The organism is Pseudidiomarina sp. CB1, from assembly GCF_024752025.1.
GTDB lineage: Bacteria > Pseudomonadota > Gammaproteobacteria > Enterobacterales > Alteromonadaceae > Pseudidiomarina.
This window is the reverse complement of sequence record NZ_JANTPU010000001.1, coordinates 173015-288357: the sequence shown is the minus strand read 5'-3', so window position 1 is coordinate 288357 and position 115343 is coordinate 173015. Positions and strand designations below refer to the sequence as shown.

At 49.5% G+C, this 115343-nt stretch carries 96 protein-coding genes, 1 other RNA gene and 1 pseudogene (2 of these 98 running past the window's edge); 44 read left to right on the top strand and 54 right to left on the bottom strand.

What is annotated here, in order from left to right; genetic code table 11:
• The 3 genes in view from sdhA to sdhC are tightly spaced (each overlapping or abutting the next) and all read right to left on the bottom strand, a layout consistent with a single transcriptional unit that may run on beyond the window.
• Positions 1–1552, bottom strand: partial view of a succinate dehydrogenase flavoprotein subunit gene (gene sdhA, locus NV375_RS01295; RefSeq protein WP_258806630.1) — the 5' portion only. It extends 215 nt beyond the left edge of the window; only the first 1552 of its 1767 coding nucleotides appear in the window; its start codon is at positions 1550–1552; the stop codon falls past the left edge of the window.
• Positions 1553–1909 (bottom strand): succinate dehydrogenase, hydrophobic membrane anchor protein, encoded by a 357-nt coding sequence (gene sdhD / locus NV375_RS01290; protein ID WP_126769829.1) that lies wholly within the window; start codon positions 1907–1909, stop codon positions 1553–1555.
• Positions 1903–2277 carry a succinate dehydrogenase, cytochrome b556 subunit gene (sdhC, locus tag NV375_RS01285; protein WP_126769827.1) on the bottom strand — a complete coding sequence of 125 codons (375 nt, stop codon included), beginning with the start codon at positions 2275–2277 and terminating at the stop codon, positions 1903–1905. Before sdhC ends, sdhD begins: the two co-directional genes overlap by 7 nt.
• Before the next feature lie 478 nt (positions 2278–2755).
• Between sdhC and NV375_RS01280 the strand changes: the two genes are divergently transcribed.
• From NV375_RS01280 to NV375_RS01265, 4 genes are all read left to right on the top strand, one after another.
• Complete coding sequence (locus NV375_RS01280; RefSeq protein WP_126769825.1) at positions 2756–4036, top strand: citrate synthase; 1281 nt, start codon at positions 2756–2758, stop codon at positions 4034–4036.
• Between the two features lie 315 nt (positions 4037–4351).
• Complete coding sequence (locus NV375_RS01275) at positions 4352–5467, top strand: efflux RND transporter periplasmic adaptor subunit (RefSeq protein ID WP_258806629.1); 1116 nt, start codon at positions 4352–4354, stop codon at positions 5465–5467.
• Entirely contained in the window at positions 5464–8721 is a 3258-nt protein-coding gene (locus NV375_RS01270; RefSeq protein ID WP_258806628.1) for an efflux RND transporter permease subunit, read from the top strand. The genes NV375_RS01275 and NV375_RS01270 overlap by 4 nt, the downstream gene beginning before the upstream one ends.
• Entirely contained in the window at positions 8718–11780 is a 3063-nt protein-coding gene (locus tag NV375_RS01265; RefSeq protein ID WP_258806627.1) for an efflux RND transporter permease subunit, read from the top strand. The genes NV375_RS01270 and NV375_RS01265 overlap by 4 nt, the downstream gene beginning before the upstream one ends.
• Here NV375_RS01265 and kdsB read toward each other — a convergent pair.
• Genes kdsB through NV375_RS01240 form a run of 5 tightly spaced genes read right to left on the bottom strand, consistent with a single transcriptional unit; the run spans position 11769 to position 17812 of the window.
• The gene (kdsB, locus tag NV375_RS01260) at positions 11769–12521 is read right to left on the bottom strand and encodes a 3-deoxy-manno-octulosonate cytidylyltransferase (RefSeq protein WP_258806626.1); all 753 of its coding nucleotides are present in this window, start codon (positions 12519–12521) and stop codon (positions 11769–11771) included. The two genes, NV375_RS01265 and kdsB, sit on opposite strands and share 12 nt — an antisense overlap.
• Positions 12518–12715, bottom strand: coding sequence for a Trm112 family protein (locus NV375_RS01255; RefSeq protein ID WP_258806625.1), 198 nt, complete (start codon positions 12713–12715; stop codon positions 12518–12520). Before NV375_RS01255 ends, kdsB begins: the two co-directional genes overlap by 4 nt.
• Positions 12705–13715 carry a tetraacyldisaccharide 4'-kinase gene (lpxK, locus tag NV375_RS01250; protein WP_258806624.1) on the bottom strand — a complete coding sequence of 337 codons (1011 nt, stop codon included), beginning with the start codon at positions 13713–13715 and terminating at the stop codon, positions 12705–12707. Before lpxK ends, NV375_RS01255 begins: the two co-directional genes overlap by 11 nt.
• Complete coding sequence (gene msbA, locus NV375_RS01245; RefSeq protein ID WP_126769811.1) at positions 13715–15466, bottom strand: lipid A export permease/ATP-binding protein MsbA; 1752 nt, start codon at positions 15464–15466, stop codon at positions 13715–13717. Before msbA ends, lpxK begins: the two co-directional genes overlap by 1 nt.
• Positions 15467–15517: 51 nt before the next feature.
• Entirely contained in the window at positions 15518–17812 is a 2295-nt protein-coding gene (locus NV375_RS01240) for a DNA internalization-related competence protein ComEC/Rec2 (protein ID WP_258806623.1), read from the bottom strand.
• A 70-nt stretch (positions 17813–17882) separates the two neighbouring features.
• On the opposite strand from NV375_RS01240, the gene NV375_RS01235 reads away from it, so the two are divergent.
• Positions 17883–18404: a DUF2062 domain-containing protein gene (locus NV375_RS01235; RefSeq protein WP_258806622.1), complete on the top strand. Its 522-nt coding sequence runs from the start codon at positions 17883–17885 to the stop codon at positions 18402–18404.
• Here NV375_RS01235 and NV375_RS01230 read toward each other — a convergent pair.
• Genes NV375_RS01230 through NV375_RS01220 form a run of 3 tightly spaced genes read right to left on the bottom strand, consistent with a single transcriptional unit; the run spans position 18391 to position 21548 of the window.
• A complete protein-coding gene (locus NV375_RS01230) occupies positions 18391–19617 on the bottom strand; it encodes a lipoprotein-releasing ABC transporter permease subunit (protein WP_258806621.1) in 1227 nt (408 codons plus the stop codon). The genes NV375_RS01235 and NV375_RS01230 overlap by 14 nt on opposite strands.
• Positions 19617–20309 carry a lipoprotein-releasing ABC transporter ATP-binding protein LolD gene (lolD, locus tag NV375_RS01225; protein ID WP_258806620.1) on the bottom strand — a complete coding sequence of 231 codons (693 nt, stop codon included), beginning with the start codon at positions 20307–20309 and terminating at the stop codon, positions 19617–19619. Before lolD ends, NV375_RS01230 begins: the two co-directional genes overlap by 1 nt.
• A gap of 6 nt (positions 20310–20315) precedes the next feature.
• Complete coding sequence (locus NV375_RS01220) at positions 20316–21548, bottom strand: lipoprotein-releasing ABC transporter permease subunit (RefSeq protein WP_258806619.1); 1233 nt, start codon at positions 21546–21548, stop codon at positions 20316–20318.
• Between the two features lie 117 nt (positions 21549–21665).
• Here NV375_RS01220 and mfd point away from each other — a divergent pair, with 117 nt between their 5' ends.
• From mfd to NV375_RS01185, 7 genes are all read left to right on the top strand, one after another.
• Positions 21666–25145: a transcription-repair coupling factor gene (gene mfd / locus NV375_RS01215; RefSeq protein WP_258806618.1), complete on the top strand. Its 3480-nt coding sequence runs from the start codon at positions 21666–21668 to the stop codon at positions 25143–25145.
• Entirely contained in the window at positions 25138–26244 is a 1107-nt protein-coding gene (locus NV375_RS01210; protein WP_258806617.1) for a peptidoglycan binding protein CsiV, read from the top strand. The genes mfd and NV375_RS01210 overlap by 8 nt, the downstream gene beginning before the upstream one ends.
• 2 nt (positions 26245–26246) lie before the next feature.
• Entirely contained in the window at positions 26247–26741 is a 495-nt protein-coding gene (locus NV375_RS01205; RefSeq protein WP_258806616.1) for a MarR family winged helix-turn-helix transcriptional regulator, read from the top strand.
• Entirely contained in the window at positions 26710–28491 is a 1782-nt protein-coding gene (locus NV375_RS01200) for an ExeM/NucH family extracellular endonuclease (RefSeq protein WP_258806615.1), read from the top strand. The genes NV375_RS01205 and NV375_RS01200 overlap by 32 nt, the downstream gene beginning before the upstream one ends.
• Positions 28492–28572: 81 nt before the next feature.
• The gene (locus NV375_RS01195; RefSeq protein WP_258806614.1) at positions 28573–29118 is read left to right on the top strand and encodes an RNA polymerase sigma factor; all 546 of its coding nucleotides are present in this window, start codon (positions 28573–28575) and stop codon (positions 29116–29118) included.
• On the top strand, positions 29115–29525 hold the full coding sequence (locus tag NV375_RS01190) for a hypothetical protein (RefSeq protein ID WP_258806613.1): 411 nt from the start codon (positions 29115–29117) through the stop codon (positions 29523–29525). Before NV375_RS01195 ends, NV375_RS01190 begins: the two co-directional genes overlap by 4 nt.
• The gene (locus NV375_RS01185) at positions 29522–30349 is read left to right on the top strand and encodes a PDZ domain-containing protein (RefSeq protein WP_258806612.1); all 828 of its coding nucleotides are present in this window, start codon (positions 29522–29524) and stop codon (positions 30347–30349) included. Before NV375_RS01190 ends, NV375_RS01185 begins: the two co-directional genes overlap by 4 nt.
• 23 nt (positions 30350–30372) lie before the next feature.
• On the opposite strand, the gene NV375_RS01180 is transcribed toward NV375_RS01185, so the two are convergent.
• Positions 30373–30825: an Hsp20 family protein gene (locus NV375_RS01180; protein WP_258806611.1), complete on the bottom strand. Its 453-nt coding sequence runs from the start codon at positions 30823–30825 to the stop codon at positions 30373–30375.
• A gap of 196 nt (positions 30826–31021) precedes the next feature.
• Between NV375_RS01180 and NV375_RS01175 the strand changes: the two genes are divergently transcribed.
• Complete coding sequence (locus NV375_RS01175) at positions 31022–32407, top strand: alkaline phosphatase (RefSeq protein ID WP_258806610.1); 1386 nt, start codon at positions 31022–31024, stop codon at positions 32405–32407.
• 24 nt (positions 32408–32431) lie between these two features.
• Here the strand turns inward: NV375_RS01175 and asnB are convergent, their stop codons facing one another.
• The 4 genes from asnB to NV375_RS01155 form a co-directional block, all read right to left on the bottom strand.
• Positions 32432–34447: an asparagine synthase (glutamine-hydrolyzing) gene (gene asnB, locus NV375_RS01170; RefSeq protein ID WP_258806609.1), complete on the bottom strand. Its 2016-nt coding sequence runs from the start codon at positions 34445–34447 to the stop codon at positions 32432–32434.
• A 24-nt stretch (positions 34448–34471) separates the two neighbouring features.
• Entirely contained in the window at positions 34472–35536 is a 1065-nt protein-coding gene (locus tag NV375_RS01165) for an aspartate carbamoyltransferase (RefSeq protein ID WP_126769782.1), read from the bottom strand.
• Between the two features lie 125 nt (positions 35537–35661).
• Positions 35662–37101: a sodium:solute symporter family protein gene (locus NV375_RS01160; protein WP_258240538.1), complete on the bottom strand. Its 1440-nt coding sequence runs from the start codon at positions 37099–37101 to the stop codon at positions 35662–35664.
• The gene (locus NV375_RS01155) at positions 37098–37583 is read right to left on the bottom strand and encodes a hypothetical protein (RefSeq protein WP_258806608.1); all 486 of its coding nucleotides are present in this window, start codon (positions 37581–37583) and stop codon (positions 37098–37100) included. Before NV375_RS01155 ends, NV375_RS01160 begins: the two co-directional genes overlap by 4 nt.
• 129 nt (positions 37584–37712) lie before the next feature.
• Here NV375_RS01155 and folK point away from each other — a divergent pair, with 129 nt between their 5' ends.
• The 3 genes from folK to NV375_RS01140 all read left to right on the top strand — a co-directional run bounded on the left by folK (position 37713) and on the right by NV375_RS01140 (position 42158).
• The gene (folK, locus tag NV375_RS01150) at positions 37713–38135 is read left to right on the top strand and encodes a 2-amino-4-hydroxy-6-hydroxymethyldihydropteridine diphosphokinase (RefSeq protein ID WP_258806607.1); all 423 of its coding nucleotides are present in this window, start codon (positions 37713–37715) and stop codon (positions 38133–38135) included.
• Positions 38132–38845, top strand: a complete 714-nt coding sequence (locus tag NV375_RS01145) for an SDR family NAD(P)-dependent oxidoreductase (RefSeq protein WP_258806606.1) — start codon at positions 38132–38134, stop codon at positions 38843–38845. The genes folK and NV375_RS01145 overlap by 4 nt, the downstream gene beginning before the upstream one ends.
• Before the next feature lie 82 nt (positions 38846–38927).
• Positions 38928–42158 (top strand): S41 family peptidase, encoded by a 3231-nt coding sequence (locus NV375_RS01140; protein ID WP_258806605.1) that lies wholly within the window; start codon positions 38928–38930, stop codon positions 42156–42158.
• Between the two features lie 77 nt (positions 42159–42235).
• Here the strand turns inward: NV375_RS01140 and acnA are convergent, their stop codons facing one another.
• Complete coding sequence (acnA, locus tag NV375_RS01135; RefSeq protein WP_258806604.1) at positions 42236–44917, bottom strand: aconitate hydratase AcnA; 2682 nt, start codon at positions 44915–44917, stop codon at positions 42236–42238.
• A 231-nt stretch (positions 44918–45148) separates the two neighbouring features.
• Between acnA and NV375_RS01130 the strand changes: the two genes are divergently transcribed.
• Entirely contained in the window at positions 45149–46042 is an 894-nt protein-coding gene (locus NV375_RS01130; RefSeq protein ID WP_258806603.1) for a sensor domain-containing diguanylate cyclase, read from the top strand.
• A 70-nt stretch (positions 46043–46112) separates the two neighbouring features.
• Positions 46113–46979, top strand: coding sequence for an acyl-CoA thioesterase II (gene tesB, locus NV375_RS01125; protein ID WP_258240544.1), 867 nt, complete (start codon positions 46113–46115; stop codon positions 46977–46979).
• A gap of 111 nt (positions 46980–47090) precedes the next feature.
• Here the strand turns inward: tesB and NV375_RS01120 are convergent, their stop codons facing one another.
• Entirely contained in the window at positions 47091–48335 is a 1245-nt protein-coding gene (locus tag NV375_RS01120; RefSeq protein ID WP_258806602.1) for a NupC/NupG family nucleoside CNT transporter, read from the bottom strand.
• Between the two features lie 28 nt (positions 48336–48363).
• Positions 48364–48996, bottom strand: coding sequence for a uridine kinase (udk, locus tag NV375_RS01115; RefSeq protein WP_258240546.1), 633 nt, complete (start codon positions 48994–48996; stop codon positions 48364–48366).
• Positions 48997–49173: 177 nt separating this feature from the next.
• Between udk and NV375_RS01110 the strand changes: the two genes are divergently transcribed.
• The 4 genes from NV375_RS01110 (at position 49174) to NV375_RS01095 (ending at position 55696) form a co-directional block, all read left to right on the top strand.
• Complete coding sequence (locus NV375_RS01110) at positions 49174–51957, top strand: pitrilysin family protein (RefSeq protein WP_258806601.1); 2784 nt, start codon at positions 49174–49176, stop codon at positions 51955–51957.
• A 142-nt stretch (positions 51958–52099) separates the two neighbouring features.
• A complete protein-coding gene (locus NV375_RS01105; RefSeq protein ID WP_309137181.1) occupies positions 52100–53224 on the top strand; it encodes an S-(hydroxymethyl)glutathione dehydrogenase/class III alcohol dehydrogenase in 1125 nt (374 codons plus the stop codon).
• 25 nt (positions 53225–53249) lie between these two features.
• On the top strand, positions 53250–54092 hold the full coding sequence (gene fghA / locus NV375_RS01100; RefSeq protein WP_258806600.1) for an S-formylglutathione hydrolase: 843 nt from the start codon (positions 53250–53252) through the stop codon (positions 54090–54092).
• Positions 54093–54178: 86 nt separating this feature from the next.
• On the top strand, positions 54179–55696 hold the full coding sequence (locus tag NV375_RS01095; RefSeq protein ID WP_258806599.1) for a bifunctional diguanylate cyclase/phosphodiesterase: 1518 nt from the start codon (positions 54179–54181) through the stop codon (positions 55694–55696).
• Here the strand turns inward: NV375_RS01095 and NV375_RS01090 are convergent.
• A complete protein-coding gene (locus NV375_RS01090; RefSeq protein WP_258806598.1) occupies positions 55671–56582 on the bottom strand; it encodes a sensor domain-containing diguanylate cyclase in 912 nt (303 codons plus the stop codon). The genes NV375_RS01095 and NV375_RS01090 overlap by 26 nt on opposite strands.
• A gap of 55 nt (positions 56583–56637) precedes the next feature.
• Here NV375_RS01090 and NV375_RS01085 point away from each other — a divergent pair, with 55 nt between their 5' ends.
• Complete coding sequence (locus NV375_RS01085) at positions 56638–59532, top strand: ligand-binding sensor domain-containing diguanylate cyclase (protein WP_258806597.1); 2895 nt, start codon at positions 56638–56640, stop codon at positions 59530–59532.
• On the opposite strand, the gene NV375_RS01080 is transcribed toward NV375_RS01085, so the two are convergent.
• Entirely contained in the window at positions 59529–60062 is a 534-nt protein-coding gene (locus NV375_RS01080) for a histidine phosphatase family protein (RefSeq protein WP_258806596.1), read from the bottom strand. The two genes, NV375_RS01085 and NV375_RS01080, sit on opposite strands and share 4 nt — an antisense overlap.
• A gap of 112 nt (positions 60063–60174) precedes the next feature.
• Here NV375_RS01080 and NV375_RS01075 point away from each other — a divergent pair, with 112 nt between their 5' ends.
• From NV375_RS01075 to NV375_RS01055, 5 genes are read left to right on the top strand one after another with little or no spacing between them, the layout of a single operon-like run.
• Entirely contained in the window at positions 60175–60423 is a 249-nt protein-coding gene (locus NV375_RS01075) for a hypothetical protein (protein WP_258806595.1), read from the top strand.
• Between the two features lie 18 nt (positions 60424–60441).
• Positions 60442–61137: an ABC transporter ATP-binding protein gene (locus tag NV375_RS01070; RefSeq protein WP_258806594.1), complete on the top strand. Its 696-nt coding sequence runs from the start codon at positions 60442–60444 to the stop codon at positions 61135–61137.
• A complete protein-coding gene (locus NV375_RS01065; RefSeq protein WP_258806593.1) occupies positions 61131–63503 on the top strand; it encodes an ABC transporter permease in 2373 nt (790 codons plus the stop codon). The genes NV375_RS01070 and NV375_RS01065 overlap by 7 nt, the downstream gene beginning before the upstream one ends.
• A gap of 13 nt (positions 63504–63516) precedes the next feature.
• Positions 63517–64701 carry an efflux RND transporter periplasmic adaptor subunit gene (locus NV375_RS01060; protein ID WP_258806592.1) on the top strand — a complete coding sequence of 395 codons (1185 nt, stop codon included), beginning with the start codon at positions 63517–63519 and terminating at the stop codon, positions 64699–64701.
• Positions 64698–65156, top strand: coding sequence for an EVE domain-containing protein (locus NV375_RS01055; protein ID WP_258806591.1), 459 nt, complete (start codon positions 64698–64700; stop codon positions 65154–65156). The genes NV375_RS01060 and NV375_RS01055 overlap by 4 nt, the downstream gene beginning before the upstream one ends.
• A gap of 20 nt (positions 65157–65176) precedes the next feature.
• Here NV375_RS01055 and NV375_RS01050 read toward each other — a convergent pair whose 3' ends face one another.
• The 3 genes from NV375_RS01050 to NV375_RS01040 all read right to left on the bottom strand — a co-directional run bounded on the left by NV375_RS01050 (position 65177) and on the right by NV375_RS01040 (position 66481).
• Positions 65177–65575, bottom strand: coding sequence for a thiol-disulfide oxidoreductase DCC family protein (locus tag NV375_RS01050; RefSeq protein ID WP_258806590.1), 399 nt, complete (start codon positions 65573–65575; stop codon positions 65177–65179).
• A 61-nt stretch (positions 65576–65636) separates the two neighbouring features.
• Positions 65637–65765 (bottom strand): DUF3149 domain-containing protein, encoded by a 129-nt coding sequence (locus NV375_RS01045; protein WP_258240557.1) that lies wholly within the window; start codon positions 65763–65765, stop codon positions 65637–65639.
• 11 nt (positions 65766–65776) lie between these two features.
• Positions 65777–66481 (bottom strand): OmpW family protein, encoded by a 705-nt coding sequence (locus tag NV375_RS01040; RefSeq protein ID WP_258806589.1) that lies wholly within the window; start codon positions 66479–66481, stop codon positions 65777–65779.
• A 117-nt stretch (positions 66482–66598) separates the two neighbouring features.
• Here NV375_RS01040 and NV375_RS01035 point away from each other — a divergent pair, with 117 nt between their 5' ends.
• Positions 66599–67501: a cation diffusion facilitator family transporter gene (locus NV375_RS01035; RefSeq protein WP_258806588.1), complete on the top strand. Its 903-nt coding sequence runs from the start codon at positions 66599–66601 to the stop codon at positions 67499–67501.
• Here NV375_RS01035 and NV375_RS01030 read toward each other — a convergent pair.
• A complete protein-coding gene (locus NV375_RS01030; protein WP_258806587.1) occupies positions 67498–68940 on the bottom strand; it encodes an amidohydrolase family protein in 1443 nt (480 codons plus the stop codon). The genes NV375_RS01035 and NV375_RS01030 overlap by 4 nt on opposite strands.
• A gap of 115 nt (positions 68941–69055) precedes the next feature.
• Positions 69056–69205 carry a hypothetical protein gene (locus NV375_RS01025; RefSeq protein WP_157980841.1) on the bottom strand — a complete coding sequence of 50 codons (150 nt, stop codon included), beginning with the start codon at positions 69203–69205 and terminating at the stop codon, positions 69056–69058.
• Between the two features lie 110 nt (positions 69206–69315).
• On the opposite strand from NV375_RS01025, the gene NV375_RS01020 reads away from it, so the two are divergent.
• Both NV375_RS01020 and NV375_RS01015 read left to right on the top strand, forming a co-directional pair.
• Entirely contained in the window at positions 69316–70224 is a 909-nt protein-coding gene (locus NV375_RS01020; protein ID WP_258806586.1) for a LysR family transcriptional regulator, read from the top strand.
• Positions 70225–70320: 96 nt separating this feature from the next.
• On the top strand, positions 70321–71250 hold the full coding sequence (locus NV375_RS01015) for a RimK family alpha-L-glutamate ligase (protein WP_258806585.1): 930 nt from the start codon (positions 70321–70323) through the stop codon (positions 71248–71250).
• Between the two features lie 36 nt (positions 71251–71286).
• On the opposite strand, the gene NV375_RS01010 is transcribed toward NV375_RS01015, so the two are convergent.
• Positions 71287–72180: a pepsin/retropepsin-like aspartic protease family protein gene (locus NV375_RS01010; protein ID WP_258806584.1), complete on the bottom strand. Its 894-nt coding sequence runs from the start codon at positions 72178–72180 to the stop codon at positions 71287–71289.
• Between the two features lie 190 nt (positions 72181–72370).
• On the opposite strand from NV375_RS01010, the gene NV375_RS01005 reads away from it, so the two are divergent.
• Positions 72371–72673, top strand: coding sequence for a YebG family protein (locus NV375_RS01005; RefSeq protein ID WP_258806583.1), 303 nt, complete (start codon positions 72371–72373; stop codon positions 72671–72673).
• Here NV375_RS01005 and NV375_RS01000 read toward each other — a convergent pair.
• Entirely contained in the window at positions 72670–73248 is a 579-nt protein-coding gene (locus tag NV375_RS01000) for a hypothetical protein (RefSeq protein WP_258806582.1), read from the bottom strand. The two genes, NV375_RS01005 and NV375_RS01000, sit on opposite strands and share 4 nt — an antisense overlap.
• 553 nt (positions 73249–73801) lie before the next feature.
• Here NV375_RS01000 and NV375_RS00995 point away from each other — a divergent pair.
• Together NV375_RS00995 and NV375_RS00990 are read left to right on the top strand one after the other, a co-directional pair.
• Entirely contained in the window at positions 73802–75049 is a 1248-nt protein-coding gene (locus NV375_RS00995; protein WP_258806581.1) for a type II toxin-antitoxin system RelB/DinJ family antitoxin, read from the top strand.
• 182 nt (positions 75050–75231) lie between these two features.
• The gene (locus NV375_RS00990) at positions 75232–75882 is read left to right on the top strand and encodes a hypothetical protein (protein WP_258806580.1); all 651 of its coding nucleotides are present in this window, start codon (positions 75232–75234) and stop codon (positions 75880–75882) included.
• Here the strand turns inward: NV375_RS00990 and NV375_RS00985 are convergent.
• Complete coding sequence (locus NV375_RS00985) at positions 75873–77105, bottom strand: hypothetical protein (protein ID WP_258806579.1); 1233 nt, start codon at positions 77103–77105, stop codon at positions 75873–75875. The genes NV375_RS00990 and NV375_RS00985 overlap by 10 nt on opposite strands.
• Before the next feature lie 495 nt (positions 77106–77600).
• On the opposite strand from NV375_RS00985, the gene NV375_RS00980 reads away from it, so the two are divergent.
• Positions 77601–77876: a helix-turn-helix transcriptional regulator gene (locus tag NV375_RS00980; protein WP_258806578.1), complete on the top strand. Its 276-nt coding sequence runs from the start codon at positions 77601–77603 to the stop codon at positions 77874–77876.
• Positions 77877–78378: 502 nt separating this feature from the next.
• Here NV375_RS00980 and NV375_RS00975 read toward each other — a convergent pair.
• The 11 genes from NV375_RS00975 to rimI form a co-directional block, all read right to left on the bottom strand.
• Positions 78379–79398 carry an AAA family ATPase gene (locus tag NV375_RS00975; protein ID WP_258806577.1) on the bottom strand — a complete coding sequence of 340 codons (1020 nt, stop codon included), beginning with the start codon at positions 79396–79398 and terminating at the stop codon, positions 78379–78381.
• Positions 79391–79633, bottom strand: a complete 243-nt coding sequence (locus tag NV375_RS00970) for a helix-turn-helix domain-containing protein (protein ID WP_258806576.1) — start codon at positions 79631–79633, stop codon at positions 79391–79393. The genes NV375_RS00975 and NV375_RS00970 overlap by 8 nt, the downstream gene beginning before the upstream one ends.
• 119 nt (positions 79634–79752) lie before the next feature.
• Positions 79753–79977 (bottom strand): AlpA family transcriptional regulator, encoded by a 225-nt coding sequence (locus tag NV375_RS00965; protein ID WP_258806575.1) that lies wholly within the window; start codon positions 79975–79977, stop codon positions 79753–79755.
• A 160-nt stretch (positions 79978–80137) separates the two neighbouring features.
• A complete protein-coding gene (locus tag NV375_RS00960) occupies positions 80138–80872 on the bottom strand; it encodes a hypothetical protein (RefSeq protein WP_258806574.1) in 735 nt (244 codons plus the stop codon).
• Positions 80865–82094: a phage integrase central domain-containing protein gene (locus tag NV375_RS00955; protein ID WP_258806573.1), complete on the bottom strand. Its 1230-nt coding sequence runs from the start codon at positions 82092–82094 to the stop codon at positions 80865–80867. Before NV375_RS00955 ends, NV375_RS00960 begins: the two co-directional genes overlap by 8 nt.
• A 190-nt stretch (positions 82095–82284) precedes the next feature.
• Positions 82285–82644, bottom strand: a transfer-messenger RNA (tmRNA) gene (gene ssrA / locus NV375_RS00950).
• Between the two features lie 89 nt (positions 82645–82733).
• Positions 82734–83387 (bottom strand): isoprenoid biosynthesis glyoxalase ElbB, encoded by a 654-nt coding sequence (gene elbB / locus NV375_RS00945; protein WP_258806572.1) that lies wholly within the window; start codon positions 83385–83387, stop codon positions 82734–82736.
• A gap of 59 nt (positions 83388–83446) precedes the next feature.
• Positions 83447–83857, bottom strand: coding sequence for a VOC family protein (locus NV375_RS00940; protein WP_258806571.1), 411 nt, complete (start codon positions 83855–83857; stop codon positions 83447–83449).
• A complete protein-coding gene (locus NV375_RS00935) occupies positions 83841–84653 on the bottom strand; it encodes a DUF817 domain-containing protein (RefSeq protein WP_258806570.1) in 813 nt (270 codons plus the stop codon). Before NV375_RS00935 ends, NV375_RS00940 begins: the two co-directional genes overlap by 17 nt.
• Before the next feature lie 3 nt (positions 84654–84656).
• A complete protein-coding gene (locus NV375_RS00930) occupies positions 84657–85757 on the bottom strand; it encodes an NADH:flavin oxidoreductase (RefSeq protein WP_258806569.1) in 1101 nt (366 codons plus the stop codon).
• Positions 85758–85818: 61 nt separating this feature from the next.
• Entirely contained in the window at positions 85819–86934 is a 1116-nt protein-coding gene (gene rimI / locus NV375_RS00925; protein WP_258806568.1) for a ribosomal protein S18-alanine N-acetyltransferase, read from the bottom strand.
• 105 nt (positions 86935–87039) lie between these two features.
• Here rimI and purM point away from each other — a divergent pair, with 105 nt between their 5' ends.
• Together purM and purN are read left to right on the top strand one after the other, a co-directional pair.
• Positions 87040–88098: a phosphoribosylformylglycinamidine cyclo-ligase gene (gene purM / locus NV375_RS00920; protein ID WP_258806567.1), complete on the top strand. Its 1059-nt coding sequence runs from the start codon at positions 87040–87042 to the stop codon at positions 88096–88098.
• Positions 88095–88733, top strand: coding sequence for a phosphoribosylglycinamide formyltransferase (gene purN, locus NV375_RS00915; RefSeq protein WP_258806566.1), 639 nt, complete (start codon positions 88095–88097; stop codon positions 88731–88733). The genes purM and purN overlap by 4 nt, the downstream gene beginning before the upstream one ends.
• On the opposite strand, the gene NV375_RS00910 is transcribed toward purN, so the two are convergent.
• Positions 88730–89443 carry a DUF3108 domain-containing protein gene (locus NV375_RS00910; RefSeq protein ID WP_258806565.1) on the bottom strand — a complete coding sequence of 238 codons (714 nt, stop codon included), beginning with the start codon at positions 89441–89443 and terminating at the stop codon, positions 88730–88732. The genes purN and NV375_RS00910 overlap by 4 nt on opposite strands.
• A gap of 181 nt (positions 89444–89624) precedes the next feature.
• Here NV375_RS00910 and fadE point away from each other — a divergent pair, with 181 nt between their 5' ends.
• Positions 89625–92093: an acyl-CoA dehydrogenase FadE gene (gene fadE / locus NV375_RS00905; RefSeq protein WP_258806564.1), complete on the top strand. Its 2469-nt coding sequence runs from the start codon at positions 89625–89627 to the stop codon at positions 92091–92093.
• A 73-nt stretch (positions 92094–92166) separates the two neighbouring features.
• Here fadE and NV375_RS00900 read toward each other — a convergent pair whose 3' ends face one another.
• A complete protein-coding gene (locus tag NV375_RS00900; RefSeq protein WP_258806563.1) occupies positions 92167–92796 on the bottom strand; it encodes a peroxiredoxin in 630 nt (209 codons plus the stop codon).
• 291 nt (positions 92797–93087) lie between these two features.
• Positions 93088–93723, bottom strand: a pseudogene (locus NV375_RS00895) (MBL fold metallo-hydrolase); the annotation flags it as partial.
• A 166-nt stretch (positions 93724–93889) separates the two neighbouring features.
• Between NV375_RS00895 and NV375_RS00890 the strand changes: the two are divergent.
• Both NV375_RS00890 and NV375_RS00885 read left to right on the top strand, forming a co-directional pair.
• Positions 93890–94642 (top strand): sulfite exporter TauE/SafE family protein, encoded by a 753-nt coding sequence (locus NV375_RS00890; RefSeq protein WP_258806561.1) that lies wholly within the window; start codon positions 93890–93892, stop codon positions 94640–94642.
• Between the two features lie 96 nt (positions 94643–94738).
• A complete protein-coding gene (locus NV375_RS00885; protein WP_258806560.1) occupies positions 94739–96304 on the top strand; it encodes an AbgT family transporter in 1566 nt (521 codons plus the stop codon).
• Between the two features lie 202 nt (positions 96305–96506).
• Here NV375_RS00885 and NV375_RS00880 read toward each other — a convergent pair whose 3' ends face one another.
• The 3 genes from NV375_RS00880 to NV375_RS00870 are packed head-to-tail and all read right to left on the bottom strand — an operon-like array spanning position 96507 to position 100400.
• Positions 96507–97712, bottom strand: a complete 1206-nt coding sequence (locus NV375_RS00880; RefSeq protein WP_258806559.1) for a multidrug effflux MFS transporter — start codon at positions 97710–97712, stop codon at positions 96507–96509.
• Positions 97709–99460, bottom strand: coding sequence for a bifunctional UDP-sugar hydrolase/5'-nucleotidase (locus tag NV375_RS00875; protein ID WP_258806558.1), 1752 nt, complete (start codon positions 99458–99460; stop codon positions 97709–97711). The genes NV375_RS00880 and NV375_RS00875 overlap by 4 nt, the downstream gene beginning before the upstream one ends.
• 7 nt (positions 99461–99467) lie before the next feature.
• Positions 99468–100400 (bottom strand): isopenicillin N synthase family oxygenase, encoded by a 933-nt coding sequence (locus tag NV375_RS00870; RefSeq protein ID WP_258806557.1) that lies wholly within the window; start codon positions 100398–100400, stop codon positions 99468–99470.
• A gap of 171 nt (positions 100401–100571) precedes the next feature.
• On the opposite strand from NV375_RS00870, the gene NV375_RS00865 reads away from it, so the two are divergent.
• Together NV375_RS00865 and argE are read left to right on the top strand one after the other, a co-directional pair.
• On the top strand, positions 100572–101159 hold the full coding sequence (locus NV375_RS00865; RefSeq protein ID WP_258806556.1) for a hypothetical protein: 588 nt from the start codon (positions 100572–100574) through the stop codon (positions 101157–101159).
• A gap of 50 nt (positions 101160–101209) precedes the next feature.
• The gene (argE, locus tag NV375_RS00860) at positions 101210–102382 is read left to right on the top strand and encodes an acetylornithine deacetylase (RefSeq protein WP_405035386.1); all 1173 of its coding nucleotides are present in this window, start codon (positions 101210–101212) and stop codon (positions 102380–102382) included.
• Here argE and rnhB read toward each other — a convergent pair.
• On the bottom strand, positions 102351–102920 hold the full coding sequence (gene rnhB, locus NV375_RS00855) for a ribonuclease HII (protein WP_258806554.1): 570 nt from the start codon (positions 102918–102920) through the stop codon (positions 102351–102353). The genes argE and rnhB overlap by 32 nt on opposite strands.
• Before the next feature lie 90 nt (positions 102921–103010).
• On the opposite strand from rnhB, the gene NV375_RS00850 reads away from it, so the two are divergent.
• Together NV375_RS00850 and NV375_RS00845 are read left to right on the top strand one after the other, a co-directional pair.
• Positions 103011–104549, top strand: a complete 1539-nt coding sequence (locus NV375_RS00850; RefSeq protein WP_258806553.1) for an AbgT family transporter — start codon at positions 103011–103013, stop codon at positions 104547–104549.
• 3 nt (positions 104550–104552) lie between these two features.
• Complete coding sequence (locus NV375_RS00845) at positions 104553–105338, top strand: SDR family oxidoreductase (protein WP_258806552.1); 786 nt, start codon at positions 104553–104555, stop codon at positions 105336–105338.
• A 42-nt stretch (positions 105339–105380) separates the two neighbouring features.
• Here NV375_RS00845 and NV375_RS00840 read toward each other — a convergent pair whose 3' ends face one another.
• The 7 genes from NV375_RS00840 to NV375_RS00810 form a co-directional block, all read right to left on the bottom strand.
• Positions 105381–107000, bottom strand: a complete 1620-nt coding sequence (locus NV375_RS00840) for a dihydrolipoyllysine-residue acetyltransferase (protein ID WP_258806551.1) — start codon at positions 106998–107000, stop codon at positions 105381–105383.
• Positions 107001–107012: 12 nt separating this feature from the next.
• On the bottom strand, positions 107013–107990 hold the full coding sequence (locus tag NV375_RS00835) for an alpha-ketoacid dehydrogenase subunit beta (protein WP_258240582.1): 978 nt from the start codon (positions 107988–107990) through the stop codon (positions 107013–107015).
• Complete coding sequence (locus tag NV375_RS00830; protein ID WP_258806550.1) at positions 107990–109189, bottom strand: thiamine pyrophosphate-dependent dehydrogenase E1 component subunit alpha; 1200 nt, start codon at positions 109187–109189, stop codon at positions 107990–107992. Before NV375_RS00830 ends, NV375_RS00835 begins: the two co-directional genes overlap by 1 nt.
• An 86-nt stretch (positions 109190–109275) precedes the next feature.
• Positions 109276–110334: a succinylglutamate desuccinylase gene (astE, locus tag NV375_RS00825; protein ID WP_309491677.1), complete on the bottom strand. Its 1059-nt coding sequence runs from the start codon at positions 110332–110334 to the stop codon at positions 109276–109278.
• A complete protein-coding gene (locus tag NV375_RS00820; RefSeq protein ID WP_126769679.1) occupies positions 110315–111061 on the bottom strand; it encodes a DUF599 domain-containing protein in 747 nt (248 codons plus the stop codon). Before NV375_RS00820 ends, astE begins: the two co-directional genes overlap by 20 nt.
• A gap of 101 nt (positions 111062–111162) precedes the next feature.
• Positions 111163–114351: an efflux RND transporter permease subunit gene (locus tag NV375_RS00815; RefSeq protein WP_258806549.1), complete on the bottom strand. Its 3189-nt coding sequence runs from the start codon at positions 114349–114351 to the stop codon at positions 111163–111165.
• An 11-nt stretch (positions 114352–114362) separates the two neighbouring features.
• Positions 114363–115343 carry the 3' portion of an efflux RND transporter periplasmic adaptor subunit gene (locus NV375_RS00810; RefSeq protein ID WP_258806548.1) on the bottom strand. 258 nt of this gene lie beyond the right edge of the window, so 981 of the gene's 1239 nt are visible here — the last part of the coding sequence; the start codon falls outside the window, past its right edge; its stop codon occupies positions 114363–114365.

The following is a 115343-nucleotide window of genomic DNA, read 5'->3' as shown; positions in this document are numbered from 1 at the left end:
TATCAAGTTCTAAGCACTCGATACGCTGGGTGTTGAACTCAGCACTGGTGTCATCAAGACGCGCGTTCTTCAAGCGCTCACGGATTTCTTTAAGCTCCGCCAAGCCTTCTTTCATCGCTTCGCCTTCACGGAAGACCGAGAAGTTCAACTGCATACACTTCTGCAAGTCTTTCTTAATTTGTACTGGGTCTTCACCGTCTTTATTGCTTTCCCAACGGTTAACGCGCGCTAAAGCTGCGTCGATGTCGCTTTGACTTGCTTCACGTGCTTCGGTATTGGCTGCCAAAGCATCGCCCAAGTGCAAGCCTGTCGCACGACCGAACACCACCAAATCAAGTAGTGAGTTACCGCCCAAGCGGTTCGCACCGTGCACAGATACACAAGCGATTTCACCACAAGCGAACAAGCCTTGAATCGGCGACGTTTTACCGTCGGCATCGATTTGTAATGCTTGGCCGTTCACGTCAGTTGGGATACCGCCCATCATGTAGTGACAAGTTGGGATAACTGGAATTGGCTCTTCCGCTGGATCAACGTGAGCGAAGGTTTTCGCCAAGTCACACACGCCTGGCAAGCGACTCTCGAGAACTTCACGCCCCAAGTGATCAAGCTTCAGTTTCAAGTGTGGACCTAAAGGACCATCACAGCCGCGGCCTTCGCGGATTTCAGTCATCATTGAGCGTGCAACAACGTCACGCGATGCTAAGTCTTTGGCATTCGGTGCGTAGCGCTCCATAAAGCGCTCACCGTCTTTGTTCAACAGATAACCACCTTCACCACGGCAACCCTCGGTTACCAAGGTACCTGCACCGGCAATACCGGTTGGGTGGAACTGCCACATTTCCATATCTTGCACCGGAACCCCTGCACGCAACGCCATGCCAACGCCGTCACCAGTGTTGATGTGAGCGTTGGTAGTTGAGGCGTAGATACGGCCTGCACCACCCGTTGCAAGCACTACGGCTTTGGCTTTTACGTAGAAGATTTCACCGGTTTCGATGTTCAGGGTCGTTACACCAACCACTGCACCGTCTTGGTTCTTCACAAGGTCAAGCGCGTACCACTCCGAGAATACGGTGGTCTTGTTCTTGACGTTTTGCTGGTACAACAAGTGCAACAATGCGTGGCCTGTACGGTCCGCTGCTGCAGCTGTACGCGCGGCTTGTTCGCCACCAAATGATTTCGACTGACCACCGAATGGACGCTGATAAACTTTACCGTTCTCAAAACGTGAGAATGGCAAGCCCATGTTTTCCAGTTCCAAAATCGCTTCTGGACCGGTTTTGCACATGTACTCGATAGCGTCTTGGTCACCGATGTAGTCCGAACCTTTCACGGTATCGAACATGTGCCATTCCCAGTTATCTTCGTGCGCGTTACCCAATGCAACGGTGATACCACCTTGCGCAGATACGGTGTGCGAACGCGTTGGGAAAACTTTCGACATCAGTGCACAGGTCATGCCTGACTGAGAAATTTGTAGTGCTGCGCGCATACCTGCGCCGCCGGCACCAATGACTACTGCATCAAATTCAAGAGTTTGTACGCTCACTTACACACCCTCCACAGGCCACACTACGAGTAGGCCAGCCAGCCAGTACACGATAAGTGCAACACTTACAACGAATTGAATGAAAGCTCGTAAGCCAGAATTTTTGACGTAATCAGTCAATACCTGCCAGATACCAATCCAGCCGTGGATAAGAACTGAGGTTAACGCCAACATAGTGAAGATCTTCATACCTAAGTTTGCGAACAAGTTTGTCCACACGGCATAGTTCACAGTTTCTGCTGAAACCAAGAAGCTCACCATGAAGATGGCGTACAAAGCCATGATGATGGCTGATGCGCGTAGCAGGATAAAGTCATGGGTTCCGCTACGGCCAAATGTTGAAGCTACTTTTACCATAACCACACCCCTGCTAAAGCTGAAAGTACGATAGCGAGTACAAATACGATGTACGCACTGATACGGCCAGAGTTGAGCTCTTCAAAGTAGCCCATATCCATAAACATATGGCGTACGCCAGCCAGCAAGTGATAACCAAGTGCAGTTAAAATACCCCAGGCGATAAACTTAGCAATGAAGCTGGTGAACAGGTCGTGCACCATTGCAAAGCCCTCGGCTGATTGCAGTGAAGTTGCCAATGCCCACACCAATAAACCAATCGAGATCAACATGATCACGCCAGAAACACGGTGCAAGATGGAACTAAGTCCCGCAGCGGGGAGACTAATAGTTGTAAGGTCTAAATTTACAGGTCTTTGTTTTTTCACGATTGTTGTGCCTTTCAGAAAAGCATTGTTAACATGCTCGGAACTTCAAACATCCTCGCCCTGTTACTTGTTAGGATTACTGTAAAGTATACGGTAAGAGGACCCTGTGAGATCGCCGCCAAAGTATATAAGCCATAGCAATGAATTACAATTCTCTAGCGCCGACTTTCCAAGAAAAACGTGATTTTTTTCGCTTTAGATCAACAGACAAGAAATCAGCTCTTGTCGCAACCCTACCTTAGTCGTATACACAGAAGTTACGATCCAACGTATAACCGTTTCGAGTGAATTGACGAAAGCGCGCAACTTTGTCATCCAAATGCCATACTGATGCGTAACAATGACACTTTTACTTGACGCTGATCGGGGTTTTGCCCAGAACTAAACAGCCGTTTGAATTGACAATGGCGGTTAAGATCAAGTAAATTCTAGCGCTCTTTTTTAGTGATGAAGCAGATTAAAACAAGGAGATTTCCTTATGGCTGATCGTAAAGCCACCCTGCAGATTGACGGCCAATCCATTGAATTACCAGTGTTATCTGGTACAGCCGGCTATGATGTAGTTGACGTGCGTACTCTTGGAAAACACGGGTTCTTCACTTTCGACCCAGGCTTTCTAGCAACGGGTTCATGTGAATCAAAGATCACCTACATTGATGGTGAAAACGGCATCCTTCTGCACCGCGGATATCCGATTGATCAGCTCGCTACGCAAGCGGATTATCTCGAAGTATGTTACATGCTGCTCCACGGTGAAGCTCCTACAGCTGAGCAATATGATAATTTTAAAGCCACGATCACCAAGCACACTATGGTGCATCAAGGTTTACACAATTTCTTTAATGGTTTCCGTCGTGACGCGCATCCAATGGCGATGCTCTGTGCGGTTACCGGTGCCCTCTCTTCTTTTTATCATGATGATCTTGATATCCATGATGAAAAACAACGTTTACGTAGTGCGTACCGCTTAATTGCGAAAATGCCTACCATTGCTGCCATGGCTTATAAATTTAGCATTGGTCAGCCATTTGTTTATCCACAAAACGATCTGTCGTACTCAGAAAACTTCTTAAATATGATGTTCTCTGTTCCGGCTGAAGATTACAAAGTGAACCCTATCATCGCCAAAGCGATGGACCGTATTTTCACGTTGCACGCTGATCATGAGCAGAATGCTTCAACGTCTACGGTTCGTTTGGCAGGTTCATCGGGCGCGAACCCATATGCGTGTATTGCAGCGGGTGTTGCATCACTTTGGGGACCTGCCCATGGCGGCGCGAACGAAGCTTGTTTGCGCATGTTGAAAGAAATCGGCTCGGTCGACAACATTCCTAAGTACATCGAAAAAGCGAAAGACAAGAACGACCCGTTCCGTCTGATGGGGTTTGGTCACCGTGTTTACAAAAACTTTGACCCGCGTGCGACTGTTATGCGTGAAAGTGCACACGAAGTACTCAAAGAGTTGAACATTGACGATCCGTTGCTTGACGTGGCGATGGAACTTGAACGCATTGCGTTAGAAGACCCGTACTTCGTTGAGAAGAAACTGTATCCGAACGTCGATTTCTATTCAGGTATCATTCTGAAAGCCATTGGCATTCCGACCAACATGTTTACCGTGATCTTTGCTTTATCACGTACCGTTGGCTGGATTTCACACTGGCATGAAATGATGGGTGAAGCGAACCAGAAAATCGGTCGTCCACGTCAGCTTTACACTGGTGAGGCGAAACGTGACTTCACACCTATTAAGCGTTAACACTAGCGCCGAATTAGCGAAATTCGCTAAGGTTTAGTAAAAAGCACGCCACGGCGTGCTTTTTTTTGTGCCTATTTTCTCTTCGACCTAAATGAATCGCGAACAAAACGATCCTCTGCAAGCCAATAAAATCGATAACTCTAGGGTTTTACTAGGAATTATTTACTAGTTGGCACGCAACCTGCATAAACCTTACCAAAGAAACAAACGTCTTAACTTGCATTCGTTGCGTTGGCAGGTTTGACCCGTACTAGAAGTACGGGCTACCAACATCGAACAACGAACAGCAAATAGCGAACAACGGGGGTAATTCACATGAGTTTTATTGCAGGCAGTAGCCTCAAACACAAAGCAAGCTTTGCCGGCTTGACTGCTTTAATTCTGACTTCAAGTCTGTTGCTAAACGGTTGCGGTCAGGCCGGCGCCTCAAATCAAACAAAAGCGGAAGAACAGGTGGTGGTACGCATCCCTGTTGCCACCGAAGTGGTCGAACGCCAAGCCATCACTTCGAGTTTCCGCACCACTGCAACCCTTGAGGCTCGTGAAGAGACCGACATCATCAGCAAGGCTAATGGCATTGTTGAAGAAATTCTTGTTGAAGAAGGCGATTGGGTTGAAAAAGGTCAGCTGCTCGCAAACCTACGCGATGATGAATACCGTATTCAGGTAGCGCAAGCCAAGGCTGAGCTGAACAGCATCCAGCAAGAACTGAAGCGCGTAAAAGACATGGCCGAGCGTGACATGATAAGTGCCGATGCTTATGACAAACTCCGCTTTCAAGCAGATACTCTACAAGCACGCTACGATATGGCAGCACTCAATTTGGCAGAAACTGAAATTCGTGCGCCTATTTCGGGTTTCATCGCCGCACGTTATGCGAAGACCGGCAACATGATAAGCCAATATCAACCGCAAAAGTTGTTTCATATCGTCGCACTAGATGAGCTGCAAGGTAATGTATACCTGCCAGAGCGCGAACTGCAATTCATCGAAGTTGGCCAAACTGCAGAACTACAAGTCAGTGCGATGCCCGGCAAAACCTTAATGGCTAAGGTTGACCGCATCAGTCCTGTGGTCGACACCCAGTCTGGAACATTCAAAGTTGTTTTGAGTGTTGCCAATCCTGACAGCGCGCTAAAAGCGGGTATGTTTGCCCATGTAAAATTACATTATGCGACGCACAATGACGCTGTAACTGTCCCCCGCTATGCAGTGCAAAGCCTTGACGGCAAACACAGTGTCTTTACCGTTGATGCCGAAGGCGTTGCGCACAAAGTTGACGTAGTGGTTGGCTTTGAAGACGAAACCCATGTTGAGATTCTCGACGGTATAGAAGCTGGTGAGCAGTTGGTCGTTAGTGGTCAAGCCAATCTTAAAGATGCCGCCTTGGTAGAAGTTATCGATACTATCAAGAGCGAGCAACAATCATGAGTCTAGCCAAATTAGCAGTACGGCGACCGGTCACGGTCGCCATGTTTACCCTCGCAGTATTGCTGTTTGGCATGGTCTCGTTAGGCCGGATTCCAGTCACTTTGCTGCCTGATCTTTCTTACCCAACACTTACCGTGCGCACCGACTACCCCGGCGGTGCTCCTGGTGAAGTAGAACAGTTAGTAAGCAAGCCCATTGAAGAAGCCCTCGGCACCGTAAAAGGCGTGCGCCGAATAGAGTCAATCTCGCGTGCAGGGCAAAGTGATGTGCTGCTCGAGTTTGCCTGGGGCAGTAACATGGACATGGCCAGTCTTGATGTCCGCGAGAAAATGGACCTAGTGCCGTTGCCTTTGGATCTCGAAAAACCAACGCTACTGCGCTTTAATCCCGCGGAAGAGCCTATTTTCCGTTTAGCATTAGGTTATGCGGATATCAGCGACCCTAACGTTGATGAACTCAAGCGCTTACGTACCTTTGCCGAGGAAGAACTAAAACGCCATCTTGAAGCCGTTGAAGGTGTTGCTTCTGTTCGCCTTGGTGGCGGCCTCGAAGACGAAATTCAAGTGCTCGTCAATGAGCAGCAGGCTACCCAACTGCAAATTCCAATGAGCCTGATTATGCAACGGCTCAAGGAAGAAAATATTAATTTGTCAGGTGGTCGCTTAGAAGCGCAGCGCGCAGAATACTTGGTTCGCACGCTAAACCAATTTGAAGATTTAGATGACATCCGCAGCATTTACATTGCAACCCGCAACGACCGCCCTATTCTCTTGCGCGACATTGCAGATGTTAGCAAGAGCTATAAAGAGCGAGACTCGATTAGCCGCATTGCAGGTCGCGAAGCTGTCGAAGTTTCACTGTATAAAGAAGGCGACGCCAATACCGTTCAAGTTTCGAAAGCCATTCAAAGCCACTTAGCCTATTTACAAGAACGCGACGTGGTGCCGAACCAGTACCAAGTTACGCCTATTTCTGACCAAGCTGTATTCATCCAAGCGGCCATTGCAGAAGTGCGTGACGCGGCGATTTTTGGTGGTTTGTTAGCCATGGTGATTATCTACTTGTTCTTGCAGCGACTATGGCCGACGGTCATTATTTCGATGGCAATTCCGGTATCGATTATTGCGACCTTCAACCTCATGCATGGCTATCACATTTCGCTAAATATGATGTCACTGGGCGGTATCGCTTTAGCTGTAGGCATGCTCGTTGATAACGCCATTGTGGTGCTCGAAAATATCGCTCGCCATAATGAAGAAACCGACGTTGCCACCGCCGCCGAAAAAGGCACCAGTGAAGTAACCGGCGCCATCATCGCCTCGACGCTAACGACCATGGCCGTATTCTTCCCGTTGGTGTTCGTCGAAGGCCTTGCTGGCCAACTCTTTGCTGACCAAGCATTGACCGTAACCTTCTCGTTGTTAGCCTCATTATTGGTCGCACTTACCCTTATTCCAATGTTATCGGCCAAGCAAAAGAGTGCTGATGCAGCAATTACCGCAAAACAGCACTTTGCCCCCGCGCAGCAGCGCCAAGGCTGGCGTTTTTGGGTTATGACGCCATTATTCTTGGTGTTCCGCTGGCTGCCATTAGCTATTGCAACAGTGCTCGTCGCACTATGGCGTGGCCTTGCAAAGTTGCTGGGTGTGGCCGTACGGCCCATGCTGCGCAGCTTCGATTGGAGCTATCAACATCTGGCTGCGGCATACCAAAAGCTACTTGCTAAAGCACTTGCCAATGCCAAAGCCACGCTGGCGGTGATTGTGTTGGTCGCTGCCAGCTGTTATGCACTACTTCCGCAGTTGCCGGTAAGCCTCTTACCCAGCATGGCACAAGGCGAGTTCTACGTTGAAATCGAATTACAACCCGGTACGACCATCGACGAAACCGACGCTGTTTTGACCAAACTCGCTCAGCACCTCGAAGGCAACACTGAGCTTGCGCAAAGTGTTGAGAAAGCCTACAGCATTGCTGGTACAGGTAGCTTGCTCAACGCCTCGCCAGGACAAAACGGTAACCAGTGGGGTCGTTTTAACGTCGTCATGAAGGATGCCAGTGATGTTTTCGCCGAAGAGCGCGTGCAAAACTACTTGCGTGACTACGTACAACGTATCCCTGGCGTCAGTGTCAAACTCGGTCGTCCAGAGCTGTTTAGTTTTAGTAGCCCAATGGCCATTGAGATTACTGGCTATGATATTGAACTATTGCAGCAAGCTGCTGACACCGTTGCCGCTGCTTTGGCTGAAGATAATCGCTTCACGGATATCCGTACCAATATGTCGGACGGTCAACCGGAAATCGCGATCTTCTTCGACCATGCGCGTTTGGCTCAATACGGCCTAACGAGTGCCACAGTTTCGGAATTGCTAGCGACAAAGATTGGTGGTCGTGTGGCAACCCAGTTCAGCCTCGAAGATCGCAAAATTGATATCTTGGTGCGCAGCCAAGAACAAGACCGTGACTCGTTACGCGACTTGCAACTCATGGTGATTAATCCAGGTGCAGCACGCGAAATTCCATTACAGGCGGTAGCTGACATTCAGCAAATCATGGGACCAAGCGAAATCACTCGCTTGGATCAAGAACGTACTGCTATTGTGAACGCGAATCTTGCCTTTGGCGACTTGGGAGCAGCCGTGCAAGCTGCCGAAAAGGTCCTCGCCGAAACGCAACTTCCGCTCACTGTTGAAGCTCGCATCGCTGGTCAAAACGAAGAAATGCAACAGTCATTTAAGTCACTGCAAATGGCTTTAATGCTGGCTGTGTTCTTGGTTTATTTGATTATGGCGTCGCAGTTTGAGTCATTACTGCATCCGTTTTTCATACTCTTCAGTGTGCCTCTAGCCGGCGCGGGTTCAGTATTAGGCTTGTATTTGCTGAATACCGAGCTGAGTGTGATTGTTTTCATTGGTCTCATCATGCTTGCGGGCATTGTGGTCAATAATGCGATTGTTTTGGTGGATCGTATCAACCAGCTACGAGAACAAGGCGCTAGTCGTTACGATGCCGTATCTCAAGCAGCGCAGCAGCGCTTGCGGCCCATTCTTATGACCATGTTTACCACGGTGCTCGGCCTGCTGCCATTAGCGTTGGGGCTTGGTGAAGGTGCCGAGATCCGCGCCCCAATGGCGATTAGTGTTATTGCCGGACTGCTCTTTTCTACGCTACTGACCTTACTCTTTATTCCATGCTTGTATTTGTTAGTGGATCGCAAGAATGTCAAGGCCGTGTCAGCAGAGGAGGCGCAATCATGACCGCAGCAGAAATCGGTGCGAGCTTGGCACGGCTTGCACTGCGCCGCCCAGTCACTATTTGTATGTTGTTCTTGTCGATGTTGCTGCTAGGTGCGATTAGTTCACGCTTGTTGCCGCTGGAAAAGTTTCCGGGTATCGAAATCCCAGAAATGGTGGTTACCGTGCCCTACCCTAACTCGACACCTGCAGAGGTTGAGCGGCTGATAACTCGGCCGCTCGAAGAAGCATTGGCAACCATTACCAACATCAAGCGCATGCGATCGTTCTCAACAGGCGACAATGCCCAAGTGGTATTGCAGTTCGAATGGGGCGAGGACGTCAATGCCAAGAGCATTGAAGCGCGGGAAAAAGTTGATGGTATAAAACACTTACTACCGGATGACGTTGAGCGCATTCAAGTCATGCAATTTAATACTGAAGATATGCCGGTATTTCAATTGCGGATTTCGAGTCAGCGCGATCTCAACAATGCTTATGACCTGTTAGACCGCAGCCTGCGCCGCCCGATTGAGCGCGTTGAAGGCGTGTCGCAAGTGACCCTCTATGGCGTCGAAAAGCAACAAATTGTGATTCGTTTAAACCAAGCGCGATTGCTCCAACATCGCCTATCGGCAGCTGATATTGCCTCGCGCTTGCGAGCGGCTAACTTTTCGCTCACTGCGGGTTACATCGAGAATGACGACGAGCGTATTTTAGTCAATCCAGTCGGTGAGTTTCAGTCGGAATATGAAATTCGTCAGTTTCCCATCACAGCCCAGTTGAAGCTGGGCGACGTTGCGACAGTGCAGCGCGAAATGCCACGCAAGACCGACGGTCGCCACCTCGACCAGGTCTATGCAATTGGCATGGACGTTTTTAAAGAGTCGTCACAGAATTTGGTGGATGTATCGGACCGCGTCCGCGCGGTGGTCGAAGAAATTCGTAACGATCCACAATTCAACGGCATTAACTTGTTCGTGATGGATGATACTGCAAAAAGCGTCAAAACTTCGTTACATGACTTGTTAATTGCAGGCCTCATCGGTGCTGGTTTATCGTTTATTGTCTTATTCTTATTCTTGCGCAACATTGTCACCACGTTGGTTGTCGTTCTCTCGGTGCCGATTGCCATCTGTATCGCTTTAGGCGGTATGTACTTTCTTGGTTACTCGCTCAACGTGCTGTCACTCATGGGCTTGATGCTGGCAATAGGTATGCTGGTTGATAACGCCGTCGTTATCACCGAAAGCATTCAATACGAAGTCGAGCAAGGCCTTAAAGCTGAGCAAGCAACACTGCAAGGTGTTGGCAATGTATCGCTGGCGGTACTGGCGGGCACCTTGACCACAGCAATAGTCTTCTTGCCCAATATTTTTGGTAAGAAAATCGACATTACGATTTTCTTAGAACACACGGCGATAGCGATTTGTTTATCACTATTAGCATCGTTACTAATCGCACAAACCCTGATCCCATTATTGGCGAGCAAACTGACCAAAGTGATGGGTAGTAAAAAGCCGCAACAACGGCCTTCGCGTTATCGCAAGGCACTGCAATGGAGCTGGCGTCATCCGCGTTGGACTGGCTTGTTTGCGGTCCTCATTCTCGCCAGTATTGTGATTCCACTCGGTGCGGTTTCTGGTGACCAACAAGATGAGGGCTTTAACGATCGTTTATTCCTCAACTATAATCTGCACCAACAATACAGCTTAGCCGAAGTTGAAGCTGAGGTCGCGCGTATGGAGGAGTTTCTTTACGCCAACCAAGACGACTTCTACATTGATGCGGTTTATAGCTATTACACGCCAAACTACGCGATTTCTACTTTATTGATGAAACCTGATCGACCGGTAAAAATGAGCGAATTGATGGCCAAAATGCGCGAGCAATTTCCCAAAATGCTGCGCAGCGAACCGCAGTTTGGCTGGGGTGGCGGCGGTGAAGGTGTTCGCATTACCTTGAACGGCCAGTCTACCGAGGTACTGCAAGACTTAAGCGCACGCTTTATTCCGTTATTAGCCTCGATCGAGGGGCTTAACGATTTACGCAGTGAAACGGACGCAGGTCAATTCGAATACCTCGTTACTATCGATCGTGAACGTGCCCACAATCTGGGACTAAGTTCGGGAGCGGTCGCCCAACAGATCGCTACCGCCTTGCGCGGTAACCGTCTCCGCTCGTTCCGTGGCGACCCTAATGGCGAGGTACCCTTACGTATCGCCTTTGACAAAGATCTTGAAACCTCGCTTGAAGCTTTGCAAAACTTACCCATTAGCCAGGTCGATGGGCGTACGGTTCCGTTAGCTGCGGTTGCTGATTTTCGCATTGAACCGCGGTTAGGCGCCATACGCCGTCTCGATCGCCGCACTTCACTCGCGATTCAGGCCAACCTCAACAGTGATGAGTTAACCCTTGACCAAGCGCGGGAACAAATTACCACACTGCTCGATAAAGTTAGTCTCCCCGATGGCTACACATGGTCACTTGACGGTAGTTTTCAGCGTCAACAAGAAGCTGAGAACGTCATGCTCACCAACACCTTGTTAGCCGTCGTCATGATTTATATCGTTATGGCTGCACTATTTGAGTCGGTATTGTTGCCAACCTCGGTGATCACGTCACTGTTATTCTCGATTGTCGGCGTATTCTGGGCGCTGATGTTGACCGGTCAGAGCATGGACATCATGGCCATGATTGGCATCCTGATCTTGATGGGGATCGTGGTGAACAACGGCATTGTGCTCGTCGACCGTATTAATCAGTTGCTGGCAGCCGGACATACGTTAGAAGAAGCGGTTATTGAAGGAAGTGTCAGTCGCCTAAGACCGATTTTGATGACTGTCGCCACCACCGTATTGGGTTTGGTACCTCTCGCTTTCGGTACCACGCAAATCGGTGGTGATGGTCCGCCGTATGCGCCGATGGCAATTGCCATTATCGGCGGCCTGCTGCTATCGACCATCACTAGCCTATTTCTGGTACCTTACGTGTACGCACGATTGCTGTGGTGGCGCGAGCGCTGGCACGCACTCAAAGCGCGTGCCGTAAACACCGTCGATGGGGTCAAGTTACTCAAGTAATTGCTGATTTGCCCGATCTAAGTCGGCTGGCGTATCAATGCCAGCCGGCGGATTGGCAATAGCCTCGGCCACATGAATACGTTCGCCGTACCACAACACCCGTAATTGCTCCAAGGATTCAATGGTTTCTAATGGACTTGGGTCCCATTCCACGTAACGCCAAACAAATCCCGCGCGATACGCATAAATGCCAATATGACGCATATATGCGGCCTGGTCACCCAACCTGTCATGGTTTAACGCGTCGCGTTCATAAGGAATCGGGGCACGTGAAAAGTACAATGCATATCCATTCGCATCGGTAACCACTTTCACTGCGTTCGGGTTCTTTACTTCTTCTAAATTGGTAATTGGAACCGCTAACGTCGCCATCTGCGCAGCACGCTGGTTCATTAGGTTATCGGCCACTTGGCGAATGATCTCGGGCGGTATAAACGGCTCATCACCTTGCACATTAACCACCACTTGATCATCGGCAATGGCTAAATAATCAATCACCTCGGCAATGCGTTCAGTCCCAGACTGGTGATGGCTAGCTGTGAGCATTGCTCGTCCGCCAAAGGCTTCTACGGCGTCGACAATGCGTTGATCGTCAGTGGCAACAATCACTTCGGCGGCGCCAGCTGCAGCCGACCGTTCATAGACCCTTTGGATCATGGATTTATTGCCAATCATCGCCAACGGCTTACCCGGCAAGCGGGTTGAGGCATAACGTGCTGGAATAATTACAGTAAAACTCATTTGGGCAGTTGCTCCAAGTCAGCAGCGCTTAACTCACGCGCTTCACTACGCAGTAAATAAGGAATGTCATCACGAACAGGGTAAGCAAGACGATCGCCACGGCAGATAAGCTCTGACGTCGCGGCGTTCCACACCAAACGCCCCTTGCACAAAGGGCATGCCAAGAGCGCTAGCGTGCGTTCATCAAGAGCCATGCTTAAACCTCTTTAGTTCCGTGTCGATTCGTTGCCAAAAGACCTCGTCGAGCTGTGCAGCTATCGGTAAATAATAGCCATTTTCGGGGGCCAACGAGCGCCATTTCATCGCGTCTTTTTCCGTCATCAAAATGACCTCGTAGTTTTGCAATTGCTCAGCATCCTGACGCTGAAAAGCATAATGGTCTGGGTACGCCTTACAGTCAAATGCGCGCGGTTCCAGCGCTTTGACTGTCGCAAAAAAACGTTGTGGATGACCGATGCCGGCAAGCGCAACGGTGCGTCCTATCGGTAATTTGTCACAAGGGCTATCGTCACGCACGTGGCGCCAACCGTGGCTTTGCAACTGCATGGTAAAACACTGCGCTGCAGGTGGTATTTGCTGCGCTACAAACGCGTTGAGTTCGCCATTGACAACCACGGCATCAACGCTTGCTAAGCGTTTAGCGTTTTCGCGCAAAGGTCCAATCGGTAAACACCAGCCATTACCAAGTCCGCGTTCACCATCCACCACAGCGATTTCGAACTGGCGTGGCAAACGATAATGTTGCAAGCCATCGTCGCTAATAATCACCGTAGTTGTTGGCGCATGGGCCAGGACGTGCTCAGCTGCGGCCATCCGATTCGGCGCTACAACCACTGGCACCTGTGCTCGGCGCGCTAATAATAGAGGTTCGTCGCCGCAGGCCCGAGCTGAGGTGGTGGCAGTAACCATTAGCGGAAACGGACCTTTTCCGCCGTACCCGCGTGACACGATGGCAGGATGTTCGCCCTGCGCTTGTAAATGCTCAACCAGCGCTAACGTCATTGGCGTCTTGCCCGTACCACCTACACTAATATTACCAACTACAATCACCGGTACCGGCAGCGGCTTCGGTGGATTTGCCAGCGCCACACTACGCCGCCAGCGACTCACGAGCACAAATAACGCATGCAGCGGCAGTAATAACCAAAGCCACCAACGAACCTGCGGGCGATACCAAGCGTCACTTAGCGACATCAGCCAAGCTCACCGCTAAATTGCAAGCTATAGAGCTGATAGTAAGCCCCCTCCTGCTCCAGCAGTTCTTGATGGCTCCCGCGCTCGACCACGCCGCCATCTTCTAGTACTAAAATTTCGTCGGCTTTTTCAATCGTCGACAGGCGATGGGCAATAACAATCGAGGTACGGTCTTTCTGTAAATTCTGCAGCGCAGTTTGAATGTGACGTTCAGACTCAGTGTCTAAGGCTGACGTTGCTTCATCAAGAATTAAAATCGGCGCGTCGCGTAATAAAGCACGCGCAATCGCAATACGTTGCCGCTGTCCACCAGAAAGCATAACGCCATTTTCACCGACCATCGTATCTAAGCCGTTGGGCAGGTTATCAGTAAATTCAGTCACATAAGCCAGTTCAGCAACTTCGCGTAAACGCTCGGCCGACACTTCACCACGCGCACCATAGGCGATGTTGTTCGCGATACTGTCATTGAACAAGGTTACATGTTGCGAGACCAATGCGAACTGCCGCCGCAATGACTTAAGCTTGTAGTCGTAAATGTCCACGCCATCGAGCTTAATCACGCCATCTTGCGGCGTATAAAAGCGCGCCAGCAAATTCGAAATGGTCGATTTACCGCTTCCCGAACGGCCAACCAATGCCAACGTTTTACCAGGTGCGACATGAAAACTAACATCGTTCAAAGCTGGTGAGTCGGTATCATCGTAACTAAAAGTCACATGCTCAAAGCGAATGTCGCCCTGCGCCCGATCAAGCTGCTTTTTACCGGAATCATTCTCTGCTTTTTCATCCAGAATACTAAAGATACTTTGCGCCGCCGCAATCCCGCGCTGAAAATCACTATTCACCGTCGTCAGTTGCTTTAATGGTCGCAACAGCATAATCATCGCTGTCAACATGGTGGTAAACGCACCGGCGGTAAGCTGTTCAAGCATTTCTGGATAACTTGCTAACACCAACACCATCGACAAACTGAACGAAGCTATCAGCTGAATCACCGAGGTACTCAAGGTTTGCGCGTTGATCAGCTTCATGTGTTGATTACGAGTGAAATCGGTCACTTTTTCAAAGCGTTTTGATTCGCGCTTCTGGCCCTCATACATCACCACGACTTTGTGGCCATTCAACATCTGTTCAGCGGTAGTCGTCACGTCACCCATCGCATTTTGGATTCGATTCGACACCTTGCGGAAACGTTTGGAGACAACGGAGACAATTTTTGCAATCAACGGTCCAATCAGCAGGAATACCAGTGACAAAAGCCAACTGTGGTAAAACATCAACGCCAGCAAACCGATAACGTAAGCGCCTTCACGAATAAGTACGATGACCGCGCGGCTGCTTGCCTCTGCTACCTGCTGTGTGGTGTAGGTTAATTTGGAAAGTAAGTCCCCGGTCGAATGCCGATCATGAAAAGCGACGGGCAGCTTTACTAAGTGATCAAACAACTGTTGACGCAACGACGTAACAACGCGGAAGCCCACCCAATTAAGAAAATAGGTCGAAATAAAATTAAACAATCCGCGCAAAATAAAAATGACGGGCACAAAAATAGCACCGTAGAGCAGTATTTTAGGGTCGCTTTCAGTCAAGCCGTCATCGATCAACGTCTGAATTTGTGAGAGAAAAAACGTGTCGACCGCAGCGTAGCCGATCATGCCAAAAATCGAAAAGAAGAACGCCGCTCGATAGGGTTTGATGTAACCCAGCAGGCGGCGGAAGGTTTTTTGTTTTACTGTCTCTGCACTCATGCAATTGCTTCTAGTGATAAATCGTTCGGTCATTCTAACCGTTTTCTGCTGTTACTGGCTAGTTTCCACATCAAACCAATAACCTAAAGCAGCCGAGAGTGGTTGCTCGAGTGACCAGTGCACGCCATCACTGTGCACCGTTATCTGCCCGCCATGAGCGGTATCAATAACCGGAATTCTTAGTGCTTGATAGGTGGCCATTACTTCGCGGTGTGGATGCCCGTAGGCTGAGTTGCGGCCCCGACTTAACAGCGCTGCACCGGGCTTTACGTGGCGCACAAAATAACTTTCTGACGAGCTTTTACTACCATGGTGAGGTATCACCAATAGATCAGCTTGCACCGGCGCAAGTTCGGCCAGCAGCTTTCGTTCACTATGCTTTTCAATATCGCCGGTCACCAGTACTTTTACTTGCCCCAGCCGTAACACGATGACGCACGAATCATTATTACTATGATTACCTCGTTGCGCCGCGTGGCGCGGATGCAACACACGCCATGTCACCCCTCGCCAGATACCACCTTGCCCAGCTAAACAGGGTGCGCCGTGCCGCCCACCATACCAGCGAACCGCGGCGTACTGTTCGGACAGTATCTTGTAACCACCTTCGTGATCACGGTCAGTGTGGGTAATAAAACCAAGTTCAGGTCGTAATCGGCGCTCTTGTAAAAACGGCACAATGACGCGTTCCGCCATCGAACCAAAACCATCCCAACTTGCCCCAGTGTCAATAAGCATGGCATACCCCTGGCGTTCAACAACCAATGCGCTACCCTGTTCAACATCCAATACATGAAGCTGAAATGCCGAATTCGGTGGTAATGCTTGGACAACTAAATAAGTCAACGTCAGCACAGCAACGCCAAGCAGGCGCCAGCGCCAGAGCATCGGAACGATAATCACCGTGACGCCAACCACCAACCACGGCCATGGCGGCAACTGCACGGCGGCAAGCCACTGCCAAGGCTGCTCTGCCAGTTGATTTAAAAAGGGCCATAGTTTGCTTAATGGCCAGATCGCCAGTTGCAGCCACCACTGTCCCCATGCCAGTTGGTTTGCGGTAGCACAAACGAGTCCGATCAGGCCGACTGGCAATACCCACAAGCTAACCAATGGCACCACGACTAAATTGGTGAGCGCAGCGGCACTGGCCACGCCACCAAAAGCGGCAGCCATTACCGGCACAAATAGCAAGGTCATTAGCCACTCAAACCGCCACAATGCTTTTAATTTTGCCGCTCGCCCACGGTAATGAAGCCAGCGCCAATTCATAAAAAAGATACTAGCGACTGCACCTACCGATAACCAAAATCCCATGCTTAAAGGTGCTAGCGGTTGCAGCAAAATAACAACGATAACGGCCCGCAATACGACACGAAACGAACTAACACGACAGGCATAAGCCTTGTGCCACCAAATCACCAACAGCATTAACAAAGCTCTTAACGTGGCTATGGCAAAGCCTGCGAGCCATGCGTATAGCAACGCCACTGGTAATGCGAACCACGGTGTGAGCTGCCATAAATTCATCTGCTCGCGTTGCCTACGTGTTCGCGGCCAACGCATTAAAACGTGCCACGCTAGGGCAAAAACAAAACCGGTAACCAGTGATAGATGCATACCGGAAATTGCTAATAGATGTGCCAACCCAGTACGTTGCACGACTTGCCATTCATCGGCACTTAATGCGAAGCGCTCGCCAACCAATAGCGCGAGTAGCACCCCTGCCTGCGGCACATTGGTAAGCGCACGCTGGAGCCGCGCCACGATGCGTTGCCTTGTACTGCTCGTTGGCACGAGTTGACTACCACTGCGGATCGTACCGAGCGCTTGAATACCCTGCCCCAATAAATGGCGGTGGTAGCGCATACCGCCTTCATTGCGGGTGCCCTGCGGTGGCTTCAACCGCACGACCATGCGCCATCGCTCCCCAGCTTTTGGTAGACGTTGTGCGCCGTTGGCGTGAGGGTCATACCAGTGCAGACGGACGCGCTTTGGTCGCGGTAGCGAGAGTTCATTGGGCGCTTCGTTAACGATGGCAGTAATCCGCCAAGCGTTAGTTTGCCTAGCAGTGATGGTATCGATATCGAGTGTTAACGCGATCTCTCCGTGAAACCAATCGTTAGCAACATGCTGTTGGGTAACGAAATAAGCATTGCCAGCGCCCCATAGAATACCGCACAATACGCACCCTAAAAAAATGCTCTGAAGGCGTGTACAATAACCGAGCACGAAACAAATGCTGGCCAGCACTGCAATCAGTGTCAGCAGAGCCAGACTCGCCGTCTGGTGAAAGCAGAAGCTTAAGGCGTAACCGCCAAGAAATGCGCACAACCACCGATCCATGGATGTTGTACCTTATTTTTTTGAGTGAAACCGTGTTAGGTAAAACAGTAAAGTAACGAGCCAGCGAATTATGCCGAGAAAGTTTTTTCAGCGCATCATGCCGAATCATGACGCCATTAAAAGCAGTCGTAGCTTAAAAATCTTCGGCAGATTACTGCACGATGCAAACCTTTGGCATTTGAACCGCCGTTCTGCCTCAGGTGCTTTTGCTATTGGTTTATTCTGTGCGTTTATTCCAGTGCCCTTTCAAATGGTGCTGGCTGCGGCATTAGCCATCCCGTTTCGCGTTAACCTACCGTTGTCCGTAGCTTTAGTTTGGGTATCTAACCCCATCACGATGCCGCCGTTATTCTATTTCTGTTATCTGGTGGGTACATGGATTATTGGCGCGCCATCACAACCGTTCCACTTTGAGTTGTCGTGGCAATGGCTTGGTGACAGCATTAGTACGCTCGGCCCAGCCTTCTTACTTGGTTGTCTCGTGTTGGGTACCCTCGCGAGTATTGTCGGCTATTTTGTGATTCGCTTACTCTGGCGGCAATCGGTAGTCAGCGCTTGGCGTGCTCGCGCCCACCGCTTTAAGCGGAAATAGCGGCAACCACCTCAACCCGTGAAGCTTGCCAAGCGGGATAAAGCGTTGCGACGAGACTCATCAAAAACGCTACTGCTGCCACCAACACCACGTCCGACAGCTGAATCAGCACCGGAATACTATCCACAAAATAGACATCGCTAGCGAGGATCGAGCTGCCACTCATTGCTTCCAGTAATTGCAAAAAGCTTGGTAGCCCCAAACTAAGTGCAACACCAGCGAGCGCACCCAAGACAACACCAACTGCGCCGTTTTGTAGTCCTTGCAACATAAAAACCTTCACCAAACCGCCTCGGCGCAGCCCCATAGTGCGCAGGATGCCAATATGACGACGCTTTTCTTGCACTGTCATGACTAAGGTTGAGACGATATTGAAGCAAGCTACGGCCAAGACCAATACCAGCACTAAGAACATCACCATCCTCACCATTTGAATGTCACGGTACAAGTGACCTTGCGCTCGCATCCAATGATCCAAATAAACATAGTCACGCAGTTGATAACCAATCTCGTTGGCAATGCGTTCAGCAGCAAAGAGATCGGTAACCTCGAGCTCGATGCCCGTATAGCCGTCATCTAAGCCAATTAAATTACGCGCTGTTGCGAGATTAACGTACGCCATTTGGTGGTCGACTTGGCCGCCAAAACGGAATATCCCGACCACCTTTAGGCTCACCCGTTTAGGCGCTTGAAAGCCACGTTCAGCAGCGACCACCAAACGCACCGAATCGCCCTTGTCCACGCCAAGCTGCGTGGCTAAGCCTCTACCGAGCACCACGGTATTGTCACTTGCCAACTGTTGCCATGCCGTAGTTGACATATAGTCGGCAATTGCTTGTGACTGGCGTGGATCAATGCCGTTCACTTGCACGCCAATAAACTCTCGACCTTGTTGTACCAATGCTTGCGTTTTAATGCTGGCACGTGCCGCTTTAACTTCGGGGTGCTGATGCGCCAGATCGAGGATCATTTCTGGGTACTGGAGCGCGCCTTCAACGGCACGAAACTCCACATGTGGCACGAGTTTCAAAAAACGCTCCTCAAGCACTTGGCCGAAGCCGTTCATCACACTCAAGCCGACAATGAACACCATACAACCCAAAGCAATACCAAAAGTTGACGAGGCGGAGATAAACGAAAGAAACCGACTACGCTCTCGCCCACGTCGAAAACGACGCGCCAACAACCAAGCCAGTCGCCATTGCGCTAGCATCACTTGGTTACCTTATTCGGTTGTAACTGACCTTGCTGAAGGCTAACTTGTCGCGGCAGGCTCGCCGCCAATGCTTGGTCGTGCGTGACGATGACAAAGCAGGTTTGCATTTCAGCATTAAGATCCAGCATTAATTGCATCACCTGTTGTGCGCTTTCATCGTCGAGGTTACCGGTTGGCTCATCAGCCAGAATCAGTGCTGGCTTATTCGCTAAAGCTCGAGCGATCGCAACCCGCTGTCGTTCACCACCGGATAGTTCCGCAGGTCGGTGAGAGCCGCGCTCGGCCAGCCCGACCCGAGCTAACAAATCCGCCGCCCGCTCACGCGCTTGTTGCGCCGACGTGCCTTGTATCAACATGGGCATGGCAACATTCTCAAGAGCCGTAAATTCCGGCAACAAATGATGAAATTGATAAATAAACCCAAGCTGTTGATTGCGCCAATCCGCCAACGCCCGTGGCGACCATTTGGCGATGTTTTGACCGCGAAAGAAAATCTGGCCACTCGTCGGCTGATCAAGCCCCCCCATACAGTGCAGTAAGGTACTTTTGCCTGAACCTGAGCTGCCAACAATCGCCAACAGTTCGCCGTCATGCAGCGCTAGATTGACGTCTTGTAGTACCTGCAGGTCATGATTGCCGTCCCAGTAACTCTTGCTTACATGCTCACAGCGGAGTAGTTCCTGTGTCATTATTCCTCACTCATATCGCAATGCTTGTGCGGGCAATAAACGGCTTGCTTGCCAAGCTGGAAACAAGGTTGCCAAAAAAGTTAAGGTGAGCGCTGCCAGTACAGTTGAGGTAACTTGCATCGCGTCCACAATCACGGGTAAACCCGTTGGCCCAGCAAAACTTAAATCGACACCTAAGGTCTGCAGTAACGGGTTCATATTTAATGCCAACACCAGCCCTAGTAGTAAGCCAATAAAGCTTCCCACAACACCAGTCACGAGGCCTTGCAACACCACCATCCGCCGCACACGATAAGGGGCAAGTCCCATCGTCTGTAATACTGCGATATCGGCACGCTTATCCTGTACCACCATCATCAGCGACGAAATGATATTAAATGCCGCAACAGCAATGATGAGACCAAGCATCAGATTAACCATGCGCTTTTCCATGCTGACTGCGTCGAACAAATGTCCGTAACTCTCGCGCCAACTTTTTAACGTAAATCCATCAGCTAATGCCGGTTCAAGTTGCGCGACTGCGTCAAGTGCCTGAAAGGGATCGGCAAAGTAATAGCGTAACCCAGAAACTTGCTCAGGCGCCATCCGCAAAATGCGTGCGAGATCGGCACCATGCATGACTAAAAGGTGCTTATCGGCTTCGGACTGCATACGTACAATCGCAGCAACCGTCACTAAGCGTTGCGCCGGCAACAAACCTAGCGGCGTATAAATACCGCCTCCGGCAGCGATTAAACGAAGTTGTTGGCCCGGCCACGCATTGAGTTGTTGCGCTAGGGCATACCCCAATACCACATTAAACTCACCTTCGTTGAGTGCAAGTTCACCGGCACTTAGATGGGCTTGCAATGGTTCTAGTTGTACTTCGGCGCCCTTAGCTGCAGGAAAAATGCCCTGCACTTGTACCGCTTGTAATTGTTGCTGACCTTGCAATACTCCGGCCGTCGTCACTTCGGGCACCAAGGCTCGCTGACCATTGGCTGGAGGGAGCGAATCAGCAAGCTCGCGCCAATCATCGAGGCCGTCATCGGCCTGAATTTCTAATTGCGGTACCACCGTCAGTATGCGCTGTTTAAGCTCGCCCTCAAAACCATTCATGACCGAACCGACAATGATCAAGGCGGCGACACCCACCACAATCCCAATTAAAGAGACGCGTTGAATAAAGCGTGTAAAGCCCTGCCCATGTTGAGCACGGCTATAGCGCAGGCCTAAAAATAGCGTTAACGGCTGGTACATGTGTTCTCTAATTGATAATGGAGGTCGCGCTGCAAGCATAAAGAAATCTGCGCACTGATCCAAGTCAGAGTTTCAGGTATACTTTCAGCCACTTGAGATGTAACCAAAGCAGGACCTATGAGCAAGGCATCGATCCTAACGCCACCTAAACCACCATCGGCACAAACAGACATTACTTGGCAAGGACTTGCGGGCAGTAGCGTGGCCTATGCCCTTGCCGAGCTCATCGATCAACACGACAAGCCTGTGTTGATTGTAACACCTGATGCGCCGCAGGCTCATCGCCTAGAGCATGAGATTGAATACCTCAGCAATAAAGGCGAGCAGGTGATGGTTTTTCCGGATTGGGAAACGCTACCCTACGATAGCTTTTCGCCGCATCAAGATATTATCTCGGAGCGTTTAAGCGTGTTGGCACAGTTGCCTACCATGCAAACCGGCGCACTTATTGTCTCGTTAAATACATTAATCCAGCGTATTGCGCCGGTCGATTATGTCAGCGGTCAAGCTCTTCAGCTCAGTAAAGGTCAGCAACTCGACGGCTATCGGCTGCGCCAACGACTTGAACGCGCTGGCTACCGCCATGTGAATCAAGTTATGGAGCACGGTGAGTTTTGTGCGCGCGGATCGTTACTCGACTTATTCCCGATGGGCAGCACTACCCCATTTCGGATTGATTTCTTCGACGACGAAGTCGATTCCATCCGCACCTTTGACCCTGATACTCAGCTGTCAGCCGATGAAGTCGATGCGATTGACTTGCTCCCTGCGCACGAGTTTCCGACCACGCCAACCGCAATCGAAGGATTTCGCGCTCGCTATCGAGAACTGTTTGACGCCTCGAACGAGCGTGACTCTGTTTACTATCAAGTCTCTCAAGGGCAGTTACCCGGCGGCGTAGAGTATTATTTACCGCTCTTTTTTGAAACAACCGCCACCCTTTTTGACTATTTGCCCGAAGACGTACTCCTCGTTACTTTCGGTGATCTGCAAGGCAGCCTTGATCAACTTTGGCATGACATTGAACAACGTTATGAACAGCGGCGTTACGACCGCTTACGCCCGCTCTTACCGCCACAGCAAGTATTTATGGCAGTGGACCAGCTGCACGGCCAATTCAAACAGTTGCCACGCATTCGTGCCTTCGTCCCCGATGATAAACCACAACCGGGCTTACAAAAATTTGTCACGCAAAACATTGGCGAGGTCGCGCTAAACCACCAACTTAAAGACCCATTAAAAGCTTTACGTAAGAAACTCAACGAGCTATTCAAAGCCGACTATCGCGTCGTGTTTGCCGCTGAATCTGCTGGCCGGCGCGAGTCCTTGCGTGATCTACTGGCACCGTTGCAACTTGAACTTGCTGAGTTACGACATCTACGTGACATGCAAAGTCATGTTGGCCGCACAGCGATTACCGTTGCCCCGCTGGTGAATTCCTTTGTTCTGGATGACGCAAAACTGGCGGTGATTACCGAAACTGAGCTCCTTGGTAACCGTATTGCACAACGCCGACGTCGTGACCAAAAGGCAACCGTCACCAGCGAACAAATGGTTCGCAACTTAGCCGAGTTACGTGTCGGGCAACCGTTGGTGCATATTGATCATGGCGTCGGCCGTTACCAAGGCTTAGAAACGATTGAAGCCGGCGGCATGACCACCGAATTTGTCACCATCTCTTATGCCAACGACAGCAAATTGTACGTCCCAGTAGCTTCGCTGCATGTGTTGCAACGTTATAGTGGTGGCGAAGAAGCCCATGCTCCGCTGCATAAACTGGGCAATGACACGTGGGAGCGCGCGAAACGTAAAGCCGCCGAAAAAATTCGTGACGTTGCGGCAGAACTGCTCGATGTTTACGCACAACGCGAAGCTAAGCCGGGCTATCAGTACCAGTTGGAGCAAAGCGAGTACCAGCGTTTCGCCAACAGCTTTCCGTTCGAAGAAACCGATGATCAGCAGCAGGCTATTGCCGCAGTTCTTGATGATATGCAGTCCACACGGGCGATGGACCGCTTGGTCTGTGGCGATGTCGGTTTCGGTAAAACGGAAGTCGCCATGCGCGCTGCTTTTGTTGCGGTAAATGACAATAAACAAGTGGCTGTATTAGTGCCAACTACCCTGCTCGCACAACAACATTATGAAAACTTCAAAGACCGCTTTGCGGATTGGCCTGTACGTATTGAAGTGCTGTCACGATTCAAAACAGCGAAACAAACACAAACCATTCTTGAAGACATCGCAGCAGGTAAGGTTGATATCGTTATTGGCACCCATAAACTGTTGCAAGGCAGCATTAAGTTCCACGATCTCGGCCTGTTGATTGTCGATGAAGAACATCGATTTGGGGTTCGCCAAAAAGAGGCGATTAAGCGCCTACGTGCCGATGTTGATATCTTAACCCTCACCGCTACGCCGATTCCGCGCACGCTAAACATGGCGATGAATGGCGTGCGTGACTTGTCCATTATTGCGACCCCGCCAGCGAAGCGTTTAGCGGTAAAGACCTTTGTGCGTGAATACGACGCACCAACGATTCGGGAAGCAATTCTGCGTGAAATTTTGCGTGGCGGACAAGTCTACTTTTTACACAACAACGTCGAAACCATTGAAAAAACCGCGCGCGATTTAACTGAATTGGTACCTGAAGCACGCATCACTATCGCTCACGGGCAAATGCGTGAACGTGAACTTGAGCGCATCATGTCGGACTTTTACCATCAGCGCTTTAATGTTTTGGTCTGTACCACTATCGTCGAGACTGGCATTGATGTACCGACCGCCAACACCATCATTATGGATCGGGCCGACCATCTTGGCTTGGCGCAAATGCACCAGTTACGTGGCCGCGTTGGACGCTCGCACCATCAAGCCTACGCCTATTTGCTGACACCGCACCCGAAACGCATGACCAAAGATGCGTTAAAACGTCTTGAGGCGATAGCTCAACTCGAAGACCTTGGTGCCGGCTTTATGTTAGCCACCCATGATCTCGAAATTCGTGGCGCCGGTGAACTCCTCGGTGACGAGCAAAGCGGGCAAATTGAAACCATTGGTTTCACGCTGTACATGGACATGCTGGAACAAGCGGTTACGGCACTGCAACAAGGCAAGGAACCCGCTCTCGATACCCTGTTAAAAACCCAAAGCGAAGTCGACTTGCGCGTGCCGGCACTCCTACCAGAAAGTTACATTGGTGACGTCACCCTGCGCCTAAGCATGTACAAGCGTATTGCCAGTGCCACAACCGGAGAAGAACTGCGCACGCTGCAAGTAGAAATGATCGACCGCTTCGGGCTGCTGCCTGATGCCGCAAAGAACCTTGTGCGCATCACTGAGTTGCGGAATCGCGCTGGTCAACTGGGCATCCGCAAAATTGATGGCGGACCGCAAGGGATCAGTCTCGAATTTGCCGAAGACACCAAGGTTAATCCCGGCTATTTGATTGAACTTATTCAAACTTATCCGCAGGATTATAAACTGGAAGGGCCAACCCGTTTACGCATTCTTGCCAAAATCAGCGATACTCAAGAGCGCATGAAACTGGTAGAGTCTGTGGTTAATGAGTTAGCCGAAAAAAGTGACAAAAATGCATAAAGTAGGTACATCTCAACTATTACAACGGTGCATTGCAGCTTTAGTGTTGGCCGTGACGGTGCCAAGTGTTGCCGCATCGGTAACCTTGCCAAATCAATCTAAAGATAAATGGCGATGGTTCGAGATAGAAGTACTGGTATTTAAACATAGCCCGACCGAAACCGTTGCCGAGCAGTTTCCATGGCAAGGGCCGAGCTCGTTCACTGATGCCGCTTATAACCCACTGGTGGACTATTACGTCCCAGAAATCACCGGTGCCTTAGCTGGCCTGCCGCGTTGTGCGCCACCGTCGCTCGATGAATCATTTTCTACCGCTGCGCTTTGGTGTGTGCAGCCTGCTGAACTTGATCCGTTATTACCGCAGAACTGGCAACGCCGTGAGCGTATGCTGGCATCGCTATCGCGAGCGCCTGCGCAAGTCATCGATGGTCTCGGTGGCGACGTAACTAAGGCAAAGCTGCCTTATATTGCGCCCGCCGAACAGTTCGAACTCGCTGAGATGCGCCAACAAATCACACGCCGCGGTGTTGGCACACCGCTACTGCATATGAGCTGGTATCAACCCGTTTTTGGCTTAGAGGACGGATTTAAGGTGCGTTTGTTTGGCGGGCAAAACTATGGTGGGCGATTCGCTCCATCGGGCTACTTGTATAGCAACGACAACAACGAGCTAACGCCGAATGAATTGGAGCAGCGCCTGGAACTTCTGCTAGCACAACAACAAGATACGCAATTACAGTTTAGTGCACGCAGCGAGGACCAACCGTTGGCACCACCGCCATTTTTAATGCGCGAAGCGGATGCCCCTGCAGTCTGGGAGCTTGACGGTACCTTGCACGTGTACCTTGTAGGAAACTACCTGCACATTGCGAGCGATTTAGAACTACGTGAACCTCATACCGTCAATTGGCAGCCCGCCGCCCTCGCCGCACAGGCTGAGCGAGCGCTACAACCACGTCATGACGGCGAGTTTTTACGCAGCTTCAAACTTGAGCAGTTACGCCGCGTGATCAGTCACGAAACCCATTATTTTGATCATCCGAAACTAGGCATTGCTGTACAAATACGCCGCACGGATCTGTCCGCTAGACGCTATTAGTTATGGAAAAATACGAAGAACTTTTATTGGCATTGCGCAAGGTTATCCGCGCCACCGACCTTTATTCAAAACAGTTGAATAAACTCACCGGATTAACTGCGCCGCAGCTGCTCATCTTACGTGAAGTCGCCGCAGCCCCTAATGGTATTACTGCCAGTGCTGTCGCGCAGAACATTACGCTAAGCCCAGCCACGGTAAGTAATGTCATTGATCGCTTGGAGCATCGTGAACTTATTCATCGCGAGCGGAGTACGCAAGATCGCCGTCGCGTCGTATTGTCGTTGACGCCTCGAGGTGCAGAACGACTTAACGCTGCTCCCAAACCCTTACAAGAAGACTTTATTCGTAAGTTCCAGGCGCTGGACGACTGGGAACAATCACAACTGCTCTCGTCGATGCAGCGCATTGCCGCAATGATGGACGCTGAACGGCTTGATGCCGCCGATGTACTCGAAGTAGGAACCTATGCACAACAACACTTTCAGCAAAACAATTAAACTGCTTGTCGCTACGGCTCTTGGTCTTAGCCTTGGGGCCTGTTCTAGCTCACCAAATGCCGATTGGCAAACAGCTGCCAGCGACTGCGCTACAGCTGAGCACACCATCGCCGCCGTCCAAGGCGAGCAAATGCAGTCGCCGATGATCGGCCAATTAGTGAGTATAAGTGGTGTTGTGACCGCAAGTTGGCAAGCGGAGGACGAGCTGGGCGGTTTCTTCCTCCAAGATGATTCGGCTGGCATCTTTGTCAATTCAGTGACACCGGTAGCTATGGGTGATCGCATTGCCGTAGAGGGTGTCGTCGCCGAGCAACAGCAGCTCACCCAATTAACCGATGTGCTAAAAATCACGACCTGCGGTACTGGTGAAATTCCTGCAGCCAAAGAATTGCGTTTACCGGTCGCCAAGCTCGCTGACTTTGAGGCCCTCGAAGGTCAGTTGGTACATCTGCCACAGGAACTTGTCGTTAATGGTACTTACCTGCTTGGTCGGCATGGCAGTTTTGATGTCGCGCCAGAACGTCTGTATACCCCAACCCAGATCGTGACACCAGGTACTGCGGCACAGCAATTAGCCGCAAGCTACGAACTCAAACGCTTAGTTGTTGATGACAATAAGGCGCCGCAACCAGCACAAGTTAACTACCCTGCCCCAGCATTAAGTGCAGAGAACACGCTACGGACAGGCGATACCGTGCTGCCGATGCGCGGTATTTTGAGCGAGTACAACGGTCGCTATCGCCTGCAACCGACTTCTGCAATCACTTTTCAACAAGGTAATCCTCGACCAGAAGCGCCCGCGCGAGTAGACGATGACCGCGTGATTCGGATCGCCACGTTTAATGTGCTGAATTACTTCAATGGTAATGGCCCAAGTCAACAATTCCCGACCGACCGTGGAGCCGAGACACGCGCAGATTTTCTGCGCCAAGAAGCCAAAATAATTGCCGCTCTGATTGCCATTGACGCCGATATCATCGGCTTAATGGAACTAGAAAACGACGGTTACCAAAATCACAGCGCGGTGGTGCGGTTAGTCAATCGCTTGCGGACAACGACGAACCACGACTGGCGTTTTATTCAAGCAGCCGACGATACTTTTGGTGGCGCCTCGATTACCAACGGTTTGATTTATCGTGGTGACCGCGTAACAGCCGTCGGCGGGCCGCTAACGGTGACAACCGGGCCGTTCAGTAACCGCAGTCGCTACCCTTTGATTCAGCGTTTTCAACCGTCATACAGTGCCGAAAACTTCGCTGTTGCAGTTAATCACTTCAAATCCAAAGGCTCGTGTCCGCGCGATGACGCTGACCCCAACGCGAATCAAGGCGACGGACAAGCCTGTTGGAACGCGGCGCGCACAGAGTCAGCGCGTTTGTTAGTTGATTTTATGTCCGCTGAGTCGACGCTCGCACAAACGCCTGCGCAAGTACTACTTGGTGACTTTAACGCTTATGCCCAAGAAGATCCGTTACAGATTTTTGCCGAAGCGGGTTATCACAACCGTATCGAGCATTTCGAACCACAAGGTTATTCCTATGTTTATGATGCACAAGCCGGCAGTTTAGATCATATTTTGGTTTCCGATGCGCTGCATGGTCGCGTCTTGCAACAGCAACATTGGCTGGTCAATGCCGATGAACCCACCGCGTTAGGCTACGACAACTTTGCTCAGCAACCCAATTGGTATGCGCCGTCGCCCTACCGCTCTTCTGATCACGACCCGGTGATTATCGACCTACAGTTCTAAGCCGCTCGAAAACAACAAAAGCTTGTCACATCTCTACGTCCTGTTGCATCTTATGAATGAACAAGTTGCAACAGGAACGTTATGACAGGACAAGGGTTCGGACAACAAGTCGCAAAGGACGTCATTGACGGAGCTCAACGTGGCCGTCGTGATAGCCAACGGCTGCTTTTTGAGACCTTTCAGCCGGCAGTGCAGCGACTACTTGTTGGGATGTGTCGCGATCAAGAGTTAGCCCGCGATCTTACCCAAGATGTCTTTTTAACTGCGTTCCAGAAAATTACTCAATTGCGTGACCCTAAAGCTCTCGGCGGTTGGCTAAAACAGCTCACTGTGAACACGGCGCTATCGCACTTTCGCAAACCCCAGTATGCAGTTAGCGAAGCCGCTGAACATCATGAACTTGATGCGCAAGACTGGCTAAGTCAAAGCGATTGGTTGACCCAACTCGACAACATTGAACAGTTGCTGGCACACCTTGAGGATCATGAGTACCAACTCATTTGGTTGTACCTCGTTGAAGGCTATCAACATGAAGAATTGGCAGATATGTTTGCGACCACTGCGGTGGTGATTCGCCAACGCTACCATCGAGCATTAAAGAAGTTAAAAGAGAGGAGTCAGGTATGAAGCAGCACCCGGCCAAACGTAAGCTCAGCGCAACCGAGCAATTACTCGAACAACGGCTACAAGCAACGGCAAAACCAGAACATGCTGTAGAGTGGCGTGAATTGAGCGCGAAGTTAGGTCCCGCTCAGCAAACCGCACACAAGCCAAGTCGGCTATTTTGGCTAACTCCTGCAGTTGCGGTTGCCGCCGCAGTAGCATGGCTGGTGGTGATTCAACCGCAAACGACTCAGCAGCCACAACCCAACACCAGTCCGATGTTGTTAGCGGGTAATTACAGCCTTGATACCTTGGATCAGCAATTACAGCGCGCCTATTTAGAGGATGCTGATGCCAGCGAGATAGATGCACTGTGGCAACGCCGTGCGGTTTTGACCGCCGTTTCAACGGCAGAGGAGACTTCGTCATGAGATTTGTTTTCAGCTTACTAACTTTAAGTCTTGCATTCGCCAACGCCGGTGGTGCCGATGCACAAGAACATAAAGCTCGTGAACATGCACGAGCTGCAGCCGTGGCAGCCGCGAAGGCACACGGTAAAGATCCTGTTGTGAGTATGGAGGAGCCCGCTCGCAGTTACTTCGACTGGGGTGCAGTCATTCATCCGAATGGCGAAGTTATGTCCGTTCGTGACGGCTCTGTCGCCGCAAGCATGGGCGTTCGCACCGGTGATCGATTATTGCAAATTGATCAGCAGAAGTTCTCTGGACAGGCCCTTGGCGACATCATCGCCTATCTTGAAGGGCTCGAACACGGGAGCGAATTGATTGTGATCGTTGCGCGCGACGAAAATACAAAAACACTTGTAGGAAAAGTCGCTGCCACGGTTATTCCAGGTTGGCGACTTGAAGTTGATGTTGCTAATGAACAAGTTGATATTGCCGACAGTAATGCGTGCGGCCGCATTAGCGTATTCGCAACGCCACCGCAAACCCGCGACCTCTATCCGGCTTATTTTTCGGAGATAGATGGAGAAAACGCGCCACCTCGCCGCTCGATCATCAAACTCTCACCGGGCAAGCACATGATTGAATTGCATGAACTGATTTCTGATCCATGGGTACGACGTAAAAAAGGGATACAACAAGCGAAGGCAATCGAAATTGATATTAAAGCAGACACCACCTACTACTTAGCGGCCAAGTTTGTGCGCGAAAAACGTCTTAGCACCTTTAATGAAGAATATTGGCAACCGGTGGTTTGGCGCGAAATTGAACAAGCATGTGAGGGCGACTGAGTCGCCCTCCGTTGCAGTCAAGCTTACTTGCCGTTTTCGAGTAAGTTGAGTGACGTGCCAATTTCGATTTTCTTCGGTTTCATGGCTTCTGGAATGATTTTTTCCAAACCAATCGTCAATAAACCGTTTTCCATCTTCGCACCTTTCACTTCAACGTGATCAGCAAGGTTAAATTTGCGCTCAAAGCTGCGGAAGCCAATTCCTTTGTGCAGGTACTGACGTTCCTCGGTATCTTCGTCCTTACGACCTTGGATTTTTAAGATACCATTTTCAACTTCAATGCTGAGTTCGTCATCGGTAAAGCCAGCGACTGCAAGTGTAATTGCGTAGCGGTTGTCGCCGATAACTTCAATATTGTACGGAGGATAACCGCCAGCTGCGTTACCGTCAGCGCGCATCGCTGAGTCCAATAAACGTGCCATACGGTCAAAACCAATACTGCTGCGATAAAGTGGTGATAAATCAATAGTAGCCATAATCATTCTCCTAAGAAGCAATGTTTAGTTAGTGCCGCGACTCTCTCAGAGACATCGCGTACAACTTATAAATAGGAGCAAATCAACGCGATTCAAGAGTTCACCTGAAAATTTTTTTGCTTCGCCGCAGCGTCATACGAATGTCATTTGCGCTGTGCTACTATGCTTGGGTTTAAATTTGCCCATGGAGTTTTACATGTTGCGTCGTACACTTTTGGTGAGCGCTATGGCAGTCGCCGTAACCGCTTGCTCACAAACCCCAGCGCCGTCCACTAATGCAACCTTAGCCACTGCTGAGAGCAAAGTTGCTGGGGCTGGTTCCGCACCTAATATTATTTTTCTGATTGGCGACGGTACCGGCTTTGAGTTCATTTCAGCCTACCGTTACGCCCACAGTGAAATTGGCCAGCCGCTCATCGAGACACCTTTCGATGACATGCTGGTAGGCGCCGCAACGACCTACCCTGACGATGATACGTGGGTCACTGACTCCGCCGCTAGCGCTACCGCCTTGGCGACCGGTGTTAAGAGCTACAACGGGGCGATCGGGGTCGATAGCCAGCAGCATCCGCAGCAAACGCTGATGGAAAAAGCGCGTGAGCATGGTTGGCTCACTGGTGCGGTTTCGACCTCACAAGTGACCCATGCCACCCCGGCATCGTTTTTTACGCACCACCCTTCACGGAGCATGTACAACGCCATTGCCGACTCCTTTGCCAGTACTAAATTTGGCGCGCAAGACGAATTATGGAGCTTCGATGTTCTGCTTGGCGGTGGTATGAGCTACTTCAAACGTGACGATAAGGACTGGCTACCCGAGCTTCGCGCCCAAGGCATGACCATTGTTGATGATTATCAAGCGCTGGAAGCGACTGAGCAATTACCGGTATTAGGTCTATTCGCACCCGTAGCATTGCCTTATACGGTTGATGACCAGCCGCGCTTGGCCCAGTTAACACGCAATGCATTACGCTTACTCACGGCAAAGCAGGACAAGTCTGGTCAACCTTTTGCGCTGATGATCGAGGGTTCAAAAATTGATTGGTGCGGGCACGCCAACGATATCGCCTGTGCCGTTCATGAAGTTGGCGATTTTGCCGCGGCATTACAAGTCGCTAAGGATTATCAAGCGCAGCATCCAAACACACTCATTGTGGTCACAGCTGACCACTCTACCGGTGGTTTGACCCTTGGCCAAGGCGGCGAATACGCATGGTACTCTGAACGCGTGATGGCCATCGAGAATTCATTAGAAGTACTGGTCGGCGGCCTACTCGAGCGTTCACGGGATGAATGGCGTGATTACCTTGCGCCACGTCTCAATTTAGCGCTTACCGAGCAACAGTGGCAACAGCTCTTAGCGACAGAAATGAGTGGCAGCGGAGACCGCAAAGACCATGAGAAACGCATCCATCAAGCTTTGGTGGCACTCATTAGCGAAGTTACGCGAACCGGCTGGACCACCAGTGGCCACACCGCGGTGGATGTGCCGATTATGGCGTCAGGTCCCTATGCCGAACAGTTACGCGGCTACAAAGACAATACAGATATCGCGAAAGTATTGCTGCAAATCGTGCGCTAAGCACGATCTGCAGCTTGCTTGCTATTATGCGTGCCAACCGAGTTCTTTGGCACGCTGTGCGGCCATTTCAGGCACGTCCGTTTTAACAAAGTGATGATGTAGAATTTGCACACCGAGCATGTGATTAATCACGGCGTCAAGTTGCACTTTCTCATCAATGCTGACTTCATCGGATTCATGCTTGGCAAAGGTACGCTCTACCTCAGCAAAATCTAACAACCCTGCCTCTTCGACCGCTTCTTTCGACAAGAACTGTTCAGCTAACTTCAGCACCGCTTGCCACTTCTTCGGATCGGTATGCGCTGGTGGCGCCATAAAAGCGAATTTCTCACGCTTATAGAGCGTTTCGGGCAATAAGCCTTTCATCGCCTCTCGCAACACATACTTTTCTTTATTCCCCTTAATGCGCAGGTGCGGCGGCACAGTGAAAGCATATTCCGCCAAGTGATGATCGAGAAAAGCTGGACGTGCTTCCATTGAGTTCGCCATGTCGACCCGGTCACCACCCCACGTTAAGATCTGACCTTCTAACATGGTCTTAATCCATACATACTGCGCGCGATCGAGCGGATGACGCCCTTTCAACATGCTGGCATCAAGCGTGTCAGCAATAGCTTTACCCGGATCATAGTCTTCGACTTCACCGCGTCGTTGCTCCGCAATCAAAGGTAACGCTACGTTGGCACAAGACAACCACGGTTGCACGCAGCTCGGTGTGAAGCCCATTTTCGCGTTAAACGCGGGGCTGACAAATTCTTCGCGAGCGAGCATTGCGCCCTTAAATAGTTTGTTGTTTTTCTCGAGTAATTCTTGCCACGCCGCACGTTCACTATCCGGTAAGTGATCAAGCCCGTGTAAGAACATGTCCTTACGAAAAGCCGGATAGCCAGCAAATAATTCGTCCGAACCCTCACCGGTTAGAACCACCTTATAGTTCACTTGGTTGACCTGCTGGCTCATCAAGTACTTGGCCACACCCAAGGTGTTGTATATCGTTCGCTCAGTGTGCCAAATGGTCTTCACGAAGTGATCATACAAATCATCAGCGTTAAGACGCATGATGTGGTGATCAGCTCCCGTAGCTTCAGCCATTTCTTGGGCGATGGGTGTTTCGTCATAGTCGTCGGAATCAAAACCAATCGTGAAGGCTTTCACCGAGGTCTGAGTTGCCGCTGCAGAAAGCCCTAAAATCGCACATGAATCGATCCCGCCAGAGAGGTAGCAACCCACTGGTACATCGGCTGTTAGACGGTGTTGTACGGCTTCTAATAAGTGTTTACGGACACCATCAATATAGGGCTGTTCGTCGACATCATCACCCGGATACTCGCTTTCTTGCGGAAAGTTTACATCCCAATATTTATGTTCTGACAATTCGAGCTTGCCGTTGCGACGTTGAACCTTGACGACGTGACCAGGTGGCACTTGGCGAATACCTTCGAAGGCCGTTGAGCCTGGCACCATCACTTGAATCAATTGGTGATACAAACCCTCAGAAGAAAATTCTCGCTTCACTGACGGATGCGCAAACAGCACTTTTAGCTCAGAACCGAACACCACACCTTCGTCGGTTTCCGTGTAATACAAGGGCTTAATACCGAAACGATCGCGCACCAAGTACATGCTATCGTCTTGTTTGTCGTACAAGCCGAAAGCGAACTCGCCACGTAGATGCTTTAACGTTTCATCCAACCCTTCACGTTGAAAAAGATGCATCACGATCTCGGAGTCGCTTTTGGTCCGAAACCGCGCGCCCTGCGCGGTCAAGTCCGCGCGAATACGTTTAAAGTCGTAAAATTCACCGTTATGTGCCAACAGCAAGTTGCCATCGGTAGAAACGAACGGCTGCCGCGCACGCTCCTCATTCAAGTCAATAATCGACAACCGTGCATGACTAAAGCCAACCCCCGTATCGTCCATAATCTGATAGCCAAAACCATCGGGGCCGCGGTGGTGCATAATTGCGGCCATATTCACAAGCGTTTGCGCGACGGGCGTTTGCTCCGCACGCAGATTAAAAATTCCTGCAATACCACACATGTTTGCTTAATCCTCGCTTTGTTATTACACCACATCAATCACGCGTTCAGCGCGCTCGACCATACAGGTTAAGAGAGCCATCCGCAGAAACACCGCCCCACGCGCTTGGCTGAAATACCAATTGTGGGAGGTGTGATCGAGATCCGTTGAGAGTTCATCGCCGCGCGCCAACGGATGCAGAATAATCGCATCTTGTTTTAGCGGTGACTTGGCGGTTAAATGAAACGCACTGCCATAAGTATTAAACGTGTCACCCTCCCAAGAAATAGCGTTGATATACACCACATCAAGCTCAGGTAAGACGCTATCGAGATCGGTCACGGTACGGATAGTAATACCACGGCTTTCTAATTCTTCCCGCTGACCTTGGCCAAACAATTCGCCAGTACTCGCTTCGTCATGAATAATAACCAGTTCATCCACCGCATGTGGAAACACCGACAAACACTTAAGAAAGCTACGTACTGTGCGCATTTTGTTGGGTACACCAATAACGCCAATTTTAATCTTGTCGTTCTCTTCTGGGTTAATCAGTGTGGGTCGCCATTTGAAAATCGCGTACATGTCGGACAGCGCTTGCGTTGGATGTTCATCGACACCATTACCGGCATTGATGATTGGAATACGCAGCGCATCCATCATCTCGAACAACGAGCTTTCGTGGTTATCTCGCAGTACGACACAGTCACCATAATTGTTAAACATTTCAGCGACATCGGCCAAACACTCGCCCTTAGCAATACCGGTGGTCGAGCGATCCGTAATTGACATGATGTCACCACCAAGTCGATGCCATGCACTTTCAAAACTCAGTCGTGTCCGCGTGCTTGGCTCATAGAACGCACTAATTAAAATTTTATTTTGTAACGGCGAACTAAAACGCTTGGGATTACTTTCAATCTTAGCGGCCAAGCGAAATAGCTGCTTCATAGTGTCTTGGTCAAACTGATCACCCGACACAATATGTTGATTGGCCAGTTTTACCAGAAAATCACCGTCTTCTTGAATCGTCCGTAACAATGCCTTGGGATGAGCGTCCCCATAGACATCCGGACGTTCACGCTCAAACGAGACGTCATTCACGTTCATAGTGGATTACCATAATTGTTTAGAAAGGAAATCTTTTAACCACAGCCCCAATAAAATGAGCGGTGCGCAGGCAGTCAGCGCAAGGCAAACCCATACCAAGGTACTAAATGCAGTAAGACCCATGATCATGAGGTTGGCTCCTCTTTTTCATTCAACTGCTGCCAATCAAAGCGCGCTTGACTGGTAAGTAAGCCAAACCCGCATAGTGCCGCCGATACAATGCACGAAAGTAGTGCTGCGACGTAAAAGCCGATAGTAAAGTAGCCGACAAGGCCACTTAAGGTGCCCAGCGCCATGGCTGCAGCAGCATACGTCCCAGTCAATTTACGTTGGTACAGACCAAGGACAACAGGGAAAATCGTACTCGCCACAAAAGCGCCAGCGAAGTTCAACAAAGCCCCTAAGGTGGCAATTTGAGGCAAACAGAACAGCCACGTGACAATGCCTAATCCTAAAATACTGTAACGATTAAAGCGTAATAAATGTTGGTCACTCGCTTGCGGCTTAAGGTACTTGTGATAAATATCCCGTGTAACCAAGTCAGACGTCGCGGCAAGTAATGAATCAAGACTAGACGCTAATGCCGAAAATACCACTATGAATACCACTACGGCGCCAATTTTACCCAGTACCTCAGCAGCAACCATTGGCCCGACCATGTCTGCACTTGGTGGAAAAATACCAAGTTGTGGTGCCGCCAACGCAATAAAGCCAGTCACAATTGGAATGGGCAGCCACAATAAACCACCTAACAAATAAGCTTTAAAGGCAACCTTTCCCTTGAAAGCAAGTGCCCGTGACCACCAGACATTGGAGTGAAAAATCTCTCCCAAGCCAAAAAATATGTTGTTGAATAAAAACATAATTGCCGCTGGGAACAAGAGATCGAGTAATTGCGGGTGATTGCTTTTCACTTCTTGGTGAATCGACTCCAAACTCACCGTGTCAATCAAGAACCAAGCGATCAACACCACCCCAACGATAATAATCAATGCTTGAATGAAGTCCGTTGCAATAACCGCGCGTAAGCCGCCAAAAAGTGTGTAACCGACACAAATCAGCAAAATAGCACTCATGCCGATGTGATAGTCCAAACCACTAAGCGCTTCGAGTAAGATACCGCCAGCCATACCAAGTGAGACCAACCAACCAAATGCATAAACGACCGAAATAATAATAAACACCCACCACGCAGCACGACCGTAACGTAAGCGGATAAAGTCTCCCGAAGTATAGCCATTGGGCATTAAGCGTTTAATCCGTGCGGCCAATGGCGCAAAGAGAATCAGCCCGAGTGCGGCAAAGGAATAGCCGACCATGCCCCAGACGCCGAACTGGTAAGTTAATTGTGGCGCAACCAAGGTGGTGTTGCTGGTGACCCACGTCGCCATAGCCGTCGCAGCAGCCAGCGCGAAACCAACGTTACGTCCAGCCAAAGCAAAATCTTCGTGGGTTTTATTGGCACGGCCCAAATACCAACCAAATGCGATCCAGGCGATACCAAATAGCACCACGAGTGTGAGTCCCAAGGAACTCGACAGCGCGAAGCCACTTACTTCGTTCATGCCACCTCCTGTCGTCGCGTGCGCACGTGCAAGGTGATAAGCGTTACCACCAATACGCTAAACAGCAAGAAACCGATAAAAAACAGGCTGTATGCTTGCCACTGCGAATAGTGCTCCACTCGCAATTGCACGACATTGCTACTCACCCCTGCAACGGATTTGAGGCGAAAATAGTATTCACCATCGCTGAAGCCAGTAAGGGTCATTTCAGTAAAATCACCGAACCAATCAAACTCAGCTGTTACAGATGAAAAGTCGGCGCTTGCGCTTTGTTGCAACACCATTTTGGTTTGCGGGGCTTGATCGATTGCGACCACGAAATAGCCTTCACGGCTGCGTTCAGTTGATAATGTCAATTGATAGTCGATGTTTTGCTGCGTCTCGGCAGCGGTAGATGCTTGTTGCGCAGCAGCAGGTCGCGCCAACAGCGTGATGAGTAACAACAGAGCGATGTGAATACTTAAGCCGTCGAGTTTCGGCACGTTTCCTTCCTGTAGCTCTTTGTTTCTAGGCTAGCAAGCTGTGAAAAGCATTGCAACTGGAGGGATCTCTCTTTCGAGTTGCTGCGTATCAGGTTATGCTAGAGCAGACAACGACAAGGCAGTTTGGTTATGACGCAACGCTATTTATGCAGTATGGGCGCAAACATCGCTCCTGAGAAAAATTTCAGCCTCGCAAAAGAACAGCTTAAAGACTTAGGCCGCACGTACTTTTCTGCGGCTCGTTATACACAACCCGTTGCCATCGAAACCGAGCATGAGTTTTTAAATGCGTTGTTTATTATCGAGAGCACTCTCACAGCGCAGCAATTAAAAGCTAAATTTAATGCCATCGAGGAAGCACTTGGACGCGATCGCTCTGACCCACGCAGTAGCGAAAAAGACCGCCCAATGGATATCGACATACTTGCCGAGATGACTGCCGAGATCACGTCGGCGACGCTCGATAAGGCGTGGCTGCAAGTGCCGAGTTATTTAGCCAATCTGGCTGAAGAGTTAAAAGTTACCTTACACAACGAGGAGCTCATTGCATGAGCCAGCAACCTGTCGCCTTCATTACCGGTGCTGGACGCCGGTTTGGTTTTGCGCTCGCCAAGTCACTGCTTGCGGAAGGCTATCGCGTATTCGCTCATTACAATTCCTCGCGCGACGGCGTTGCCGAATTAGAAGAGCTCGGCGCTGTTGGTGTGCAAGCCGACCTCACCTCCCATGACGCCATTACGGCGCTCATTGCCGCCGTCCAGGCACAAACTCAGCGTATTGACTTGTTGGTAAACAACGCTTCCTGTTTCTTCAACAACCAAACGGTTGATAGCGACCCGACTGCGTTAGCTGCAGTATTCGAAGTGCACGTGCAGGCGCCCTACTTGCTTATTAACGGCCTACAACCACAGTTAAAGCAGGCGGATAACGCAGTCGTGATTAATATTACCGACATCTACACCGATAGCCCGTCGACCGACTACATTGCTTATTGCGCCGCCAAAGCCGGACTGGCCAACCTCACTCTCAGCTTTGCCAAAGCACTGGCGCCAGAAGTCCGCGTAAACGGTATTCAACCTGGACCGATTCTGTTCCTGCCAGAACATGACAGTGCACATCGCCAAAAAGTATTGGCCGAAACACCGCTTAACCTAGAAGGCGGACTTGAGCCCATGCTGCAAGCGGTGCGCTTTCTTCGTGACAACCCTTTTGTTACCGGTGAATTTATAAAGGTCGATGGTGGTCGGGCGCTGATGATTTAATTTACGATGCTGCGTCTTGTGCTAAATTGTGGAGTGACTTGCAGTTAAACTCACCCGATTCTTTTGCAAGAAGGGCATACGAATGAAAACCAATAAACTCGTCTGGGTTGCAGTAGCGGCATTGAGCGTCAGCGTCAATGCGAGCGAATCCACCGAAACACGACTCCTTGAACAACCAGATGTTTCCGCCAACCACATCGCCTTCGTACATGGTGGTGACATTTGGCTAGCGAATCACGATGGCAGCCAGCCCCGACAACTCACCAGCCACCCAGCGAGCGAGACTAAACCGCTTTTCTCGCCAGACGGCCAATGGCTTGCGTTCTCAGCCGACTATCACGGCAATGACGATGTCTATGTGATGTCAATTCATGGCGGTGCAGCTCAGCGCCTTACTTACCACCCTAGTCACGATGTCGTAACAGACTGGTCAGCCGCAGGCGACCGCGTCTATTTCACCTCGAATCGCGCGGTGCTGAATACCCGTAGTAGCCAACTGTTTAGTGTCGCAGTAGCGGGTGGTTATCCAGAAAAATACATGGAAGCTGTGGTCGCCGAAGGTAAGTTTGCCAACGATGGTGAAACCCTCGCCTACCGGCCAAACCGCTTACCCAACAACCAAACGGCAGGTTGGCGCTTGCATCGCGGCGGTTCCACGCCGCCCGTATGGCTGCTCAATAAAGATGACGATGAATTTAGCCAGCTACCACGTGCCAATGCCAGCCACCATCATCCATTTTGGTTGGCCGACGACCTTTATCTGATCTCCGATCGTGATGATGTTGCCGCCAATTTGTACCGCTACAACGCTGGCGAATTAGAGCAACTGACCCAGTTTACCGAATGGGACATCACCAGTGCCAATGGCCACGGTGACACCATTGTGTTCTCTGCTGGTGGTTACCTGTACCGTTGGCAAGTCGCTAATAACGAACCGCAACGCCTACAAATAAAACTTGCTGCACCTGCCCCTCAACTCGAACCTGATTGGCAAGATGCAAGCCAAATGATCACTGATTTTGACTTATCTAAGACCGGCAAACGCGTCGCCTTGACGGCTCGCGGTGACATCTTCTCGGTCGCTGTTGAACATGGGCCTACGCGCAACCTGAGTAGTACCGATGGGCAACGTGAATATACCGGGTTATGGCACCCTGATGGCGATCGTATTGCCTTCGTCCAAGACGACGGTAAGCAAGCTGTCGTCATCGCACCGCAAGATGGTATTGGTGAACAACAGCGTTTTGCGCTGCCCGGCTCAAGCTACTACAGCCTTTTGGCTTGGTCACCCGACGGCCAGCGTTTAGCCTTGAGCGACAATCATATCAACCTTTACCTGCTCGATACCGCATCGGGTGAAATCAGCAAAGTCCACTCTGGCGAACGGCGCTGGGACCAACAAGTTTCCTTTGCTCCGGAGGGTAGCTACCTTGCGTTTAATGCCTTAAACGCTCAAGGCTTCAGTAAAATCTATTTGTACAACACTGAAACCGAAGCAAAGCAAGCGCTAACAGAGGGGATGAGCTTTGCCAGCAACCCTGTCTTTAGCAACGACTACTTATTCTTCACCGCGTCAGTCAACGCTGGCCCAGCAATTAGCTGGCTCGATTTGTCTGCGCAAGAACGCCCCGTGCGAATGGGGATTTATGCATTGAGTTTACGCAATGATGTGCCATCACCGGTAGCCCCGCGTTTAAGCGATGAGAGTGCGGCCAGTGATGACAGCAATGACGACGAAGCAAAAGATAAGCCCGCGTTTAGCATCGATACCGAAGGCCTAACCTCACGTATCAGTGCCCTGCCAGTGGGTGAGCAGTTTTATCAGCAACTCGCGGTGGCCGAAGACGGTAGCTTGTTCTATTTGCGGCAACCCCAAGACGGTATCAAAACACCAAGTAACGGCCCAAATCAGATGAGCCTTATGCGTTATGACTTCGCTGCGCGCGAGGCTGCGCAAGTGAGCGATAAAATTGCCAGCTACGATCTCAGTGCCGATGGCAAACAGCTATTAACCTTCAGTGCACCGAGCACTTTGGCCGTCGGACCCGCAGCAGCCAAGTTCGAAGGTAAGCCCATAGCCTTAAATCAAGTGAAAAGCTTTATCGATCCGCAACGCGAATGGCAGCAAATAGTTGACGATGTATGGCGTATGCAAAAAGAGTACTTCTACGCGGAAAATATGCATGGCATCGATTGGCAAGCTATTTATGACAAATATGCTGCGCTACTCCCACACGTCAAACGTCGCGCTGACCTCAACACGGTTTTGGTTGGCATGATTAGTGAGCTGCAAGTCGGCCACAACAATGTCGGCGGCGGCGATGTATTCCGAGGCGAAAGCGATAATGTTGGTTTGCTTGGCGCCGACTTCAATATTGTTGATGGCCGCTACCAAATTGCCACGCTGTACCAAGGCGATCGCTGGAGTCCTGATTTACAGGCACCGCTCGCCGTGCCTGGAATCGACGTCGCAGAAGGTGATTTCATCTTGGCCATCAACGGTCAACAAATTAAAGCCGATAAGTCGCTTTTCGCTCATTTTGTTGGCACCGCCGGACAAGCAGTTACCTTAACCGTGGCAGATTCAGCCGCTGGCGCTAACGCACGTGAAGTGACCGTTACGCCGACCGCAAACGAGGGCGAACTGCGGTTATGGCATTGGATTCAGCAAAACCAGCGCTACGTTGATGAGCAAAGCGACGGGCAAATTGCCTACGTGTACTTACCTAACACGACGGATGCTGGTTACTACTTCTTTAACCGTATGTTCTTCCCGCAAGCCAATAAACCCGCACTACTCATTGACGAGCGCCGTAACGGTGGCGGGCAAGCGGCCAATTACATTACCGAACTGTTAGCACGGCCGCATTTGTCAGGTTGGTATGAACGTGACGCAGCAGTGTGGACCACACCTGGAGCAGCGATTCACGGCCCCAAAACGATGCTCATCGACCAGGATGCCGGCTCGGGCGGTGACTTTTTACCGTGGTCTTTCTCGTATTTGAACCTCGGTACCACCGTCGGTACCCGCACTTGGGGCGGCTTAATTGGTATTAGTGCCAATCCAAGCCTCATTGATGGCGGTTTTCATACCGTGCCATACTTCCGTTTCTTCACGCCTGAAGGCGAATGGGCTGTCGAAAATGAGGGTGTAGCGCCAGATATCGAAGTTATCCTTAACCCCTTGGCGGTAAATGAAGGCCGTGATCCACAGCTCGAACGTGGCGTTGCTGAGACCTTAGAGAAACTGCGTAAAAACCCTCCGCGGGATTACCGCGAGCCGCCTGCCCTCCCCACTGCGTTAGGGGGTTAATCAACCGCAGCTGATGTTAAACCACAAACAAAAACGCCAGGCAATGCCTGGCGTTTTTTATCACGTGCGTAAAGCGTTTACGCGGCCAACATCTGGCGTAACACGTAATGCAAAATACCACCGTTTTTGTAGTACTGCAGTTCGTTGTTCGTATCGATGCGGCACTTCACGTTAAAGGTTACTTCGGAACCATCGTCCTTCTTAGCGGTAACCTTCAGCATTTGACCGGGCTTGAGGTTTTCGTTAATACCTTCAATCGAAATTTGCTCATGGCCGGTCAAGCCGTGGGCTTTCACACCCTGATCGTCTTCAAACTGCAACGGTAAAACACCCATACCAACGAGATTGGAACGGTGAATACGTTCAAAGCTCTCAGCAATGACCGCTTTCACGCCGAGCAAGATAGTACCTTTAGCTGCCCAGTCGCGGCTTGAGCCAGTGCCATACTCTTTACCCGCCAACACTACCAAAGGTGTGTTGTCTTTTTGGTACTTCATGGCGGCGTCGTAAATAGGCATTTGCTCGCCCGACGGTACGTGTACAGTGAAGCCACCTTCCACATCATCCAGCATCTGGTTTTTAATGCGAATATTGGCAAAGGTACCGCGCATCATCACTTCATGGTTACCACGACGCGAACCGTAAGAGTTAAAGTCTTTCACCTCTACCCCATTCGCTTGCAAGTATTTCCCTGCTGGCGAGTCGTGCTTAATTGAGCCGGCAGGTGAAATATGGTCCGTGGTAATTGAATCAGCAAACAATGCCAATACGCGCGCATCTTTGATGTCGCTCATCGGTGGCAACGGCTGATCAATTTCAGTAAAGTACGGCGGATTCTTCACGTAGGTTGAATCATCGCTCCAGTTGTACGTGTTCCCTTCGCCAATTGGAATACTGCGCCACTCTTCGTCGCCATCGAACACTTCAGCGTATTCGTTGCGGAACATTTGCCCATCAACAAAGCTCACCGCATCGGCGATTTCCTTGCTGCTCGGCCAAATATCTTTCAAGTAGACGGGGTTACCGTCTTGATCTTCACCAAGCGGTTCTTTACTCAAGTCAATGCGTGTCGTACCTGCCAGCGCATACGCCACAACCAACGGTGGTGACGCTAACCAGTTAGCCTGTACTTCAGGGTGTACACGACCTTCAAAGTTACGGTTACCTGACAACACCGATGATACGGTTAGGTCGCCTTCTTTAATTGCGGCACTGATTTCATCAGGTAAAGGCCCTGAGTTACCAATACAGGTCGTACAACCATAACCCACCAAGTTGAAACCAAGCTTATCAAGGTATTGCGTGAAACCCGCTTTCGCAAGGTAGTCGGTGACCACTTTGGAGCCTGGCGCCAGTGAAGACTTGACCCAAGGCTTACGGTCTAAACCTTTCTCAACAGCTTTTTTGGCAACTAAGCCCGCTGCCATCAGCACACTTGGATTAGAGGTGTTGGTGCACGAAGTAATCGCGGCAATCACCACGTCACCATGGGCGAGCTCATAATCCTTACCCGGCACCTGGACTTTCTTGTCTTTTTCGTTGGCTTTGCCATCTTGCTCAAGAATCAGGTCAAAGTTTGAGCCGAGCTGCGGCATTGCTACACGATCTTGTGGGCGTTTAGGTCCCGCAAGAGAAGCTTCTACCGTGCTCAAATCAAGCTCTAATGAATCGGTGAAGACCGGCTCTTTGCCAGTTTCACGCCACATACCTTGGGCTTTGCTATAGGCTTCGACCAGATCGATGGTGTCTTGATCACGTCCAGAGAGCTCTAGATAACGAAGGGTCTCTTGATCTACTGGGAAGAAACCACAGGTTGCGCCATACTCCGGCGCCATGTTGGCAATAGTTGCACGGTCAGCTAACGGCAAGTTATCTAAACCAGGACCGTAAAATTCAACGAATTTACCTACAACACCTTGTTTGCGCAGCATTTGCGTAACGGTCAAGACCAGGTCAGTGGCGGTAACGCCTTCAGGCAGTTTACCCGTCATACGGAAGCCGACCACTTCTGGAATCAACATTGAAATCGGCTGGCCAAGCATCGCCGCTTCAGCTTCAATACCACCAACACCCCAGCCGAGAACGCCAAGACCGTTAATCATGGTGGTGTGCGAATCCGTACCGACGAGGGTATCTGGCATGACAAACGTTTTACCGTCTTGCTCTTTGGTCCATGCGACTTTGGCCAGATATTCTAAGTTAACCTGGTGGCATATACCGGTTCCCGGCGGCACAACGCGAAAGTTTTTAAATGCACTTTGGCCCCAACGCAAGAATTGATAACGTTCAAAGTTACGTTCCATTTCAATACGAACGTTTTCTTTAAACGCTTCAGGCGAAGCGAATTTATCTACCATAACGGAGTGGTCAATGACCAAATCGACGGCAGATAATGGATTAATTTGCTCAGGATCCTGCCCAGCTTTACCTACTGCATCACGCATTGCGGCTAAGTCTACAATCGCCGGAACACCCGTAAAGTCTTGCATTAACACTCGTGCAGGACGGTATTGAATTTCTTTATCGGATTTCCGTTCACTCAACCACTGAGCAATAGCTTCAATATCGCTTTCTTTGACGGTGTCGCCATCCTCATTGCGCAACATGTTTTCGAGCAGAACTTTCATGGATGTCGGTAGTTTGTCGACATCACCTATCGCCGCTAGTTTCTCCGCGGCCTTTGGCAAACTATGATAGTGATAAGTTTTACCATTCACTTCTAACGTACTTAGGGTCTTCAGGCTGTCGTGGCTCGACATAGCTCTCTCCTTCTCCACGAACGATAGATTCCTTAAGCTTAGCTATAAATTGCCAGCTAAGCCATAAATGATAGCTATGTTCACTATGGGATCTTCACTGACAAAGATCAACTCACTAAGCTGCTGAAACACTTCCTAAATCATTTGTTGCTCAGCTTTTCAACAGATCGATTTTATGTTGGCCGTGATAGTGCTATAAAACTAAGTAATGAATCCACATAGGTAAACAGCGTGCCGCATCCCAAGTTGCCAATGTTCGAAGCCCTTGGACACTACATGGACTTACTCATGGACGCCATTTGCGTGGTCAACACCAACAATGAATTCGTCTATATTAGTGCCGGTGGTGAGCGCGTATTTGGCTATCCTCCACAAGAGATGATAGGCCGCTGTATGTTTGACTTCATCCACCCGGACGACCAAGCAAAAACCTTAAAGGTTGTAAACGAGATCGTCGCCGGTGAAGCGAAGATTCATTTTGAGAACCGCTATATCCGTAAGAACGGCGATGTCGCTCATATCGTTTGGTCAGCACGCTATTCACCCGATGACGATATTCGTATTGCCGTTGCGCGTGACGTGACAGCACATCGACAAGCCGAAAATCAGCGCGAAGAGCTACTAGAACAACTACAGCATAGTGCTCATCACGATTCGCTGACCGGCTTGCCCAATCGTAACTATTTTTATCGCCAGGCCGAATTACTGTTAGCCAGCAATAGCCCATTGGCCGTAGCGTACATCGATCTTAATCACTTCAAAGACGTCAACGACCGCTTCGGTCATGCTATTGGCGACGAAATACTGCGTTCCGCGGCGCGGCGATTAAAAGGTCAGATTCGCAATAACGATACAATCGCGCGGATCGGTGGTGACGAATTCGTCGCCTTGTTCGCCGACGTGGGTGATCAACAAACTGCAAAAGCTATTGTACAAAAGCTACATGATGCACTAAAAATTCCCATTCAAATGGATCATCTATCATTTGGCATTACCGCCAGTGTTGGCTGTGTGATCTCACGTGCACCTCACCCGCCACTCGAAACGCTGCTGCAGCAAGCGGACACCGTAATGTACAAAGCAAAACATCACCCGACGACCATCTCATTGATTACCCTGCTTTAAACATTACGCTATTGTCGCTAGGATTCGGCAGTTTATAATGGCCTTACTAAGCCACTCTTAAGGAAGAAAAATGAGTCAGGTATTGCAGGATTTATTAGACTTATTACGATTAGAAACCATCGAACAGGGGATCTACCGTGGGCAAAGCCAAGATTTAGGTTTCGGCGCAGTCTTTGGCGGTCAGGTGATTGGCCAAGCCCTTTCCGCGGCTAAAGAAACGTTGCCAGAGGATCGCAAGGTACATTCCCTACATTCCTATTTTTTACGCCCGGGCGATGCACAGAAGCCTATCGTTTATGACGTTGAAAACGTTCGTGATGGTAAGAGCTTTTCGACCCGACGCGTCAAAGCTGTGCAATATGGTAAGCCCATCTTTTACATGACTGCGTCATTTCAAATCGATGAACCGGGCTTTGAACATCAGGACACCATGCCAGAAGTTCCAGGACCTGAAGGGTTGGTGTCCGATATCGATATTTATCGCGAACATGCAGAACTCATTCCAGAACGTATACGCAATAAGTTTATCTCAGAGAAACCGATCGAAATGCGGTTTGTGACGGCGAACAACCCGTTCAAACCTAAAATTGATGCGCCAAAGCGCTACGTTTGGATCAAAGCCAATGGCGAGATGCCGAATGACCCACGCATTCACAAGTATCTACTGGCCTATGCGTCGGACTTTAACTTTCTGCCAACGGCATTGCAGCCGCATGGTGCGAGCTTTGCGCAGCCAGATATGCAAATGGCTACGATCGACCATTCAATGTGGTTTCATAAGGATTTTCGCATGGATGACTGGATGTTGTATGCGATTGATAGTCCGGTCGCCTGCGGCGCGCGCGGTTTAGTCAGAGGCCAGTTCTTTACGCGGGATGGGGTCTTAGTAGCATCAACCGCCCAAGAAGGCGTCATGCGTAAACACAAAAAGCGTTAATTTGTTCGTCGCCCGTGGTTCTACCACGGGCTTAGCTAAACGTTTTGACCATTTTTGTTGAATTCGACAGTCCCCGTGGTAGAACCACGGGCTACCCAAACAAACCACGAATTACGAGATGGTGAAGAAGAAGCCAGCGATGGCTGCGCTCATCATGTTAGCCAAAGTAGCTGCCAATAACGCTCGCAAACCTAAACGCGCAATATCATGACGTCGACTCGGCGCCATACCGCCAAGTCCCCCAAGTAGGATTGCAATCGACGAAAAATTCGCGAAGCCGCACAATACAAAGGTGATAATAACTTCACTGTGCTCACTAAGCTGCTCGCGGTAATTGACAAAATCGAGGTAAGCGACGAACTCGTTAATAACCAGCTTCTGACCAATAAAACTGCCGGCGAGTTGGGCTTCATCCCAGCTTACGCCAAGTACATACGCGATAGGCTGAAAAACATAGCCAAAGAGCTCTTGTAGTGAAAGGTCCGGATGACCAAACCAGCCGCCAACCCAACCGAAGATGCCATTGATAAGCGCAATTAACGCAACAAACGCAATGAGCATAGCACCAACGTTAATCGCCAGTTGCACACCGCTCGAGGCGCCCGCAGCGGCAGCGTCGATAACGTTGACTGCACGGTCTTCCACTTGGACATCACCGGCTTTTTGCGTGTTATTGCTCTCAATGATGTTTTCGATATCTTCGCGCGGTTTATCTAGCTCTGGCATGAGGATTTTAGCCATCATCAAGCCCGCTGGTGCTGCCATGAAGCTAGCGGCGATAAGGTATTTCAGTTCGACACCCACACCTGCGTATCCGGCAAGCACAGAACCCGATACCGAGCACATGCCGCCGACCATAACTGCAAACAGCTCAGAACGAGTCATGCTGGAAATAAACGGACGTACCATCATCGGTGCTTCGGTTTGCCCAACAAAAATATTAGCTGCTGCCGACATCGATTCAGGTCGGCTACTACCGATGATTTTTTGCAAGCCACCGCCCAGAATACGAATGATCCACTTCATGATGCCTAAATAGTAGAGCACGGAGATCAACGACGAGAAAAAGACAATAACGCTTAAGACTTGAATGGCAAAAACGAAACCAAAATCAGCCGAGGCCAAACCACCGAACATGAAATCGATGCCAGCACTGGTGAACGATATGATTTTTGAAACGCCTGAAGCAACCGCGTACAAGACGTCTTGACCAAAGGGCACGTACAAAACAAAGGCGGCAAGTAAAACTTGAATGGCAAAGGCGCCACCCACGGTGCGCCAGCGAATACTTTTGCGGTTGGTCGAAAACACTATGGCAATGGCAAACAAAATGGCGATGCCGAGGAAACTATTCATATAATAGACCGTTTATTTTAGTTAGTTCTTACTCCGCCAATAATTGACGGATTTTCGATTTTATAAGGTCGATGGCAATCTCATTTTGACCGCCGCGGGTCACCACCAAATCAGCAAACTGTTTCGATGGCAAAATAAACTCGAAGAACGCAGGACGCACGGTCTCCTCGTACTGCTCGGCGACCGACTGGATCGTACGACCTCGTTCCTCAACATCTCGGATCATACGGCGTAACAAACAGACATCTAGTGGCGTATCCATAAACACCGAGATGTCGAACAACTTACGCAAATGTGGGTCATGGAGCAACAAAATCCCTTCAACCATGATGACTTTGCCAGGCTGCACTTTGATGGTTTCTTCGGTGCGGGTGTGCGTTTTGTAGTTGTACTGCGGCATCGCTATGGAATTACCAGCACTTAATTGCTGAAGATGCTGCACCAAAAGTTCATGCTCAAATGCCGACGGATGATCATAGTTGGTTAACTGTCGCTGCTCAAAAGTTAAATGACTCTGATCACGGTAGTAGGCATCTTCATTCAAAATGGCAATACCGTTACCGCCTAGCTCGGCCACCAGCTCTTGGTAAACCGTCGAAGCGAATAAACTTTTACCTGACGCCGAAGCCCCAGCAATGGCTATGATCGTTGTTTTTCCCACACTCAAAATCTTCGTTTGCCCGACAACAACGCGCAATTATCCTTGATCCATTAACTAATTGGAAGCGTTGTCGATGTTTGACTGATCTTGTTACATTTTTTCACAGCTTACAAGATTACAACAAAGTCGCCCTCCTTTATGATGGCAAAGTTAATTAAAACAAAACGGAAGAAAACCATGCGATTATCGAAAACCCTAACAGCTATGGCTGTTGCCTCTGTTTTGCTTGGTGGTTGCCAAGCCACGGCACAGCAATCAGCCGCAAATGATCCTGTCGTGGTACAGCAGAACTTACCTGAAGTCGACATTAGCTATGAGAGCTTCACGCTGGACAATGGCTTACGCGTTGTTGTCCATGAAGACCGTAAAGCGCCTATCGTTGCAGTCAATGTTTGGTATGGCGTTGGCTCGAAAGACGAACCTGAAGGTAAATCAGGCTTTGCACACTTGTTTGAGCACTTGATGTTCAACGGTACCGAAAACTACGATGATGAGTATTTTGGCCCGTTTGAACGCGCTGGTGCGACCGACATGAACGGTACCACCAACAGTGACCGCACGAACTACTTCCAAAACGTTCCGACCCCAGCCCTTGATATGGCACTGTGGATGGAATCTGACCGTATGGGCCATCTACTTGGCGCCATCACCCAAGAGAAACTCGACGAACAACGCGGTGTTGTTCAGAACGAAAAACGTCAAGGCGAAGCTCAACCCTACGGCCGCGTATTCGGTTATTTAGCAGAGCAAACTTTCCCTGAAGGCCACCCGTACTCATGGTCAGTCATCGGTTCGATGGAAGACTTGAATGCAGCATCATTAGATGACGTACATCAGTGGTTTAATGATTACTACGGTACCGCTAACGCCGTCGTTGTGCTTGCAGGCGACATCGATGTCGAAACTGCCAAGGCCAAAATGAATAAGTACTTTGGCCACATCGACGCAGGTAAGCCATTGAAGAAGATGAAAAGCTGGGTAGCTAAACGCGAGGGAACTAAGCGAGCTACAATGGAAGATAATGTTCCTGCAGCGCGTTTGTACAAGCTTTGGAACACAGCTGAAATGGGCACCGCGGACTCAGAATACTTGAGCATGTTGGTCGATATTCTCGCAAGCGGTAAGAACTCACGTTTGTATCAGCGTCTCGTTTACGATGAGCAAATTGCGAGCATGGTTTCCGGGTTCCAGTATGAACGTCAATTGGCCGGTCAATTTTTCGTCATTGCCGATGCTAAGCCAGGCGTTGACATGGATCGCATTGAAGCCATCATCGATGAAGAACTTGCGAAAATCATCGCTGAAGGTCCAACTGCCGAAGAACTTGCGCGTACCAAGTTCAGCAACGCTGCTGGCTTTGTTCGCGGCGCTGAGCGTATTGGCGGCTTCGGGGGTAAATCAGACATTCTTGCGGCCGGTACCGTTTATCACGACGACCCTGGCTTCTACAAAACCTCGTGGGATATTATCGAAAAAGCCACCCCTGCCGATGTACAAGCAGCTGCAGAGCGTTGGTTAAGCGATGGTGCTTTTGTTTTGAATGTTGTACCACAACCTAAATACACCACGGCTGAGCCGCAAGCTGACCGCTCGCAATTGCCTGAAGTCGGTGAATTACCGCAGCTTGACCTGCCGGAACTCACCACCTTCACCTTATCAAATGGCCTTGAAGTTGCGTTAGCTGAGCGTCACGACGTACCTACGGTGCAAATGCGCCTCATCATTGACAGCGGTTACGCTTCGGACTTTGGTGCTAAAGTTGGTACTGCGAGTTACACCATGAGCATGTTGCGGGAAGGCACCACCTCGCGTGACAGTCTTGAGCTAAGCAAAGAACTCGAGTCACTTGGTACCAATTTGTACGCTAGTGCGAGCCTTGATAACTCGACCGTCAGTATGGATAGCTTGGTATCTAATCTTGAACCAAGCCTTGAAATCATGGCTGACGTACTGATGAATCCAGCTTTCTCAGAAGAAGAAATTGAGCGCAAACGCGGCTTGTGGTTGGAAAACATCAAGAAAGAAAAGGCCCAGCCTACAGCGATGGCCTATCGAGTACTACCGAAACTGGTGTTTGGTGACAATCACGCCTACAGCGTACCGCTTACGGGTTCAGGTACCGAGGCATCGATTGCGTCACTCAACCGTGATGACTTGGTTGCTCACGCCAACACGTGGTTACGCCCAGACATTTCGCGTCTCGTGATTGTTGGTGCAACCACTGAAGCCGAGATCAAACCATTGCTCGAAGCTTATTTGGGCGAATGGCAAGCGCCTGCAGCCAATGCGCCAGCGAAGCAATTTACTGACGTCCAGCCGCAACAAGAAGCGCGGGTGTTCTTGATTGACCAACCAGGCACTCCGCAGTCAACCATTATTGCTGGCCACTTAGCTCCGCAAGATGGCGTGGACAACGAGATTGCGATTGATGTAATGAACACGATCTTAGGTGGTAGCTTCACCAGTCGTTTGAACATGAACCTGCGTGAAGACAAAGGTTGGTCGTACGGTGCGCGTTCAAGCTGGTTCGCTGCAGACGAAGCCGGAATGATCCTTGCTTCTGCGCCGGTGCAAACCGATAAAACCAAAGAGTCGATTCAGGAGATCTTGAAGGAATTTAATGGTTACATGGGTGATGAACCCGCAACTACAGACGAGTTAGAGAAAGTCATCGCTAACAAGACTGCCAAATTGCCGGGTGCCTATGAAACCAAGTCTTCATTGCTCAGCTCTATTGTTGATACCTTGGAAAAAGGTAAAGGCATGGAATGGCTCGAAAGCTACGGTTCACGAGTGCGTTCATTGGAGCTTGATACGGTGCAGCAAACCGCTGACGACGTATTGCGCCCAGATGCGCTGACGTGGGTCATCATTGGCGATTTAAGTCAAATTGAAGATGACGTACGCGCACTGAACCTTGGTACTGTTACCAAGTTAGATAGCAACGGTAACGAAATCTAAGGTTGTCACTCTATCTTCGGATAGCTTTTAAGCCGCTCTCGTAGAGCGGCTTTTTTTTTGTCTACGACTATGGTCGTTTTGGCCTTTGTCGCCGTAGCATGTACCATGTTGGGTATTCGCATCTCTAGTAAAGGACGTAACCATGGAAATAATTAAAACACGCGCGGCGGTTGCTTGGGCGCCGGGCGAACCATTGTCAATTGAAGAAGTCGATTTGATGCCACCGCAGAAAGGCGAAGTCTTGGTGCGCATCGTCGCTAGTGGCGTCTGTCATACCGATGCTTACACTTTGTCTGGAGCTGACCCTGAAGGTATTTTTCCAGCTATTTTAGGGCACGAAGGTGGCGGTATTGTCGAAGCCGTTGGCGAAGGTGTCACCTCCGTCGAGGTTGGCGATCATGTGATCCCTCTCTACACCCCTGAGTGCGGCGAGTGTAAATTCTGTACGTCTGGAAAAACCAACTTGTGCCAAGCCATTCGCAGCACACAGGGACAAGGATTGATGCCAGACGGTACCACCCGTTTTTCCAAAGATGGCAAGCCTATTTATCACTATATGGGCACCTCAACTTTTGCCGAGCATACCGTCGTACCTGAAATAGCTCTCGCAAAGATCAGTAAAGACGCACCACTTGAAGAGGTTTGTCTACTGGGTTGCGGCGTCACAACTGGCATGGGAGCTGTAAAGAATACCGCCAAAGTTCAAGCGGGCGACACCGTCGCGGTTTTTGGCCTCGGTGGTATCGGCTTATCGGTTATTATTGGTGCCGTGATGGCCAAAGCCAGTCGTATTATTGCGATTGATATCAACGAAAGTAAATTCGATATTGCTCGGCAACTTGGCGCAACTGATTGCGTCAATCCGAACGATTATGACAAGCCGATTCAAGAAGTCATCGTTGACATGACCGACGGCGGCGTCGACTTTTCGTTTGAGTGTATCGGCAACGTTAAAGTCATGCGTTCAGCACTAGAGTGCTGCCATAAGGGCTGGGGAGAATCGGTCATCATCGGTGTCGCCGGAGCCGGCGAAGAAATAGCCACACGACCTTTTCAACTTGTCACTGGACGGGTTTGGCGCGGCAGTGCTTTCGGCGGCGTTAAAGGTCGTACACAACTGCCGGACTACGTGCAACGCTACCTGAATGGCGAATTTGAATTAAGCACGTTCATTACCCACACCATGGGGCTTAATGACATCAACAAAGCTTTTGAACTGATGCACGAAGGCAAATCTATTCGCTCAGTCATCCATTTCGACAAATAACGTCGAACAACTAACGAGAGCCGCAATGACAGACTTAAAATTAGTGTCGAGTGTGCGTTGTTTTGAGGGCGAACAGCGCCGTTATGAACATCAAGCTCGTACGCTAGATTGCACCATGCAATTTAGCGTCTACTTGCCACCACAAGCACTTAGTAGTGAGCACGTCCCGGCCGTATTATGGTTGTCGGGATTAACCTGTACCGATGAGAACTTTAGTGCCAAAGCCGGCGCGCAACGCGTTGCCGCCGAGCTCGGGTTAGCGCTTATTATCCCGGATACGAGTCCACGCGGCGACCAAGTTGCCGATGACGATGCCTATGACTTCGGCAAAGGTGCTGGCTTTTACGTTAACGCTACCGAGCAACCATGGGCGAAGCACTACCAAATGTACGATTACATCAGCAAAGAGCTGATTGAATTGGTGCATAGGGAGTTACCGCTTAACGGCCGTTTAAGTATCAGTGGTCACTCCATGGGTGGGCACGGTGCATTAATCATGGCATTACGTGAAACAGAACGTTTTGAGAGCGTTTCAGCGTTTGCGCCGATTGCTCATCCAAGCGCTTGCCCTTGGGGGCTTAAAGCCTTTACCGGGTACTTAGGCGAGGATCGAGCAACGTGGCAAGAATACGATGCCGTGACCCTTATGCGGCAAGGCCATCAATGCCCACCACTGCTCGTTGATCAAGGCAGCAACGATAACTTTTTAGCCGAACAGCTCAACTTTTCGCTACTTGAAGAAACCGTGAAATCACTCGATAGCCCCGGTCATTTACGCCTGCAAAAAGGCTACGACCACAGCTATTATTTCATTGCTAGTTTTATTGAAGAGCATTTGCGTTTCCATCACTCTTATCTAACTCGTTAAAAACTTGTAAAATACGTACTCCTTGCTAAGCTTTAGGTAGCGCGACTGATACTATTGTGCGCTTAAAGTTAAGGAGTACGCGCTTTATGTCACCCAATCGGGCAGCTGGCCTTATTGCAGCGGCTTATTTGATTCTTGGCCTCGTGTGGATTCGTTATTCTGACCAGTTTTTACTGGCGTTTGCGGCTGACTCGAATTTGCTCACCGAATTGCAGACATTCAAGGGCTGGGCATACGTTATCGTCACTGCCGTTATGCTGTTTTTTCTGGCGAAATACGCTCTTGATCGCGAACGCAACCTGTCTGAACGCGACCCCCTCACGCGACTGCTTAACCGCCACATGTTCAATCGTGAACTGCACAGTGAGCTCGCGTTCTGCGCTGAGCACGAACAGAATCTGACCTTAGTCGTGCTTAATATCGATGGTTTTAAACAGCTGAACAGCAACGCTGGTACTGAAGTTGGCGATCGCTTTTTACAAAGTGTTGCCAACCTACTGCGTGATCATTTTCAGCAACGTGTGCTTATCAGTCGTTTTGCCGGCGATGAATTTGCCATCGCCATTCCCGCAGCACGCTGGCCCGATCAGGTTCTCCCGCAGGCGCAACACTTGCAGCAATTGATTCGCACCATCACTATTCCTGAGTTGCCGGATTCTGCGCTATCAGCATGTTTTGGTATCGCGCGCTTCCCTCATGATGCAGCTAACAGCGAAGAGCTTATTGAAGCGGCGCTCATGGCACAGGACGAAGCCAAATCCTTAGGGAGTAACCGCCTACGAGTCTATAAAAGTGAATACGGTGAGAATGCTTCGAAGCGCACTAAATTACTATTTGATTTAAAAGCCGCTATTGCGAACAAAAAGCTAAGTGTCGCCTACCAACCACAATTTCGTCTGAACAATCATGAAATAAGTGGCGTGGAAGTGCTCGCCCGCTGGCATCATCCCGAAGAAGGTATGATCCCTCCTGATGTTTTCATTCCACTGGCGGAACAACATGGACTCATCTGCGACATTACCGACTTTGTCATGCAAACGGCGATCAAGGAATTGATCGAGAGCGATTTATTGTACAAATACATACCGCGTGTTTCTTTCAATGTTTCCGCGGCTGATTTTAACAACTCACAAAGTTCTGAGCGTTTCCTACACAACTTAGCCGAGCTCCCTGGCCATTGGTCAGTTGTCGAGCTGGAACTTACCGAAACCTCGGCGCTGCTTAATTTAGAAGGTGTCAAAAATGTGCTCAGCGTACTAACCCAGCGCGGTGTACAAGTCTCTCTTGATGATTTCGGTACTGGTTATTCATCGCTCAGCACGCTACGCCTTTTACCCATTCAAGAACTGAAAATAGACCAAAGCTTCGTGCGTGATATCGTGAAGAATGCGCAGGACGCGCGTTTGGTGAAAACTATCTTAGCGATGGCTCAGGCACTGCATTTGCGGGTTGTTGCCGAAGGCGTCGAAAGCCAGCAACAGGCCAGTTACTTAGAGCGCGCAGGCTGTGAAGAAGTACAAGGCTATTTGTACGCCCGCCCGATGAGTCTCTCTGCGCTGCAATCCTTTGTAAACAACATTAACTCGGCAAAAGCGCAGAGTTAATACGATTTTTCCCTTGCCGTTTACCAACGTACATAGCTTGATCGGCAACCCGCATGAGTTCCGTTACTGTGCAGTGCTCGGAATAATGCTCGCAATGGCAAATACCTATTGATAACGATACCTGCCAGCCGTACTGACGGGTCACTTCAAGAACCTTTGCTCGCACCCGCTCAAGAATAACTTCAGCGTCACCCACTGTGGTACTAGGATGAATCGTCGCAAATTCGTCGCCACCAATACGAGCAACAAAGTCACTCCCCCTACAGGTTTCTTTAATCGCACTCGCAATCGCTTGCAGCGCACGATCCCCTTCGTCGTGACCAAACTTATCATTAATTAATTTAAAGTCATCGAGATCGATTAAGGCGACCGAGAACCGATGGAGACCAGCTCGCAACTCTGCTATATCTTCGTCAAGTTCTTGATAAAAAGCACGGCGATTCGCCAGCCCTGTTAGGTAATCAGTTAATGCTTGTTTGCGTTCACTTTCCAGCTCGCGGCGAATTTTGTCTTCGGTTTGTTTGAACTGGGTGGCATCGCGAATAAAAGCAATCGCATAAGGCTCATGCTTGACTTGCACGTGGCTAAGCATGATATCGACATGAAACGACTCGCCGTCTTTGCGTACGCCTAAAAACCGGAACCCGCGTCCCATAGGTCGGTTCTGCTGGGTTTGAAAGAACTGTAACACGTGCTTTTCATGTTGCTCTCGAATCCCTTCCGGTAACAGCTTTGCCAAACTCGCACCGTGAAGTTCCGCATGTTCATAACCAAATAGCTCAGCAGCCAACTGATTCACCAACACTATCTTACCGTCTTTATTGACAACAAGGGCCGCGTCAGGAATGATTTCAATAAGTTCACTGAGGTCGCGCTCGTCTTTCATGCCCCTCTCGAATACCATGGAATTAATGCCTTAAGCTTAACGGAACTTTATTCTAATGCCCATAGCCCACCGATTATTCGCAGTGTTTTTTTTGCCAGCTTTAGCACTGGTCAGCGCTGTTACGGCGGCGCAAGACTTTCGCCCGTTGAGCGACCGCGCCATGCGCATCTGGGACACCCAGCACGGGCTGCCACATAACTCGATAAATCACATTACCCAAGACAGTCAAGGCTACTTGTGGATTGCCACGTGGCAAGGCCCAGTCCGCTTCAATGGCCGCACATTCGAAGTCTTTGACGATGAAACACAGCTTTCTGATCCAGGTGCCCTGTTTATTGGCGAAAACCCCTACACCAATACCATCGTTGCAACGGGTGCTCGCGGTGGTGTGAGTTACTTTAAATCCGCTCTTGCCGGTGGCCAATGGCAAGCGCAGCCAAGAGTTTTTGACCGTGTTGACTTCGCGCTTTTTGCAACAAATGAATGTACATGGTATGCCACTGTTACTACTGGTGTTGTCCGTGATTGCGACGGCAAACGCACGCAGTTTACGACAAAAGAGGGGCTGCCAAGCGACTCGATTCTTTCGCTGGCCAAAGACAGTACTGGCCGAATCTGGGCAGCTACCGACCGCGGTCCCGCCTACTTTCAACCGAAAACCGCGACATTTACCACAGTCGCTGGCTTACCGTCGGGTTACAACTTCGGGATTGTCAGTGATCAAAATACCAAAGACCTCTGGTTAAGTATTGACGAGAGTATTTACCGCCTTAATGTAGCTAACCTAAACTACGAGCGTTGGCCAGTGACCTACCCAAGCACCGTTACCGAGCTCTATCAAGCACCCAATGGCGTGATTTGGGTTGGAACCCATGAGCACGGGTTGACCCAACTCGATGACCAATCAGCAGTTATGACTACCGTCGCTAACGGCTTGCCGAATAATCACATCCTGTCGATTTTTGTCGATCGCGAAAACACCCTATGGGTCGGCACCCACCGCGGACTTACACAATTTAGAGAAGCTCCTTTTCATAGCCATCGAAAGGAAGATGGCCTCGGCTATGACTACGTTCGAGCCCTCATGCAGCGTGATGACGGTAGTATTCTCGTAGGTGGTTTGGGTGGTATCAAGCAGATCGCCAATGAAACCATTCTGCCCTTTCCGACGAGCAGCAAAGTAGCAAAAGAAAGCATCCTAACCTTTGCGCAAAGCAGTGATGGCTTGCTCTATATCGGTACCTTTACCAACGGCTTGTACGTACTTCGTAACGGCGAACAAATAGCCCATTACAATGAGACGAATGGCTTTCCCGGCAACGATATTCGTAGTGTTTTACTTGCCGATGACGGTTATCTATATGCGGCAACGTCGCGTGGTGTTTTACGCGCAAAACGGCGCCGTAATGGTGACCTTGAAACGCCTGATTATTTTGGCGTTGCGGAAGGCCTGCCAGACGAAATCATTTACGCCATCCACCAAAGTCCTACCGGCGATATCTGGATTGGGAGTATGCGCGGCCTATCTGTGCTTAAAGACCAAGGCATACAGCGCATCAACTTAAGCACGATCACCAACGCCGAGTTTATGTTTGGCTTTCACGAGTCCGGACAACATTTGTACGTTGCTAGCGACCGCGGACTCATTTTATACAACAAACAAACTGAACAATGGCAAGTTTTCGATGATGACAACGGCCTGCCGTTCGTCAAGTTTTTCGATGTCACTCGCGATCTTAACGGCAACGTATGGCTGGCGACCGGACGCGGCCTGTATGCTATCGCCGCCAATGATTTCGAGAGAGCTGTCTTTGATGATAATCCCGCAACGCCGTTGCCATACTCATTCTATGAGTCCTTCCATGGCTTAGCGAGTGCCCAAATTAATACGGGCGGACCACCTATGCTGGTGGACCGCGATGGACACTTATGGTTTGCAACATCACAAGGTGTCGGCCATTACCTGCCCGCAAATCTAGCGGCACTCAACGGTCAGCCGCCCGATCCGGTGATTGAAGCGGTAGAAGCCGACGGCAGTAAGATCACGCCAGGAACCTATCTTGATGCGCAAACGGGTCGTATTGAATTTAATTTTGCCGGGCTTGGCTTTCATCATCCGGAATCGATACGTTATCGCGTGCAGCTTGCGGGCTATGACGACAGTTGGGTAACCCCGAACGACAACCAACTTAGTGTTGCGTACACAGAATTACCGCCCGGAGCCTATATTTTTCAAGTGCAAACAGCCTACCCAAACGGGCAATGGAGCGATGCCGCAACCTTCACTTTTCATAAATTACCAACGCTATGGCAACGACCTACGACGTGGTTAGTTAGTGCCCTTCTCTTGCTTATAACCGTTGTCGCAGTCGTTCGCTTACGCTCCTACCAATTGAAACGCAGCAAAGAGCGATTGCAAGATTTAGTCCGCGAGCAGACCAAGTCGCTCGAACAACTCGCGCACCAAGACAGTTTAACGTTGCTGGCGAACCGCCGCGCCTTTGATCTGTTTCTTCGTGAAAAAGTGGCACGCACTGCGGGGCACCAATTAGGCCTGATCTTGCTCGACCTCGATTATTTTAAAGACATCAATGATCGCTATCTTCACACCACAGGCGACAAGGTACTCAAGCGCGTCGCCCAAATCATTACAACGACCGCACGTGAAAGCGACATGGTTGCCCGTTGGGGCGGTGAAGAGTTTGCGATTTTATTGACTAATACTGATCGCCAACAACTGACCGCGGTCTGTGAACGCATGCGCAACGCATTGGAAACGGCCGATTTGCATGACTTGGTCAGCGACTTGAGTGTGACCGGTAGTTTTGGTGCGGCGCTACACGAACCGAACGAGACCGCTGCAAGCTTGTTACGCCGTGCTGATAAGGCGCTTTATCAAGCCAAAAGCAACGGCCGCAACCGTACTGAACTAGCGCCAGCACGAGATTAGTGGTTGTGATCAGCTGCTATTACTGGAACAAACAAGTGCGTTTGATGTACGTCACATTCGCTCTGTTCGCAACCACAATCGCGCAACGTAAGCTGAAACAGATCACCGTAGTCACGCTCAGTTAAGTCTTCACTGTGCCCGCCCAAGCTGCGTACCAAAGCAGGCACTGTATTACTATGGCCAACGACCAGCGCATTCTCACCCGCCTGTTTGAGTTGTTCGACGAGCTCACGCGCGGTTGCTGGGTGATAGGTCTGTACCGTGATACCTAGTAACTTTGCGAGTGGTTGAGCTGTTTGTTGAGTGCGTTGGTAGGGCGTGCTGTAAATAGCTTTGATCTGCGCTTTTTGCAGCATGCCTGCGAGCGTTTGAGCACGCTGTACACCTTGCTCGCTAAGCGGCGGATCAGATTCTGCCTGCGCTTTTTCGGCATGCCGTACGACATACACGGTAAACTCATTTGCCATCGTTGAACTTCCCCCTAGTACCGCGCACACACTCAGTAAAATACCGATAACATATTGTTTCATTAATTTTTCTCATTGACACTCAAACCGACGCCACCTATGTTCCTAAATGTAGTGTTCAAACACAATCACCCATTGATGAAAGTATAACTATAACGCATAAAAGGACCCTCTCATGGATCATCATGGCTTTGACAGCTCAAGCACCGTTCGCCTTGGCGAGTGGATGCTCACTATTTTCCTTACTTTTATTCCGGTAGTTAACCTGATTGCTCTGCTGATTTGGGCATTCTCAAGCTCCACCAAACCTTCAAAACAGAATTGGGCTCGCGCTATTCTCATCTGGATGCTCATCGCCATGGTTATCGGTTTTGGTATGGGAGTGCTGGGCTTAGGTGGCGCTATGATGATGGGGAACACTTAACCCACTTGGAAACCAAACATGCTCCGCGCCGAGGCTATTAGCAAGATTTACCAAATGGGAGAAGTTGAAATTCACGCCCTTCGCGGCGTGAGTCTTCAACTTCACAGTGGTGAACTTGTTGTTTTACTTGGCGCCTCCGGCTCGGGCAAATCCACTTTACTTAACATCATGGGTGGACTGGATACCCCTAGTAGCGGTGAGCTCTATTATCGAGATCACGCTTTACATACCGCAAATGACCGTGAACTCACCCGCTTTCGCCGCGACCATGTGGGCTTTGTATTCCAGTTCTATAATTTAATCCCAAGCCTCACCGCCCGCGAAAATGTCGCTATGGTGACCGACATTGCTCGTAACCCTATGTCGCCAGAAGAGGCTCTCGAAAGAGTTGGCCTTCACAACCGCATGGATCACTTTCCTGCACAACTTTCGGGCGGCGAGCAGCAACGTGTTGCCATCGCCCGAGCTATCGCCAAACGGCCCGAAATTCTCCTGTGCGACGAGCCCACTGGAGCGCTCGATTCAACTACCGGAGGCTTAGTTCTCGAAGTTCTGCAAACGATCAACCAAGAGTTAGGCACGACAACCGCTATTATTACCCACAATGCGGTCATTGCGGAGATGGCCGACCGCATGATTCGATTGTCCGATGGTTGCATCACTGAAGAGCAGCAAAATAGTCAGCAGCGTGCTGCGAGGGAGCTCCATTGGTAAGCCCGCATGTAACCTTGCTGGCGAAGTTGCTCCGCGAGGTTTGGCATGCTCGCGCACAACTCTTCGCTATTGCCATTGTCGTGAGTGTTGGGGTGATGGTGTTGTTGATCATGACCACCGCACGACAAAGCTTAGTCAACGCTCAGCAAACGTTTTATGATGAACACCGCTTCGCAGATGTTTTTGTTGAACTCACTCGAGCGCCGCAGAGCCTATTAACCACCGTACAAGAGTTACCTGGTGTAGCTATGGCCGAGACACGTATTCGCAGCGCGGCACGCATTGAACTTGATGGCTTTGCCGATCCGATTCAGGCGCAACTTGTTTCACTACCTGAGCAGCAGACGCAGTTACTTAACACGCTGCACCTACGCAGTGGCTCATTACCCACCAACAGTCGTCAAGTTGTCGTTTCGGAGCCTTTCGCACAGGCACACCAACTGCAACTTTACGACGCGATAACGGCGATTCTCAACGGCCGTCGTACCGAGCTTGAAATTGTTGGTATCGCCATCTCACCGGAGTTTATCTACCAAATTGGTCCCGCTGACATTATGCCCGACTACCAACGCTATGGCGTCTTCTGGCTGCGTGAAGACGCACTCGCTGCAGCACTTGATATGGATGGCGCCTTTAACAGCCTACTGGTTAAACTTGAGGCGCAAGCTGATGGGTCTAATCATACTGATAGTGCCACCGTACAATTACGCTTAGACCAGTTGTTCGAGCGTTATGGCGGGCGCGGCAGCTACACCCGAGAAGAACAAATCTCCCATCGCTTTTTGAGCGAAGAACTGAAGCAACTGCGCACGAATTCTATTTTCCTACCTTTCGTGTTCTTGGGCACCTCGGCATTTTTGTTCAATATTTTCATGCAACGCCAGATTCATACCCAGCAGCAAATCATTGCGATTATGAAAGCCTTTGGCTACCGACCAGTGGTGATCTTACTACACTACTTGGGCTACAGCTCTTTAGTCGTGCTGTTAGGGCTGGCCCTAGGCGTTATTCTCAGCCGCTGGCTTGCGGCGACTATGGTTGAGTTATACGGTACCTATTTCAGTTTTATTGAGCTCAGCGTACAACTCAATTGGCGCAGCGTAGCCATTGCCGTCGTCGTGACCTTTGCCGCAGGCCTTATCGGCACGTGGCGAGCCATTTATCAGGCCGTTCAAGTTCCCCCGGCACAAGCCATGCGCCCGCCCAGTCCGGCAAATTTCCAGCAAAGCCGCATCAACTACTTCATCGCAATGATGGGCATTGGCCAAACTTGGCGAATTATTTTACGCAACCTTGTGCGTCATCCGTTGCGCAGCACCTTGTCAGTGCTCGGCATCGCCTTAGCTGGCGGCCTTTTGTTGTTCGGTAGCTACCAATTTCAAGCCATCAGCACCATGCTCGACCGTAATTATCGCGTCGAGCAACAGATGGATCTGATTGTTCATTTTACCCAAGTCACCGATGCGCAAGGGCTAACCAGTCTTGCCGCGTTGCCCGGTGTAAACTATGTCGAAGGTATGCGCAGTGTTCCGGTGCGCCTGCACAATGGACGACAAGTCTACAGTACGTCGATCACGGCATTTGATTCCGCTAGCCAGTTGCGCCAATTGGCGAGTGTGCGCAGCATGCCGACCACGGGACTCATACTTACCGACCACCTTGCCGATTACCTGCAATTGGAGACGGGAAGCAGCGTCAATGTTGAATTCATTGGCGAGCGCCGCTTAACACGCTCAGTGCCCTTAGTTGCCACCACCAACGAATCCATTGGCGTGGGTGCGTATATGGCACTAGGTGAGCTTAACCACATCTTGTTAGAAAGCTCAGTGTTGAGCGGCGCCTGGTTACTCATTGATGATAACCACAAAGCGTCGCTTTACACTGAACTGAACAAGATGCCACAAGTCGCCGGCTACAGTCACATTCGCGAGGCCGAAACCAAGTTACGCAATTATATGGATGACACTGTGCTAACCGCCATGAGTATTATTTTTGTTCTTGCTGGCTCGTTAACATTCGCTATGGTCTACAACAATGCCCGCATCGCTCTTGCTGAACGCGAGCGTGAATTAGCGACGCTTAGGGTACTGGGATACAGCTATGGCGAAGTCGCGCGATTGTTGTTTGGTGAGCTTTTACTGCTGGTACTGATTGCCATTCCGTTGGGTTGGCTTTGCGGCTTTATGTTCGCTGCGGGCATGACCGAACTCATGAGCAGTGAGCTATTTCGCATTCCCTTTGTTATCAGTCGACAGCTTTTCGGACTCTCAGCGTTCGGCGTATTGACCGCTGCGCTAATAGCCGTCATCTTTATGTTACGTCGCCTTAAGCACATCGACTTGGTGGCCGCGCTGAAATCGGAATAAAAGAGAACACATTATGAAAAAACCGCTGGCAAAAACGCTTCCATGGTTGCTCCTTGCACTACTCGTTAGTGCACTCGTGTATAGCCTGCGGCCGCAACCACCACAAGTGGTTGTTACCACAGTCTATGAAGGCCCATTGGCAGCAACGGTGAACGACGAAGGCCGCACGCATTTGCGTAACACCTATCAAGTCTCAGCACCAATAGCGGGCTATTTGCGGCGCGTCGTTCTCGAGCCAGGCGATGTCGTGCAACAAGGCGATACCGTGTTTTTAGTCGAACCTACCCCAACACCAGCGTTAGACCAACGTAGCCGCGAGCAAGCCGAACAGACGTTGAATGCAGCCGAGGCGCGTTTGCAAGCTGCCATCGCACTACAACAAAATAGTGAGAGCGAAGCACAACTCGCCACGAATGAACAACAACGTATTCAGAAACTCTACGACGCCGGTATTGCCTCGACAGTGGATATGGAACGGGCACAAACTGCCCTATTTCGCGCGCAATCGAATTTGCGCTCAGCCACTGCAGCCGTTGCCGTTGCGCAAGCTGATGTTAGCAATGCTAAGCTGGTATTAGAGATTGCCGAGGGCTCGCGCAGCAGCGATAAAACCCGCGTTCTCGAGGTCCCCGCCCCCATTAGCGGCACAGTCTTACAGCGCTACCGCTGTTGCGAAGGCGTCGTCGCTGCCGGCGAAACAATCCTTGAATTAGGTGACTTGCAAGAGCTTGAGGTGCAAGTTGATTTGCTCAGCAGCGCCGCGGTAAAAGTGCGACCCGGCATGCCAGCAAGAATCAACCAATGGGGCGGCCAAGAGGTTCTCAGCGGTATCGTGCGTCGTGTTAATCCGGCCGGCTTCACACGCATTTCTGCGCTGGGCATTGAGGAGCAACGCGTGAGTGTTTTTATTGAATTTACCGAGCCAACTCCTGACTTAGGTAACGATTATCGCGTGAACGCCGATATTATCGTTGAGCAAGCTGCGCAAACTTTGGCCGTTCCCATTACCGCGCTGTTTCGACAAGACCAGCAATGGCAGGTTTTCGTGTATCATGACGGACAAATTGAACAGCGTGCGATCGAGGTCGGATTCCAAAGCGGGATCTATCGCCAGATTCTGCAAGGCCTCGAGCCTGGCATGCGCGTTGTGAACCACCCGAGCAGTGATTTAGAAAATGGCATGAACGTACAGTTATGAAGTATTGGTTGGTCAAAACAGAACCTGATGAATGCAGTATCGATGACATCGCCAAAGCTGGCGACAAGGGCATGGTCTGGGACGGTGTACGTAACTATCAGGCACGCAATTTTTTACGCGATATGAACGTTGGTGATCACGTTTTTATCTATCATTCCAGCTGCGCCAAAGTCGGTATTGTTGGCCTAGCTGAAGTCACTGAAGAGGCGTTTGTGGACCCCTTGCAGTTCGATCCAGATTCGCCTTACTTCGATGCCAAATCAAACCCAGATAGTCCCCGTTGGAGCGCTGTAAGGCTGCGTTTCAAACAAAAATTTCAGCACCTATTAGCACTACAACAACTCAAGCAGATGCCAGCACTTGCAGCAAATCCGCTCGTGCAAAAAGGTTCACGTTTAAGCGTAGTCCCCTTTCAAGTTAAAGAATATCAGGCCGTGCTACAACAGCTGACCTAGACCGATTCAACATCGGTACTTTATTCATCGAGTGAGCATTGCATGCAACGTTCCTTACCGGTGATCAACTTAGAGATTCGGTAACGATGTTTGGCAAAACCTAAGTAACCTTTATCGGCGAGCCAACGCACCAGAGGCCAACGTAATGGCGCTGTCAGCCAACCTCTCCCCACTGCGGACCAGGCCGCATGGGTCACATCTAATCCGTACAGCATCGTGCCGTCAGCTTGCTGGCCGTGCAGAATACTGTTCGCTTGTGCAGTATCAATATGCGGAAAGCGCGCAGGGAAATCATGCGCCCAGATGTCCTCAAACTGCAGCTGCTGCTGTCGCTTTTGGTCAAGCGCTTTAAGTTGGCGCATCTCGTGCACGCACAAGGGGCAACCGCCGTCGTAGAACAAAATTAACTGTACCGCCAAGCTGGCCTCCGTAAACAATTGGTCACTCAAACAATGTCTACGAAAGCCAGCTTTTTTGCGATCAGTCTTCGCCGTTCACCTTCGCGATAAAATAAATCACGTAGAAGATGCAAATACCAATAACTACCGCAAGCCCTGTGAACGAGAAAAAGATAACTGGATCGGATACAAATTCTTTAAGTAATTGCATAAAACGCCTCCTTAGAAGCTATAGCGAATACCAAACATAGCCACTGTCGGATCGATATCGACCGCGACGGACTCTGCGGTGGCGCCATTGATACGTACATCAGCGACCGTATCAATCGCCATGCGACTCACCATTAAGTGCAAGCCCCAATTGTCTGCTAACTCGATGTTAACACCGGCTTGCAGTGCGAATCCCCAGCTGTTTGAAAGTGCAAGTTCAACGTCATCATCAGCCGTGATCACAGCTAGATCGGTCAGCACGCCACCAAGCTCTGGACTGACCTTCTCTTCGAAGAACGTCGTGTAGTTCACACCAAAACCGATAAATGGATCGATGGCATCATTGTCTAAAGTGAAGTGATACTGCGCCAATAAAGTTGGCGGAAGATGTTTGGTTTCACCAATTTTCAAGCCATCAATTGCGCCGGTGCCATGAATCTCATGCGTGAACGGTGTTGCAGCCACCAACTCAAGACTCCAATTTGGGCTCAAGCGATAATCAAAGGTAATACCTAATTGGGTATTCTCGTCGACTGTGACACCGGTACTGCCAGCATCTAAACCCGCAATAGATTCAATTACAGGCAACGATCCGCTATCATCATTTGGCATAACACCGATAGCACCAACGTTTACGGAAAATGTGTCCGCCGCAGCCGCTAACGGTGAAGCAAGACCGGCAATCAATAAGCTACTTACGATCAATGAGGTTTTCATACAGCACTCCTTAGTTAATTCCCCTATAGTTTATGGGGTTATGCTCGAAAAACCTTGATCTCGATCAAGCTTTATTTCTGCTCTATAATGAAAAAAACAACGACAAGTTAGAGGCTTATGGGACACCACCACGGACACCATCATGGCCATCACCACCACGGCGATGCATCGTCAAAACGTATTGGTTTGGCATTTTGGCTCAACTTCTTTTTTACCATCATCGAGTTTATCGGCGGCGTACTGACCAACAGTACCGCAATCATTGCGGATGCCGTACACGACCTCGGTGACAGCCTGTCATTGGGGCTTTCGTGGATACTCCATAAACTCGGTGCAAAACAAGCGACAACCGGCTTTACCTATGGCTATAAACGCTTCAGCTTACTCGGCGCGTTGATTAACGCCATTGTTTTGCTAGCTGGCTCGACTTGGGTATTGTTCGAAGCAATACCACGCCTTACCGACCCAGTGATGCCCGATACCGAAGGCATGATTTATTTGGCGATTCTGGGTGTGGTGGTCAATGGCTTTGCCGCATTCAAACTCGCGGCTGGTGAAACACTTAATGAACGTGTGCTGAACTGGCATTTACTTGAAGATGTTTTGGGCTGGGTCGCGGTCCTGATCGGCGCGATTGTCATGACCTTTGTCGACTGGCCCATAATCGACCCACTGCTGTCCATTGCGTTCACAGCCTTCATTGTAATTAACGTCGTACGCAATCTGATTGAGACACTAAAACTGTTCAGTCAGGCCAATCCCAATCCTCAGCTGTATAAAGAAGTCCAAGATGCAATACGAGCAGTCGAACAGGTCGCCGATATTCATCACATGCATTTGTGGTCACTCGATGGCGAATCCCACGTACTCACTGCCCATGTTGAGCTAAAAGACGACTTCAATGACAGCGAACACTACTTCGCCGTCAAAGAAGCCATTAACCAAGCGGTCGCCGAGTTTGACATCTTCCACACCACCATCGAACTGGAATTCAAATCCGAGGCCTGCCGACTAGACTAGTCGGCATTTTCATTGGCGTAACTCAAATCGGCAATGCTGTGCAACGTACCAAAACGCATCACATGAGTGATGCTGCGGAATGCTGAAACGTCTTTGCCTGGGTCTTCTTCCAGCACCACTAAATCAGCGTTTTTACCGACTTCAACAGTGCCGAGTGTGGCTTCTAAGCCTAATGCTTTAGCACCATTTTTGGTGGACATGACGAGGACATCGGCGGCCGAAATTCCAGCTGACTGCATGTTCCTCATTTCTTCTAGCATTGAAGCTCCGTGAAACATACTAGGGTTACCTGCATCCGTGCTTGTTGCCACTGTTGCACCGGCTTCGTGCAAAGTTTTCATGTTGTATTTAACAATGAACTGCTCCTGACCATTGGCGATGACACTACGTACGTAGTCCATTTTGTTAAGCATCTTGTTGTAGAACGGGTGCAACTTTTTGTAGCCCTCTTTCACCAGTTTTCGGGTGTGCGGATCAATACAATGGTTCGGATCATTAAAATTAGGCTCATCGCCCAGCAGAATATTGAGCGTCGATATTCCATCGGTTAGAGCAAAGCTGCTGGTTGGCTCGTACACCACATCATTGTCAACGACGGCTTGAATAAATTCGTCATCAACCAGCTTATCGTAAACGCTGTGAACTAACACATCAGCGCCAGCAGCCACTGCTGCTTTCGCATCGGCAAGTGTCCACGTATGGACGATAAATTGTAGACCTTGGCGGTGTGCTGCATCACCAATGACCTTTAAGCGCGGGTAGTATTCGTCTGTCAGTTCTTGCGGCAGCGGGTCAAACCACACTTTTAGCGCGCTAGCGCCTGTCGCAGCAACGGCAGCCACGCTCGAAAGCGCCTCTTCATCGGTGCTCATAGGCAAAAATTCATGAACGCCTGCGTGAACTTGCTTCTTCAGCACCGCCTCGCTCATCGGCGTTTCACCATGCGTCAATAGTTGGCCGGCCGCAACAAATCGAGGTTTATCCGAGTTCGCTATAGATCCTTCTTGTAAGCTCACTGTCCACGGAAAACTGCCAGTATCGAATAAGGCTGTAACACCGGAACAGAGATAAGTTCTGTCCAGTTTGTCAGTATTTGACTGCAAATAATCCTGAACCTCTTCGGTGTCATACAAATCCTCTAAAATCGGGAACATCTGACGCGAATCAAACCAACCACTAGCAGCATAGTGCACATGGGAATCGACCAAACCAGGAGTGAGGTACTTGCCTGAAACATCAATAACTTCAGCGCCATCTGCAATCGCACAGTCAGTGCCAACGCAGCTAATGGTGCCCTTTTCAACCACCACGACGCTATTTTCGATGGGCTCGCCACCATTGCCATCGTACAGCGTTGCACCTTTAAGGACTTGTTGTTGCGCGAAGGCGCTTGCGGTCATTAAGCCTAACGTGAGTAAAAAAGGTAAAGGAAGTTTCATACTGTTCCCTCGCTTGTTTTTGTTTATTTTAAAGCCAAAGAAAAGGCGCCCTGCGGACGCCTTTAAATGTTAAAAATAAGCTTAGGAAAGATTACTTAAATTGCAACTTATTCATTTAGCAGCATTTCACGTGCTTCATTAACTCATCATAGCCGTGTGGTTTGATCAGCGGCTGCCGCTCAGCCACTTTATAGTTACCTTGATGTACGATGGTACCACGTGCGACTTGTGCCAATGCTTGCCAGAATTGTTTTGATACTTTCATGTCAATCTCCAAAAATTAAGTAGTGTGTTTCGACATGAAGAAGTATATTGTTTCTAAATAAAATGATTAGACGGCTTTTATGAATAACATTGTTTCCATTTGGAAACATTATGAGAGGCATTATGCTTGACCGCATGAGTGACATGGCGATCTTCGCAGCTATTATTGACCAAGGCAGCTTTACCCGCGCTGCCGAGAAACTTGAGATCTCAAAGAGTGCCGTCAGTAAGGCCATTACCCGCCTTGAGGCAGAACTGCAAACCAAGTTGCTAACGCGCACCACGCGCAAGCTGAATCCAACCGTGGCTGGACTTAACTTCTATCAGCACTGCCGCGATATCGTCGCCGAAACCGAACAAGCCTTTGAGCATATCAACGCCATGCGCAGTTCGCCAAGTGGCCGCATTACTTTGTCGGCTCCGGTGAATTTCGGCGCCACTCAGGTGGCGCCACTGATGCCCGAATTTCTTGAACGTTTTCCTGAAGTCGACGTTGATCTGCAACTTAGCAACAGGCTCACCAATTTGGTTGCGGAAAACATCGATATTGGTATTCGCTGCGGCACTTTAAAAGACTCAACTTTGTACTTTCGTAAGCTTGCGCCTTTGCAAATCGTTCTGGTCGGCTCCAAAGGTTACTTTGAGCGCCACGCAAAGCCGCAACATCCCCATGAATTAAGCTACAAAGAAGGCAAACATCAGTGCATCACCGACAGCGCACGCGTGACTGATCGGCAATGGCGTTTCTATGACAACGACGAACTGATTCAAATCACGGTGAATGGGCGCTTTTTCGTTTCCGACAATCGCGCCATGCGCTCCGCATTGCAAGCCGACTTAGGCTTGGCCTATATGCCGAGTTATTCGCTGAATGAACTTATAGAATCTGGTGAGATCGAAGCCGCGCTCGAAGACTTCATGCCACAACCGGTGCCCGTGCATTTGGTGTACCCAGAACGCAAATACATGTCCGCAGCGGTTTCTGCGGCCCTCGACTTTTTACAAGAAAAGCTAGGATAAGATATTCCAATAACATCCGCCATATAACCAAATCAGATTGATCGTATTTCCCAATAGCGCTGTAATACGTGGTCCATCAATGATGTAGAGGCAGGCATGAAAAAGATCGTAGTGATTCACGAGAATGATGAATGGTTGGTGCCATTACGCGCTGAGTTCGCAAAGCGCGGCGTGAGTGCAACCGAATGGTTCCTCGACGAAGGAGAAGTGCGCTTTAGTGACACGCCTGCCGATGCCATCTACTACAACCGTATGAGCGCCTCGTCACACACCCGCGGCCATCGATTTGCACCAGAACTAACAAAGGCTGTGTTGACCTGGTTACAGAGTGCTGGACGTACCGTAGTGAATAACACGTCGGTGCTTGCCCTTGAAGTGTGTAAGCTTTCGCAGTATGCGGCGTTGGAGCGCGCTGGGCTAAAGGTTCCGCGAACTCATGCTGTGGTCGGTAAAAAGCATTTATTGGCCGCCGCAGAGGCTTTTCAGCAGTGGCCACTCATTCTCAAGCCCAACCGAGGTGGCAAAGGCCTCGGCGTGCAACGCTTTGATGACTTGGCTAGCCTTGAGAGTTACCTGAATAGTCCGAGCTTAGAAGAACCCCTTGATGGCACGTGGTTATTGCAAGAATACATCCAGCCACGCGAACCGTATATTACTCGCGCTGAGTTCATCGGTCGCAAGTTTCTTTACACCGTGCAGGTAAACACCGAAGACGGCTTTGAGCTGTGCCCTGCTGATAGCTGCTCAATTGAAGACCAATTTTGCCCAACGGACCAGAAGTCAGAGAAATTTAACATCACGCAGCGTTTTGACGAACACCCGATTATCGGTAAGCTTGAAGGCTTTTTGAACGACAACGCCATTGACGTTGCCGGTATCGAGTTCATTGAAAATGCCGACGGTGAATTGTTTGTCTATGACGTGAATACCAACACCAATTACAACCAAGCTGCCGAGCAACGCGCAGACGTGCCGCATACTGGCATGGGAGCTTTAGCTGATTACTTAATTGCTATGGCGCAATAACCTCTTGCCCGCACTCACGTGCGGGCAAATTCGTGATCATTGCGGTACGTAAATGTGCCCGCGGCCATTGCGATAATCGATCGTCAAAATAAAGTGCTTCAAAATGTCGTAGCCTAATATACCGTTCACTTCGACGCCTTTCATTCGCGAGCCAATACTTGAATAGCGACTGCCAAAATCTGCGGGTTGCCCTTCTGCAGGCACCACCACGTGAATATTTTCGAGCTTGTAAGGGCCAAAACCGAACAGCGGCAATTGAAAAAATTCTACATCTTTCGTGGCGTTCACTCCGCGTGAAACGCCCTGAGCAACAGGAAATTTCTCGAGCCAGTTATTGCTTGTCGCGAAGTTACGATGCAAATAGAGACCCCCACTGTTCCCCGTATCGAGCAGTACCCAGCGCTCCACCTCATCGTTAAAGTTAACTTTCACCAGCGGTCGGCCCGAGCCCTCTTGGGCACGCATTTCTAAGTTCGCTGTTTCCTTTAAATTAAAGGTACCAGGGTTGGCAAAACGCAAACGGCTATTCGGGTAATCAAACTGCAAAATGAATTGATTTAGCAACGGCGCACCGAGCAATAAGCTCACGTGTTTACCACCAAGATCCAGCCCTACTAATTCCATATCTAAGTCGAGGCCCAGTAATTTCGTAGGCACATCGCGGTAGATGCGGCGGTCTTGCACATCGTGTGCACCTTGGATCTTGATACGCTTATTGCTATCAAATTCCAGCTCATGGTGGTCAGCAAAACTCAGATTAAGTGCGTTGACCTGAGAGCCCGAATCGATCATCGCATAACTTTCGATGCCAGCAACTTCGACTTTTATGAGTACGTGCCCGTTAGCGTTTTCAAACGGTATCCAACTAGTGGCTTGAGCAAAACTTACGGTAGAAAAAAACGTCAGAGCAATGAAAATGAGCGCTCGCATAACATGTCCTTATTGTTAACACTTGGTTTCTTTTTGTTATTTATCTGCACAATACCTTACCTTGTTCAAAGTTGCGACCCCCAATTTTTACATTGAAGTTCATCGTTCAAAAGAAGCATTATCGGTTGCATCATTGGTCTACAAGCTGTATAAATATACAGTAATTTTCAAACACGCATAAGGATAAACCATGGCGGTAGTAACTCAATACGTTGTTGTGCGAGACGGAGAAGAAAAAATGACATTTGCCACAAAAGCTGAAGCCGACGCCCACGACAAGATGTTGGATATGGTAGATGAGCTTTTGCCCCTACTCGAACGTAGCGAAACCATTACCGATGAGAAGCAGATTGAAGATCTCGCCTTTTTCTTAGCGCGTGAACGCGAGCAAGTACTGATGGCTTTGGGTGCCAAAAGACCAGCCAAGAAGAAGGCTACGAAAAGCGCAGAAGTCGCGAAAAACGAGAAAGCTGCAGAAGACGAGGCTGCTTAGCAGCCTCCGTACGATTCGGCATAGCTTTTACCGAAACAGGCCACAAAGTCGTCAACAACATGTAGGTTCGGCGGCCAATCCATTTCGACTGGATTCCCATCTGCGTCTGTCATATTAACACCTGAAGGCTCGGGTAACGCTGCCAACTGCTCTCGCGCTTGGAGTAAAGCCTCGCGATCCTGCTGAAGAAAAGCAATCGTCGCATCAACGTAGTAATTCCAGCCAAAACTATCATTTTCTTTAGCTTTATAGGTCGTCTCGAACAATGCAACCGCTTGCTCGTTCTGCCCTACTTCCGCCCGCATTTGCCCCTCGTGCCAGCGCATGATGCTGAGCTGACCGTCGTGCAGTTCACTGTGCGTCGTGCGGTATTTTTTGATTAATTCTGCTGCGGCAACTTTGCAGCCTTCACGATTTGCAACCTCACGCCAGCCCGCATCCATGGTTTGATCGAATTCCATAAATTCCAGCGCTAAGTAATCAGTGCCAGGTGTGAGGCAAGGTTCAGCCGCTTCAGAATTCGACCACAAGCCGAGAGCGGCACAAAGAACGATACCCAGTTTACGTAGTAACATTATTAGTCCTCAATATAATAAACGTGGCTCACTAGCGCAGGCCGATGCTTCCGCTATCGTCAAACGGAAAACAACCGTTGTTGTTAACTCTCTTTAAATAACAACATAGTTTTGAATTAAGTGCAGTATTTTGTGGAAAATTTTCGGTGCATAATTGAACAAAGGTGTGCAACAGATTCCGGGGTTGAATCGGCATTGTGGTGGTGGCGCGTTTTACCCGTAGTAGAACTACGGGCTACAGGCATAAAAAAAGCCGCTCGGTGAGCGGCTTTTTATGGAATGTGGTGGAGCTGGCGTCAATTTAAAAGCAACCCTAAATTCCTGTTTAAAGAGAAATCTTTTTAAATATGAAAATTAAATACCCCCATTTAAACCCCCATAAACCAATTGCCAAACTTACTGGTTGAAATTTTCGAGCAATTTTCTCAGGCAGTAATCGTTAAGTTATTAACGCTTATCAAATATAGAAGGGCTGTCAAGTAATCGAACGTGTTCTATTGTACATAAAAAGCAAAAGTGCTACATTGTAGCACACAACAGTGAGGCGACAGTCGTGACTACAAAACCAACAACTACAATACGTATCGACCCAGTAGTAAAAAGGAAGGCTGGCAAAGTTTTTGATGAAATTGGTATCACCATGTCAACAGCAATAAATACTTTTCTTAAGGCTGTGGCTAGGGAGGGTGCCCTTCCATTTGATATTAACACCCATCATCCAAAGCCGAAGGCAGCACCTAGAAATGCGAAACTTAACCGTGCCTTTATAGTTAAAAAAGACGAGTTTTATACTCAATACGAAGACATTGAAAAGGAAATGGTTAAACATCGTAAAGCATTCAAAGGAAAGAGAGTTCTGTGTAACTGTGATGATCCTTTCGAATCAGCGTTTTTTCGTTTCTTCGTTGTCAATTTCAACAAATTTCAACTCAATGGATTAGTATCGACTTGCTATGCTGATTCATCGTTAGCAGGCCGGGAGTACCCGCTGGAGGGTGAAACGGGAGCCTATAAAGCAATTGTAGAATCAGTACCTGAAGAGTCGCTGGTCAGACCGGATGGTTCTCTTGATTTAGAGCACTTGTTTTCTCTACCTGATAATTGCCTTGAACATCTCGTTGGTGATGGAGATTTCAGATCAGATGAATGTAAGGCGTTACTAAAGGAAGCCGACATAGTAGTTACTAATCCGCCCTTTAGTCTTTTTAGAGACTACATTGATCTACTGATAAATTACGATAAAGACTTCATCATTTTAGGAAATATGAATGCTACAACCACAAAAGAGATATTTCCTCTCTTTCGTGACAATAAATTATGGTATGGCGAGTCCATTCGCTCGGGCGACCGAAAGTTTTTTGTCCCAGATAGCTACCCCATGAACGCTAGTGGTTGTGGTGTTGACGAAAACGGGAAAAAATTTATTAGAGTCAAAGGCGTACGTTGGTTCACCAATCTTAAAACCGACAAATCTAATACCCCACTGCAGTTGAGCTGCAATTACACTCCCAGAAAATATCCAACGTATGACAATTACGACGCAATAGAGGTAGGACGAACCCAAAACATCCCCCTCGATTACCATGGAGTGATGGGCGTACCTATTACTTTTCTTGACAAATACAATCCGGAGCAGTTCGAAATTTTGATGCTTGCAAACGGAAATGCGCGTACAAATGTATCTTCGGACGTACTGACGGAGGTTAACTACAGAATGCACCCTGAAGACAAAGGTGGGGTCGCAATTATTAACGGAAAACGCTCATATGCGCGAATCTTGATACGTTGGAAGTCTAAATGAGTACACTAATGCGCGTACCTTGTTCGTATCAAGGCGGAAAACAGCGTATAGCGTCGCAAGTGGTAGATCACCTATTACAAGTAGCACCGAGCCCTCATTCAAAATTTTATGACCTATGCTGCGGCTCTGGTGCAATATCGATTGAACTAGTTAACAGAGGCATTGACCCCTCACGAATTTGCATGCTTGACATCAGTTCTTGGGGTGCTTTTTGGGCAGCTATTGGAGCTGGAACTTTTAACATGGACGTATTTGATCGTTTAGTGGCTGAATTACCTAAAGATAAGCGTGACTTTAAAGCCCATATGGTTCAGTTGTCCCAAATTCCAGTCCGGAAAATTGGGATTGAACTTTATCCCTTGCTACAAGCAAGCTCCTTTGGGGGGAAGCAGATCTGGCACAATGGAGAACATTGGTCAAACGCATGTTTTAGAGATTACTGGGAGCCAACCGCAACTAGCGTTCGAAGAAGCCCAGCAAACCCAATGCAGCCTGGGCCGGATGAACTCCAGCGCAGATTAAACAAGCTTGTAAATGGCATGAAAGGTGTAAACTGCATCAATGACGATATTATGAGTATTTTAAACTCACCACTTCCAGATGATGCTGTGGTATACGTTGACCCTCCGTACAAAAGCACAACGAAGTACGGATATAACTTCGATCTAAACTCTTTCGTTACCGCTTTTCGTGAAATGAGTAAAGCACCATTACTCGTTTCTGAAGGAGTGGCATTGACCGAAAATTCCGTAATGCTCACCTTTGGTGGTGCCAAAGGTGGCATTAGCGGAGTCAAGAAAGGTAAACACCAAGAGTGGCTAAATTACCTATAGAGTAGTCCTAGCCACTTTGCACTCCTCGTAGAACCATTTCGACCGAGAATAACCGAAGCTGTTTTAAAATTATCAAGTTCTGACTCAGGAAATACGGCTAGGGAATAATAGTTATCCTTGATTCTCTCAAAGGTCACTATTTTATTAACCAAATAAGAGCCCTCCCCCTTGGCTCTAAATACATCAGTGATCCTCTCACCAGAAATACTAACTCCTTTGATTTGAAGTCTCCATGTCCCATTAGCATTGTCGCCTGTAGGGAAAAGGATTGTATTTCCAGCGAAGTCAGTTCCCTCGAAATTGATTGTAATATCTTTCCTTTGAGACGTTGCTATTGGAGAAATACCAAAAAATTCAACTCCTCCGCGCATATAATTTGGTTCACCGAGATCAAAACGGGTATCCGCTGGGTTACCTTTTTCAATGAGAGATTTCATCGACAAATCGAGTATGTTCCTAGAGCCTCCTGTTAGCCTTCTAGTTTCAAACCAAATAATATCGCTCACATTATCCTGTTTAGCCGAAACTTGGACCTCTATTTTTTTGGGTTGTTTTTTAGCCGCCTTTTTGTCGGGAATGTTGATTTGGGGCATAGTTGCTGGGAACCCCCTACCGAATAGAGGGACTCGATCCGGTTTCCGGCCAGCAGTTTTAACCGAATGTATTCGTTGGCTTACCTCTTTCGCCACATAACCATCTTCGAGAAGTTTTCTAATATCGTCCATTGATGAAATGGGCCTAAACGAGTCACCAAGAGAAGACAAGCAATTGAAGTAATCTTCTAAGTTTTTTGCTATTTCAATATCTTCGTCACAATTCATGTCCAACGTGATATGTGCCGAACTTTCGAAGTTTGTCCATAAGCCACCACCAGTCAAATTATGTGAACCGATAGCGATTACTCCCCGAGCTTTCCCTAAGAATTGATAAATTTTTGTGTGAAACGTTTGACCTGTTTCCGAGTGAACGACATTTAAAGAGTCAGTACAATGTAAGAGAGCCGTAAGCGCTTCATATGAGGTTACGCCTAGATCAACACCTACATATATATTTACGGTTCCCCCTTTTTCTCTAAATTGATTGAAAAAATCCTTTAGCCTAAGTACACCGCTATTTTTTGCAAACGCAACCGCGATGTTTAGATGTTCAAAATCAGGCGATTCGAGCAGTTCAATCAACTTATCCCCAAGTTGTCCTGTAAACGGTTGGTTTAATAAATCCATTTTGTAATCCTTCAATTTTTCCGTTGGTAGCGTACTTATTCGACCCCAAATGTTCAAAAAGCTTGACCTAATGACTAACAGAACAAGATCGATTCAATTCCTTTTTTAGGAATGCCAGTCTACCAATAACAGAGTCAACGCATCCTGCAATTTATCTACTCTTGCACTAAATAACAAACTTTTGCTTCGCATGCTCTAAGTGGATTAGTTTTGCTCGATTGGCCCTGAACGTTTTCAATTAATACCTTAGAACTCCTAAGATCTTTATCATAAGCAAGTTTCCTTAGTTTTGGAGGTTGTTTGAATCAACGTCAAACGTGTTAGAGATTCAATCCATCAGACTAGCTTTTAGGAAGGGGGGACCTAGTTTTCAATTTGGTTGCAGATCTTTAGGCCGGGGGGAGCCTTTGATTTTTCTTGTAAAAGGTACAGTACAACACTCATACTCATGTGAGAGAATTCTGTATAAGCGCAGCCACTACCAAAGAGATGACAATGACTCCTGATGCAATAAAAAAGGAAATTATCAAAAAAGGTTTTTCTTTAACCATGATTGCTGATGTACTTGGTAAGTCCCCTAGCATGGTTTCGAAGGTGGTAAATGGGTCAGCGACTTCGCTCCTTATCGCAGACTGTATTTGCCGTATTTTAGAGCGACCGATACATGAGGTCTTCCCAAACCTCTATGACAAAAGCTTTTCGAGAACTTACAAAACCAGCAAGAACTATAAAGCTAAAAAGGAAGAGCTTAGAGAGCTTCTACGGCGTTAGTTTATGTTTGTTAGAATCGAGGCTAGACTGAGTAGCTTCGCCCGTTTTAAGGGCCTCTTAGAATTGAGTAAACTGAAGTTTTTGTATCATATACAATTCATATTAGTCCTATTGGTTTGGGAGCTATTAAGGTTATCGCTCAATCTCGCTAGCATTGAGGTTTAAGCAAATGTCTCTAAATGGTCAACAACTTGAATCAGCGAAGAATTTTATCTTCTGGGTTAGTCAGATTGGTCTTTTAGTAGTTATCGGCTTTGTATCCGTATAACATGAAGAAAAGCCCGCCCACGATATCTCTGAGTCGTGAGCGAAGCGAACAGCGAAGAGCCAGTATCGAGGGTGGGCTTTTAAGTCAAAATCCTTTTAGAAGGAAGAACCAACGAGCTCATACTATACCAAGTGAACAAGACTAGCTTCACTAATCCGCTCCCCGCCTTTTACGTCATTTTTGTCATTTACGACCTGAGTTTAAAAAGTCGTAAATGACGTAAATGACAACTTCTTATGAGGGGGGAGCGAGAAAATCTTCTAACTCATGAGTTGGAAAATACAATACCTCTTTTCCTTGCCCTCTTTTAGTTTCCCAAAAATTTGGCAAGTCCGTATGTGCCATATCACTATATGCTTTTAAAACACGTTTTAGAGTTCTTTCTGAGTGCTGAGAGCTCTGGACAGCAGACAAGATCTGCTTTTGATTCGCACCGGAGTGAGTAGATAGATACTTTCCTACCGCCCGAAGCGTCTGCTGGTCTTTTGCGATAGCCTGCTGTTGTTTTTCAAGTGCTTCCAGATCAAGGGGCTCGTGTAACTGGCTAACAGACCTATGTTTATCGATTTCAAACGACAAGGGCTTAAACTGACCGCGAGCTTTCTCAATCTCAGTGGTGATAATGATCTCCTCTTTCACTGGGTCCTTATGTGAACGAAGATATATCATTTCGTCACAGTCAGCTTTAAGATCTCCGACTCCCTCAAAGACTAACTCTGAGTCGCCTACCGTATACTTATTCGTATGCGCCAGCGCAACCACAGTGGCATTCATCCCGTTCAGCTTCCGAAACAACTTGAATATATTTTTGATTGAGGTTTTGTCGAGCATATTAGCGAACTTCTTTATTGTATCGAAAACAAAAACACATCCAGTTAAATCATGATCGCTCAAGGTAAGACGCTCCAAGTCGAACAAAATCTGTTCGGCGGAGGTTCCCTTTTTTATCCCGGGAAGCAGGAGATTAAACCCTCCTGTTTGTGCTTGAGCAACCGCACTTTTGGCGTCAGCCGCTGAAATGTCATCGTTGATATATAAAACCCTATAGTTTTTGCTCGCCATAACAGCCGACAGATGCATAAAGAGAGTTGTCTTACCAGCTCCTGCTTCTGCCGGAATCACCAAAGTATGAGTTTCAATCAACAAATTCGGTATAATCCAGTTTGGCTCTGTTAGTTTGTCAAGCTCGCTCTGTGTCAACTCGTATGCGCTAAACCAATCTTGTTGAATATCCGGAATTATTGCATCAGTCATTTGTCCAGCCCTCAAGACGATAAACAGCAACTCGAGAGTGAACTCTCCCCATGGAATCCGTCTGATTTTCGCGACGTGTTGTAACGACAGCTCCTCTTTGTTTTAACCGTTCAATAACTCTTGCCGGATTCATTATTCCGCGCTCTCTGAATTCTAGGGTTGAGACGCTTTCTCCACTTCCTAGCAACTCAATAGCCATAGTTAGCTGTGTCTTTTGTATTTTCTTTTGCTTCATTGGAATCTCCTGAATATTAACTTGAGATTTTTTAACATTTGCCAATAAAGCTGAATTGATTATACTAACGGTGTTAGCCCGTTAAAAACCCTCTCAGCATGGATTGGCTTTGAGGGTTTTTACATTTCTACAATCTCTTCTATCCTGCTTGAGATCCACTGTTCTATTTCTCTCTCGGACCAGCCAACAGCCTTCCCTCCCTTTACCAAAATGATACGTTTCGGGAACTTCCCTTTGGCTGAGAGTGCATAAACATAGGACTTTGATAATCCGGTTCTCTCGACTACCTCATGTATTCGGAGAATACGATTGGGGCGCGATTCTGCTTGATTTAAGTTTTCCATAAATGTCTCCAAAGTAACCAGCGAACGGTATTGTTCGTGATGGACGTTTCGGAGTTTATACTTGGAGGAGAACACTAAACCACTGGCCAAACCGGCCATAAAGAATTGCCCCGTCTGGCCGGGGTCGATATGTTAAAAAGACAATGTTGAAAGATCTGAGCTAGTTAGCCTTATCGGCAAATTCAAACTTTCTTGCGCCAGAGGTAGGTTTTAACTCTGGAACAGATCTCTTGAATATGCTTCTAGGCTCTGTGTAATTCTTAGGAAACAGTTCACAATCAAATTTTGCCAATTCACGCATGTACCAACCATATGAAGGCTCATAACCTATGGCAGAAGTGATAGCTTTATGCACTTCCATAACTTTAGCATTTTCTGGAAGGCCCAACGTGATGGCCTTTTCTTTCAGCCACTGAAAGAATTTCACTCTTCTTTGTTGTGTCGTGCTCAATGAAGAAAAATCTCTTCCTGTAACATTGTTACCTTCATAGTCGCTCCCTAAAATGACTACTTGAGAGGCTAGGAGACCGATATCGTATGTGGATTTCACCACCTCCACATCTGTTTCTCCAAAAATAGATGGTCCTTTTACGGCTACATTAAATAGTTTGCCATTGGCATCTAAGAACGAGTCAATCCTTAAGCATGTATCGCTAATTTCATAATCACACATACCAAAATCAAAAAATAATGTACTGTTTTTACTGAATTCAACCAATCGGCTATTCATCGTCTCACCGTCATGAACTGCATCAATATCTCGTTCCAACCTGAATGAAACCAGACTTTCATTTGCCTTTAACTTTTCAATCGCTAGATGAGTAGCACTTACTATATCGCTTCTTTCAGCTAGTTCAGCTACCAATGTTGCGAAGTATCTATCTGTCCTATTCATACGCACTTACTCTCAGTCGAGTTAAATAATCAGCCCAATCCTGCATCATTTTTGTTCTCTGCGTCAGGTGCTTCGTTCGATTGTAAGCACGACCATTGTGGTCTCTCACAGCATGACCTAACTGCTGTTCGATATACTCAATTCGATAGTCGAGCTCTTCATCTAAAAGAGTTCTAGCCATTGCACGAAAACCATGAGCAGTCATCGTCTCGTTATCGTAACCTAAACTTCTCAAAGCTGTTCTAACTGCATTATCTGACATTGGGCGTGTTCTTCCCCTAGCTGACGGGAAAACATACTTACTATTAGATGTTAGTGGCTTGAGATCTTGGAGTATCTGTATAGCTTGTCTGGATAATGGAATGATCAAAGGTTCCTTGATTTTCATTTTCTCGGCAGGTAGCTCAATTCGTTTTGCTTCAAAGTTGACTTCACTCCATTCAAGATGCCTTAACTCACCCGGTCTGCAAAAAAGCAAAGGTGAAAGCTTCAAAGCAGCCATAACAACCGGGGTTCCCCTATACTCATCAATTGCTAACAACAGTTTACCTACCTCTTTAGGCTCAACTATTGCAGCAAGGTGGGTTTTCTCTGGGGGTCTTAGAGCTCCTTTGAGGTCTGCTGCAATATCTCTTTCAGCTCTTCCAGTTGCAATAGCATAACGATAGATTTGTCCTACTAACTGTTTGATTCTATGCGCTGTTTCTACAGCTCCACGAGCTTCAACCTTTCTTAAAACGCTAAGTAGTTCTACCGGAGTTATTTCACCTATAGCACGCTTTCCTAAGTATGGTTTCAAGTCTCTGTTAATAGCTCTTTTAGTACGGTCAAGATGCACTTTACTCATGCCTTGCATCTTTTGCTCTACATACTCATCAGCAATACTTCCAAAAGTGTTGTCATTTGAAAGAACAGACTGAAGTTTATTGAGTTTCTTTTCTTGAGAGGGGTCAATCCCTTGAGCAATCTTCTCTTTAGCTATTCGTGCTGCCTCCCGAGCTTGAGATAACGAAACTTGGGGATAGACACCAATAGCAAGCATTTTCTCTTTACCATTTATACGATACTTGAGCCGCCAATACTTCTGTTCATCAGCTTTCTTCATTGGTTTATCAGTGTACTTGGCCTTCTTAACCAATAAGTAAAGCCCCTGACCGTCAAAGAGTTTATAGTCTTTGTCCTTAGGTTTCGCTGCGTCTACTTGCTTCGCGGTAAGTTTCATAATGGCGTCTCTTAGCTTCTGCGTACATGTGGGGGTATCTTTCAGAAAAGGTGGCTGCATACCCCTATAAGAACCCCCAAAATAGGGAGTACCCCCAGAGACAGAATAGGACAATATGGAAAGACAGACAATAAAAAACCCAGCATTTATCTGGGTTTAGAGACCATATCGGACAATATGGATTTTAATTTGGTGGAGCTGGCGGGAGTTGAACCCGCGTCCGTAATACCTACATCCTCGGTCCTACATGCTTAGTCAGTCTTTTAGTTAATCACCAAGTCGCCGACAGACAGGCTACTTAAGGTGACGATCCCGATTGGTTTTAACGCTTTGGCTACGGGCGAAGCCTCCACGCGAGTCTGCTTTGGGGTGAACCGACTGATCCTAGTCTCACAGACAAAGCGCTAGGGGTCGGACTCAGCGGGTTATTAAGCCGCTAAAGCGTAGTTGTCGTCGTTTGCAACTATTAAGTTGAGGCTTTTTACGAGGCCAGCCTCACCTCGGCATGCACCTTGGGTTTCGTGTATCCCGTCGAATCCAAATCAGCCCCAGGGTTTTCTTTCTACAACGTGCTTACTATACCTAAGACCGCGCTTGAGTGCTAGAAGTTCCGCACACAAGCGCCGAATTTATAACCACTCATGATGCCATATAAAGCACTTTCTCAACCAGCTTGCTAATGCCCTTCTCGGCATCGACTAAATTAGTAGCCAGCATATAAGCGGGCGTGGTCACCAAGCGGTTAGCGTCATCGACGACGATGTCATCTACTGGGCATTCCACGTGTTTGCCGCCCATGTTCTCGATCGCGCTCGCGACGTCTTCGTCAAAGCCAATGGTTGCGCGTACGCCTTCGCCATAAATGTGCGGTAGTAACACCGGAGCAATACACATGTACCCTGCGGGTTTACGTGCCTCAACAAAGGCTTTACCCACCGCTAGTACTTGCTCGTTCACCGTCATATCGGCGCCGTTCACGGCAAAATCACAGAAGTTCTTCGCCACACCGAAACCACCCGGCAGAATCAAGGCATCAAATTCGGCGGCATCGAGTTCACTTAATGGCTTTACTTCGCCGCGTGCAATGCGTGCAGACTCGACCAGCACGTTGCGTTTTTCTTCACTCACGTCGCCGCTTAAGTGATTTACCACGTGCAACTGGTCAACATCTGGAGCGAAGCATTGGTAGCTCGCTCCCTGCTTACTAATGTGCAAAAGCGTCAGTACCGCTTCATTGACTTCGGCGCCGTCGAAAACGCCAGAACCTGAGAGTAATACTGCTACTTTTTTCATGCTTAAATCATCCTTTTCTTGCTTGCTTAACCTTAAATATGGTGGCGGAAACGATAATTTCAAGCCGTATGTTTAGGGTTAAACACCACTTCCCATAAGTGCCCGTCGGGATCGGTAAAAACACCCCCGTAACCACCCCAGAACAACTTGCGAGCGGGCTTTACCACCGCCTCATCGGGCAGTGACGCCATAAGCACATCGACTTCTTCAGTACTGCCAACGTTGTGTGCCAGCATTAAGGCTGTTGAGTCTGGGGTACCAACGGCGACACCACAGTCAGCAGCAATGCTCTCCCGCGGCCACAAGGCAAAGGTTAAGCCGCCAGCCATTTTAAAGAACGCCACGGCGCCATGTTCAAACGCTTCGCCGATAATCCCTTCGGTGGGTAAGCCGAGTACGTCGCGGTAAAACGCCACGGAGCGCTCGAGATCATCTACGCCTAAGGTGATATAGCTAATCCGGGGTTGCATGAGCAGACTCCTGTTGCGGCGTTTGCCTGCGCACTTTGATGTCTTTAATCAAGGTTACCAGTACAAAGCTCAGTAACATCAGCAAGAACCAAGAGCTTAACTTCGCCAATGGCACCATTTCCCAGCCATTGCTCTGATTAGGATAAATCCAAATGTTCGCAAAGGTCGCGATGTTTTCGGCAAACCAAATAAACATCGCCACTAAGAACCAGCCCACCAACAACGGCATACTGCGATGCTTGGAAATCACTTTGAAATAAATTGTCGTGCGATAGAACATCAGCAGTGTCGCCGCTAACAAAACCCAGCGGATGTCCCAAATAAAATGATGACTGAAGAAATTAATGTAGACCAACGTCACCAATATTACCGTCGCCCATTTTGGTGGATAATAAGAATACTGAAAGTCGAACAAGCGCCAGACCCGCGCTAAATAGCTCCCAACGGCACTATACATAAAGCCAGTAAACAGCGGTACATTGGCGATGCCGAACACGTAGGCTTCGGGATAAACCCAGGCGCCAATGGCATCCGAAGTCTTAAACAACTCCATCACCGTGGCGACTATGTGAAAGACGATAATAACGAAGGCTTCGCGGAGGGTTTCAAGCTTGAAAGCCAATAAGAAAACTTGGAAAGCGATTGCCGCTAAAAAGATAAAATCGTAGCGGTGTAACCCTTCAATGGGATACCAATAGCGGGTGATCAACATGACGGCGAGTAAAAACCCGCCGAACATGCAAGCGTTAGCTTGTTTTAAGCCAAATCGCCAAAACTCAATGATAAAAGTCTTCACATTTTAATCTTCTTGCTCAGCGCGCCAGCGCATTTCGTTTTCCACATTGGCAATCGGTTGTAGCATCGCAAAATCCAGTGCATCAGGTTTATCACCTTCTTTCACTTTACCGACGAACTGGGGATCAGCCAACGCAGCTTTACCAAGCGCCAACAGCGAGCCTGGATAATGTGCTGCAATTTTAGCGTAGTTGGTGCCATCAATACCGCCATTCACGATCAACGGAATGCCAGCATCACGTACCACTTCAGCTAACGAACGCGCGCCACCTTTTAAAGCCGGACGATTGGCATCGTTATCAGTGGTATGAATATAATCAATCCCAGCTTCGGCAAGCACTTGTACCAGCCAATTAAAGCCCTCTTCGCCTTCCGGCCATTGATAATCTGGGTCGGTAATGGTGATTTGTGACAAGCGAATACCCAAGACAAAATCATCCGCAACCATTTCACGGGCAGCTTTTACCACGTCGATGACAAACTGTGCACGGCGTTGCATGTCGCCGCCCCACTTGTCGTCACGGGTGTTGAAGTGCGTGCTTAAAACTTCATTGAGCAGATAGCCATTGGCGCCGTGTAACTCCACACCGTCGAAGCCAGCTTCAACGGCGCCACGAATACCATGCAAGAAGCCATTAAGAACCCGCTCAAAGTCACTTTCGTCCATTACTTTTGGCTCGAGCCACGCTTCTTGGTCGCCATAAAGGCCCAACGGCTTGCCCACAGGTTTCTGTGCAGTCACACCCAGCGGTTGTTTATCGAAACGGTTATATTGCATCTGCGCACCGGCATGCATGAGCTGCGCAATGATCTTCGCACCTGCGCCATGCACTGCCTTAATCACCGGCACCCACGACTCGACTTGCAATGCATCCGCAAGGCCAGGCTGGTTCTCATAGCCTTGGCTCGCGTCTTGATCAGGGTAAATTCCTTCCGTAATAATGAGCGCAAAGCCGCCTTCGGCGTAGCGCTTGTAATGCTCCACCATCAGCTCGTTAGCGCGGCCATTTGCCTGCGCACTGACCCGTGTCATCGGCGCCAAGGCAAAACGGTTGGCAAGCTTCATACCGGCGAATTCAATACTCGAAAACTCTGAATCAAACATAACATCCTCAACTTAGGAAAGTTTTATCATAACTGTACGCTAAGTGAGTTACGCTTTTTGATCAAGCACGGTTCAGAACGAGCGCGGCTTTTTGTTTTCGCCGCCCAAAACCAAACGCGCGCCGGAAGGTCGCTAGCGGGATCGGTAAATATTGGCGCTCAGCGGGCGACTGCCACGGCAACGAGTCTTGGTCTGGATCATTGATGTAGATGTAGTTTTCGTCAGCAGCACAGATCACCACCCAGTGCGGCGCTTTGCTCTCATCGAACACATAGGTGCTAATGAGCGCAACCACGACTTTACCTGCCGCAAGATCTTCCATTAACTGCGCCAAACTGTAGTCACCTACCACAATAGGTACGCGGGCTGCTCGCAAGGCCGCAATGTCACTTTCTTGAATGCGTGCCATGATGTTTTTCTTTTCCGCGCTACGCACCGAGTCCAACAACACCGGACCATCATGACTGACATGCAAAGTTACCTGCATGCCACGACGTAACGCTGCGCGGGCAAGCCCATGAGGACCACAACCACCGTGCCCAGAAGTCATGAAAATCGTAGTTGCTTCGCGCCAGATCTCCAACTCCTCATGCTCTGGATCAGTCGAAGGAATATCAAAAAACGCCATGGCCATCAGCAAGCTTGCTGGGCCGCAGGTAAAATCCGTCGTTTGGGTTCGATACGGTACTAAACGTTGTTCACCATTTTGGCCTGCTGGCGGCTCAAACCGCGGCAAGAGCTTTTGCAATACCACTGCATCGGCATCGTCCTCATAATATTCGGGGCGAATTTCCATATCGTAGTAACCAGCGCTATGGTATAGCGCCAGCGCAGCTTCGTTGTCGGTTTTGACTTCAAGACGCATGAACAAGCAATGACGCTCATCAGCGTCATGTTCGGCGGCATTCAGTAATTGTCGACCATAGCCACGACGCCGATAAGCGGGGTCAATAGCCAACGAGTATAAACGCGCTAATTGCGTGGCTTGGCGATACAGCACAATGTAGTAACCGACAACCTCACCCGCTATGGCTAATACTTGAAAGTCACCAATACCTTGGTCGATAAAACGACGGAAACTGCGACGACTGATGCGATCGGTGGCAAAGCTCGCTTGCTCGATACGCTCAAGAGCATCAAGGTGTTGGCGTTGGGCACGAAAAAGCTGACTATGCATAGGTTGTACATCGTGAAGTGGAAATACGCGCCTAGTATATCGCAGTTATGCGCAGAAAGTGCTAAACTAGCGCGCAAATTTTTTGCACCAGCTGAGGACCTTTCCGTGAGTGATCAAAAAAGCGATCAAAAACCTTCTTTGAGCTACAAAGACGCCGGCGTTGATATCGATGCAGGTAATGCTTTAGTCGACCGTATTAAAGGTGTTACCAAGCGCACTGCGCGCCCAGAAGTCATGGGCTCAATTGGTGGTTTTGGCGCCTTATGTGAACTCCCTACCAAGTATAAGCAGCCGGTACTCGTATCGGGAACCGATGGCGTCGGTACCAAACTACGACTGGCTATCGACCTTGGTAAACACGATACCGTCGGTATCGACTTGGTTGCGATGTGCGTGAATGACCTTATCGTGCAGGGAGCTGAGCCACTTTTCTTCCTTGACTACTACGCCACCGCTAAGCTTGATGTTGACGTTGCTGCAGATGTGGTAACAGGGATTGGCGAAGGTTGTGTGCAAGCTGGCTGCGCTTTGATTGGCGGTGAAACTGCCGAAATGCCGGGCATGTACGAACAAGGCGATTATGACATCGCCGGTTTCTGTGTTGGCGTCGTCGAGAAAGCTGACATCATCGACGGCAGTAAAGTCGCTCCCGGCGACGCCTTAATTGCACTAGCATCAAGCGGTCCACACTCCAACGGCTACTCGCTCATTCGTAAAATCATCGAAGTCAGCGGCACCGATGTTGCCAACGAGCAGCTGGCGGGCAAGCCGTTAGCTGAACACTTAATGGCACCGACGCGTATTTACGTGAAGTCAGTGCTGAAAGTGCTTGAGCAACATAGCGTACACGCTATCTCGCACATCACCGGTGGTGGTTTCTGGGAAAATATCCCGCGCGTATTGCCTGACGATGCGAAAGCAATGATTGATGATAGTAGTTGGGAATGGCCAGAAGTCTTTAATTGGCTCCAGCACCATGGCAACGTCACCACCAAAGAAATGTATCGAACTTTCAACTGTGGTGTGGGCTTAATTATGGCAGTACGTCAGTCCGAAGCTGAAGCCATTGTCGAAGAGCTGCGGGCGCAAGGCGAAGATGCTTGGGTGATTGGCCATGTTGCGGCTCGACACGGTGACGAAGCACAGGTTGAAATCACCGAATGAAGCGCATCGTTGTCTTAATTAGTGGTTCTGGCACCAATATGCAGGCTATCGTTGAGGCCTGCGCGCAACAGCGTATTGATGGCGAGGTTGTTGGCGTCATCAGCAACAAAGCCGATGTTGGCGGCCTTGAAAAAGCCGCAGCTGCGGGTATCGCTTCAGCAGTTTTATCCCATAAAGACTACGACACACGTGAAGCCTACGATGCCGAACTGCAACAACTGATCGACAGCTTCAAACCTGACATTGTAGTGCTGGCTGGCTTTATGCGCATCCTAACCGCCGAGTTTACCAAGCATTATCATGGCCGCATGCTCAATATTCACCCGTCGCTGCTACCGAAATACCGTGGCATCAACACGCACCAGCGTGCGCTCGATAACGGTGACAAAGAACATGGTGTATCGGTGCATTTTGTCACCGAGGAGCTCGATGGTGGGCCGGTTATTCTGCAAGCGCGCGTGCCCGTTTTCGAAGGCGATGAAGTAAGTGACCTGCAACAACGGGTACATGCGCAAGAGCACCGCATCTACCCGTTAGTGGTACAATGGTTGTGCTCAGGTCGGCTGAAGCTGACCGATAAAGGTGCAGAACTTGATGGCACCTTACTCGGCCCGCAAGGTTACGCAGCCGACTAATCCAACTGCTGCAATAAGAGGGTGGCGACTTCATCACCCTCTTTGCGTTGCTGCATTTTCACCAGCACATAATCCAGTTCTGGCGCAAACCAATATATCGTTTCACGTTTTTTGGATTCACGTACGCGTTCAACCTTTAATGCTGCAATGTCGCCATAGGGCAAGCTCAATTGCTCGATTGCTCCGCGGCGAAACTTCTGCAAGTCATTACTCCCTTTGTCATCAATAATTTGAAAGCTAAAATCTTGTGCGTCCGTATGCTGCAGCTCATAACGCAGCTGTTCCAACATACTTGCTTCATCCAGCAGGCCAGCATGCCACGTTACTGGTAACGGCGCTTCTGCCTCAACATCGATCACTTGCTTTGCCGCGGTATCAAAACGCACGCGGATACCCTTATTCCGTCCAGTTCCAGAACGCTTGAAAGCAAACGTTTGCGGTTCGACCCTGCCGTCGCTAAAGCCGAAGGTAGAATCGTAACGCCGCACATCGGACAAGAACAAAAACGAGATCTCGGTTTCATTTTCGAGTTGATAGCGACCACTGTCATCACGTACCAACGTGCGCAAAGCTTCGCCATAATTCGAGCCACCACGCTGGACCTCGTATCGCGCATCGTAAGTGCTCAGTTCTGGTTGCTTTTCTACAGCCACAGCCACGCTACTCACAAGTAACAAAGACAGACTCAAAAATGGGACTCTACGTTTCATATTCACTCCTGTGCGTCGATCTTCAGCACGTTCATCCACGTATGGATTTATACTAACTTGAAAGGTCTGACCTTAACATCATGAAAAAGTGCAATGAGGGTTGAAAATGACGCCCAAATTGACTACTCTCAATGCATAACTTTACTGGTCAGACCTCTAACCACAACGACGGAGTATCACTATGAGTGTCGCCTTATGGATCATTGCCACCTTGCTAGTATTTGGTGGCTTACTGTATTACCGCAGTTCGCTGCTGGTAACCAGCCTTGGCTTAGTCGCTATGTTTGCGATTGGAAGTTTCTTTGACATCGTCGGTCCAGTGCTGTGGGTACTGTTAGCGATTGTTCTAGTGCCGCTTAACATCACTGCCGTACGCCGTGGATTTATTAGTAAATCACTGTTGGCGATGTATCGCAAAATCATGCCAGAGATCTCGGAAACCGAGAAAGACGCTATCGACGCTGGCACGACCTGGTGGGAGGGAGAACTCTTCCGTGGTGCACCTGAGTGGAAGAATCTGCACAGCATTCAAAAGGCTGAGTTGAGCCGCGAAGAACAAGCTTTCCTTGACGGTCCAGTCGAGGAAGTTTGCAAAATGCTCAATGATTGGGAAGCCACCCACGAGCTGGCGGACATGCCAGAAGAGGTATGGCAGTACCTGAAAGACAACAAATTCTTCGCCATGATTATCAAGAAAGAATATGGCGGCTTGGAATTCTCAGCTTACGCGCAATCACGCGTATTGCAGAAGCTTGCGGGCGTCAGCACCATCTTGGCGAGCACCGTTGGTGTGCCTAACTCTTTGGGCCCAGGCGAGCTATTACAGCACTATGGTACCAAGGAACAGAAAGACTACTACTTGCCACGCCTCGCGACCGGTGAAGAAGTACCGTGCTTTGCCTTAACTAGCCCAGAAGCAGGTTCAGATGCTGGTTCGATTCCTGACACCGGTGTGATCTGTAAAGGCGAATGGGAAGGCAAAGAAGTTGTGGGTATCCGCTTAAACTTCAACAAGCGTTACATCACCTTGGCCCCGGTTGCCACGGTACTTGGTTTGGCCTTCAAATTGTACGACCCCGAGCACCTTATTGGCGACAAAGAATCGTTAGGCATTACCGCTGCCCTCATTCCGCGCGACACTAAAGGTGTTGAGATTGGTCGTCGTCACTTCCCATTGAATGTACCATTTCAAAATGGCCCGATCCGTGGTGAAGACGTGTTTGTGCCACTTGATTTCATCATCGGTGGTAAAGACATGGCTGGTAAAGGCTGGCGTATGCTGGTTGAGTGTTTGTCGGTTGGCCGGGCGATTACCCTGCCATCGAACAGTGCGGGTGGGGTAAAATCGATTGCCTTAGCGACCGGTGCTTATTCGTACATTCGTCGTCAATTCAATCTCCCTGTGGGTAAGATGGAAGGCGTACAAGAAGCCATGGCCCGCATTGGTGGCAACGCTTACCTGATGGATGCGGTGACCAGCTTCTCTACCAAAGGCATCGACTTAGGCGAAAAGCCATCAGTGATTTCGGCGATTGCCAAATATCACATGACCGAAAAACTCCGTGCCTGTATGGATGACGCCATGGATATTCATGGTGGTAAAGGGATCTGTTTAGGCCCTAATAACTACTTGGGCCGCGGTTACCAAGGCGTACCTGTTGCTATTACCGTGGAAGGCGCGAACATTCTTACCCGTAGCTTAATGATTTACGGTCAAGGCGCAATCCGCTGCCATCCTTACGTTCTCGAAGAAATGCTGGCGTCAGCCGAATCAGGCTCTGAAGCCTTGAATCGCTTCGACAAAGCTATCTTTGGTCATATTGGCTTTGCCATGAGCAACTTTGTGCGCTCATTGGCGCTCGGTCTTGGCGGTTATCGCTTCAGTAGCGCACCATACAAAGACAGCACCAAACAGTATTATCAGCAAATGAACCGCTTCAGTGCCAACCTAGCATTGTTGTCGGATGTTGCCATGGGCGTACTTGGTGGCTCATTGAAGCGTAAACAGCGTATTTCTGCACGCTTAGGCGACATGTTGAGCTATTTGTACATTGGCTCGGCAACGCTGAAGCGCTTCGCTGACGAAGGCCGTCAACACGAAGACTTACCGCTGTTGCATTGGGCGATGCAAGACACCTTGCACAAGTTGCAAGAATCGCAGCTGGAATTGCTCGACAACTTCGGTTTCGTCGGTAAAGCTATGCGCGTCATCATGTACCCGCTCGGCCGTTTCGTGAAACGCCCATCGGATCGCTTGGACAGCAAAGTAGCGAAGATCTTATTGAAGCCAAATGCGAGCCGCGAACGTCTTGGCGCTGGCCAGTTCTTGGCGCCAGAAGGTCAATTCGGTTACCTCGAGCAAACCCTGCTCGACATCATCGAAGCCGAGCCTTTGCATGATCGTGTTCAGCGCGCCGCGAATAAACGCATCCCGTTTATTTTCTTGGACAAAGTGGCCGCGCAAGGCAAAGAGCTGGGCGTACTGAGTGATGACGAAGTTGCTCTACTTGAGCGTGCCGAACAAGGCCGTCTGCGTGTTATCAACGTTGACGACTTCGCTCACGAAGATCTCATGGCCGGCAAAGCAGCTCGCGAATGGGCCTTAGAAAACCAAGGAAAGAATCAAGGAAAGAAGTCTGACGCGGCGTAAGTGCTAACTTGCTGCACGACTCAACAAAAAAACGGCGCCGTTGGGGCGCCGTTTTTTTATGCTTGCTGGTAGCTTACTTGACACTGGTATAACGCAAGTAAGGCTTAACGGTTTTGAAGCCTTGCGGGAATTTCTTCTCGGCTTCCTCCATGGAAACACTTGGTGGAATGATCACGTCACCGCCAAGCTCCCAATCCGCTGGTGTCGCCACACCGTGTTTGTCACCAGTTTGCAAAGCGTCAATCACCCGCAAAATCTCGGCAAAGTTACGGCCCACGCTCATTGGATAAGTCATGGTTAAACGAATTTTCTGATTCGGATCGATAATGAAGACCGAACGCACCGCTGCTGTTGTGCTTTCGCCCGGATGAATCATTTCGTACAACTCGGCGACCTTTTTGTCTTTATCCGCAACGATTGGGAAACCCACTTTCGTGTTTTGCGTTTCATTAACGTCATTCATCCAGCCTTTGTGCTCTTCCACAGTATCGGTCGACAAACCAAGCGGCTTCACACCACGCGCAGCAAATTGCTCAGCAAGTTGCGCGGTACGCCCCATTTCAGTCGTACAAACTGGCGTATAATCAGCTGGATGGCTGAAAAAGAACACCCAAGAACCTTTCGCCCAATCATGAAAATTGATCTTGCCTTCAGTGGTATCAATCTCGAAGTTAGGCGCTGTATCACCAATACGTAATCCCATCTCTAATACCTCTCTCGTATTTTTCTGTCTTTAAAATTTATTCGCCGGAATCTTAAAGTAACGATGGCCGTCCGCTTCAGGTTCAGGCAATTTTCCTGCGCGCAAGTTCACTTGCAGCGCGTGTAACATGCGATCAGGTAACGCTAACGTCGCGTCGCGCTCATCGCGTTGTTTTCGATAGGCAGCTTCACTTACATCTCCCGCCAAATGACTATTACTGGCTTTGTGTTGCGCTACGGTTGCTTCCCATGAAGGATCGCGACCATTTTTACCGTAGTCATGCCCGACATAAAGACGCGTCTCATCAGGTAGCGCGAGAATCCGTTGCAAACTGTCCCAGAGTTCTTTCGAAGAGCCACCGGGGAAGTCAGCTCGTGACGTGCCACTGTCTGGATACATAAAGGTATCGTGAACAAATGCCGCGTCGCCAACAATATAAGTAATCGAGCCCAGCGTATGCCCAGGTGACAACCAAACCTCGACAGCTAACTCACCTATTTTGAAGGTATCCCCCTCAGCAAACAGGTAGTCAAAATCTTCGCGTGGCGCAAAAGCGTTAGGTAAATGATAGTAGTCGCTCCACAATTCAGCTATATCACAGACCTTTTCACCAATCGCATTCGGCGCCCCCGTCTGCTCTTTCAAGTAGTATGACGCCATCAAATGGTCAGCGTGCGGGTGCGTGTCTAACACCCAAGTGATTTTCAGATCGTTTTCCTTGGCCAGTTCTAAGACCTGATCTGCACTACTAAAGTCAGTTTTCGCCGAACGCGGATCAAAATTCTGCACCACGTCAATAAGTGCAGCTTCACGCGACTTAGGATCTGCTACGATGTACTGAATCGAGCCCGTATCGGCCTCGTAGATCCCCCATACATCAGGAGAGCCAGCCCCAGTTGAAGGGCTATAACGTACAATGTTTTTCATGTGACCTCCTTATTTCGCATTTATCTAAACTAAGAGATCAGCTAACATTGTTCAAGGTTTACACAGTAAAACCAAAACGATTATAGCAATCGTATCCGGCGATTAAGTTTTCGCGTATAAAACGAATTAGCATAAGTTAGATAACTTAAAGAATTAGAGATTCAGCATGATTGGAGCAATCTTAGGCGCAATTCTGATTGGCATCAGCCTTGGTGTGTTTGGCTCAGGTGGTTCCATTCTTACCGTGCCAGTGCTGCTGTACCTAGCCGATATGCCGGGCAACATGGCCATCGCTTCGTCGCTGATCATTGTCGCCTTTATCAGCTTATTCGGCGGCCTCATCGCCACCCGCAAAAAGCTCGTATCATGGCGCCACGTCTGGCTGTTCGGTGTGCCTGGCATGCTCGGCGCCTACCTAGGCGCTTGGTTGGGCAGCGCCGTCGATCCGCGCCTACAATTACTCGTATTCGTTATTTTGATGGTCATTGCGGCCTTTATGATGTGGCGCCGCAAAGCGCCACAAGGTGAAACGATTCAACAAGTGAAAGTCGTCAAAATTACCCTAGATGGCTTAATCGTTGGTGCCATCACTGGCTTCGTGGGGGTTGGTGGCGGGTTTCTGATTGTCCCCGCTCTAGTGCTGCTCGGTGGCGTACCCATGTTCCTTGCCATCGGCACCAGCCTGATGATCATTGCGCTGAAATCCTTCGTCGGCTTCGCCAAATACTTCACCGCACTCACCGATCAAGGCTTTGCTTTCGACTGGACCACCATCGCCATTGTTACCATAGCGGGCATCGCTGGCAGCTTTGCCGGCGCTTGGATTAGCGCCAAACTTCCGCGTGACAAGTTACAAAAAGGCTTCGCAGTTTTCTTGATCATTATGGCCGTGATTGTACTCACTCAATCCGTGCTTTAATCGAACAACAAACAGCAAATAGCGAACAACAAAATCTCGCCATTTTCGTGTACAATCGACGGCTTTGATAAAAAACGACGACAGGAGCCGTATTGCATGACGCAATCAAACTCAGCCGCAGACCAACAGAAACGCGGCGCCTTTACCCGCTTTCTCGACACCGTAGAATGGTTAGGTAACCTCTTACCACACCCCATTACCTTGTTTGCTTTGTTTGCAATTGGCGTTGTTATCGCCAGTGGCATCGCCTCCTACTTTGGCGTTAGCGCACAAGATCCACGCCCCGGCGGTGAAGTCATCGAAGTCGTCAGCTTACTTAATGCCGAAGGCCTACAACGCATCGTTACCGGCCTCGTCACCAATTTCACCGGCTTTACCCCGCTCGGCACCGTTTTAGTCGCCTTGTTAGGTGTCGGTATTGCCGAACGCTCAGGCCTATTGTCAGCCGCCATGCGCGGCCTCGTAATGAACGCCCACCCACGCGTCGTTACCCTAGCTGTCGTGCTCGCTGGCGTTATCTCCAACACCGCCTCTGAACTCGGTTACGTCGTGCTCGTGCCGCTATCGGCCATGATCTTCCACTCGCTCGGTCGCCATCCATTGGCCGGACTAGCCGCAGCTTTCTCGGGCGTTTCCGCCGGTTACAGCGCCAACTTACTCATTGGCACCGTCGACCCATTACTCGCCGGTATCACCACCAAAGCCGCAAACCTGATCGACCCAGAATACTACGTTGGCCCCGAAGCCAACTGGTATTTCATGATGATCTCGACCTTCTTGATCGCCATCATGGGTACTTTTGTCACGGAAAAGATCGTCGAGCCCAAACTAGGCAAGTACGACACCAACGAAGCCAGCATTAACCTTAGCGAACAAAAAATCGAAGCCCTCTCGCCGCAAGAGAAACGTGGGCTAAAAGGCGCAGGTTTGAGCTTCTTACTACTTGGTGCCCTCCTCGCGCTGACCATCGTGCCAGAGTGGGGAATTTTACGTAATCCAGAAGACGGCAAAGTTGCCGGTTCGCCGTTCCTGAAAGGCATCGTCACCTTTATCTTCATCACCTTTGCCATTCCGGGCTACGTTTACGGCCGTATCACCAAAGTCATGAAGACCGACCGTGACGTCATCGACGCCATGTCCGAATCCATGAGCACCCTCGGCATGTACATCGTGCTCGTATTCTTTGCCGCGCAGTTCGTCGCCTTCTTCGGCTGGACCAACTTCGGCTCAATCTTTGCCATCAAAGGCGCCACCTTCTTACAAGAAGTCGGCCTCACCGGCCCATCAGTGTTCATTTTGTTCATATTGATGTGCGCCTTCGTCAACCTCATGCTCGGCTCCGCCTCTGCACAATGGGCGATCACCGCGCCAATTTTCGTGCCGATGCTCATGCTTATCGGCTACGCCCCCGAAGTCATCCAAGCCGCCTACCGTATCGGTGACTCCGTCACCAACATCATCACCCCAATGATGAGCTACTTCGGCCTGATCCTCGCCGTCGCCGCGCGCTACAAAAAAGACATCGGCATCGGCACCCTCATCGCTACCATGCTGCCCTACAGCATTATGTTCCTCCTCGGCTGGAGCATCCTATTCTTCATCTGGGTCTTCGCCCTCGGCATGCCAGTCGGCGTCGAAACCCCAACCTACTACACCCCGTAGGTTGGGCAGCTTTGCGCTTCGGGCTTACGTTCGCAGCAGCGAAGTGAACACTGAAGCGCTGGCGTGGTTTGAGGTCCCTAAGCCTGAGTGTCTGCCGCAAGGATGCGGCAGGCAAGCCCCCAGGGATGGGTTCACGGCGTCTCAGGCTTAGGGACCTCAAACCGCGACAAAAGCGGAAGTGTTCGACGAAGCGGCGGAGGGTTTAGGTCGCCGGGCTGGCTTCTGGGCGGCGGAGCACGCGGTAGAGTATGGTAGCCGTCAGGCCGCAGGCGCCGATGACGAAGAGCATGCCCAAAGGATGTTGATGGCCGACGATGTTGACGACGGCGGAGATGATGCCGGCGATGAGAAATTGCAGGCTGCCGGTGACGGCGCTCGCGGAACCGGCCCGTTCTTGTTGTTCGGCGAGGGCGCCAGCCATAGCGTTGGGGAAAACCATGCCAAGGGTGCTAACGTAGGCGAAGACAACGAAGAGCACGAACCAGAAGTTGGCGTTGAGTAGCCCCAGGGCTATGGTCACGATTGAAATTAACGCTAGTACTGGCAACGACTTGTTGAGAATTTTGCGGGCGTCGCGGCGGCGCAGTAGCCACGCATTGAATTGCGCCATGCCGATGATGCCAATGGCATTGAAGCCGAACAGCCAACTGTAATGGGTTGGATCGAGGCCAAAATGTTCGATGAATACAAGCGGAGAGCCGGTGATATAAGCGAATAGACCCGATTGAGCGATACCGCCAGCAAGCGAGTAGCGCAAGAAACCACGATCTTTGAGCACATCCCAGTAGATTGGCAGACTGCGCCGCATGCGCACCGCACCATTGTAGGAGCGCGTTTCGGGCAAACGAATGTGCACAATGGCCATACAAGCGACTGCCAGTGCCGCTACGATCAGGAAAATCGCCTGCCAACCGAAGGCCTTGGTCACGTATGCACCCGCTAGAGGCGCCAGAATTGGCGCAATACCCATGACCAAAATCAAGAACGAAAACACTTGGGCCGACGCCTGCGGCGTGTAGAGGTCGCGTACCATCGCACGCGCAATGACTAAGCCCGCGCAGGAGCCAATGGCCTGTAAAAAACGCAAGACGATTAAGCTTTCAAGATTTGGCGCGTAAGCACAGGCCAGCGACGATAAAATATAGATCGTCAGGCCAAAGTACAGCGGCGGCTTGCGCCCCCACTTGTCAGAAGCAGTGCCATACAATAGCTGGCCGATGAATAGGCCAAGAAAAAACGAAGTAAGGGACAATTCGACACGATTAGACTCAGTGCCGTAGCTAGCGGCAATGTCGCCAAACGCCGGCAAATACATGTCAATCGACAATGGCCCAAACATGGTAAGTAGGGCCAGAACAACAACGACGAGATCAAATTTTGCTTTATCAGAGACCGGCGTTACTGTCATTCGTGCGCCGTCCGATAGCGTTGCGTGCTATGTTCGGTCGGCCGTTTTATTGTTGTTGTTTTGCGGGCCCAATCGACGAACGATTGCGCATAGTTAACGTAAGTATCTTGCACTAAACCAGCCTGATTTAAGTCGCCTAACAAACGCCAACCATCAGCGCCACCGGCCAAGAAGCTATTGGTGATCATGGTGTACGTCTGCTCAGCCTGCATGGGTTGCCAACCCGCGTCAGTTTTGACTTGAAGGTTGCTAAAGCGCTCACCATTAGCGGCACTAATATCAACGTCAAAACGAATTCCTGCACCATGCGGATAAGCACCGTCAGACCCCGAGTCTGACAACGCATACTCAACCGCTTGCTCGAGCACCTTTTTCACCTCTGCGCCAGTGATCTGTACTTCTACCAAGGTGTTTGCGAACGGTAATAACCGATAGGCATCAGCAATAGTTAACGCGCCGGCATTTAGGTCCGTACGCACCCCACCGCCGTTTTGCAAAGCGAAATCCGCTTGTGGTGCGCTCGCCAAGAAAGCTGCGGCCACGACCGCATGTACGTCAGACTGGCGACCTAAGCCACAGTCCGCAATGGTCATCGGGCCCATACGCTTCATGCACAGCCGCTCGTCGACCGTGGCAATGGTTGTTTGCGTAAGCTCATCCAAGCTTTCTTGATAAGTTACCAATAATTTCTGCGCCGCAGGGTCCTTAGCGACCGCTGTAAAACCTGGTAATTCGGTAACGCCAGCAGGTGCATCCGTACTGATCAGCAAGTGCGATTGACCGCCACAACTTGCGACGTGGTCGCCGCTAAAGCTTACCTTAAGCTCGCCAACGACTTGGCTGTACTGCCAAGCATGGGCAACACAAACCGGCGCTCCATTGGCGTTGGTCACTTGCATCGGATACGGGCCAACGGTCGGCAACCCATATGCTGCGTAGTCACCGAGCAAGGTATGTGAATCCCCGCCGACAATAAAATCAACGGCAGGTAAAGCCTCAGCGAGACGCAAATCGTTTTTATATTGAATATGCGTCAGTAAGCCGATTTTGTGAATACCTTGGCTTTGCAGTTCGGCAATATAGTATTCGGCAGTCTCAAGCTCGTCTGCAAACATGGTCGTCGCATCAGGTTGCGATGAATTCTTCGTTTTAACCGCAATATCAAGGCCAATCAAACCAATCTTTTCGCCACCAACATTGAAAATTGTGTAGGGCTTAAAACTGTCCCAGCGGGTCTTCGGAGTCAGTGGTGAAACACCAACCTCTGGCTCGACATTCGCCGCTAACACTTCGGTACGACAGTCTTGCGTCAACGCTAAGCTGTCCAAAAAGTGCTTTAAGCCAGCATCACCGTTGTCAAACTCATGGTTGCCTAGGGCAAACGCATCAAAACAGACTTCATTCATGAGTGCGGCGTCAGCATCACCGTTGAAGATGGTATAAAACAAGGTGCCGGTAATAGCATCACCTGCATGCAATGCCAGAACATTCCTATTGGCCGCACGAATTGCGTCGATTTGACTGACCACGCGGGCAAAACCACCGGTTTCGACCTCGTAGTCCTGCCCCAACACGCTGATTTTCGTGCCGTGGCGCGGCAACAGATTCGAATGATGGTCGTTTACATGGGCTACGGTAAGTTCAAAAGCCGCAGGTGGCGCTTCACTCGGTGCTTGCGCGCAGCCCCACAACAAAGTACCCGCAATAGCGAGTGTACCTAACTTACCGAACCCATGTTGCCACATCATTGTCGCCTTACTTAACTAAGCCAATTTCGCGTAGACGTTCCATCAGGTAGTCATCTGATGAAATCGCCTCCCAACGCTTCGGATTTTCATCGGTAATACAACTTTCCAGCGGGTCAATCACCACGTCTGGATTAAAGTGCAAGAAGAACGGAATTGAGTAACGTGACTTCGAGCTGTACGGTGCTGGCGGATTCACCACGCGATGCGTGGTTGACGGCAATACGCCATTGGTCATGCGTTGCAACATGTCGCCGACGTTACAAATAATCGCACCTTCGATAATGGTCACTGGGATCCATGACCCATCTTTAGCCAACACTTCTAACCCAGGCTCACGTGAGCCTACTAATAAGGTCAATACGTTGATGTCTTCGTGGGCACCAGCGCGCACTGAAGGTGTGCCTTCGTCTACGATCGGCGGATAGTGTAACGGGCGTAAAATCGAGTTACCTAAATTAACTTTATCGTTAAAAAAGTCACGCGGCTGGTCAAGAAATACCGCTAAAGCCTCTAATACACGCAACCCTAACGCGTCGAGCGAACGGTAAAGCTTAAGAATCTTTTCTTTAAATTCAGGCAGCTCTTTTGGCCAAATATTAGGCGTAAGTTGCTTGAATGGTGGCTCACCTTCAATTTCACGACCAACATGCCAGAACTCTTTTAAATCAACATGTTTCGCGTCTTTGGCAATTTCAGTACCGAACGGCGTATAACCACGCGCACCACCACCACCAGGAATATGATATTGCTTTTTCACGTCTTCAGGCAGCGCAAACAAGTCGCGACACGTATCCAGCGCTTCTTCAATCAGCTGTTGGTCAACGCCATGCTTGGTTAATGCTACGAAGCCGTTTTGTTCGTAACCTTCGCCAACGTGCTTGGCAAACGCCTCAAAATCTTGGTCGTAGAGGCTCATATCAATGTGTGGAATGGATTTCATCAGTAACCTTTCGAAACGAGTAAAAACAGCCGTCTATGGTATGAATTTTAGGACCTTTTGACAAATAAAAACGGTACTGCGCGCTGGGTAAATCTTTGGTAAACCGTCTTTTCAAGTTGCCATAGTGTTTGCACACTTAGAATCGAATTCATTGCAACGAGGTAAACAACCATGAAAACGTTCAGCAAAGTGTTATCAGTTACTGCAGTTACCAGTGCCCTAGCCTGCGCTGCACCGAGCTTTGCGCAGACGCACGACAATACCCCGTTTGAAACACCGCAAACCAACCGAGCCTTCAACTTTCTGAGTGCAGGTGTGGCGGATCATGATGGTGGTGGTGACAGTATCATCGTCGAAGGTAGCTACCAATTTAACTCTCCCTGGTTTATTAGTGGTTACCTTCGCGATGGCGATGACGGTCCGTTTGGCGACAGCCGCGACGCCCAAGGCCTAAAACTAGGCCGCTACGTTTGGCTCAGCGACAACCTAGTTGCGGATTTTTCAGGCCGTTTCGGTCACGTTGATTTTGGCCCTGAAGATAGCGCTTTTTGGGGTGTCGAAGGTAACCTACGCACCCGCATCGACCGCTTCGAAATTTACGGTGGTCTGGGCTGGGTCGACTACACCGATGCCGGTAGCGATAACCAATACCAATTTGGTACACGCTTCTACATTACCCCTGAATTTGCGGTAGGTGCGCGTTACCAAGATAGCGAATTTGGTGACGGCATCCGCATCGAAGCTAGTTATCACTTCTAGTAAAATCGGGTATGCTGTGACATTCCACACGCACGTTTTGGAGTTTTGTGATGTCACAGCTACCCCCGTTTCTGACCCTTTATCGTGAACTTATTGCGACGCCATCGGTGTCGTGCCTTGATCCACATTGGGATACCAGCAACAAAGCTGTCATCGATAAACTTGCCAATTGGCTAACCACTCTCGGTTTTCAGGTTTCCGTCAACGAGCTCACGCGTCAGCAAGGCAAGTTCAACTTACTTGCCAAGTACCTTCCCACCGGCTCCGATGGCAAAGGCGGTCTCTTACTCGCCGGTCATACCGATACGGTGCCATGGGATGAGGGCCGTTGGACCAAAGACCCATTTCAACTGCATGAAGCAGACGGCAAACTGTACGGATTAGGTAGCGCGGACATGAAAGGCTTCTTCGCTTTTGTCCTCGAAGCTTTGCGTGACCTCGATTTAAGCAAGTGCACCAAACCCTTATACGTACTAGCCACCGCAGACGAAGAGACGACGATGGCCGGAGCGCGGGAATTAGCTGCATTCGGCGAATTGAAACCCGACTTTGCGATTATTGGTGAACCCACTTCTATGACGCCAGTAACCATGCACAAAGGCCACTTAACCGAAGGTATTCGGGTTACCGGTAAGAGTGGACATAGTTCGAACCCTGCCGGTGGCATCAATGCCATTGAAATTATGCACGACGTCATCACGGGCTTGCGTGAATTACAACGGGACTTCCAACAGCGCTATCACGACGATAACTTTGCTGTACCCTACCCCACCCTGAATTTTGGCAATATTCATGGCGGGGATGCCGCCAATCGTATTTGCGCCTGTTGCGAGATGCACATCGACTTGCGTCCACTCCCAGGTATGCGCATGGACGAACTTTACGGTTTACTCGACGCCAAACTTAAGCCTTTACAGCAGCAATTCCCTAATGCGATCTGTCTTGAACACCTGCATGAAGCTATTCCAGGCTACAAATGTGACCCTGACTCGGCAATTGTGCAACTGGTACAAGACGTCACCGGCAATAGCGCCGAACCAGCGAATTACTGTACCGAAGCACCGTTCGTGCAAGACCTTGGTTGCCAGACCATCGTTATGGGTCCCGGCTCGATCGCTCAGGCACATCAACCCGATGAATTTATTCGTTTAGACGAGATTGCACCAGCGCAGCAACAACTGCGCCAGATCATTACTCGGGTATGTGGCCCAACATTCGCATAACAGGTTTAAAGCTACGGCGGTGAATCGGGCACACGCCATGTTCTTTGATGAGTGCTAGGTGTGCTGGCGTTGGGTAGGCTTTGTGCTTGGCAAAGTCGTAATGTGGATAAAGCGCATGCCACTCGAGCATCTGCCGGTCCCGTTCAACTTTCGCCAGTATTGAAGCTGCGCCAATGCAAGCATGCAGGGCGTCACCACCTACTATAGCCTCCGCGGGCACCTGTAGATTAGGTAGTTTATTCCCGTCTACTAACACTTTTTCTGGCGCCACGGGCAGAGCTTCCACGGCACGCTTCATGGCCTCAAGTGAGGCCTGCAAAATATTAAGCTGGTCAATTTCTTTAGCATCGCACTGCGCAATGGCCCAATACAACGCCTTGGCTTTAATTTCTTCACTCAACGCTTGCCGCTTTTTCTCTGAAAGCTTTTTCGAATCATTAATGCCTTCAATCGGTTGCTGCGGGTCAAGAATAACTGCCGCAGCCACCACCGGTCCGGCAATGGGCCCACGCCCTGCTTCATCAGTTCCACAAATCATTTGATCTCACGTTCTTCTGTTGTGCTTCTGGATTGATGGGGTATGATACTTTCGTCTAACAAATAATAACAATAGAAAAGGGGTATTCTCATGTCCGAATCATCCTCGTTACTCAACCGCATGCTCGACAAAGTCGAGAAGGTGGGTAACAAACTTCCTGATCCGGCAGTCATGTTCTTTGGCTTGCTGATTATTGTTTGGGTCTTTAGCTTCTTGCTTTCCGGAATTGAGTTTGATGCCAAGCATCCACTCACTGGCGAAAATGTCCAAGTCACTAACTTACTTAGTGGCGCAGAAATGGCGGACTTCTTAGCCAACATGGTCAACACCTTTATGGGCTTCGCGCCGTTGGGTGTGGTACTCGTCGCCATGCTAGGTGTTGGGGTTGCCGAGCGCAGCGGCTTTATCAATGTCGCGATTAAGCTCATGTTGAACGTCACGCCAAAAGTATTGCTGACACCTGTGCTGATCTTGATCGCGATTGTCAGCCATACTGCGGTCGACGCAGGCTATGTGTTGGTGATCCCGCTCGGTGGTGTTATTTACTACGCTGCAGGCCGTCACCCACTGGCAGGTATTGCTGCAGCATTTGCTGGTGTATCTGGTGGTTTTAGTGCCAACTTTGTACCTTCGGCGATTGACCCTCTCTTACAGGGCTTCACGCAATCGGCTGCACAAATTCTTGATCCACAGATTCAATTGAACCCATTGAACAACTATTTCTTTACCGCAGCATCATCGATTATCGTTGTGCTCGTAGGTTGGTATTTAACCGACCGTGTGATTGAGCCACGCTTGAGCAAAACACCAATTGATGGCGATCAAGAAGACATGCCAGCGCTTGACGATGTCACCCCGCGTGACCGCAAGGCGTTTTTGCTTGGTGTTTTAACCATGGTTGTCGGTCTTGGTCTTTTGGCATGGGCTTCACTTACTGAGAACACACCTTTAGCCGATCCGGTAACCGGTGAACTGGCGTCATTTAGCGCACCGCTCATGCAAATGATCGTGCCGTTAATCTTCTTACTCTTCATCCTACCAGGTATCGTACACGGTTACGTTTCAGGTAATTTCACCAACTCTCAAGACGTGATCGGCGCCATGACAAAATCCATGGAAGGCATGGCCTACTATATGGTCATGGCGTTCTTCTGTGCGTTGTTTATCAAAGCCTTTGGCGACTCGAACCTTGGTATTTTGTTATCGATTAAAGGCGCGACGTTCTTGAGCTCGTTGCAGCTTTCCGGTGGCGTGACCATGGTCGGTATCATTCTGTTGGTTGCCTTTATTAACTTGTTCGTTGGTTCTGCGTCGGCCAAGTGGGCACTGATTTCACCGATCTTCGTGCCTATGCTCATGCAGCTCGGGTACTCACCTGATTTAACTCAGGCTGCGTATCGTGTCGGTGACTCGACCAGTAACATCATCACACCACTGTTGCCGTACTTCCCACTCGTAGTGTTGTACTGCCAGCGTTATGTGAAGAACACCGGTATTGGCTCGTTGGTTGCATTGATGCTGCCGTTCACAGTCAGTCTGTTGGTGATCTGGTCAGCCTTCCTAGTATTGTATTGGATAGCGGGTATTCCATTAGGTATTCAAGCCAACTACATCTACCCAGCAGGTTAAACCATGGGGTATTTTTCGGGTAAAACCGTCTGGCTAACCGGTGCCTCTTCAGGCATCGGTTTAGCTATGGCACAGCAACTCGCCGAAGCCGGCGCGCATTTAATTCTTACGTCGCGCCGTGCCGAGGTACTGGAGCAAGTCCGTAGCGAGCTTGCCCACCCCGAACGTCATCAAGTGTTAGCACTCGACTTAAGCCAGCCGGAAGCAGCCGCGGAGCAAGCGCGGGTTGCGCTAGGTGACCAAGTGATTGATATCCTGATCAACAACGCCGGTGTCTCACAACGATCGATGATTCTCGACACTGACCTTAAGGTCTATCGACAGTTGATGGAAATTGATTATTTTGGCGTCGTAGCTTTAACCAAGCTAGTTTTGCCGCGTATGGTAGAGCGTCGCCGTGGACACATCGTCACAGTGTCTTCGGTAGCAGGTAAAGTCGGTACTAAGCTACGTAGTGGCTATAACGGCGCAAAATTTGCGGTGCTTGGCTTTATGGATTCGTTACGTGCCGAAATGAACCAACATGGCTTGGTGGTGACTTCAATTCTACCCGGCTTTATCAATACCGCGATTGCGCACAATTCGCTATCAGGCGACGGCTCTGCGCTTGGTAAAGAAGATCCCGACAACGCTGGTGGCATCTCGGCTGAAGAATGCGCCCGCCAGTCTCTGCAGGCGATAGCAAAAGGCAAAGCCGAAGTCGTGGTTGGCTCCGGCATGTCCAAGCTTGCCCCGTTCTTGCAGCGCATCTCGCCGAGCTTTGTGCGCCGCATGGTGGCCAAGCGTTAAACATAAAGACAGCAAAAAAAACGGCCCGAGGGCCGTTTTTTTTTAAACCATATGCACCAACATCGAGGTTGGGTCTTCCAAGTATTCCTGCCAACGCTTATTGAAGCGAGCAATGGTGCCGCCGTCAATGATGCGATGATCGCCTGACCAACTGACATTCATGATTTTGCGCGCGACCACGTTACCCTGAGCGTCAAAGCGTGGGAGTTCTTGTACTTTACCCAATGCCACAATAGCGGCTTCCGGTTTGTTGATGATTGGCGTCGCTACGGTACCGCCAATGACACCGATATTCGAAATGGAAATAGTGCCACCTTTCATATCTTCTTGGGCTACTCGACCCTCACGAGCAGCCTGAGTCAGACGGGTGACCTCATTGGCGATGTCGATAATGCTCTTGTTTTGTACCTGCTTTACGTTGGGTACGAGCAAGCCAATCTTGGTGTCGACTGCCATACCGATGTTGTGATCATCAAAATAGGTGATCTCGGTACAGTCAGCATTCACTTGCGCGTTCATGATTGGGAATTCTTTCAGCGCTAACGACAACGCTTTGATGAAGAATGGCATCATGGTGATGCGAATACCTTCATCTTTGTAACGCTCTTTCAATTGTTTCTGCAGCGCCATGACGTTGGTCAGATCAAATTCATCAGCGTAGGTAAAATGCGGAATGGTGCTGACCGATTCGGTCATCGCTTTCGCCATGGCCGCTTTTACGCCACGGATGGCTTCGGTGCGGGTGCCGCCGCTGGTTGCTGCTGGCTTGGCTGCTGAGTCGGACGTCGATTGCGATGTTGTTGCTTCCCCCGTGGTAGAACCACGGGCTACAAAGTTTTCGACGTCTTCTTTCATTACGCGGCCTTTGGCGCCGGAGCCAGGAACTTGGCTGATGTCGACGTCAAGTTCGCGGGCACGTCGGCGAACCGCCGGGCTCGCAATGGCTTTGCCTTGGCGCGCCGCTTGTGGGGCGTCGGCTTGACCTGGTTTGGCGGCGGACGGTTGACCATCGTTCGTGGCGCTAGCTGACCCCGTAGTAGAACTACGGGCTATGTTGCCTTCACCTTCTTCCCCTTCAACGCGGATGGCGAATAGTGGCTCATGCACTTTAGCGATGTCGCCTTTGGCGTAGTAAAGCTTTTCGACGACGCCGTGTTCTTTCGCGGGGATCTGTACCAAAGCTTTGTCGGTCATTACGTCAACGACCGGTTGGTCTTCTTCGATGACATCGCCCTCTTTGACTTGCCATTCGACGATTTCGCATTCGACGATACCTTCACCGATGTCGGGAAGGATGAAGTCGGTGACAGTGCTTCCTGAAGTTGCATTGCTGCTGGGTTCAGGTTCCCCCGCAGTAGAACTGCGGGCTACGTCCTTGTCCGCCGATGCAGTTGAATTGGCGTTGTCGGAACCCGCGTCATCGTCGGTGCCGGTGATGGCAAAGAGAGGTTCGTGGACTTTGGCGATGTCGCCTTTGGCGTAATAAAGCTTGCTCACCACGCCGTCTTCTTTGGCGGGGATCTGCACTAATGCTTTGTCGGTCATCACGTCGACCACTGGCTGGTCTTCTTTGATGGTGTCGCCTTCAGCAACAAGCCATTCAACGATTTCGCACTCAACGATGCCTTCGCCGATGTCCGGTAAGATAAAATCTTTACTCATACTACGGCCCTCTTAATAGGTCATCGAAGCTTTCACGGCTTCGTACACTTTCAGGTGGTCGACAAAGTATTCTTTCTCGTGGCACAGCGGATACGGCACATCAAGGCCACACACACGGGCAATCGGCGACTCAAGGTACAAGAAGCATTTGTCTTGAATCGTTGCCGCCACTTCACTGGCAAAACCATTGGTCAGTGGTGCTTCTTGCGTCACTACCAAACGACCCGTTTTCATCACTGATTTCGCTACGGTGTCGATATCCCACGGTAACAAGCTAACCAAGTCGATGACTTCACAGTCGATACCGTCTTCTGCGGCCTTATCTGCCGCTTTTTCGGCCATTTCAACCTGTGCACCCCAAGCGACGATGGTTAAATCTTTACCTTCGCGGACGACGTCAGCTTTACCTAATTCTAGCGTGTATTCTTCTTCAGGAACTTCGCCGGTTGAAGCACGGTATAAACGCTTCGGCTCCATGAAGAGCACAGGGTTTGGATCAAAAATCGCACTCAACAACAAGCCTTTCGCCATGTACGGGTTACGTGGCATAACAATCTTCAGGCCTGGGGTGTGGGCAAAATAAGCTTCTGGTGACTGTGAGTGATAATGACCACCGGCGATACCACCACCGTAAGGTGTACGGATGGTAAGTCCGCCGACATTAAATTCATTACCCGAACGATAGCGGAACTTCGCTGACTCGTTCACGATCTGGTCAAACGCTGGGAAGATGTAGTCACCGAATTGAATCTCAGCAACCGCATAACTACCTTGCGAGGCCAAACCATTGGCAAAACCAAGGATGCCCTGCTCTACCAAAGGCGTATTGAAGTTACGGTGACGACCATATTTATCGGTTAACTTTGACGTCGCGCGGAATACCCCACCGAACGCACCGGTATCTTCACCAAAGCTATAGACTTTGTCATTTTTTGCCATCGCAATGTCAAGTGCACTATTGATGGCTTGTAATAAGTTCATGTTCGCCATTATTTATCTCCCCCATCAATACGTGACGCTGTTTTCGGATACGCCTCTGGGTATTTGCGAATGTGCGCCTTCAACTGCTCAAGTTGCTCTTTAAGCTGTTGGGTTGGGGTGTCATAGACGTCATTAATCAACTCATCAATATGCGGAGCTGGAACTTTCTCTGATTTCTTCAGTGCTGCCAAGACAGCGGCTTTCTTCTCAGCAAAGATCGCTTCAGCATCTTTCTCGGTCAGCCATTTTTTCTTGATCAAATAAGTTTGGAAACGCGCGAGCGGATCTTTTGCACGCCAAGCGTCTTCTTCATCACGAGTACGGTACCCGGTTGGATCATCTGAGGTCGAGTGCCCAGCCATACGGTACGACATACCTTCAATCAACACCGGCTCGTTCTCTTCAACGGCAAGTTTACGCGCCATTTGTGTGGCTAAATAAACGGCCAAGATATCGTTACCATCGACACGAATGGTTTTCATGCCGTAGGCGACACCGCGTGGCGCAATGCCGTCGCCAGCATATTGTTCGCCTTGCGATGGCGTCGAGATGGCATAGCCGTTGTTACGGCAGAAGAAAATCGCTGGAACTTTGTAGACTGCGGCCATGTTCAACGCGGCATGAAAGTCACCTTCAGAAGCCGCGCCTTCACCGAAATAACAAATAGTACAGTTGCCAGTTTTGTCCATCTTCTGGCCATAAGCGTAGCCCGTCGCTTGCGGGATCTGAGTGGCTAGTGGCGAAGCGATGGTCATAAAGTTAAGGTCCGCGCAGCCATAATGCACCGGCATTTGGCGGCCCTTACCGAGATCGCGCTCGTTTGAGAACAATTGGTCCATGAACTGTTCAACGGTAAAACCCCGATAGGCCAAAGCGCCCTGTTCACGGTACTGTCCCATGATCATATCGCCGTCATCCAACGCGGCTGCCGAACCGATACTTGCCGCTTCTTCGCCAAGCGAAGACAAGTAGAAGCTAATACGCCCCTGGCGTTGCGCAGCAATCATGCGTTCGTCCAGAATGCGGATGAATTGCATGGTATCAAACATCTTCAAAGCAAGATCTTTGTCAATCTCAGGTGCCTTAGCACCCTTGTGCACGGTACCGTCTTCTTTGAGGATCTGAAGCATTGGAATCTGCAACGCAGAACCGTCTAAAAAGCTCGGTTTGGTCACGATTTCTAGCTGATGTTGTTTATCCTGTGCCATAACTTTCTCGTTCTCAGAAAAATTGCGCTCACTTTACCTTTACGTCAACTGACATGCAAATAAGCGACTACGCATTTGCGTAAAAATCAGACCAGTTGCAACTGCATAAAAGGCACTTCTACAACCGTCAATAATGCCCTCTGGCCCAGAGCCACCTTGGCATTCGGGAAAATAATACGTTCCCCCGACTGTTCGACCAGGTACTCTTGTTCACCATCGGTAGCCAGCAGTTCGCCCTTCTCAAAGGCGGTAAAATTGGCTACATCATCGGGAAAATGCAGGGTGAAATTCTCAACTGTACGGTTAATTGTACGGCAGACGTCAAAAACGCGGGTACGATTTGCATCAAATTCCGGCAATTTCAGCTCACGCTCGCAAATAAGCTTAGTGAACATTGTTTGTGCGGCGGCAAACTTACGACGGTCATTTTCGCCAAATGGCCGCACTTTACCCAGTTCGACGGTAAATGCATCGGCCTCATGAGTGCGCGCACTGTAATAACTAAACGTCGTGGTGGGCGCTTGATTCAGCAAAATTGTCTCGACACCACATTCCGCAAGAAATGTCAGTTGCTGCTTTTTATAAGGCGCTCCGTGAGTAAACGGATAAACCGCAAACTTCTCAAATTCCGAGTCTCGAATTGCGGTGTGTAAATCGTAGTGATAGCGCTCGCGCCGCCCCTCTGGCGCAGCAGCGAAAAAGTCCGTAATCACTTGCTCAAGTTGCGCTGCTCGTTGATGTTCGCGGCTCTGTCCTTCTTGGTGCGCGCCGCTGAACAGACGATTCATGTTCATTTCAACAAAACGTTTGCCAATGGCAATTGCTGCAGGGTTGGCGATCAGAAAGAGCGTGCGTTGCACCGGCTGAAGTTCACCGCGCATAATGCCGTGTATCATGTCACGGACCATCTCTATGGGGGCGGTTTCGTCACCATGCACGGCACACGACAGCACTACATCTTTACCACTGGGCTGCTCAGGTTCAACGAGCACAATGCCATAATCAGGGAAATGAAGTTCGCCACCGTCGTACTTCAAGGTAGCATTGAGCAGCTGTTGATTGGCGGCAACGGTGTCGCCGTTATAGCCGGCAAGCGTCCAATCTAAGACGTTCACGGCGGCGAGCTCATTTGTCTTCTGATTCACTTTCTGACTCCTGTTGCTTAATTCGTCCAGGTTCTAATCCTTTGGTCGCTAATAACGCACGTAACACCCGTGAACGATATTCACGGCGGTACAATACCGAAACGACCACAATAGTGGATACAATGAACAGTATCGGGTGTAAGAACCACGTAAGAAACGCTAAGGCAAAATAGTAAGCGCGCAGGCCATTGTTGTACTCATGCCCAGCTTGGTCTATCACCTTGGCTGATTGCCGCGCAAAGACTTCACGTTGTTCATCAGTGAATTCCGTACTGCGGTATTGAGGTGCGGCGCCAAGCAACACCGAGACAAAACCAAATTGGCGAATCGCCCAGGTAAACTTGAAAAAGGCGAAAACAAAAATAAGCGCCAGCACGGCCAGTTTGAACTGGACTTTTTCTGGGGATGTATCAGCGGTTAACGGGAGTGATTGCAGCACTGTCACTACTTTATCTGCCGAGGCCAATAAAGTAAGCACACCGGCTAACACCAGTACCGTAGAGGATGCAAAAAAAGTCACCGTGCGTTCGACGTTACCAAGTAGCGCCGCGTCAGCAATCTGGTGTTCTTTGCGGGTTAAGGTGGTCATCCAATCAATACGCAGTTGCCGCAAAATATGCGACAAACTATAAGTACTGCGCGCACGAATACGCGCAAACTGCGTGTAAAAAACCCAAACCGTCACAAAAAACGCCAAGGTGACGATATCAAGTGTACTTAGGTTCATGCTCTTGACCTTGTGCTAACGAGACACGCACGAAAGCCGCAGGGTGGACGTGATGTCTTAGCTGCGGCTTCGATAATTAGTTTAAGGTCACTAGTTTACCATTATGTGACGATGTTGTCCGACTCTGATTTTGGCGCCGGCTTCTCCGCCAAACCGTACCATGACAACATGGTTTTGACGCCACGTTTGGTGTCATCCAAAATTAAATACAAGCATGGGATCAACAGCAGCGTAATCACCGTGGCGAACAAAATACCGAACGCCAACGAGATCGCCATTGGAATCACCATTTTCGCCTGTAAGCTCTTTTCGAGGACGATGGGTAGCAGACCGAAGAACGTCGTCAAACTGGTCAGAATGATTGCTCTGAAGCGCGCTGAACCTGCATCTTGTACCGCTTGGCGTAACTTCACACCATCGCGGCGCGCTTGGTTGACATAGTCCACCATGACCAAAGAGTCATTCACCACCACGCCTGCCAAGGCAATGATACCAAACAAACTCAGAATCGAAATCGGCATGCCAATAATCCAATGCCCGATCACCGCACCGATCATACCAAACGGAATCACTGACATGATAATAAGCGGTTGGCTATACGACTTAAGCGGTATTGCCATAAGGGCAAAGATTGCGAACAACGCCAGCACGAAACCAATAGCCAGCGAATTCGTCGCTTCAGCTTCATCTTGCGAGGCCCCTTCAAGTTGGAAGCTTACTGATGGATAGTTATCTAAAATCGGCTGAATATGTTGTTCGCGCACTTGCCGCACAACTTCAAACGGCTCGACACGCTCTTTATCAACCCGAGCACGCACCCGCACTGAACGCTCGCGATCGATACGGGTGATAGTGTTGTAGCCCTTCGCAAATCGAATGTCGGCAAGCTCAGTAAACGGAATCAACGCTCCATCGCTGGTACGCAACTTCATATCTTCAAGGTTGCCCACAGACTGGCGCTCATTGATCGGATAGCGCACCATCACGCGAACTTCTTCGTCACCACGCTGAATACGTTGAGCCTCGGCACCATAGAAAGCGTAACGCACTTGATTAGCGAGATCGCTCAGGCTGATGCCCATCGCGGTTGCTAACGGCTTAGTTTCCAAAATAATCTCGTCATTGCCGGCACCAAAGGTATCTTCAATATCATAGACGCCGTCAAACTGGCCAAATACTTCTTTGAGATCATTGGCGGCCGCCGATAGCTGATCAAGATCGTCACCGGCAAGTTGAAACTCAACGTCAAAGCCGCCACCGCCGCCGATACTGCCTTGGAAGTTAATCGCTTTAACACCGGCAATTTCAGGGGTCTCTTGGCGCCAACGATTGATAATGCCAAAACCGTCAATCTCACGATCTTCGCCTTTTTGCAGTTCGCTCATGATCATGCCGTTGGTGGTGCCTTGTAGCCACACGTTGGTATGGCGCACCACACCTTCGCCCTCTTCCTCCTTGATTTGCTCGTTCACGCGCATCAGGGCATCTTCAATGGTTTGCAGTGCACGAATAGTGGCGTCTTCGGACGAGCCAGGCTGCATTTCAACGCTGGTTTGGATAAAGTCGCTTGGAATATTCGGGAAGAACACCCAGCGCACGACGCCACCGCTGATCAGACCGATCATCAGAATAAACATCCCGATAAAGCTGGCCAATGTAGTGTAACGGTAGTGCAAGCACTTGGCTAAGAACGGTCGATAATAACGCTCAACAAATACCCGTAAACTATCGGAAATTTTATTGCGGCCACGTTGGAAGGCGTTGAGCTTCTCACCTCCGCCCTTGCTGAATTTCATTGCCGCAATATGTGCCGGTAGAATGAGTTTTGACTCAACCAGCGAAAACGCCAAACAAAGTATAACGACCCAAGCAATAGACTCCCAAATCGCCCCCATGCCACCATCAACCATCAGCATCGGAATAAACGCGACCATCGTGGTAAGCACACCAAAGGTCGCAGGGATCGCGACTTTCTTCGCACCACGCACCACGTTGTCGGTACTCTTGCCATATTTTTCAATTTCGGAGTAGGCACTTTCACCGATGACGATGGCGTCATCGACCACTATCCCGAGCACCAATATGAAGCCGAACAAGCTGATCATATTGATCGAGATATCGAACATCGGTAGCGGCATCAAGGCGATGGTACCCAAGAAACAAATCGGAATGCCTATCATGACCCAGAAAGCCAAACGCAACTGCAAGAACAACGACAGCATTAAGAACACCAAAAAGCCACCGGTGATCATGTTGTCTAACATTAGGTCGAGGCGACCTTGCAGGTAATAAGACGAATCGCCCCAGTGCGCAACGTTAACCTCTGGCGGCAACTCTTTTTGCTTGCGCTCAATATAGTTCCGTACCGCTTCTGCCACGGCTAAATCGTTTTGATTGCCTACCGAGTCAACACGGACAAAAGTTGCTGGTTTGCCGTCAAAACGAGTAAAGCGCCGACGCTCGATAAACTCGTCTTTAACGGTAGCAATATCGCCAAGCGTGAGTCGGGTTCCATCAGGACGATTGATCAGTACAATTTTTTCAAACTCTTCACCGTAATACGCCTGATTATTGGCGCGCAGCAAAATATCGCCATTCGGCGTACGAATAGAGCCACCGGCCACATCAATCGAGGTACCGCGCACGGCGTTGACAACCTGCTGGAAACTCAGGTTATAGCGCTGTAAATCATGCTCAGAGATCTCAATCGAAATCTCGTAGTCGCGCGCCCCCACCGTTTCGACTTTGGTGATACCACCAATATTTTTCAGGTCATCACGAATTTGTTTAGCGAGCTCTTTTTGGTTGCGCTCGCTCATATCGCCGAAAACACTAATCCAAATCACTTGGCGCTGTGGTCGGATTCGATAAATATTTGGATTTTCAATTTGCTGTGGAAAGTTAGGGATGGCGTCAACGAGCATCTTCACTTCGTCCATCACCACTTGCGGATCATAACCACTTTCAACTTCTACCGTAACCGAACCACCGCCTTCGCGCGCCGTTGACGTTAATCGTTCAACACCATTAACGTCTTCCAAGGCGTCTTCGATCAATACAATGACACCTTGTTCAACTTCTTGCGGTGCAGCACCTGGAAAAGGAACTTGGATACTGATGGTGTTGAGTTCGATTTCAGGGAACATCTGCTTACGAACTTCGAACACCATAAAAATACCAGTGATGATGATGAGTGCCATCAATAAGTTGGCGGCGACAGTATTATTCGCCCACCAAGCGATCAGCCCTTTTTCACGACCGGACTCAGGCGAATTTTGTGGTACTTGCATTGCTAAGCTCCTTATTCGCTTGTGTCGTCAGCTTGGTCTTGCGCGGCTACCGCAGTGTCATCTTCTGCTGCTTTCGGCTTTTCCATCTGTTGCGGCAAAGGATCACCTGGCAAGCGCACTTTCATACTCGGTAGCGCGTTAGCCAACTGCGTTAACACTACCTTATCGCCAGCTTGGAGCCCTTCACTTACGATGACCTGATTCTCTTCGGCACGCAGCACTTCGACATGCTGACGCTGCAAGCGACGCTCATCATCAACTAACCAAACATTGCCGTCAGTATTAAGTGCATAGCGCGGAATGCGATAGACATTCTCAACAAACTTGCCTTCAATTTCGAGTTGTACAAAACGGCCAAAACGTAACACTTCTGTATGTGTTTCGGCGTCACGGTTATACGGGTCTTGTACTTCGACAACACCATAAATAACTCGGCTGTTGCTATCTAAAACCCCTTCGCTGCGCACCAAACGGCCTTGCCATTCATACTTTTCTCCGGCAACAAATGAGCTCAAGCGAACTCGCGGAAAATCCGTTTCTTGGGCGTTGCTCGGAAGGTTTAAATAAGCGAGATCACGATCACTCAGCGGCACACGAACTTCAGCAACTTCGGTTCCCATTAATTCGGCAACTTGACTACCGATATTTACAAACTGACCCAGATCGACATTTTTACTTTGTAGTAAACCGGCGAAAGGTGCGCGGATCACCGTCCGATCAAGGTCCCGTTGAGCCTTAGCGACAGCCGCTTCTGCCGACTGCATAGCTGCTACAGCACTGGCAACCTGAGGTTCACGTAAACCTAAAGCAGGAATTTCTCCGAGCTGTAACGACTCCCATTCCTCCTTGGCGACTTTTGCGCGTGCGCTTTCTTCTGCCAGTGCGGCTTTAGCTTGAGCCAAGTTGGCTTTCGCATTCTGCAAGGCCACTTCGTAATCCCGTGGATCAATCTTGACCAGCATATCGCCTTTATTGAAGTAGCCACCATTGTG

Bases quoted from the DNA above. Each gene is read 5' to 3' on its own strand.
- sdhD (WP_126769829.1), bottom strand. From the start codon at position 1,909: ATGGTAAAAGTAGCTTCAACATTTGGCCGTAGCGGAACCCATGACTTT.
- NV375_RS01280 (WP_126769825.1), top strand. From the start codon at position 2,756: ATGGCTGATCGTAAAGCCACCCTGCAGATTGACGGCCAATCCATTGAA.
- NV375_RS01275 (WP_258806629.1), top strand. From the start codon at position 4,352: ATGAGTTTTATTGCAGGCAGTAGCCTCAAACACAAAGCAAGCTTTGCC.
- NV375_RS01270 (WP_258806628.1), top strand. From the start codon at position 5,464: ATGAGTCTAGCCAAATTAGCAGTACGGCGACCGGTCACGGTCGCCATG.
- NV375_RS01265 (WP_258806627.1), top strand. From the start codon at position 8,718: ATGACCGCAGCAGAAATCGGTGCGAGCTTGGCACGGCTTGCACTGCGC.
- kdsB (WP_258806626.1), bottom strand. From the start codon at position 12,521: ATGAGTTTTACTGTAATTATTCCAGCACGTTATGCCTCAACCCGCTTG.
- NV375_RS01255 (WP_258806625.1), bottom strand. From the start codon at position 12,715: ATGGCTCTTGATGAACGCACGCTAGCGCTCTTGGCATGCCCTTTGTGC.
- lpxK (WP_258806624.1), bottom strand. From the start codon at position 13,715: ATGTCGCTAAGTGACGCTTGGTATCGCCCGCAGGTTCGTTGGTGGCTT.
- msbA (WP_126769811.1), bottom strand. From the start codon at position 15,466: ATGAGTGCAGAGACAGTAAAACAAAAAACCTTCCGCCGCCTGCTGGGT.
- NV375_RS01240 (WP_258806623.1), bottom strand. From the start codon at position 17,812: ATGGATCGGTGGTTGTGCGCATTTCTTGGCGGTTACGCCTTAAGCTTC.
- NV375_RS01235 (WP_258806622.1), top strand. From the start codon at position 17,883: ATGCCGAGAAAGTTTTTTCAGCGCATCATGCCGAATCATGACGCCATT.
- NV375_RS01230 (WP_258806621.1), bottom strand. From the start codon at position 19,617: ATGCTAGCGCAATGGCGACTGGCTTGGTTGTTGGCGCGTCGTTTTCGA.
- lolD (WP_258806620.1), bottom strand. From the start codon at position 20,309: ATGACACAGGAACTACTCCGCTGTGAGCATGTAAGCAAGAGTTACTGG.
- NV375_RS01220 (WP_258806619.1), bottom strand. From the start codon at position 21,548: ATGTACCAGCCGTTAACGCTATTTTTAGGCCTGCGCTATAGCCGTGCT.
- mfd (WP_258806618.1), top strand. From the start codon at position 21,666: ATGAGCAAGGCATCGATCCTAACGCCACCTAAACCACCATCGGCACAA.
- NV375_RS01210 (WP_258806617.1), top strand. From the start codon at position 25,138: ATGCATAAAGTAGGTACATCTCAACTATTACAACGGTGCATTGCAGCT.
- NV375_RS01205 (WP_258806616.1), top strand. From the start codon at position 26,247: ATGGAAAAATACGAAGAACTTTTATTGGCATTGCGCAAGGTTATCCGC.
- NV375_RS01200 (WP_258806615.1), top strand. From the start codon at position 26,710: ATGCACAACAACACTTTCAGCAAAACAATTAAACTGCTTGTCGCTACG.
- NV375_RS01195 (WP_258806614.1), top strand. From the start codon at position 28,573: ATGACAGGACAAGGGTTCGGACAACAAGTCGCAAAGGACGTCATTGAC.
- NV375_RS01190 (WP_258806613.1), top strand. From the start codon at position 29,115: ATGAAGCAGCACCCGGCCAAACGTAAGCTCAGCGCAACCGAGCAATTA.
- NV375_RS01185 (WP_258806612.1), top strand. From the start codon at position 29,522: ATGAGATTTGTTTTCAGCTTACTAACTTTAAGTCTTGCATTCGCCAAC.
- NV375_RS01180 (WP_258806611.1), bottom strand. From the start codon at position 30,825: ATGGCTACTATTGATTTATCACCACTTTATCGCAGCAGTATTGGTTTT.
- NV375_RS01175 (WP_258806610.1), top strand. From the start codon at position 31,022: ATGTTGCGTCGTACACTTTTGGTGAGCGCTATGGCAGTCGCCGTAACC.
- asnB (WP_258806609.1), bottom strand. From the start codon at position 34,447: ATGTGTGGTATTGCAGGAATTTTTAATCTGCGTGCGGAGCAAACGCCC.
- NV375_RS01165 (WP_126769782.1), bottom strand. From the start codon at position 35,536: ATGAACGTGAATGACGTCTCGTTTGAGCGTGAACGTCCGGATGTCTAT.
- NV375_RS01160 (WP_258240538.1), bottom strand. From the start codon at position 37,101: ATGAACGAAGTAAGTGGCTTCGCGCTGTCGAGTTCCTTGGGACTCACA.
- folK (WP_258806607.1), top strand. From the start codon at position 37,713: ATGACGCAACGCTATTTATGCAGTATGGGCGCAAACATCGCTCCTGAG.
- NV375_RS01145 (WP_258806606.1), top strand. From the start codon at position 38,132: ATGAGCCAGCAACCTGTCGCCTTCATTACCGGTGCTGGACGCCGGTTT.
- NV375_RS01140 (WP_258806605.1), top strand. From the start codon at position 38,928: ATGAAAACCAATAAACTCGTCTGGGTTGCAGTAGCGGCATTGAGCGTC.
- acnA (WP_258806604.1), bottom strand. From the start codon at position 44,917: ATGTCGAGCCACGACAGCCTGAAGACCCTAAGTACGTTAGAAGTGAAT.
- tesB (WP_258240544.1), top strand. From the start codon at position 46,113: ATGAGTCAGGTATTGCAGGATTTATTAGACTTATTACGATTAGAAACC.
- NV375_RS01120 (WP_258806602.1), bottom strand. From the start codon at position 48,335: ATGAATAGTTTCCTCGGCATCGCCATTTTGTTTGCCATTGCCATAGTG.
- NV375_RS01110 (WP_258806601.1), top strand. From the start codon at position 49,174: ATGCGATTATCGAAAACCCTAACAGCTATGGCTGTTGCCTCTGTTTTG.
- NV375_RS01105 (WP_309137181.1), top strand. From the start codon at position 52,100: ATGGAAATAATTAAAACACGCGCGGCGGTTGCTTGGGCGCCGGGCGAA.
- fghA (WP_258806600.1), top strand. From the start codon at position 53,250: ATGACAGACTTAAAATTAGTGTCGAGTGTGCGTTGTTTTGAGGGCGAA.
- NV375_RS01095 (WP_258806599.1), top strand. From the start codon at position 54,179: ATGTCACCCAATCGGGCAGCTGGCCTTATTGCAGCGGCTTATTTGATT.
- NV375_RS01090 (WP_258806598.1), bottom strand. From the start codon at position 56,582: ATGAAAGACGAGCGCGACCTCAGTGAACTTATTGAAATCATTCCTGAC.
- NV375_RS01085 (WP_258806597.1), top strand. From the start codon at position 56,638: ATGCCCATAGCCCACCGATTATTCGCAGTGTTTTTTTTGCCAGCTTTA.
- NV375_RS01080 (WP_258806596.1), bottom strand. From the start codon at position 60,062: ATGAAACAATATGTTATCGGTATTTTACTGAGTGTGTGCGCGGTACTA.
- NV375_RS01075 (WP_258806595.1), top strand. From the start codon at position 60,175: ATGGATCATCATGGCTTTGACAGCTCAAGCACCGTTCGCCTTGGCGAG.
- NV375_RS01070 (WP_258806594.1), top strand. From the start codon at position 60,442: ATGCTCCGCGCCGAGGCTATTAGCAAGATTTACCAAATGGGAGAAGTT.
- NV375_RS01060 (WP_258806592.1), top strand. From the start codon at position 63,517: ATGAAAAAACCGCTGGCAAAAACGCTTCCATGGTTGCTCCTTGCACTA.
- NV375_RS01055 (WP_258806591.1), top strand. From the start codon at position 64,698: ATGAAGTATTGGTTGGTCAAAACAGAACCTGATGAATGCAGTATCGAT.
- NV375_RS01045 (WP_258240557.1), bottom strand. From the start codon at position 65,765: ATGCAATTACTTAAAGAATTTGTATCCGATCCAGTTATCTTTTTCTCG.
- NV375_RS01040 (WP_258806589.1), bottom strand. From the start codon at position 66,481: ATGAAAACCTCATTGATCGTAAGTAGCTTATTGATTGCCGGTCTTGCT.
- NV375_RS01035 (WP_258806588.1), top strand. From the start codon at position 66,599: ATGGGACACCACCACGGACACCATCATGGCCATCACCACCACGGCGAT.
- NV375_RS01030 (WP_258806587.1), bottom strand. From the start codon at position 68,940: ATGAAACTTCCTTTACCTTTTTTACTCACGTTAGGCTTAATGACCGCA.
- NV375_RS01025 (WP_157980841.1), bottom strand. From the start codon at position 69,205: ATGAAAGTATCAAAACAATTCTGGCAAGCATTGGCACAAGTCGCACGT.
- NV375_RS01020 (WP_258806586.1), top strand. From the start codon at position 69,316: ATGAGAGGCATTATGCTTGACCGCATGAGTGACATGGCGATCTTCGCA.
- NV375_RS01015 (WP_258806585.1), top strand. From the start codon at position 70,321: ATGAAAAAGATCGTAGTGATTCACGAGAATGATGAATGGTTGGTGCCA.
- NV375_RS01010 (WP_258806584.1), bottom strand. From the start codon at position 72,180: ATGCGAGCGCTCATTTTCATTGCTCTGACGTTTTTTTCTACCGTAAGT.
- NV375_RS01005 (WP_258806583.1), top strand. From the start codon at position 72,371: ATGGCGGTAGTAACTCAATACGTTGTTGTGCGAGACGGAGAAGAAAAA.
- NV375_RS01000 (WP_258806582.1), bottom strand. From the start codon at position 73,248: ATGTTACTACGTAAACTGGGTATCGTTCTTTGTGCCGCTCTCGGCTTG.
- NV375_RS00990 (WP_258806580.1), top strand. From the start codon at position 75,232: ATGCTTGACATCAGTTCTTGGGGTGCTTTTTGGGCAGCTATTGGAGCT.
- NV375_RS00985 (WP_258806579.1), bottom strand. From the start codon at position 77,105: ATGGATTTATTAAACCAACCGTTTACAGGACAACTTGGGGATAAGTTG.
- NV375_RS00980 (WP_258806578.1), top strand. From the start codon at position 77,601: ATGACTCCTGATGCAATAAAAAAGGAAATTATCAAAAAAGGTTTTTCT.
- NV375_RS00975 (WP_258806577.1), bottom strand. From the start codon at position 79,398: ATGACTGATGCAATAATTCCGGATATTCAACAAGATTGGTTTAGCGCA.
- NV375_RS00970 (WP_258806576.1), bottom strand. From the start codon at position 79,633: ATGAAGCAAAAGAAAATACAAAAGACACAGCTAACTATGGCTATTGAG.
- NV375_RS00965 (WP_258806575.1), bottom strand. From the start codon at position 79,977: ATGGAAAACTTAAATCAAGCAGAATCGCGCCCCAATCGTATTCTCCGA.
- NV375_RS00960 (WP_258806574.1), bottom strand. From the start codon at position 80,872: ATGAATAGGACAGATAGATACTTCGCAACATTGGTAGCTGAACTAGCT.
- NV375_RS00955 (WP_258806573.1), bottom strand. From the start codon at position 82,094: ATGAAACTTACCGCGAAGCAAGTAGACGCAGCGAAACCTAAGGACAAA.
- elbB (WP_258806572.1), bottom strand. From the start codon at position 83,387: ATGAAAAAAGTAGCAGTATTACTCTCAGGTTCTGGCGTTTTCGACGGC.
- NV375_RS00940 (WP_258806571.1), bottom strand. From the start codon at position 83,857: ATGCAACCCCGGATTAGCTATATCACCTTAGGCGTAGATGATCTCGAG.
- NV375_RS00930 (WP_258806569.1), bottom strand. From the start codon at position 85,757: ATGTTTGATTCAGAGTTTTCGAGTATTGAATTCGCCGGTATGAAGCTT.
- rimI (WP_258806568.1), bottom strand. From the start codon at position 86,934: ATGCATAGTCAGCTTTTTCGTGCCCAACGCCAACACCTTGATGCTCTT.
- purN (WP_258806566.1), top strand. From the start codon at position 88,095: ATGAAGCGCATCGTTGTCTTAATTAGTGGTTCTGGCACCAATATGCAG.
- NV375_RS00910 (WP_258806565.1), bottom strand. From the start codon at position 89,443: ATGAAACGTAGAGTCCCATTTTTGAGTCTGTCTTTGTTACTTGTGAGT.
- fadE (WP_258806564.1), top strand. From the start codon at position 89,625: ATGAGTGTCGCCTTATGGATCATTGCCACCTTGCTAGTATTTGGTGGC.
- NV375_RS00900 (WP_258806563.1), bottom strand. From the start codon at position 92,796: ATGGGATTACGTATTGGTGATACAGCGCCTAACTTCGAGATTGATACC.
- NV375_RS00890 (WP_258806561.1), top strand. From the start codon at position 93,890: ATGATTGGAGCAATCTTAGGCGCAATTCTGATTGGCATCAGCCTTGGT.
- NV375_RS00885 (WP_258806560.1), top strand. From the start codon at position 94,739: ATGACGCAATCAAACTCAGCCGCAGACCAACAGAAACGCGGCGCCTTT.
- NV375_RS00880 (WP_258806559.1), bottom strand. From the start codon at position 97,712: ATGACAGTAACGCCGGTCTCTGATAAAGCAAAATTTGATCTCGTCGTT.
- NV375_RS00875 (WP_258806558.1), bottom strand. From the start codon at position 99,460: ATGATGTGGCAACATGGGTTCGGTAAGTTAGGTACACTCGCTATTGCG.
- NV375_RS00870 (WP_258806557.1), bottom strand. From the start codon at position 100,400: ATGAAATCCATTCCACACATTGATATGAGCCTCTACGACCAAGATTTT.
- NV375_RS00865 (WP_258806556.1), top strand. From the start codon at position 100,572: ATGAAAACGTTCAGCAAAGTGTTATCAGTTACTGCAGTTACCAGTGCC.
- argE (WP_405035386.1), top strand. From the start codon at position 101,210: ATGTCACAGCTACCCCCGTTTCTGACCCTTTATCGTGAACTTATTGCG.
- rnhB (WP_258806554.1), bottom strand. From the start codon at position 102,920: ATGATTTGTGGAACTGATGAAGCAGGGCGTGGGCCCATTGCCGGACCG.
- NV375_RS00850 (WP_258806553.1), top strand. From the start codon at position 103,011: ATGTCCGAATCATCCTCGTTACTCAACCGCATGCTCGACAAAGTCGAG.
- NV375_RS00845 (WP_258806552.1), top strand. From the start codon at position 104,553: ATGGGGTATTTTTCGGGTAAAACCGTCTGGCTAACCGGTGCCTCTTCA.
- NV375_RS00840 (WP_258806551.1), bottom strand. From the start codon at position 107,000: ATGAGTAAAGATTTTATCTTACCGGACATCGGCGAAGGCATCGTTGAG.
- NV375_RS00835 (WP_258240582.1), bottom strand. From the start codon at position 107,990: ATGGCGAACATGAACTTATTACAAGCCATCAATAGTGCACTTGACATT.
- NV375_RS00830 (WP_258806550.1), bottom strand. From the start codon at position 109,189: ATGGCACAGGATAAACAACATCAGCTAGAAATCGTGACCAAACCGAGC.
- NV375_RS00820 (WP_126769679.1), bottom strand. From the start codon at position 111,061: ATGAACCTAAGTACACTTGATATCGTCACCTTGGCGTTTTTTGTGACG.
- NV375_RS00815 (WP_258806549.1), bottom strand. From the start codon at position 114,351: ATGCAAGTACCACAAAATTCGCCTGAGTCCGGTCGTGAAAAAGGGCTG.